The following is a 109,955-nucleotide window of genomic DNA, read 5'->3' as shown; positions in this document are numbered from 1 at the left end:
GCTTTTGCGCTGTGCTGCTGTTCGCCTACCTGGGGTACGCGCTGATCCGCGCCGAGAAGTTCTGATGCGCGTTCCCAGCATTCGCCATGCATTGGCATGCGCCCGGCCGGGCGCTTTCGAGAAAGGAAACCAGCCATGTACGACCTGATCTTCGTGGGCCTGTCCCTGGGGTTCTTTGTACTGACGGCCCTGGGCATCGTCGCCATGGGCAAGATTTGAGCGGAGCATCGACATGTTGAGTACTGTGCTGGAATACGCGGTGATCCTCGGTCTGATGACCGGGCTCGCCGTGCTCATGGGCAAGTGGCTGGCCCGGGTCTTCAGCGGCCGCGGCCATGCCCTGGCGGAGCGCGCCACTTACCGCTTGCTGGGGATCGATCCTGGCGAGGCCATGGGCTGGGCCCGCTACGGTTCGGCCTTGCTGCTGTCCAACGCGGCGATGATGCTGCTGGGCTACCTGGTGCTGCGCCTGCAAGGGCTGACGCCCCTGAACCCGCTGGGGCTGGCGGCGCAGACCCCGGACCTGGCGTTCAACACCGCCGCCTCGTTCATCACCAATACCAACTGGCAGGCGTACTCCGGCGAGAGCAGCCTGTCGAACTTCAGCCAGATGGCGGCCATCACCTTCCTGATGTTCGTCGGCGCTACCGCCGGAGTGGTGGCCGCCGCCGGCTTCATCCGCGGCCTGAGCCGTTCCAGCTCGGCGGACATCGGCAACTACTGGGTGGATTTCATCCGCGTGCTGTACCGGGTGATGCTGCCCTTGTGCCTGCTGATGGCCCTGGTCTACGTCTGGCAGGGCATGCCCCAGACCCTGAATTCCGAGGCCCTGACCAGTACCCTGGAAGGCGGCCGCCAGCAGTTGATCGTCGGCGCCGTGGCCAGCTTCGAGTCGATCAAGCACATCGGCACCAACGGCGGCGGTTTCTTCAGCATGAACGCCGCGCACCCGTTCGAGAACCCGACGCCGCTGACCAACGTCCTGCACATCCTCAGCATGCTGCTGATTCCTTCGGCGCTGACCTACACCTTCGGCAGCATGCTGCTGCGCCGGCGCCAGGGCTGGGTGTTCTTCGGCACCTTCCTGGTGATGTTCGCAGGCTTCCTGGCCATCGTGTTCACTGCCGAGCAGAGCGGCAACCCGCTGCTGACCCTGGCCGGCGCCGACCAGCAACTGTCGGCGACCCAGAGCGGCGGCAACATGGAAGGCAAGGAGCTGCGCTTCGGCATCGCCGACACTGCGCTGTTCGTCACCACCACCACCGGTGCCACCACCGGCTCGGTGAACGCCATGCATGACTCGCTGACCCCCATGGGCGGTTTCGTACCCCTGGCGCAGATGATGCTCAACTGCGTGTTCGGCGGCGACGGCGTGGGCTTCATCAACCTGATCCAGTACGCCCTGCTGACGGTGTTCCTGGTGGGCATGATGATCGGCCGCAGCCCGGAGTTCCTCGGCAAGAAGATCGAGGCCCGGGAGATCAAGCTGGTGATGCTCTCGGTGCTGGCGCATCCGATCTGCATCCTCGGGTTCACCGCCCTGGCGGCGCTCTGGCCAGACACCCTCAACAGCCTCAACAACCTGGGTCCCCATGGTTTCAGCGAGGTGCTCTACGCCTACGCCTCGGGCACCGCGAACAACGGTTCGGCGTTCGCCGGGCTGAACGCCAACACGCCGTTCTTCAACACCACCATCGGCCTGGCGATGCTCATGGGGCGCTTCTTCACCATGCTGCCGATGCTGGCCGTGGCCGGCTCCCTGGCGGCGAAAAAGAACATCCCGGCCGGCGCCGGCACCATTCCCACCGCGACCCCGCTGTTCATGTTCCTGGTGGTGTTCGTGGTGCTGGTGGTCGGTGGCCTGACCTTCCTGCCGGCGCTCGCGCTCGGCCCGCTGGTGGAGCAACTGCAGTTGCTGGCCGGCCAGACCTACAAGTAAGGGGTTGTGATGACTACGCAAATGCAAACCCAGGGCACCACCGCGGTGCTGTTCAAGGGCCTGCTGCGCCCGGTGCTGGCGACAGCGTTGCTGTGCCTGGCACTGACCGGCCTGGCCTATCCGCTGGCGACCACGCTGCTGGCCAACCTGTTGTTTCCGTTCCAGGCCCAGGGCAGCCTGCTGCAGCGCAACGGCATGGTGGTGGGCTCCAGCCTGATCGGCCAGGCCTTCCAGCGGCCGGAGTATTTCCAGGGTCGGCCGAGCATGACCCTGGGCAGCGATCCGCTGGACCCGAGCAAGAGCGTGCCGCAGCCCTACAACGCCGGGGCCAGTGGTGCCAGCAACCTGGGGCCCACCAGCCAGAAGCTGCTGGACAGCGTCGCCGAGCGGGCCCGTACCTACCGCCAACTCAATGGCCTGGCCGCCGACAGCCTGGTGCCGGTGGACGCGGTGACGGCTTCGGCATCTGGCCTGGACCCGCACATTTCCCTGGCCAACGCCCGGCTGCAGCTGGAGCGAGTGGCCCGCGCCCGGCACCTGCCGCCGGGCGAGCTGCAAGCCCTGCTGCAAGCACACAGCGAAGGCCGCACCTTCGGCCTGCTGGGCGAACCCCGGGTCAATGTGCTGCAACTGAACCTCGCGCTGGACGCCCTGGCGCCCATGCCTGCCTCGCCCCTCGCGGCCAGTGAGTAAGAGACCATGAGTAAGAACGCTCGTATTGCTTTGTTCGACCGTGGGTTGCTGCTCACGGCGTGCCAGGATGCCGTGAAGAAGCTGCTGCCCCAGGCGCAATGGAAGAACCCGGTGATGTTCGTGGTCTACCTGGGCAGCCTGCTCACCACCTTGCTGTGGCTGCAGTCCCTGGGTGGGCAGGGCGAGGCGCCCAGCGGCTTCATCCTGAGCATCGCCCTGTGGTTGTGGTTCACCGTGTTGTTCGCCAACTTCGCCGAGGCCCTGGCCGAGGGCCGCAGCCGGGCCCAGGCGGCGAGCCTCAAGGGCATGAAGCGCCAGACCCTGGCCAAGTTGCTGCAACAGCCACGGCACGGCGCCGCCTGGCTGCCCATGGCCGCCAGCGAGTTGCGCAAGGACATGGTGGTGCTGATCGAGGCCGGCGACCTGGTGCCCCTGGACGGCGAGGTCATCGAAGGCGTGGCCACGGTGGACGAGAGCGCCATCACCGGTGAATCGGCGCCGGTGATCCGCGAGGCCGGCGGCGACTTCTCCTCGGTCACCGGCGGCACCAAGGTGCTGTCCGACTGGCTGGTGGTGCGCATCAGCGTCAACCCCGGCGAATCCTTCCTGGACCGCATGATCTGCATGGTGGAATCGGCGCGGCGGCAGAAGACCCCCAACGAGGTGGCCCTGACCATCCTCCTGGTGGGCCTGACCCTGTTGTTCCTGTTGGTGATCGTTACCCTGAGCCCGTACTCGCTGTTCGCCGTGGCCATGAGCGGCACCGGCAGCGTGGTCAGTGCCACGGTGCTGGTGGCGCTGCTGGTGTGCCTGATTCCCACCACCATCGGCGGCCTGCTGTCGGCCATCGGCGTGGCGGGCATGAGCCGGATGATGTCGGCCAACGTCATCGCCACCTCCGGCCGCGCGGTAGAGGCGGCGGGTGACGTGGACGTGCTGCTGCTGGACAAGACCGGCACCATCACCCTGGGCAATCGCCAGGCCAGCGCCTTCCTGCCGGCCCCGGGGATCCGCGACAGCGAACTGGCGGATGCCGCGCAACTGGCGTCCCTGGCCGATGAAACCCCTGAAGGGCGGAGCATCGTGGTCCTGGCCCGGCAACAGTTCGACATCGCTGGGCGCGACCTGGCGACCCTGGGTGCGAGTGCCGTGCCCTTCACCGCCCAGACCCGCATGAGCGGCGTCGACCTGCCCCAGGGCCGCTGCATCCGCAAGGGCGCCGCCGATGCCATCCGCCGCCACATCGAGGCCCTGGGCGGCAGCTTTGCGCCAGCCCTGCAGGCCAGGGTCGATGAAGTCTCGCGCCGTGGCAGCACGCCGCTGGTGGTCAGCGACGGGGCCCAGGCCCTGGGCGTGGTGGAGCTCAAGGACGTGGTCAAGGGCGGGATCAAGGAACGCTTCGCCGAGCTGCGCCGCATGGGCATCAAGACCGTGATGATCACCGGCGACAACCGCCTGACCGCCGCCGCCATTGCCGTGGAGGCCGGGGTCGACGATTTTCTCGCCGAGGCCCGGCCCGAGGACAAGCTGCAGCTGATCCGCGACTACCAGGCCAAGGGCAAGCTGGTGGCCATGACCGGCGACGGCACCAACGACGCCCCGGCCCTGGCCCAGGCCGATGTGGCCGTGGCCATGAACAGCGGCACCCAGGCGGCGAAGGAAGCCGGCAACATGGTGGACCTGGACAGCAACCCGACCAAGCTGATCGAGGTGGTGGAGGTGGGCAAGCAGATGCTCATGACCCGTGGCGCGCTGACTACCTTCAGCGTGGCCAACGATGTGGCCAAGTATTTTGCTATCGTACCGGCCGCGTTCGTCGCTACTTACCCGCAGTTGGCGGCGTTGAACGTGATGCACTTGAACAGCCCGAACTCGGCGATCTTGAGCGCGGTGATCTTCAATGCCCTGATCATCGTGTTCCTCATCCCCCTGGCGCTCAAGGGCGTGAAGTACCGCTCCATCGGGGCGGCGGCGTTGCTCAACCGCAACCTGCTGATCTACGGCCTGGGCGGGGTGCTGGTACCCTTTGCCGGGATCAAGCTGATCGACATGCTGCTGGCCGGGCTCGGCCTGGTCTGACAGGACTCGCAAGGCGGCGCTCCCCGGAGCGCCGCCTTGTTCATTCAAGGATGCACATGGCTGTTCTCGACACTGGTATCCCCCCTCGCGATGGGCGCCCCGATCCCGATGCGTTGCTGGAAAAACTGCAGCAGGACGAGCAGGCCGCCCGGCGCGGCAAGTTGCGCATCTACTTCGGCTCCAACGCCGGGGTCGGCAAGACCTGCGCCATGCTCACCGCCGCCCGCCAGGAACTGGCCCAGGGTCGCGATGTGGTGGCCGGGATCGTCGAGACCCACGGCCGGCGCGACACCGCCGAGCTGCTGCAAGGCATCGAGGTGCTGCCTCGGCACCAGCTGATGCACCGTGAGCATGCCTTGCCCGAATTCGACCTGGACGCCGCCCTGGCCCGCCAGCCGGCGGTACTGCTGGTGGACGAACTGGCCCACAGCAATGTCCAGGGTTCCCGGCATCCCAAGCGCTGGCAGGACGTCGAGGAACTGTTGCGGGCCGGCATCGACGTCTGGACCACCCTCAATGTCCAGCACCTGGAAAGCCTCAACGACATCGTCAGCGGGATCATCGGCATCCGCGTGCGCGAGACGGTGCCCGATCATCTGTTCGACGACGCCCACGAAGTACTGGTGATCGACCTGCCGCCGGACGACCTGCTGCGCCGGCTCAAGGATGGCAAGGTGTACCTGGCGCCCCAGGCGGAGCGGGCTTCGCGCAACTTCTTTCGCAAGGGCAACCTGCTGGCCCTGCGCGAGCTGACCCTGCGGCGCACCGCCGACCGGGTCGACGCGCAGATGCGCGACTACCGCCGCGAACGCTCGATCAACGCCCTGTGGCCAGCCCGGGAGCGGTTGCTGGTGGGGATCGCCGGGGATCCGGCGGACGAGCGCCTGGTGCGCGAGGCGGCGCGCCTGGCGCAAAAGCTCGAGGCCGACTGGATGGTGGTGCACGTGGCGCCGGCCCAGCGTCGGGGCATCGGCGCCAGTCGGTATGCGGCTGCCATGAAGACCCTGGCCCTGGCCGCCGAGTTCGGTGCCGAGACCGCGACCCTGCCCGGCATGGACGTGGCCCAGGCCCTGGCCGCCTGTGCCCGCGAGCACAACGCCAATCGCCTGGTGCTGGGCCATTATCCGCGCCGGGTGTGGCAGGTCTGGCACCAGTCGGTGAGCGATCGCCTCAGTCGCCAGCACCCGGAAATCGACCAGATCGTGATCGCCAATGGGCCCGCGGACCGCGAGCGCAGCGTGGCACCCAAGCCCGAGGCCGGCCTGGCGCCCAGTCGTGCGCCGGCCTACCTGTGGGCCAGCCTGGCGTGCTTCGCCGCCACGGCAGTGGCGGCGCTATTGTTGAAGGTCTTCGACCCGGCCAACGTGGTGATGCTGTTCCTGCTCACCGTGGTCCTGGTGGCCCTGCGCCTGGGACGAGGCCCCGGGGTCTGGGCGGCGATGCTGGCGGTGTTGTGCTTCGACTTCTTCTTCGTCCAGCCAGTGTGGTCGTTCACGGTCAACGACACCCAGTACTTCTTCACCTTCGCCCTGATGCTCGGCATCGCCCTGATCACCGGCCAGCTCACCGCGCGCCTGCGCCACCAGGCGCGTACCGCCGCCGAGGGCGAGCGCCGGGCCACGTCCCTGGCCGGGCTGGCCCGGGAACTGTCGGCGGCGCTCACCGAGGAGCAGATCTGCGCCGTGGCCCTGCGCACCTTCAGCGGGGTGTTCGCGGCGCGGGTCGGGCTGGCGCTGCCGGATGCCGGCGATCGCGTGCGGGCCTTGAGCGCCAATGGCCTGGAACTGGACGAGAGCATCGCCCAGTGGGCCTACGATCATGGCCAGCCGGCCGGTAGCTGCACCGATACCCTGGCGGCGGCCCGGGGGCGCTACTTGCCGCTCAAGGCGCCGATGCGCGTGCGTGGCGTGCTGGTACTGGAACTGGCGGACGCCGAGCGGCTGCGCGAGCCGGAAGAACAACGCTTGTTGCAAGCCTGCATGAGCCAGCTGGCGATCGCCCTGGAACGGGTGCACTACGTCGAGGTGGCCCAGAGCACCGTGGTGCAGATGGAGGGCGAGCGCATGCGCAACACCCTGCTGGCGGCGATCTCCCATGACTTGCGCACCCCCCTGACCACCATCATCGGCGCTGCCGACGCCGCCTTGCCCCATGCCCCCGACGGCGTCCTGGCGCAGTTGCTGCGGGGTATCCATGACCAGGCCGGCTCCATGCAGCGGCTGATCGAGAACCTGCTGGACATGGCCCGCATGCAGGAGCGTGGGGTGCGTCTGAATCGCCAGTGGAACTCCCTGGAGGAGATCGTCGGCAGTGCCCTGCGCCAGTTGCGCGAGCCCCTGGCCGGGCATCAGGTGCGGGTCGCCATGGCGCCGCAGTTGCCACTGGTGGAGGTGGACGCGCTGTTGCTGGAGCGGGTACTGGTCAACCTGCTGGACAACGCCGCCAAGTACACGCCGGCCGGTACCCTGGTGCAGGTCAGCGCGCGCCAGGTCGACCAGCAGATCATCCTGCAGGTCAGCGACAGCGGCCCCGGTTGCCCCAAGGGCAGTTCCCCGGCCAGCCTGTTCGAAGCCTTCAGCCGTGGCCAGCAGGAATCGGCCGTGGCCGGGATCGGCCTGGGCCTGGCCCTGGCCAAGCGTATCGTCGAGGCCCATGGCGGACGGATCGAGGCCCAGCCTCACGCCGACGCCGGGCTGAGTTTTGTCATCACCTTGCCGGCGGGACAACCGCCTTCGATGGAAACCCTATGAGCAGCAGCCCACGCATCCTGATCGTCGAGGACGAAGCCAATATCCGCCGCTTCGTCGGTATCGCCCTGGAGGACGAAGGTTTCCAGGTATTCGAGGCCGACAGTGTCAAGCGCGCGCTGATCCATGCAGCCAGCCGCCAGCCAGACCTGGTGATCGTCGACCTGGGCCTGCCCGATGGCGATGGCAAGCAACTGATCAGCGAGCTGCGGGGCTGGCTGGCGGTGCCGATCCTGGTGCTTTCGGCGCGGGATCGGGAAGCGGAGAAGGTCGCCGCCCTGGACGCCGGGGCCGACGACTACCTGGTCAAGCCGTTCGGCGTACCGGAGTTGCTGGCGCGGATTCGCGCGCAACTGCGCCGCCATGGCCAGAGCGGGGCGGCCGCGGCCACCAGCAAGGTCAACTTCGGCGCCATCGAGGTGGACCTGGCGACCCATGAAGTGCGCCGCGAAGGGCAGCCGGTGCACCTGACGCCGATCGAGTACCGCCTGCTTTGCGCGCTGATCCGCGGCCAGAGCCGGGTCCTGACCCATCGCCAGCTGCTGCTGGAAGTCTGGGGCCTGGACTATGTGGACCGGGCCCACTACCTGCGGGTGCACATGGCCCATCTGCGGCAGAAGCTGGAGGCCGATCCGGCCCAGCCCCAGCATCTGGTCACCGAATTGCAGGTGGGTTATCGCCTGGTGGGGCTCTGAGCCCGGGCATGGCTAGCGTCTGATACACGCTTGTCGCGACGGCGTTCGTGCAAGAAATCGAGGTAGAAGGTGATACCGCCGAAGATGGCGATGGCGAGCAAGATGAAAAAACCGATCTGGGCAGAGCTCATGGTCTAGGTCCTTGGCAGGGCGCGGCGAAGCGGCCCGGGAGCCGTTCGCGAAGCGTCGGGGAGCTGATAGATAGTCCCTCGGCGCGAGCCTGGCCAGGGCTTATATGAAAGCTTTACGGGGTAGCCAGCGAACGCTACGCCGGTCATACACAACGCCGGGTCCTTGCTAGAATCGACACCCCTCAACTGACTTCAGGCTGCTGTTCCATGACCGCTCCGACCCCGTTGATCCGCACCGTCCTGCCTGCCGACCTGGATCGCTGCTTCGCCATCGAGACCCTGGCCTATGAAGGCGACGAAGCCGCGACCCGGGACAAGATCGCCACGCGTATCGCCACCTGGCCCGAGGGTTTCATCGTCGCCGAGGTCGCGGGCGTGGTGGCCGGTTTCATCAACTCCGGCGCCACCTTCGAGGTGCAGATGGCCGACGAGGCCTTCAAGGAACTGGTCGGCCACGACCCGGCGGGCTCCGAGGTGGTGATCATGTCAGTGGTGGTGCATCCGGACTTCCAGGGCCTGGGCCTGTCCCGGCAGTTGCTGGAAGCGTTCATCGCGCGCATGGCAGGCGCTGGCAAGGCGCGTATCCACCTGATGTGCAAGGAGCGCCATGTACCGCTCTACGAGCGCTTCGGTTTCGTCTACCTCAACGCATCGGCTTCGGACCACGGCGGCATGGCCTGGCATGAGATGGTGCGGGCCCTGTAGTTCCGCCACCGCCAAAGGCCGCTATGTCGCGGCCTTTTTTGTGCCTGCATGGTTGGCGTGATTTTTTTCATCGGCATTGTCGATTGTGCGAAAGCCCAGGCGACTAGGGATGAATCGAGCAGTTAGCTCGGTGATACCCATTCACCTTCCGAGGAATTTCGCCATGTCCAATCCATCCAGTGAAGCCCGCGTACGCAGCCTGATCGACCACTGGCGGCAGGCGGTAATGGCCAGGGATATCGAGCAGATCGTCAGCTTCTACGCCGATGACATCGTCTCCTTCGACGCGGTCGGCGCCCTGCAATTCAAAGGCAAGGAGGCCTACCGTGCGCATTGGCAGGCTTGCATGCAGCTGTGCCCCGGTCCCGGGATCTTCGAGTTCCATCAATTGCAGGTGCGGGCTGGCGACGAGCTGGCGTTCGCCCATTGGCTGGCCCATTGCGGTGGCACCGATGCCGACGGTGTGAGCAAGGCCTGCTGGATGCGGGTCAGCGCGGCGTACCAGTGCCTGGGCGGCCAGTGGCAGGTGGTGCACGAGCATTGGTCGGCGCCCTTCGACATGCAGACCGGCACCACCTTGTTCGACCTCGAGCCCTGACCGTCGGCGGGTTCGCCAAAGCCACGAACAGCGACCATAGTTGATCAGCCCGATCATGGAGGTGCCCATGAAATACCTATGCCTGGTGTATAGCGACGAACAACTGCTGCACAGCCTGCCCGATAGCCCGAAGGATGCCGAGTGCCTGGCTTATGCCGAGGCGGTGCGCGACAGCGGGCGGATGCTCGCCGCCGAGGCCCTGCAATCGGTGCAGACCGCTACCACGGTGCGCATGCGCGGCGGCAAATTGTCGATCACCGATGGCCCGTTCGCCGAAACCAAGGAGCAGTTGGCCGGGTTCTACCTGGTGGAGGCCCGGGATCTTAACGAAGCGATCCAGGTCGCCGGGCAGATTCCGGCAGCCCGGGTCGGCAGCGTGGAAGTGCGCCCTGTACGTGAACTCAATCCCTGATGGCAATCAGCCAAAGGAGCGTCGCGATGACTTTGCAGACTGCGGGCCGCGTGCCCGCCGAACATGAACTGTCGATCAGCCGCTTGATCGATGCCCCGCGCAGCAAGCTGTTCCGTGCCTGGACCGAACCGGCGTTGCTGGCGCAATGGTGGGGGCCCCACGGCATGACCACTCCCGAGTGCGAGATGGACCTGTGGGTCGGCGGTCAGTTTCGGACCCTGATGCGCGCCCCCGATGGCAGCGAGTATCCGACCATGGGGGTGTTCCTGGAGATCGACGCACCGTCGCGGCTGGTGTTCACCGACGCCTTCCTGCCGGGCTGGATCCCCTCGGGCAAGCCGTTCATGACCGCCGAGGTGACTTTCGAGGAGCGGGGCGACCAGACTCTCTACACCGCTCGCGCCATGCACTGGAGCGAGGCCGATCGCCAGGCCCATGAAGCCATGGGCTTCCATGAGGGCTGGGGGCAGAGCCTGGAGCGCCTGGTGACCCTGGTCACCCAGGGCATGCCCGACTGATGCCGGGCCAGGCCGGAGCGGCGGTGACGGCGCTGGTGGAGCAGGTCTATCGCGAGCAGTCGCGGCGCATCCTTGCCACCCTGATCCGCCTGCTGGGGGATTTCGACCTGGCCGAGGAAGCCTTGCATGAGGCTTTCTTCGTGGCGGTGGAGCGCTGGCAGGACGACGGCATCCCGGCCAACCCCCGGGCGTGGCTGGTGTCCGTCGGGCGCTTCAAGGCCATCGATGGCCTGCGCCGGCGGGCACGTTTCGCCGCTTCCCAGGCCGCCCTGGCCAGCCAGCTGGAGCAACTGGAGCAGGAGGACTGGAGCGGTGAAGACGTGCAAGACGACCGCCTGCGGCTGATCTTCACCTGCTGCCATCCGGCCTTGGCGGCGGATGCCCAGGTGCCGTTGACCCTGCGGGAAATCTGCGACCTGAGCACCGAGCAGATCGCCCGCGCCTTCCTGGCGACCCCGGCCACCATCGCCCAGCGCATCGTGCGCGCCAAGGCGAAGATCCGCGATGCGGCGATTCCCTACCAGGTACCGGCACTGAACGAGTTGCCCGAGCGCCTGGACAGTGTCCTGCGGGTGATTTACCTGGTGTTCAACGAAGGCTACTCGGCGTCCCTGGGGGACGAGCTGACCTGCGCCGACCTGACTCGCGAGGCGATCCGCCTGGGGCGCCTGTTGCTGGAGCTGCTGCCGGAGGCCGAGGTGATGGGCCTGCTGGCCCTGATGTTGCTGCACGAATCGCGGCGGGCGGCGCGCCTGGGCGCCGATGGCGAGTTGATCCTGTTGGAAGAACAGGACCGCCGCTTGTGGTCACGTGAGCTGATGGACGAAGGCTGCGCGCTGGTGGAGCAAGGCTTGCGCAGCGGCGGGGGCGGGCCTTACTGCCTGCAGGCGGCGATTGCCGCGGTGCATGCCGAGGCGCCCATGGCCAGCCAGACCGACTGGCCGCAGATCGTCGGTTTGTACGATGTGCTGCTGCGGTTGCAGCCCTCGCCGGTGATCGAACTCAACCGCGCGGTGGCCTTGGCCAAGCGTGACGGACCGGCGGCCGGCCTGGCCCAGGTCGAACGGATCCTGCGTCGCGGCGAGCTGGCCGACTATCACCTGGCCCATGCCGCCCGCGCCGATTTCTGTCGCCAGCTGGGGCAGGTCGAGGCGGCGCGCGAGTCCTACCGGCGGGCCCTGGAGCTGGTCCGCCAGGCGCCGGAGCGACGTTTTCTCGAGCGTCGCCTGGGCCAGCTGTAGTCTCGATCAGCCGAGCATCCGTTGCAGGAACCAGCTGCCGGCCGGCCCCGGTGGCTGCAGGCGAGACCAGAGCGCGTCCACCAGCACCGGCCGTGGCCAGCCGCGGACCTTGAGTTCCTGCAGCCTGCCGGCGCCGAAGTTCTCCACCAGCCAGCGCGGCAACGGCGCCCAGCCAAAACCGCCCTGGGCCATTTCCATCAGCATCAGGTAACTGGGGGCCGACCAGACCCGGCCCTGGGGGCGGCTGTCATAGGGGTTGAGCACCGTGGCCAGGCGCAGTTCGCGGTGCTGGCCCAGGGCCTGCTGATCCACCCGATCGAGCCTGGCCAGGGGGTGCTGGCATGACACGAACAGCGATACCTCGCCGCGCTCGGCCATGGTCTGGTGCTCCAGGTCGGCCGGGTAATCGGCTTGTTTCTCGGCGAAGGCGATCTGCGCGCGGCCGCTTTGCACCAGGTCGACCAGGTCATCGCACTCGGCGATCAGGCATTCCAGTTCCAGCTCCGGGTAGCGTTGCTCGAAGGCATTCAGGCAGCTTTCGAAGCGATCGGACTGGTAGGTATCGGAAAGGGCTACGGTGAGCCTCGCCTCGATGCCTTGGGACAACTGGCTGGCGGCCAGTTCCAGGCGGCTGGTGGCGGCGAGGATCTCCTCGGCGCGGCGCAGTAGCACCTGTCCGGCCGGGGTCAGGCCGGGCTTGCGGCTGGAGCGGTCGAACAGCTGGACATCGAGGTCGATCTCCAGGCTGGCCACTGCGGCGCTGATGGTCGACTGGCTCTTGCCGAGCTTGCGCGCGGCGGCGGAGAACGAACCCTGGGTCGCGGCCTGGACGAATGCCAGCAGCACTTCGTTGGATGCCATGAAGTATCGCCTTGGTCGATGGTTATTGGTTAGGAAGTATCGATCGCATCCTGGAAGATCGCCAGCGTCTTCACTTCAGGAGCAGGCCATGAGCCTTCACAAATCCCTCACCGAACGCATTGCCCAGGCCGTCGCCTTCGAATTGCTGGCGTTGCTGATCTGTACTCCGCTGCTGTCCTGGGTCATGGATCGGCCGATGGTCGACATGGGCGTGGTCACCCTGGGCATCGGTCTCCTGGCGCTGGCCTGGAACGTGCTGTTCAACAGCCTCTTCGATCGGCTGCTCAAACGCCTGCGGATAGCCCATGGTGGCTGGACCCGGGTGGTGCACGCACTGCTGTTCGAGGCAGGGCTGGTGGTGGTCGCCGTGCCCTTGATCGCCTGGTGGCTGGGGATCAGCCTGCTGCAGGCGTTGATCCTCGACATTGGCGTGTTGCTGTTCTTCCTGCCCTATACCTACCTCTATCACTGGGCTTATGACGTGTTGCGCAACAAGTGGCTGCAGGTACGGCTGGCCCATTGAGGGCCAGCTTCATGCCGGAGCGAGCAGCTTCTCGATGGTGTCCAGGTAGGCTGCCAAGGCTCGCGGCACTTCTTCGAGCAATAACTCGCGCTTGAGCTCCTGGTGTTCCTGGGCCCGCTGGAACAGGCCCAGGGGCAGGCCGAGCAGCACCTGCACCCAGGTTTCGCGCTGCCGGGCGCTGGCATTGGGCAGGCGCGCCCGCAATACCCGGTCATAGAGGTTCTGCATCTGGACGTGCAGGCCCGGGGCCTGCAACTGGCCCAGGGCATAGCCCGGAGTGAGCATCTGCAACAGGTCGGGGTGCTGCTCGATGTATTGCAGGAGCGGCAGGCTGGTCTGTTCTATCACTTGTCGGGAACTCAAGCCTCGCCAATGACTCTCATCGACGCCGTGCAGGGGCTCGGCGATCGCGCTCATGGCGGCGATATGGCCCTGGCCCAGGGCCTCCAGCACCTGCTGTTTGTCGCTGAAAAAGTGATAGAGCGAGCCGATGGAGGTGCCGGCCTCCCGGGCGATGCCGTGCATGGTCAGGTTCGCTACCCCCAGCTGGATCAGCAGGCGCGCGCAGGCCTGGAGAATGGCCGTGACCCGCTGGTGGCCGCGGGTCTGCTTGGGCATGCGCTGGAGCTTGGAGGAGGAGGGCGCTGTGTCGGTCATGGTCGGCGAAGTTTTTCGGGGGCGCCTATTATGGCGTAGAAGGTTGCGTCCAGTCCTTGGAAAAACTAGACACGACCTTCTACTTTTGCTGAAAATACCCGGCGGCGGGAGCCTTCCTCTGTGCTCGCCATCCTTCCGGCTTTCTGAAAAACATGACTAATTCTCGCAACTGGATCATCTGCGAACACTGCGACTCCCTGTACGAGTCCGTGCCGCTCGGTAAAGGTCAGGCGGCGCAGTGTTCGCGCTGCGGTGCGCTGCTGGCCCGCGCCCGGCACCTGAACGTGCAGCAGTTGTTCGCCTTGTCGATCACCGCCGGGTTGCTGTTCGTCTTCGCCAATTTCTTCCCGGTGATCAAGATCAGCCTCGAAGGCCTGAGCAACGAAGCGACGCTCTGGCAATCGGTGGAGGCCCTGGCCCAGGGCCGGATCAGCCTGATCGCCGCTGTCACCGGCCTGACCATCATCCTCGCCCCGGGCCTGCAGATCGTCCTGTTGTGCTGGGTGCTGGGTTTTGCCAATTTCGGCCGCGCCGCGCCGGGGTTCAAGGCCTGCATGCGCGCCCTGGAGCACCTGCGGCCCTGGAGCATGCTCGAGGTCTGCCTGCTGGGAATCCTGGTGGCCATCGTCAAGCTGGCGGGCATGCTCGACGTGCATCCCGGGCTGGGGCTGTGGGCCCTGGCGATGCTGACGGTGCTGATCATCCTGATTTCCGGCAAGGACATCCGCTACCTCTGGGATGACCTGGAGGGTCGCTACTGATGAGCACACCGCCCTATGCCCGGGACCATCAACTCAAGCTGTGCCACACCTGTGGCCAGGTCTGCCAGGCGTGCGAGCACTATTGCCCGCGCTGCGATTCGGCGGTGCATGCGCGCAAGACCAACAGCCTGTCGCGTACCTGGGCCTTGCTCCTGGCCAGCCTGATCTTCTACATCCCGGCCAACCTGTTGCCGGTGATGCACACCAACATCTTCGGCAATGCCAGCGAGAACACCATCATGAGTGGCGTGGTGGAGTTCTGGAAAGCCGGCTCCTGGGACATCGCACTGCTGATCTTCATCGCCAGCGTGGTGGTGCCGGGCATCAAGTTCTTCGTCCTCGGCATCCTCCTGGTGACCTGCCAGCGCCGCTCGCGCTGGGCCCAGCGCGAGCGAGCCAAGTTGTATCGTTTCGTCGAGGTGATCGGCTACTGGTCGATGCTCGATGTACTGGTGGTGGCGCTGGTGGCGGCCCTGGTGCAGTTCCGTGCCTTGAGCTCCATCGACCCGCGCATGGGCATTCTGTTTTTCGGTTTGGTGGTGGTGCTGACGATGTTCGCCGCCATGAGTTTCGATCCCCGGCTCATCTGGGATGTAGAGGTTGAAGATGTCTGATCATCCAGGTTCCAACGCAGCAAGTTCCCCGTCAGCCCCTGGCGCCCCGGCGCTGCGCACGCGACGCTTCAATGTCTCGCTGGTATGGCTGGTGCCCATAGTCGCGGCCCTGGTGGGGCTGTCGATGGTGGTCCACAAGTCGATGTCGGCCGGGCCGGAAATCAGCATCAGCTTCCAGACCGCCGAGGGCCTGGAGGCCAACAAGACCCAGGTCAAGTACAAGAATGTGGTGATCGGCAAGGTGACCTCCATTGCCTTGAGCGATGACCGGCGCAAGGTGGTGGCCAAGGTCGAGCTGGACCAGTCCGCCGAGCCTTTCACCGCCGAGGACTCGATGTTCTGGGTGGTGCGTCCGCGCATCGGCGCCAGTGGCGTTTCCGGTATCGACACCCTGCTGTCCGGGGCCTTCATCGGCGCCGACGCCGGCCGCTCGGACAAGCGCAAGGACAGCTTCAAGGGCCTGGAGACTCCACCGCCCATCACCTATGGCCAGAAGGGCAAGCGCTTCACCCTGCATACCGACGACCTGGGCTCCCTGGATATCGGCTCGCCGGTCTACTACCGGCGCATCCAGGTCGGCCAGGTGGTGTCCTACCAGTTGGCCAACAGCGGCAAGGGCGTGGACGTGAAGATCTTCGTCAACTCGCCCAACGACAAGTACGTGACTACCGACAGCCGCTTCTGGAATGCCAGCGGCGTGGACGTGACCCTCGGTGCCAACGGGCTGAAGGTCAACACCGAGTCGGTGTCGTCGATCCTCGCCGGTGGCATCGCCTTCGTCGAACCCAAGTACAGCCCCAACGCCAAGCCGGCTGAAGAGAACGCCGAATACAACCTGTTCGGGGACCAGGACACCGCCCTGGCGCCGCCAGACGGTGCCCCGTACTACATCCGCATGCGTTTCGACCAGGCGCTGCGTGGCCTGGCCATCAACGCTCCGGTGGAGTTCCTCGGGGTGAATATCGGCAAGGTGGTGTCCATGGACCTGGACTACGACCAGGAGCGCAAGTACTTCCCGACCCTGGTGGGGGCGGTGATCTACCCCGAGCGCCTGGGCAAGGCCCATGAAAAACTGCTGAAGCAGACCGGCGGCGAAGACGACGCCCGCTCCGCGCAACTGATCGGCGCCTTCGTCAGAAATGGCCTGCGGGCCCAGGCGCGCAGCGGCAACCTGTTGACCGGGCAGCTGTTCATCTCCCTGGACTTCGTGCCCAACGCCAAGCCCGTGGCCTACAACCCCAGCGCCCGGCCACTGGAGATTCCTACCGTACCGGGCAGCCTGGACAAGCTGCAGGAGCAACTGCAAGCGACCATGGACAAGATCAGCAAGCTGCCGATCGATTCCATCGCCGCCAACCTGGACTCCAGCCTGGCGGAAATGAACAAGACCCTCAAGCAGGTCAACGGCCAGGTCCTGCCGCAGATGCGCGAAACCCTGGAGCAATCGAAGAAGACCCTGGCCAGCGCCAACGAGAGCTTCTCCGAGGACTCGCCACAGCGTCAGAGACTTGGCCAGGCCATGGAGGAGGTGCAGCGCACGGCCCGTTCGGTGCGGGTGCTCACCGATTTCCTCGGTCGCCATCCTGAGGCGCTGATTCGCGGACGCCTCAAGGACAATCAACCGGATGCCTACCAGCCGCCATCCTCCTCCGTTCGCGAATCCGTACCGGAAGCCCAGCCATGAAAACCCGTGCCCTGTTGTTGAGCCTGACCCTGGGACTTGCCGCGTGCAGCTCCGCGCCCACCCATTACTACACCCTGATGCCGCCAGTGACCGAAGGCGCCACGGCCAGGAACTCGGGATTGCAGTTCGAGATGTCCACGGTGCGCATCCCGGTCCAGGTGGACCAGCCACAGCTGGTGGTACGCCAGGACAGCGGCACCCTGACGATCCTCGAGACCCAGCGCTGGAGCGCGCCATTGGTGGATGAGTTCCACGATGCGCTGGCCAGCCAGATGGAGGCGAAGCTGGGGACCCGCAACCTCGAGGGCCTGCCGAAGCAGCCCGGGCGCCCGGTGCTGTCGTTGCAGACCGATGTGCGGCGCTTCGAATCCCTGCCCGGGCGCTATGCCTTGATCGATGTGGTCTGGAGCCTGCGCCAGCGCAGCGAAGGCACCCCGGCCCGCAGCCTGACCTGCAGCAGCCAGATTCGCCAGCCGGCGGGCATCGAGCTCGGCAGCCTGGTGCAGGCCCACCAGCAGGCCATCGCCCAGTTGGCCGGGCAGATCGCCGGCGCCGCCCAGCGCTGGTCCTGCCCCTGATCCAGTGCAGCGGCCCAAGCCGCTTCGTATCGACGTTTGATCGCTGAAGGTCGCCTGGTCGCTTCAGCGCCGGGCGGAGAGTTGCTGGGGGGCGAGGAACGCATCGCGAAAGTAGTCCCGCAGCGCTTGCATCGCCGGGGTGAAGACGCGGTCGCGACGCCAGGCCAGGCCGACGCTCATGGGCGTGACCGCATCGCTCAGGCTCAGGGTCTCGATGCGCTTGCCCTCCAGCGACCAGGGCCGATGCACCAGGTCCGAGAGGATCGCCACGCCGCTGCCGTTGGCCACCATGCTGCGCACCGCTTCTACCGAGCTGGTGCGCACCCGCACCCTGGGCTGTTGGCCGGCCTGTTCCCAATAACGCATGGCGCTTTGTTCCGCTTCGTCGACGGTGAGCAGGATGAACGGCTCCTCGGCCACGTCCGCCAGGCTGACGCTGGTCCGTTCGCACAGCTGGTGATGGGCCGGTAGCCACAGCCGGCGCTCGGAGTTGAACAGCGTCTCGGAGACGATATCCGGGTGGGTCAGGTTGGCGGTGAGCACCACCGCCATGTCGAAGCGCCCGGCCAGCAGCCCCTGTTCGATGGCTTGGCGTTCCTGTTCGTGCAGCTCGATGGTGACGTCCGGGTGCCAGTGCCCCAGGCGCTGCAGATGGTGCGGCAGGAAGTAGCCGATCACCGTGTAGCTGGCGGCCAGGTGCAGGGTGCCGCTGGCGCGGTAGTCGGGCAGCGGGCTGTTCAGCGCATCGTCGACGCTGCGCAGGATCACGTAGGCGCGGTTGAGGAAGTGCCGGCCGGCATCGGTCAGGCCCATGCCCTGGGCCGACCGCACGAACAGCTGCACGGCGAGCATCGCTTCCAGTTCCTTGATTGCGGTGGTCACCGCCGATTGGGAAATGTTCAGGTGGATTGCGGCCTGGGAGATCTGGCCGATCTCGGCAGTGGCCACGAAGTAACGTACCTGGCGCAGGGTCAACGACATTTCTATCCGTCCACGTATCTGATTTTCAGAACAAACTCTATCTGATAATAGATCTTCCCAAGGGGTCAAGGCCGCTCTAACGTCCATCGCACGAAGTCACGAACGTTGGAGCAACAGTGATGCAGGCAGTGGATTTCAATTCGGACATGGGCGAAAGCTTCGGCCCGTGGACCATCGGCGATGGCGTCGACAACGAGCTGATGGGCTTCATCAGCTCGGCCAACATCGCCACCGGCTTTCATGCCGGCGACCCCGGCACCATGCGCCGCACCATCGAGCAGGCCCGGCTGCGGGGCGTGGCCATCGGGGCCCACCCGGGCTTTCGCGACCTGGTGGGGTTCGGCCGGCGCCACATCAACGCCCCGGCCCAGGAACTGGTAGACGACATGCTCTACCAACTGGGCGCCCTGCGTGAGCTGGCCCGGGTCCAGGGCCTTAAGTTGCAGCACATCAAGCCCCATGGCGCGTTGTACATGCACCTGGCCCGGGACGAGGAGGCGGCGCGACTGCTGGTGGAAAACCTGCAGAAACTCGAACCCGAACTGCTGCTGTATTGCATGCCCGGCTCGGTGATCTGCCGGATCGCCCAGGAGCTGGGGCAACCGGTGATCCGCGAGTTCTATGCCGATCGCGATTACGACCTCAGCGGCTCCATCGTCTTTACCCGCCGGGTGCGGGTCCTGGATCCCCATGAGGTGGCCGCCAAGGTCCTGCGCGCCTGCCAGCAGGGACTGGTCCGCACCGTGGAGGGCGAGGACCTGGCCATCGAGTTCGACTCCATCTGCCTGCACAGCGACACCCCAGGTGCCCTGGACCTGGTGGAAGCCACCCGCGCCGCGCTGGACCTGGCCGGCATCCAGGTGCGAGCACCCCGCTGAGGGGTTGCTCGCCAAGCCTCGCGCATCGACGCGACTCCAAGCGGTTTTGCTTTTTTTGCCTGCCTTTCGACAACTATTCCAAGAGAAACAGACATGGCCGAATACAACGTCATCACCCCCTTGCCGGGCACTTTCTACCGCAAGGCCACGCCCGACTCGGCGCCTTTCGTCGAGGTCGGCGACAGCGTCAGCGCCGATACCGTGATCGGCCTGATCGAAGTCATGAAGCAGTTTTCCGAGCTCACTGCCGGCAGCGCCGGCCAGGTCGGCGCCTTCCTGGTCGAGGACGGTGACCCGGTGGAACCGGGCCAGGTCGTCGCGACCCTGGTCGAGTGAGGGCCGCCCCATGACCGAATCCATTCGCAAGCTGCTGGTCGCCAACCGTGGCGAGATCGCCGTGCGCATCATTCGCGCGGCCAAGGCCCTGGGCATTCCCACCGTCGCTGCCTGCAGCGAGGCGGACGCCGACTCCATGGCCGCGCGCCTGGCCGACGAAGTGCAGATCATCGGCCCGGCCCGGGCCGACAAGAGCTACCTGAACATCCAGGCCCTGCTGGCAGCCCTCAAGGCCAGCGGCGCCAATGCCGTGCATCCGGGCTACGGCTTTCTTTCGGAAAATGCCGAGTTCGCCGAGGCGGTGGTCCAGGCCGGGGCGATCTTCGTCGGCCCCGATGCGCGGACCATCCGGCGCATGGGCGACAAGGCCGAGGCCCGGCGTACCGCCCAGGCCGCCGGGGTGCCGGTGGTGCCCGGTTCGCCCGGCGAACTGTTCGACCTGCCAGCTGCGTTGCAAGCGGCGCAGGCGGTGGGTTTTCCATTGCTGATCAAGGCATCGGCCGGTGGCGGCGGGCGGGGTATTCGCCTGGCCGAGGATGCGGCGCAACTGGCCGAGGAGTTTCCCCGGGCACAGCGCGAGGCGCAGGCGGCGTTCGGCAACGGCGCCTTGTACCTGGAGCGGTTCATTGGCCGGGCCCGGCATATCGAGGTCCAGGTGCTGGGCGACGGCAAGCGTGCGGTGCACCTGTTCGAACGTGAATGCTCGCTGCAACGGCGGCGGCAGAAGATCTTCGAGGAGGCGCCATCGCCGGTACTCGATGCCACCCAGCGCGAGCAGTTGTGCAGCAGTGCGGTGCGCCTCACCGAGGCCCTGGGCTACCAGGGCGCTGGCACCCTGGAGTACCTGTATGACGACAGCACCGGCGAGTTCTTCTTCATCGAGATGAACACCCGGATCCAGGTGGAGCATCCCATCAGCGAGCTGATCACCGGTGTCGACCTGGTCCAGGCCATGCTGCGCATTGCCGGTGGCGAACCGCTGGATCTGCGCCAGGAGGATATCCACCTCGATGGCGCGGCCCTGCAGATGCGCCTGAACGCCGAGGACCCGGCGCGGGACTTCTTCCCCAGCCCGGGCAAGGTCCAGGAGTTGTCCTGGCCGCAAGGGCCGGGGCTGCGGGTCGATAGCCACCTGTATCCGGGGTATGCCGTGCCGCCTTACTACGACTCGCTGCTGGCCAAGCTGATCGTCCATGGCGCCGACCGCGAGCAGGCCCTGGCTCGGGCGCGGGCGGCCGTGGAGCAAACGACCTTGACTGGCATGGCCAGTACCTTGACCCTGCATCGCGAGCTGCTGGCCGAGCCTTGGCTGGCGAGCGCGGACTTCCATACCGCAACCCTGGAAACCTGGCTGGCCGGGCGCCGTGCCGGAGGTGTCGCATGAACCAACCGATCCGCTACAGCTTTGGTGCCGACGAGCACCCGTTCGCCGAAGTCAGCGACAGCATGTCCCTGGAGGCTTTCTTCAAAGGCATGGCGGTCACCCGCGCGGTGGAGCGCCTGGCCCTGGATGGGGTACTGGACGTATGCCTGGCCAATGCCTCGTTCCAGATCCGTTTCGATCCGGATCGCATCGCGCCCCAAGCCCTGCTGGAGGCCGTGCGCGAGGCCGAGGCCGGCGCCGTGGCCGAGCGCAGCCTGCACACGCGGATCATCGAGATCCCGGTGCTGTACAACGACCCCTGGACCCATGAAACCCTGATGCGTTTTCGCGACCGGCACCAGGACCCGGACGCCACCGACCTCGAGTACGCGGCGCGGATCAACGGCCTGGCGGATGTCGACGCCTTCATCGCCGCCCACAGTGGCGCGCCCTGGTTCGTCTCCATGGTGGGTTTCGTCGCCGGCCTGCCGTTCATGTTCCAGATGGTCGAGCGCGAGCGCCAGTTGCAGGTGCCCAAGTACCTGCGACCGCGCACCGACACGCCGAAGCTGACCCTGGGCCATGGCGGCTGCTTCGGCTGCATCTACTCGGTGCGCGGCGCCGGTGGCTACCAGATGTTCGGCGTGACCCCGGCACCGATCTACGATCCGCAGCAGCAACTGGCCTACCTCAAGCAGCACATGGTGTTCTTCCGCCCGGGGGACATCGTGCAGTTCAAGCCTATCGATCGCGAGGCCTATGACCGTGCGGTGGCCGAGGTGGAGGCCGGGCGCTTCGACCTGCGCATCCGTGAGGTGGAGTTTTCCCTGGATGCCTTTCTCGCCGACCCGGTCGGTTATCCCAAGTCGCTGCAGGAGGTGTTGGCATGATCAAGGTCATCAAACCGGGCCTGGCCACGTCGGTACAGGACCTGGGCCGCGAGGGCTTCTATCACCTGGGCATCCCGCCGTCCGGGGCCCTGGACCAGTACGCCCTGAGCGCCGCCAACCAACTGGTGGGCAACCCGGCAGGCGCCGCGGGCCTGGAGTGCACCTTGCTCGGGCCGGAACTTGAGTTCACTGTCGATGCCCTGGTGGCGGTCTGTGGTGCACACATGACGCCCAAGCTCGATGGCGTGGACAGGCACCTGGATACCGCGTTCGCGGTCAAGGCCGGGCAAGTGCTGCGTTTCGACTTCCCCAAGGCCGGGGCCCGGGCCTACCTGGCGGTGGCCGGTGGCATCGACGTGCCGCTGGTGCTGGGCAGCCGTTCCACCTATGCCCTGGGCGCCCTGGGCGGTTTCCAGGGGCGGCGCTTGGCGGCCGGCGATGAGCTGCCGGTGGGGATCGACAGCGGCAAGGGCCGCCCGGGGGCCAGCCTGCCCATGGCGCTGCGCCAGTCCCTGGGGGGCGAGATCGGTCTGCGGGTGGTGCCGGGGCTCTATTACGAACGCCTGAGCGAGGGAGCCAAGGCGAGCTTCTTCGCCGAACCCTGGACCGTGGGCTCGGAGGCGGATCGCATCGGCTATCGCTTCAAGGGCGGCAGCGCCCTGGGCTTCCAGCCTCGGGAGCAGCCGTTCGGTGCCGGCTCCGATCCGTCGAATATCGTCGACAGTTGTTATCCCATCGGTTCGATCCAGGTGCCGGCGGGGCTGGAGCCCATCGTCCTGCATCGGGATGCGGTGTCCGGTGGTGGCTACGCGATGATCGGCACGGTGATCAGCGCCGACCTGGACCTGGTGGGGCAGATGCAGCCCAACCAGAAGGCGCGCTTTATTCCGGTGACCCTGGAAGAGGCACTGGAGGCCCGGCGTTCCTACAAGAAGAAGCTGGCTTGCCTGAGCAAGCTGTTTGCGTCCTGATCCACCCGTCCGTGGCGGCTCACGCATCGTGTAGCCGCTACCGCAGGGGACTGCCGGCTAGAACAGTTGGGTGAACAGCCAGTACAGGCTGCCGGACAGCAGGATCGCCGCCGGCAGGGTCAGCACCCAGGCCATGGCCAGGTTGCGGATGGTGCGCATCTGCAAGCCGCTACCGTTGGCCACCATGGTCCCGGCCACCCCCGAGGACAGCACGTGGGTGGTGGACACTGGCAGGCCGAACATGTCCGCCGCGCCGATGGTCAGCATCGCCACGGTTTCCGCCGAGGCGCCCTGGGCATAGGTCAGGTGGGTCTTGCCGATCTTCTCGCCAACGGTCACCACGATGCGTTTCCAGCCGACCATGGTGCCCAGGCCGAGCGCGATGGCCACCGCGATCTTCACCCACAACGGGATGAAGCGCGTGGCGTTGTCGATCTGCTGCTTGAACAGTTGCAGCTTGTCGCGGGTGTCCTGGTCGAAATGGCCGACCTGGTTCTTGTCCATCAGGCGGATGGTTTCACTGGTCAGGTACATGTCGTTGCGCACGTTGCCCATGGCTTCGGCCGGAACCTTGGACAGCGAGCCATAACCCTTCACTTCATTGCCGATGGCACCGGCCAGGGCGGCCAGGGCCGGCACCAGTTCGGGCGTGGCTTGCTTGCTGCGCATGTATTCCGAGAGCACCGCGCGAGGATCGGCCGGCGCCGCCTGTGGGGAGCTCTTGGCCAGGGCTTGCTGGGTGACTTCGGCCACGGCGGCGAACTGCAGGGCCTGGTCGGCGGGCATGGTGCGGTTCAGGGCGTAGGCCATGGGCAGGGTGCCCACCAGGATCAGCATGATCAGGCCCATGCCTTTCTGGCCGTCGTTGGAGCCGTGGGCGAACGACACCCCGGTGCAGGTCAGGATCAGCAGAGCGCGAATCCACCACGGTGGCGGGGTGTCGCCCTTGGGCGCCTGGTACAGCGCGCGGTTCTTGACGAACAGGCGCAGGGCCAGCAACAGCAGGGCGGCGAACACGAAGCCGATCAGTGGCGAGAACAGCAGGGCATAGCCGACCTTTGTGGCTTGGCCCCAGTCCACGCCGCTGGTGCCATCGCGGCCATGCATCAGGGCGTTGGCCACGCCGACGCCGATGATCGAGCCGATCAGGGTGTGGGACGACGAGGCCGGCAGGCCGAGCCACCAAGTGCCGAGGTTCCACAGGATGGCGGCGATCAGCAGGGCGAAGATCATGGCGAAGCCGGCGGAAGAGCCCACCTGCAGGATCAGCTCCACCGGCAGCAGGGCGATGATGCCGAAGGCCACTGCGCCGCTGGACAGCAGCACCCCGAGGAAGTTGAACAGGCCGGACCAGACCACTGCGAACTGTGGTGGCAGCGAATGGGTGTAGATCACCGTGGCCACCGCGTTGGCGGTGTCGTGGAAGCCGTTGACGAATTCGAAGCCCAGGGCGATCAGCAGCGCGACGCCAAGCAGCAGGAACGGGGTCCAGGTGGTGACCGTGGTGCCCAGTTCGTGCATGTCGTGCATCAGGCTGTAGGCGGTGAACAACAGGCCCAGGGCCAATACGGCGAAGAACACCACCAGGGTGAAGGGGCCGGGTTTCTTATCCAGTTGCGGTTTGGCGTCGACGCTGGGAGAGGCGACGGTCAGGGAAGGGGTGGCCATTGCTGGACAATCCTGTGGCTGGAAGGAATGGCTTCCATGATCGTTGCCGAATGTTACAGGCAGACTGCCCCAGGTCATGGTTTGTGCGATTGACAGGCCCGTTGATCCGTTTGCCCCCCGGCGGCTCGTGCCGAGCCGTGCGCAGCCTGCGGCATCGGCTACACGAGGCGGGGTTGCGGATACGGTGGTGCTGTGTAGCCGCTGTCGAGCGCCAGCGAGGCTGCGTACGGCCGCGGGGTCAGTAGTCCTGGCGTTTGCGAAAGGCCCAGCGCCCGGCGATCACGGTGAAGGTGGCCACCAGCGCCACCAGGATCCAGAAGCCTTCCGGATCGCCGGAGAAGGGAATGCCGCCGACGTTCATGCCGAAGAAGCCGGCGATGATGTTGATCGGCAGGGCCAGCACCGTGACCACGGTCAGGGTGAACAGGGTGCGGTTGCTCTGCTCGTTGAGGTTGGCGGCGATTTCCTCCTGCAGCAGCTTGATCCGCTCTCCCAGGGCCGTGAGGTCGCTGATGATCAGGGCGAACTCCTCGGTGGACTTGCGCAGCTCCTTGACGTCGTCCTTCTGCAACCACTGCGGCGGCCGGTTGAGCAGCCGCAGCAGCGAGCCCGGCTCCAGGGCCAGCAGCCGTTGCAGGCGCACCAGTACCCGGCGCATGGCTCCCAGTTCGGCGCGGTTGGCCGAGACCCTGGCCGCCAGCAACTGGTCTTCGATCTGGTCGACGCTGAGGCTGGTCTTGCGCACGATCTGGGTCAGCACCTCGCCCTGGTCCCGCAGCAGGTGGACCAGCAGTTCCAGGGGCGAGCGGAAGTGCTCGCCGGCCTTGACCGAGGAGCGCAGCTTGTCCACCGAATGCAGGGGTTGCAGGCGGGCGCTGATGATCAGGTTGCTGCGCACGCAGACCCACAGGGTGGAGATGTCCGAGGACAGCATGCTGCTGAAGTTGAACACCACGTCGTTGACCACCGCCAGCAGGGCCGAGTCCACGTGCTCGATGCGGGTCGAGCGCGAACCTTCATGCAGTGCTTCGAAGAATTCATCGGGCAGTTGCAGGTGGGCCTGCATCCAGCGCTCGCAAGCGGCATGGGCCAGGTTCAGGTGCAGCCAGAGAAATTCATCCTGGTGTTCGGCGCATTGCAGGGCTTGCAGGGCCTTGGCCGAATCCATTTCGCGACCACGTTCGCCGGGGCGGAAGCGGTAACCGTAGAGCAGGCCGAACAGATCGGAATCGCGGTGACTCTGGTCGATGCTGTGGTTCATGGGGGCTCGCAGGAGGGACAGTGCCCACGCGGGTTTCACAGGTTCACTTGAACCACATCATGGCAATGCTTCTTGACGGTTTTGTGACAATTGAAAGTCCATGATTCGCCGCGTTACACCGGCGGTCGGCGGCTCTCAAGAATGTGTCGTCGATGCCGATCACGCTCACATGCCACGCGCATTCGAGCCGTCTCGAATGCGCCCGAAAGGGACGTTCGGACTTACGCATGCCTTATCGGGCCTGCTCCATCCCTGCCATGAGATCTTCTCGATGTTTTTGCAAAAATCCCTGAGAGGGCAAATTCTTGCCCTGCTGAGTGGCAGCCTGTTGGCGATGCTGTTGATCGCCCTGGCGTGCTTTCAATTGCTGTCCAATGGCGTGCAGAGCTACCGCGAGCTGATCGAGGGTCCGCTGCACAGTTCGCAACTGATCGACGAGGCCAACCTGCAGTTCAAGATCCAGGTGCAGGAATGGAAGAACGTGCTGCTGCGAGGCAAGCAGCCCCAGGAAATGAACAAGTACTGGCAGCAGTTCGAAGATCGCCAGCGCGACGTGCAGAACATCCTTGGCGAGCTGGCACAGACCCAGGGCCTGGAGACCTCGCTCAAGAGCCGGGTCCAGCGTTTGTCCCAGGAGCATCTGGCCCTTGGCCAGGCCTACCAGAGGGCCCGTGATGCCTATGTGGCCGGCGGTGCCGATCCGAGTGCCGGCGATGCTGCGGTGAAGGGCTTCGACCGTGCCGCCAGCGAGCAGATGAGCGAGCTGGTGGTCGAGTTGCGCAAGCAGGGCCAACAGCAGTCGTTGCAGATCAGTGCGGCCGCCGATCGTACGGTGTGGCTGGGTATCCTGGTGATGCTCATTTCCGGCTTGCTGATCGGCCTGCTCAGCCTGTGGCTGGTCAACCGTAGCCTGGTGGAGCCGATCCGCCAGTTGATCGACTATGTGGCCCAGCTCAGCCGTGGCCAGTTCTCCCAGCGGGTGGACAACACTCGCCAGGACGAGCTGGGCAAGCTGGCCGCGGCCGCCAACACCCTGCGTGACTTCCTCGCCCAGACCTTCACCAGCCTGCAGCGCAGTGCCTCGGACCTGGATACCTCCAGTGGCGAGCTCAACTCCATCGCGACCTTGATGTCCCAGGGCACCAACGACCAGTTCAGCCGCACCGACCAGGTGGCCACGGCGATGAACGAGATGTCCGCCACCGCCCAGGAAGTGGCGCGCCATGCCGCCGATGCCGCCCGGGCTGCGGACGATGCCGACCAGTCGGCGCAGCAGGGCGAGCAGGTGATGCAGAGCACCATCGACAGCATCACCCAGATGCGTGGCGAGATCGCCAATACCGCGACCGTGATCCGTCGCCTGGAAGCAGACAGCGGCAGGATCGGCAAGGTGCTGGAAGTGATCCAGGGCATCGCCGAACAGACCAACTTGCTGGCCCTCAACGCGGCCATCGAGGCGGCCCGGGCCGGCGAGGCGGGACGCGGTTTCGCCGTGGTCGCCGATGAAGTACGCAGCCTGGCCCAGCGTACCGCGGCCTCGATCACCGAGATCAACCAGATCATCCAGACCGTGCAGACCGGCGCGGTGGATGCCGCCCATGCCATCGAGAGCGGTCAGTCGCGCAGCGAACAGAGCGTGCAACAGGTGACCGAGGCCGGGGCCATGCTCGAGCGCATCACCCAGGCGGTGGAAGCGATTCGCGACATGAACCGGCAGATCGCCACTGCGGCCGAGGAGCAGACCTCGGTGGCCGAGGACATCTCGCGCAACCTGACCGAGATCACCTCTATCGCCAGCACCAACCTGGACAACGTCCAGCGTACCGAGGCGGCGAGCCGCAACCTGCATGTCCTGTCGGGCCAGCTGAACGAGGTCACGGCGCGCCTGAGCGCCTGATCCCTGGACCCGCAAGACACAAGGCCGCGCCCCTTGTAGAGGCGCGGCCTTGTGCTATCTGCAGGTTACTGGTCTTGCTTGTTGGCCAGGACCTTGCCGGTCTTGGCATCCAGGTCCACATCCCACTCGATGCCTTTGCTGTCACGCAATTCCACCTGGTAGACGTAGGCGCCGCTGGCGGTCTGTTCCAGCTCGGTGTCGGTGATGTTGGCGGCGCTGGTGCCGGGATGCTGGGCCAGGGCGGCCTGGTTGAGTTTCTCCAGGTCCATGATGGCGCCCGACTTGAGCAGGCCCGGGATCAGGTCCGGGCGGACATCGGCCTGGGCCAGTCCGGCGCTCAGGGTCAGGGCGGTGGCGGCCAGCAGTGCGGGGAATTTGCTCATGGATGATTCCTTCGGGGGTGATGGGTTTGGATGGGCACAGGTTAACCAGCGCAACTTAATTCACCCTTAATTCCCGCCACCGATTGCGCCGTTTGTTCAAGCCTGCGGGCCTGGCTGGCCGGCAAGCTGCTGTCTCCTTATCGATGGAGACAAGACGGATGAAACGAATGCTTGCGTGGTTGTATGGGCCGCTGTTCTTCGGTGGCTTCATCGGCGCCGGTGTCTGGTGGATGGGCAGTGCGGGTGGCTCGGCGGCGGGCCTGCCCTGGTTGTTCCTGGGGGCCCTTGGCGTGTCGTTCCTGGCGGAGTGGGGCTTGCCTTACGAGCCCGCCTGGAACCGCTCCCACGGGGACCGGTTGCGCGACTGCCTGCACGCCGTGGTCAACGAAGGCTTGAATGCCATCGGCCTGCTGGCGCTGCCGGGGCTGGCGATGCTGCTGGTCCACGATGGCTTGTGGCCCCGGGACTGGCCGCTCTGGGGACAGCTGTTGCTCGCGGTTACCGTGGCCGATTGCGGGATCACCCTGGCGCACTATGCCAGTCACCGTTGGGCCTGGCTGTGGCGCCTGCATGCGGTGCACCACAGCGTGCAGCGCATGTATGGCTTCAACGGCCTGCTCAAGCACCCCTTGCACCAGTTGCTCGAAGCCTCGGCAGGGCTGTTGCCGTTGCTGATGCTGGGCATCCCGCTGCCGGTGGCACAGCTGTTGGCCCTGGCCATCGCCATCCAGTTGCTGTTGCAGCATTCCAATGTCGACATGCGCCTTGGCGTACTGCGCCTGGTGTTCGCCTGGGCCCCGGTGCACCGCTTCCACCATATGAAGTACGGGCGTGCCGGGGATGTGAACTTCGGTCTGTTCTTCAACCTGTGGGACTGGCTGCTGGGCACCACGTTCTATCGGCATGATTACCCGATGCGTCCGGGAGACCTGGGCATCGGCAGCCGTCCGGACTACCCGGCGGGGTACTGGCGGCAACTGCTGGAGCCCTTCAAGGTCCAGCGCTACAGCGCCGAGCCCAAGGTGCCGCAAGCCCTGCGTCGGCAGGTCAAGCCAGCAGGCGGGGCCTGAGATGCTTGAGGGCCTGGCCGGCGGTGACGCCGAACAGTGCTTTCAAGGTCCGGGAGAAGTGCGCGGCGTCGGCGAACCCGGCGCCGTGGGCCGCCTGGGTCATGGCCTGGCCCTGGAGCATCAGGGCCATGGCCAGGCGCAGGCGCCGCCACAGCACCAGGCGGCGTACCGGCAGGCCCACGTCGCGGGCGAACAAGCGCTCCAGCTGGCTCAGGGACAGGTTGGCCTGGGCCGCCAATTGTGCGGCCGCCACCTTGCCGTCCAGGGCCGCGTCCAGGGCCTGCAACGCCCGCTCTATGCGCCGGTCGACCATGGGCTGGCGCGGGCAGGCGCGTAGCGCGGCCTCCAGTTCGGGCAAGCCGGGTGTCACCTCGCTGACGCTCTGGTGCAGGTCCCGCGCATCGATCGACAGCGGTTCGGCATAGACCGTGAACGCCGCTTCGGGAGCTTCGACGATGGCGTGGCGGCACAGGGCCTGGATCATCAGGTAGTGACCGCTGTGGCGAACGCCATCGAGCTCCACGGTGACCGGCTGCCCGGGGGCGATGATCAGTTGATGGGCGTAGTGGGCATGGGGCGCGGTACGCCCCATGAACCCGTGGACCAGGCCGAAGTCACGACCCAGCCAGAGTTCGCCCTGCCAGCTGGAGTCGCTCATTCAGTAGCCGCTGGCTTCCAGCAGGCGGGCGACACTGGTGCCGGCCGGACGCTGGAAGTACTTGAGCAATTGGTCGCTGCGGTTGGTGAAGATGCCATCGACGCCGGCATTCATCACCTTCTGGAAGTCCACCGGCTCGTCCACCGTATAGACATGCACCAGCAGCCCCTGATCGTGGGTGTACTGGTTCATCCACGGCTGCACCAGGTCGGCGTAGCTCTGTTCGCCACCGCCCGAGAGGGCTGCCGAAGGGCCGGTGCCGATGGCGCCCCGGGCCTTGGCGAAGTCGACCCAGCGCTTGAACTCGGCCTGGTCCCGGGGTTGCTGGCGGGCATAGAAGGCCGCCTTGTCGGTTTCACCGCTGCTGGCAAAGCTCTGTCCGGAAGCCGGCTCGATGCTGCCAGGCGCGAGCCACAGCAGCAGGACCTTGGGCACCTGGGGCATTTCCTGGTGCAGCAGTTCCAGGCTGTGCTTGTCGAAGGTTTGCAGCACCACCTGGCCCTTGCCCTGGCCTGCTGCCAGGTCGCTCTTGGCCAGGGTCGAGCCGGCCGGGCCCAGCCAGCCGCGGTCCTGGAGTTTTTTCTTGAGGTCGTGCTCGATACCCGGGAACAACTGGGGTTCCTTGGTCTCGATGTAGAGCCCGGGCTTGTGCGCCGAACTGCCCTGGGCGATATCGATGATTTCATCCAGGGTGAGGATCTGCAGGCCGACGAAGCCTGGCCGGGCGCGGTCGGGGTGGGCCTGGTTGAACCAGCTGCCGGCGTCCAGGGTCTTCAGCTCGGCCATGGTGAAGGCGTTGGCCGGGCGGTCCTTGCGTTCGGGGAATTTCTGCGCGACATCGGTGGTGCGTTGCAGGTTGTTGTCATGCAGGGCGAACAGTACGCCATCCTTGCTGCGCTGCAGATCCATCTCCAGGTAATCGGCCCCCAGGTCGCGAGCCACTATGTAGGCGGCGGCGGTGGATTCGGGAGCATCGAAAGAAGCCCCGCGGTGGGCGATGACCGCTGGCCGTGCAATACCCAGGCGAGCGGCCAGGGCCTCGGGATCGGCCGGTTCCGCGGCCTGGGCCAGGCCGCATGCGAGCATCAGGCCCAGCATCAGGGTTCTGGAGTGGAAGGGGTGGGGCATGCTCGAAATCCTTTCGTGGGGGCGGGGACGAGTCGCTATCTTTTAACAACTCGATGACGCTTGTGCTATCGCCAGAGCGACATCGAGCGAGCAGTCGCGCAGGTCCCGGGTTTTTTCCGGCGCTTTGCAGTACTCTTGGACCCCGCAGTTTCCCCAGCAGAGGGAAGCCAGAAAACACCGCTGTTCCTTGCCTCGCGTGTAGACCATCGATCCCCCGTCCTGCGGGACCCATAGCGAGGTTTACCATGAGCATCACCTCCGAACTCATTTGCCAGGCCGCCGACCAGCTCAAGGGTTTTGTCGGTTTCAATCACAAGACTGGCCGCTACATCGTGCGTTTCAGCGAGGACTCCTTCGGCATGGACGTGGCCGACGACGCCATAGTCCCGGCCAGCGAGTTCGTCTGGACCCGCGCCGACGGCGAGGCCATGAGCCTGCGTCGCGAGCAGATCCAGCTGTTGCTGGACCAGAACATCGACGACCGGATCAACATCAGCGAGCCCCTGCGGGTCTACATGCGCCGCAGCGACCTGCCGGAAATCCAGGCCGTGCGCAGCTTGCTCTCCAGCGACCGGGGCTGACCCGCCGCGACTGCCCGGAGCGCCTGGACAGGCGCCCCGGGAGACCGTTCATTCAGCGCAGCCGTAGGCTCGCTCGACCCTGCTCACCCGCGTACTGAAGCTGCGATACCACTGGTTGCGACCGCGCTCGCGGACAGCGCTGTGCTCGGCGTGTCGCTTCCAGGCCAGGATCGCCTCCTCGCAGGTCCAGTAGGACACGGTGATTCCGAAGCCATCGGCGCCCCGTGCCGATTCGACCCCGAGAAATCCCGGCTGCTGGCGGGCCAACTCGAGCATGCGTGCGGCCGCCTGGTCATAGTCCGGATCGGCTGCATTGCGCTGGGAGCTGAAGATCACTGCGTAGTAGGGCGGTGCGGGTGTCTGGCCGATCATCGCTGAACCTCCCGGCAGGCTTGGAGCAGGGCCCGGGCCAGGGGCGGGGTGTGGCCGGCGAGTGCCGCGCGTTCGGGTTGGAACAAGGTCGCGACGAAGAACGGATGGCCGTCCAGCTCCACGGCGCGCAGTTCTGCGGCCTGGTCGTGGCCGCTGGCACGCAGGGCGCCGGCAAGCAGGGGGCCGGCGAAGTCCAGATTGACCCCGTAGCGGCAGCGGTAGCCTTCCTCGATGCGCTGGCTGCCATAGGCCCTGGCGATCAGGCTATCGGGGCGCAGCTGGATAAGGTCGCGGGTTTCCACCAGGGCGCAGCTCAGCAGGCTCAGGACCGCCCGCTCCGCCTCGGGAGCGGTTTCCCCGTGCTCGGCATCGGTCCAGCCCAGCACGTTGCGAGCGTATTCCAGCACCGCGTGCTGGAAGCCGCCGCAGGTGCCGAGAAAGGGCCGCTGTTTCTCCCGGGCCACGCGGATCGCCAGCAGTGCCCCGGCCATGTTGTGATAGGGGCTGCCGGGCACGCACCAGATGCCATCGAAACCTTCCAGTTGCCCGGCATCGTGCAAGTGTTCGGTAGCCAGCCACTGGTATTGCAGTTGCACGCCCGTCTCGATGGCGGCTCGTTCCAGGGCCAGGGGCAGGGCCTGGTGCGCGGTGATCCGGGGATCGTGATCACCCACCAGGGCGATGCGAATCAGTGGTGTCGCTGGGTGTGCGGGCATGGGGCACTCTTCTGTTCATGCTGGCTTGTGGTCGGTTGGCGGCCACTATAGATTGGCGCTGGTGCAATCAATATTGGCGTTTTGACAAGTGATCAATGCAGTGGCGCACTATCAACTGGACTATCCCGACCTGGCGCTGATCCTGGCCCTGGTCCGTGGCGGCTCCCTGGCCCGCGCGGCCGCCCTGCTCAAGGTCGATGTCTCGACGGTGTTTCGCGCGGTGCGCCGGCTCGAGGCCGGGCTTGGCCAGCAACTGTTCGACAAGAGCCGCGCCGGCTATCTGCCCACCGGCCTGGCCCAGGCGCTGGCCCAGCAAGCCGAGCAGGCGGAACAGGCGCTGGAGGCGGCGCGGATCGGTGTGGCCAGGGGCGGCGAGGTGATCAGCGGCAAGGTGCGCCTGACCTGCACCGACTCGGTGTTGCACAGCTTGTTGCTGCCGGCGCTGGCGCAGTTCATGCCGAACTACCCGGCTCTGGTCATCGAGCTGTGCACTTCCAACGATTTTGCCAACCTCAGCCGGCGCGATGCGGATATCGCCGTGCGCCTGACCGCGACGCCGCCCGAGCATCTGGTGGGGCGCTGCCTGGGGGCTGTGGCTTATCGCTTGTATGCCAGTGTCGCGTACTGCCAGCGGGTGGATTGCAGCGAGCTTTCGCAGCTGGCGTGGATCGCCCCGGACGACTTCCTGCCCGACCATCCGACGGTGGCCTGGCGGCGCCAGCAGTGGCCTGGGGTGCAACCGGCCTATCGCTGCAACAGCATGCAGTCGGTGGTGGAACTGGTGCGTGCAGGGCTTGGGGTCGCGGCGCTGCCGGACTTTCTCGTCGCCGACGGGACGCTGGTGCCCTTGAGCGAACCCCTGGGCCATGAAACGGCCCTGTGGTTGCTGACCCGGCCGGATTGCCGGGCCCTGCGCTCGGTGGTGACACTATTCGATGAGCTGGCGCGCCACCTGCGCTGGAACTGAAATGCTCAGGCGCCGGGCTGTTCCTTGCGCACGAAGTGCTCGTGCATTTCGCTGGTCAGGTTCTCGATACGCTCGGTCAGCTGCTTGGTCATTTCCGTCAGGCGAGTGTTCTGCTCCAGCAATTCCAGCAATTGCGCGGTGGTCTGGGCGGCCTCGGCCTGGCGCTCGCTATTGGCGACGGCCAGGGCTTCGCGGTGTTGCGCGTCGGCGTCGGACTGGGCCTTGTCCCGGGCGGCCTGGCGCGTCTGCGCCAGGAGGATCAGCGGCGCGGCATAGGCCGATTGCAGGCTGAAGGCCAGGTTCAGGAGGATGAAGGGGTAGACATCGAAGTGGGTCAGCCCGCTGAGGTTCAGGGCCACCCAGATCACCACTACCAGGGTCTGCGCGCCGAGGAAGGCCGGGGTGCCGAAGAAGCGGGCGAAGGCCTCGGCCTTCAGGGCGAAACTGTCGGTGCCGAAGGTCGGCGCCAAGTGGGCATGGGCGCGATGAAAGCGCAGGTGATCGGTGCTCGAGGTGGTTTTTTCCGGGGTGTCGCTGGAACTCATGGTGGCCTCCGCCAGGCGTTGGAACGTCGGGCCACTATAGCTTTGCAGGGCGTTCCCGGCGTCATTATCGACGCCGGGAACGGCTTCTCTCAGAGCGCGCCGCGTTCCCCGGCGAATACGCTCACGGCGTCTACCGCTTCGCTGGCGCCGTCGCGAATCTGCAGGATCGCGGAGCCCGCCTGGTCGGCCAGTTGCACACCCTTGGCCGCCCGCTCCCGGGTGCCGTCCATGCTCTTGATGGCTTGCAGGGTTTCGTTCTGGATCATGTCGATCATGCTGGAGATCTCCGCCGTCGAGCCGCTGGTGCGGGCCGCCAGTTGGCGCACTTCATCGGCCACCACGGCGAAGCCGCGCCCTTGCTCGCCAGCCCGGGCGGCCTCGATGGCGGCATTGAGCGCCAGCAGGTTGGTCTGGTCGGCGATGCCGCGGATGGTGTTGACGATGGCGGTGATCTGCTCCGAGCGCTCGCCGAGCCGGGCGATCTGCGAGGAGGAGTCCTCGATGTTGCTGGCGATCTGGCGCATTTCGCTGGCGGCCTGCTGGATCACCCCGGTGCCTTGCTCGGCGACTTTACGGGTCTGCACCGAGATGTGGTACGCCTGGGCCGCGCTCTTTGCATCGCGCTCGTGTTTTTCCACCTGCTCGGTGACGTCGGCGGCGTACTTGACCACCTTGCACAAGCGCCCGGCGGCGTCGTACACCGGGTTGTAGTTGGCCTCCAGCCACAGGGTGCGGCCGTGTTTGTCGATGCGTTCGAAACGGCCGTTGATGAACTGGCCCTGGTTGAGGCGGTTCCAGAAGTCCTGGTAGCTGCTGCTGTTGGCCAGTTCCGGCTTGCAGAACATCCGGTGATGCTTGCCCTTGATCTCGGCCAGGCTGTAGCCCAGGCGCCCGAGGAAGTTGGCGTTGGCGTCGAGGATGGTGCCGTCGAGGTTGAATTCGATCACCGCCATGGCCCGGTCGATGGCGTCCAGCTTGTTCCGGGCCTCGACTTGCTCCTGGATCCTGGTGGTGACGTCCAGGGCGTACTTGACCACCTTGTAGACCTTGCCGGCTTCATCGCGGATGGGGTTGTAGCTGGCTTCCAGCCACAGGCTGCGGCCATCGCTGGCCAGGCGCTCGAAGGTGCCGGATTCGAAATGGCCGTCCCGCAGGCGGGTCCACAGTTTCTGGTAGTCGCTGCTGCGGGCATATTCGGCCGTACAGAACAGCCGGTGGGATTGGCCCAGGACCTGGTCTTCGCGATAACCCAAGGTCTTGAGGAAATTGTCGTTGGCCCGCAGCACACTGCCGTTGAGGTCGAACTCGATCACCGCCATGGAGCGGTCGATGGCGTCCAGCATGCGGGATTGTTCGGCGATGGTCCGGTTCAGGGAATCGATGGTCTTGTTGTGACGGTTGAATAGCATGTTGGCTGGTGCTCTGTGGGAAAAACGTTGCGTCGGTCCCTATTGAGTGCGCCGGTATGCCGAATGCTCCCTGACATCCGACATTATCTGCTCAATGCCAGCGTTCCATGGCTGACAGAAAAACTCACAGTGCTGATGCGGGACGACGCTTCGGGCGAGCGCCTGTGGTCGCATCAGGTGGATACGTATTGGCTGCGAGTCGATTTAATTGGCTTGGCCTGGCTAACGGTTGTAGCCGCAACGCTGCATAGGAAAGGCGGGCGCTGTCGCGAAGTGGCGGCATTATGATGGCATTGGCGCTGCAAAATCCAAATAAACTTGTACAAAAATATTTTTTACTTCCTTTTTGTATAAGTTTTTCAGGCTCTTATGCCATTTGCGCCTGGGTCAGACGATCCCCGTCATCGTTGCTGGCGATCCGGTTGCGGCCATTGTTCTTGGCCTGGTACAGCGCCTGGTCCGCGGCATGCAGCCAGGCCGACGGATCCTTGAAGTTCGAGTCGAACGCCGCCAGGCCGATGCTCAGGCTGACCTTCAAGTCTTCGATGTGCGGATGCCGGTACTGGCTGAAGACCTGGCGCAGGCGCTCCATGACCTCCACTGCCTGCGGGTGGCTCATGCGCGGCAGGATCACGCAGAACTCGTCGCCGCCATAGCGTCCGGCAAGGTCGTCATGGCGCAGGTTGCGCCGCAGTTCGTTGCTCAGGTGGCGCAGCACCGTGTCGCCGATGAGGTGGCCGTAGGTGTCGTTGATCGATTTGAAATGATCGACATCGATCAGCGCGATGCTGGCCTCGATCTGCCGCTGCTGGCACTTGTGGAACTTGATGTGCAGCAGGTCTTTCCAGGAACCGTGGTTGAGCAGGCCGGTCAGGCTATCGGTACGGCTCAGGGCGCTCAGGGCCCGCTTGTGCTCCGACAACTTGATCGCCAGGCGGTAGCAGACGGTGCCTACCGCCAGCGGGTAGAGGGTCAGCATGGGCAGGCAGGCGTAGACCTGCAGGTCGCTGATCCGGGTCGTGAAGCTGGCGCCGAACAGGGCCCAGGACAGCAGTATTCCGCCGCACTGGGCCAGGCTGCCGCGAATGAACAGGCGCAACCCTCCAGCGGCCACGTTGTTCATGGCCATCATCGACAGGATGGTCACCGTCGGTAGCGGATTGAATTGCATGGTGGCCGCCCAGAACCCGCCGAGCAGTGAGTCGTACAGCATGTTGCGGCGCTCCGCCTGGTAGGGAAAGGCCGAACGGGTGGAGAGCTGGCAAGCCAGGTGGGGCCAGAGCAGGCCATGGAACAGGAGCAGGGCCCAGACCCAGTCCGGTGGTGCCAGGGGCTGGATTGCGGCGAAGACACTGATACCGCCGATGCCTAGACCTATGATCCTTGGTCGATAGATGCGCCGGGCAAATGACAGCCCCTTGCCGCGTTGATTTTCCATGTATTCCTGCACCAGGTTCTGTAGTGGAGCACCGTGCCGGTGCTCCCGCGGCTTGGCCGCTTGTCGGATCAGTCCGGCGAATATTGTCAGTCATTCCAGGGACAATAATCAGTGTCCTTCGAAGCCATTTCAGCGTGCTGGAGGCAGGTTGTAGCGGGCAAGGGGGGCAGGGCGGGGGAAGTTCAGGCCTGATAGTGGCCGAGAAACATGTCCAGGGCCGATTCGACCACCTGCGATTGCATTTCCGGGGTCAGGGGCGGGTGGCCGAGGCTGATCTGCGGCCACAGGGCGAAGCTCTTGAGCAGGCCGTGCATCTGCTGGGCCGCGAACTCCGCATCCACCGGCTTGATCCGGGCGTCGGCCTGGGCAGCGCGAATCCAAAGGCTCAGGGATTCTTCCCGTTCTCCCAGGCGCGCCACCATGTCCTGCGCGCGTTCCGGTGAATGGATGGCCGCGGCGATGGCCACCCGGGCGAGATCGAGGAAGTTTTCGTCGGCGAGCAATTGCAGCTTGGCCCGCAGCAGGCTGGCCAGTTGTTCACGCAGGGGCTGGTCGCTGCGGTAGGTGATTTCCGTCTGTGCGCTGATGCTGGCCCACAGTTGATTGAGGATCTCGGCGAACAGCTCTTCCTTGCTGGGGAAGTGGTTGTACACCGTGCGTTTGGAAACTCCCGCCGTGGCAGCGATCTTGTCCATGCTGGTGATGTCGAAACCACAGGCGCGGAACTCGCTGATCGCCGCCTGGATAATGGCGTTGCGCTTGAGGTCGGTGCGGCGCTTCGGAGCTGTCATGGGTCGGGTTCGTTCAGGGTGGTCGGGAAAAGCATCCGGCAGTCTACTTTGTCTTAATCCTGTTGCAATGCAGAAACTACACTGTGTAGTGTAGTTCGCATTCGAAACGATGATCCGCGGTCGGTGCCTGGGTGCAGGGCCAAATGATCATCCTGCAGCGCAACGCCGGCACTTCGCGGCGTTCCATGGAGTCACTCAAGTCATGGCCATTGTCTCGTCCAACGTCACTCGTGTTCCCCGCCAGGAAACCTCACGCCAGGAACAGGGAGCCTTTCGCAACCACGCTCCGGTGAGTCGTGCAGGCTTCGGCAAGACCTTGCAGATCTTCTGGAACATGCTGTTCCACAAACCGCGCAATACCCGCCCGGCCGGCGCGATCCCGGTGCAGCCCCTGACCCGCGAACAGCTGCTGGCTGCGCCGGACCAGAGCGTCTTCAGGCTTGGGCATTCCACGGTGTTGCTGAAGATGCGTGGCAAGTTCTGGATCACCGACCCGGTGTTCGCCGAGCGTGCTTCGCCAGTGCAATGGGCCGGGCCCAAGCGTTTTCACCAGCCGCCCATCAGCCTCGCGGCATTGCCAGAGATCGAGGCGGTCATCCTCTCCCACGACCACTACGACCATCTGGACCACCAGACGGTACTGGCCCTGGCCAGCAAGACCCGGCACTTCCTCACGCCCCTGGGCGTGGGCGATACCCTGATCAAGTGGGGCGTGCCCGCAGCCAAGGTGCGGCAACTGGACTGGTGGCAGGGGTGTGAAATCGAAGGCATCTGCTTCATCGCCACGCCATCGCAGCACTTCTCCGGGCGCGGCCTGTTCGATGGCAACCGTACCTTGTGGGCCTCCTGGGTGATGATCGATGGGCTGACCCGGATCTTCTTCAGCGGCGATACCGGCTACTTCGATGGCTTCAAGCGCATTGGCCAGCAGTACGGCCCGTTCGACCTGACGCTGATGGAGACCGGTGCCTACAACGTTGAATGGCCGCATGTGCACATGCAGCCGGAGCAAACGTTGCAGGCCCATATCGACCTGCAGGGTCGGTGGTTGCTGCCGATCCACAACGGTACCTTCGACCTGGCCATGCACGCCTGGCATGAGCCCTTCGACCGGATCCTGGCCCTGGCCTGGGAGCGCAGCATCAATATCGCTACCCCACAGATGGGACAGCTCTTCAGCCTTGGCCAGCCCGACCGGGGAACGGCCTGGTGGCTGGAAGTGGAAGAGGTGCTGGAAGAGGCCGGTGTCGAGTCGGCCTGACACCGCATGCCGGCGCCGGTGCATGTCGTCCGGGGACGGATGGTTCAGCCCCAGGCGCGGGATCATTCGATCATGACGTAGTCCGGGCGCTCCATCGGGTTGGGAGTCGCTCCCCTGATGTTCATGCCCCGGCCAGGAGCGAAGCCCGGGAAAAACACCAGCCCCTGGCTTTCCAGGCAGAACGCCAGGGCCAGGCGCGTCACGTCACGGACGTCGAAGCCGGCTTCGAAACGCTGGATCGCCTGTACCGACACCGTGGATTCGCGGGACAGCCGTTCCATGTCCCAATCCAGCATGTCGCGGGCCTGGGTGCAGTGCCTTGGGGTGAACTGGTAGAGAGCGATACGTTCCAGGGTGATTTTCATCGCTAGAGAGGCCATGGGTTTTCTCCGGAAGGTCGATGTGTGAAATTGTACTGTATATTTGTACAGTTATTCGGCTTGCGGATCAAACCCGATTGCGGGTGCTGCACGGACCTTTGGTCACAAGGTCTTTCCCGGCGTGGATTCCAGGTGATTCAGGTAGGTGGTGGGGGAGTGCCCCAGCACCCGGCGAAACATGGTGGAGAATGCCCCGGGGCTGTCGTAGCCGAAGTCCAGGGCGATTCGCGTCACGCTCTGCGCCGCTGCCAGGCGAGCCAGGGCCTGGACCACGCAGGCCTGCTGGCGCCATTGAATGAAGCTCATGCCCGTTTGCTGGCGAAACCCGCGATTGAAGGTGCGCAGGCTGACATGTAACTGCTGGGCCCAGGACTGGGGCGACTGGTGGATATCGGGGCGCATGAGGAAGGCCTGGCACAATTCCAGCAGCGGTCCGGCCATGGGTAACGGGATATGCAGGGGCAATGGCGGGCAGCGTTGCAGTTCGCGCAGCAGCAACTCGATCAGCAAGCCGTCGCGCCCTTGCTGGTCGTATTCAAGGGGGATCTGCACCGCCTCCAACAGCAACTGGCGCAACAGCGGCGACACACCGATAACCTGGCACCCACGACTGTCCAGCGGCGCAGCGTCAGGCTCAATGTACAGGCTGCGGGTACTGACCCCGAGCATCAGCACTTCATGTTCCACCTGGGGCGGGATCCACACCGCACGCTGGGGCGGAACTACCCAATTACCCTGTTCGGTAGCCACCTGCATGACGCCGGTGGCGCCGTACAGGAGTTGAGCTCGTCGATGGCGGTGGCGGGGCAGGCGCTGGCCGTCGGCGTAATCGGTACCGATGGCCACTACCGGGCGTGGCGTCTGGTCCAGCTGGTCGATGGGGATATTGCGCATGCCGACGAGTCCCGTGCTTGGCGTAAACGCCAACATTATTGGCTGACTTACTGAAGCCGGCCAAGCGCCGGCGTTCTATCGTCCGGACTTTCCCTGGCTGACGGATGCTGTTCGATGTTCTATCTATTACTGGCACTTTTTGGCTGCATGACGGGCATCAGCGCCGTGCTGTTCGGCTTCGGCGGGGGCTTCGTGGTGGTGCCGCTGCTGTACTGGATGCTGCTGGCCAGCCAGGGCGCGGACTCGGCGGCCGGGCAGTCGGCGATGCACATTGCCGTGGCTACCTCCACCTGCGTGATGATCGTCAACGCCCTGGTTGCAAGCCGCCGGCACCAGCGCGCCGGCAATCTGGTCCGGCATTACCTGTGGCCGCTGGGCGGGTATATCGGCCTGGGGGCGACGTTCGGCGCGGCTGCGGCGATGTGGGTCGATGGCGAGGTGATCCGCTATGCCTTCATCGCCTACCTGGCTATCACCATCGCCGATTGCCTGTTGCGGCGTGGCTTTCTCGACCCGGCCCAGGGTCAGCAAGCGCGCAACCTGGGGGGCATGCAAACCATGTTTGGCGGCATGGGAATCGGCATGATCGCCACCTTTTTAGGGGTTGGCGGCAGCGTGATGACGGTTCCGCTGTTGCGTCGTTGCGGCTTGAGCATGACCCAGGCCACTTCCATGGCCAATCCCTTGAGCGTGCCGGTGGCCCTGGCGGGTACCGCCACCTACATGCTGCTGGCAGGCTTGAGCCGCTTCGACCTGGGTCCCTGGTTCGTCGGTTATGTCGATCTGCTGGCGTTTTCGGTACTGACCCTGGGGTCGCTGCTGGGCATTCGCCTGGCCACGCCATGGATCGGCCGGATCCCGGACCGCGTACACGCACGTGTGTACATCGGGCTGCTGGTGCTGGTGCTGCTGAGCATGTGCCTGAAGTGACGGGCACGTCACGCTCGATGGCTCGATTGTATTGGGGGCGCGGTTCATAATCGCCTACCGTCTAACCCGGCCGGGTCCTTTCGCGGAAGGTTCCCGGTGACCAATACAAGGGAACCTCCATGTTCAACGGACTGATGCGCCGACTGTTCCTTGTCCTGTTGTTGTCGATCCTGGGATCGGCCGCGCAGGCTTCGTCTACCCGCCAAATCCTGGTCGGGACCCTGGGCAACATGCCGATCGTGATGGAGATCGACACCAGCGACCCACAGAAGGTCACGGGGCGTTATTTCTACCAGAAGTACCACCATGACCTGGCCCTGGAGGGCACGCTGGACGGGCAGTCATTGCAGCTGCGCGAAGGTCGCGAAGACTATGCCAAGGACGCGCCGCCCCAGGCCGCTTTCCAGTTGCAGGGCACCGCCGACGGCTGGCAGGGCCAGTGGCTGGGAACCAAGGGCAAGACCCTGGAGGTCCGCTTGGCACCGGCCAGCGCCGCCGCGCCCAAGCCGGACGCGCTGCCCTACCTCGTGCAGTTGTACCGGGAAGACTTGTACGCGTACCTGCGCCTGCAGGGCCTGACGCTCAAGCAAGGCAAGCAGCAGGAGTTCATGGGCTACACCCTGCAATGGTGGAGCGAACCATCGTCGAAACTGGCGATGTTCAAGGTGGTTGCCGGTTATCCGCAGGAGCGCCAGGAGCGGCTCAACCAGTTGCTGATGGAGCGCCTGTGGAGCGAGGTGACGGCTTACCACGAGTGCTTGCTGGAGGCCGGCCAGGGTGGCGAGTTCATGCAGACCGTCAAGCCGCGGTTCTTCAACTCGGCCGTGCTCAGCGCCAGCATCGCCACCAGCTACACCTGTGGCGGCGCCCATCCGGATTTTGGCGACTCGCCCTTGAACATCGATGTGGGCAGTGGCCGTGACCTGGCCCTGACGGATGTGTTGTGGCTCGGTAAAGGCCAGCCGCCCAAGCCATCCCAATACAGTGCCCTGCATGACTACAACACCCAGCAGCTGGGGCCTTGGCTGGTCAAGCAGTTCACCGCCCTGCACCCGCGTGAAATGCGCGAGCCGGCCACCGAGGGCGATGGCTGCAACTACAGCGATGCCAGCGTATGGGGCGACAACAGTTGGTACTTCACCCCCAAGGGGCTGTTCATCAGCGCCTATTTCCCCCGTGCGGAACGGGCCTGCGATGGGCCGGAATGGGCCGTGCTGCCCTACTCGGTGGTCAGCAAGCACCCCGGCGCCGTGGCCCTGGACCTGCCCAAGCGCTGATGGCCGCTGGCTGGCCGGTCACTAGGTCTCCAGCCCCGGAGCCTCGCGGATCACCAAGTGGTCCAGGTTCTCGATATCGGCGCTGAAAACCCCGAAGCTCGCTTCGGGGTTTTTCTTGCTCGGTACCTGCTTGAAGGTGGGCGTCACACCATAGAAGAAGCAATACAGCTCACGCTGGCTGTCGATGGCGAGCTTGATCTCCTCGAGGAAGGCCTTGCGCTTGCGGTAGTTGTCCACCAGCTTCTTGCTCAGGTAGACGTTGACCGAATAGGGCTTCTTGCTGGTCTGGCCGTCTTCCTTGAACCAGACCTTCTGGGCGAAATCGATGCGAAAGCTCTGGGTGTAGTCCCTGATCTGCTTGATCTTGCCCCAGTAGATCAAGCCCTTGTTGTCTTGCAGGTACTCGATCTTCTTGAAGAACGCGGCATAGGACGCGGTGTGTTCGCCGATCTTCAACGGCATGCGCTTGAGCAGGTCCTTGTCGTCGATGTTCGACACGAAGCACTCCACCGGATGGGCGAAGACGCTGGTCTTGTCCGGAACGTTGTCATGCTCGGCGGGGGGCTGGGCGGTCTTGCCGGAAGCGGTTGGCGGGGCGGCCACTGAAGGGGCCGGCGCGATGGCCGAGGTGGCAGGTTTGCGCAGGTACTCGCGCCGCACCAGCAGCAGTTCCGAGGGGAAGTGTTCCTCGCGGTCCTGGGCGCTTGCCGCGCCTTCCCCATCGGCGGCCGTCTTGCCGGCGCCGTAGGGACAACCTGCTATATGGCGGGTGCCGGGCAGGTTCTTGAAGTGCGGGGTACGGATGTAGTTGAGGTTCTTGGCGTTGAAGGTGCCCAGCTGGTTGCCGGATTCGAACGCCAGGCGGCATTCGTCGTTGGGGCACTGGAAGCTTTCCCTTGCTGAATCGAAGTCCATGGTTTCGTCGAAATTCAGGTCCCGCACGTCATAGATCGACAGCTTGTCGTCGAGGCCGATGCAGTAGGCGGTGGCGAATTTCATGGAGCCTGGATCCTTGGGCGGGAAAGGGGACTTTATAGCGGTAGTGACAAGGACCTGCACCTGTTCTTTGCGTACCTCTGGCAAACCAGCGGTGGCTAAAGGGAAGGGTGCAGCCCGCCATCCATGTCGATGACCGCGCCGGTCACGTAGCTGGCCCGGGGGCTGGCCAGGAACAGCGCGACATCGGCGATTTCCTCAGGCTGCGCCAGCCGGCCGATGGGCAGCGCGGCCTCCTTGGCCTTGAGCACCGCCTGGACGCTCGACTGGCCATGCTCGGCCTCGAAGGCCAGGGTCTGCTCGGTGCGGCTGGTCAGGGTCAGGCCGGGGTTGATGGCGTTGATGCGTATGCCGCTGGCCGCATGGGCGTTGGCCAGGCCGGCATTGAGGAACAGCAGTGCGGCGTTGGCCAGGCCGCCGGCCAGGTGGTTGGCCATCACGTGGCGACCGCCGATGCCGATGATATTGACGATGGCCTTGTCCTCTTGCGCGCCGGCGGCGCGTTGGCGGGCGAAGGAGCGCAGGGCCTGGTGCTGCATGTTCAGGTAGGGCGTGAACTTGGCGTGCAGGGCTTCGTGGAAATTGGCAGGCTCCAGGGTCTGGAGCGGGTATTTTTTGGCCGCCCCCGCGCAGTTGACCAGGATATCCAGTGCACCGAACTGCTCTTCAAGGCTCGCCATGGCCTGCTCGCAACCAGCGCTGGATGCCAAGTCCCGGGCATGCGCGAGCAGCGGCCAGCCACGCTGGGCGAATTCGGCCCGGGCCGCCTCGAGGTTGGCCGGATCGCGGGAAACGATCGCCACCTGGGCACCCTCTGCGGCGAAAGCCCTGGCGCAGGCCAGCCCTATGCCCTTGCTGCCGCCAGTGATGATCACGCGCTTGCCATGCAGATGCAGGTCCATCGCTCACTCCGTTGGTTGTTTGCCGTGTGCCAGCTGGTTCAGGTATTCGTCGACTTCGTTGGCCAGCCAGTTGGAAAACACCCGTTGCTTGACCTCCGAGCGTTCCCGGTTGGGCAGCACCAGCCAGTAGGGATAAGGGTAGGGGGCGGTGATCGGGGACAACTGCACCAGTTCTCCACGCTTGATCGCATCGTCCACCAGGCTGCGGCGTTCCAGGGCGATGCCCTGGCCCAGGCGCACGGCTTGCAGCACCAGGTTGGAGTCGTTGCTGCACAGGCCGATGCGCGGCACGTCGAGGTCCAGCCCGGCGGCCTGGCACCAGGGCTGCCAGGACTCCATGTTGAAGATGATGTTGCTGCTGATGATTTCCTCTGGGGTCTGTGGCAGCACGCCGCCGTTGAAGTGCGGAGCGGCGACCACCAGCGTCTCGTCATGAAACAGCAGGTGCTGCTCCAGCCCGTCCCAGTCACCCTTGCCCATGCGGATGCCGACATCGACCGATTCCCGGGTCAGGTTCGACACCGCCAGGCTCGCCTGCAGGCGGATGCTGATGTGCGGCTGCGATTGCTGGAAGCGCGGCAAGCGCGGCAACAGCCAGCTGAAACCGAACGAGGGGAGGACGGCCACCACCAGCTCCGTGGATTTGGGCTGGGTCTTGATCAGCCGCGTGGCTTCGGCGATTCCACTCAGTGATTCGCGGATCTGCAGGGCATACAGCCGGCCATCCTCGCTGACCCGCAGGCCACGTCCCTCACGCACGAACAAGGTGACGCCTATCATCTCCTCCAGCACCTTGATCTGCTGGCTGATGGCCGAATGGGTGACATGCAGTTCCTTGGCGGCGGCGGTGACGCTACCGAGCCTGGCAACCGCCTCGAAGCTACGCAGGCAGGTGATCGGGGGAATGCTCGACATGTAATTTATTCTTACGCGTTATGGTAAAAAATATCGATATATAAGTGTGGAGGTTGTCACTAGTGTAAGGGTTAGTAAAGTCTTCGACCGGCAAGAGGATGGATGCCATGGACTCAGCACACAGGGAGCGGCAAACGATCACGGGCAGCCCCGATGGCGCTGAGCACCAGGGCCTGCAAGTTTCATTGGCCAGGGCGCAACTGCTCTCGGTACGTTTTGCCCACGACATCTACACCCGGGCGGTCAGTGGCAAGCACTGGATCAGCACCGACGGCGTCGACTTCTCGATCGGCCCCGGTGAACGGGTGAAATTGTCCGCCGGGCTGGCCCTGATCGACGGTGAAGGAGTCCTGCAACTGGCGCCAGCCGAGCAGTGTTCCCCGCAGCCGCGCTCCTGGCGCCTGGCCCAGTTGTTCAAGCGTCGCACGGCGGCGCTGGAAATCGATATCAACTAAGGAGAGTGATGGATGAAACTCATTGGCATGCTGGATTCACCCTATGTTCGCCGGGTGGCCATTTCCCTGGACCTGCTGGGGATCAAGTTCGAACATGAACCGCTGTCGGTGTTCAGCACCTTCGAGGCGTTTTCCCGGATCAACCCGGTGGTCAAGGCGCCGACCCTGGTGCTCGACGACGGTTCCGTACTGCTGGATTCGACACTGATCATCGATTATTTCGAGACCCTGAGCGCTCCCGCCAGCAAGTTGCTGCCAGCGCAACCCCAGGCGCTGGCCCAGGCCCTGCGTACCCTGGGGCTGGCCTTGGCGGCCTGCGAGAAAACCGTGCAGATCGTCTATGAGCACAATCTTCGCCCGGCGGAAAAACTCCACCAGCCCTGGGTCGAACGGGTGACCCGGCAATTGCTGGCGGCCTGTGGCGAACTGGACAAGCAACTGGCGGCCCATCCAGTATCAGGCGAACGGCCGGACCAGGCCGCCGTCACCAGTGCCGTGGCCTGGTCGTTCATGCAGCTGATGCTGCCCGACGTGGTCAAGGCCGATGACTTCCCGGCGCTCAAGGCCCATGCCGCGCGCCTGGAACAGACCGAGCTGTTCAAGCGCTATCCGATCGCCTGACCCCTGGGCGCGGTCCGGGCCTGGCCCGACCGCGCCGACTCCCCTCCCGCCAGCGCCTGGCTGTTGCGAGCCATTGCCATGTACTCACTCTATTTCGCGCCGACGGCCAACGGGCACAAGATCCTGATCATGCTCGAGGCGCTCGGCGTGCCTTACCGGATCCATCGAATCGACCTGGCGCTGGGTGAACAGCACCGCGGGGAGTTCGCCCGCTTGACCCCCCACCGCAAGATTCCATTGCTGGTCGATCACCAGCAGCAGCTGACGCTGCCGGAGTCCGGCGCCATCCTGCAGTACCTGGCAGAAACCCATGGCCGCTTCCTGCCGGCCAACGGGGCCCCGCGCTACGAGGTGCTGCACTGGCTGGCCTGGCAGGTCAGTAGCCTCGGGCCGATGGCCGGGCAGCAATATCACTTCATCCACCAGGAGGCCGAAGGCAACCAGTACGCGCGGGCGCGCTACCGGGAGCAGACCGTGCATCTGTTCCAGACCGTGGAAAAGACCCTGGCCGGGCGCGATTTCATTGCCCACGACTACTCGATCGCCGACATGGCCATCTATCCCTGGCTGCGCATCCACGGCCAGTTGCAGGTGGATATCCAGGCGCTGCCCAACCTGGCCGGCTACCTGCAACGCATGGCCACCCGCACCGAGGTGCGGGCGGCCTATGCCAAGGGGGCGGCGCCGGTAGCGCCACCCCCGGCGCAACTTCAGGCGGGTGTGGCGGCAGGCTGAGCGGTGGCGTAGCGCCCGCCGTGGAAGATCAGCGGGTCGCCCTGGGCATGGCTGAAGTGCAGTACCTCGCCGAGGAAGATCCAATGGTCGCCGCCGTCCAGCTGGCGATGCTTCAGGCATTCGAACTGGGCGATGGCCCCATGGATCAGCGGCATGTTGTGCTTGCCCAGGGCAAAACCGACGCTGTGGAACTTGTCGGGCAGCGGCTTGGCGAAGCGATCGCTGACCTCCCTCTGGCCCTCTGCGAGCACATTGATCGCGAAGCCATCGGCGGCCTCGAAGGCCTGTGCGCTCCAGGACTCCTTGCGCAGGCTCCACAGCACCAGCGCCGGCTCCAGGGAGACGGAGTTGAAGCTGTTGACCGTGAGGCCGGTGGGCTGGCCCTGGGGATCCAGGGTGGTGACGACGCAGATGCCCGTGGCGAACTGTCCATAGGCGTTGCGCAGGGCGCGCTTGTCCGTAGCAATGCTGTTCATCGCGGCTTCCTTCTCAGACGAATGATGAAACGCTCTTGATGGCCTCCAGGCACTGGCCCAGGATCGACAAACCGTCGGCCAGAGTCTGGGTGTCGATGGTCAATGGCATCAGGAAGCGAATGACGTTGTTGCGTGGACCACAAGCCAGCAACAGCAGACCCCGCTGCTGCGCCAGCCTGACCAGCAGCCGGGTCAGGTCGGTGGCGGGCATGCTCTGCCGGGCATCGTCGAACAGTTCCAGGGCGACCATGGCCCCGAGCCCGCGGATCCGGCAACTGACGCCCAGGCCGCTGGTGACTTCCTCCAGCGCTCGGGTCAAGGTGTTGCCCAGGGTGACCGCCTGCTCCAGCAAGCGCTCCTGCTCGATCACCTCCAGCACCGCCAGGGCGGCGGCGCAGGCCAGGGGGTTGCCGGCATAGGTGCCACCCAGGCCCCCCGGACCGATGCTGTCCATCAGCTCGGCGCGGCCGACCACGCCCGACAGCGGCAGGCCGCCGGCCACCGACTTGCCGAACACGATCAGGTCGGCATCGACGCCCATCTGTTCCATGGCGAAGAAAGTCCCGGTGCGCCCTGCGCCGCATTGCACCTCGTCGGCGATCAGCAGGATGCCGTGTTTGTCGCACAGAGCCCGCAAGGCCGCCATGAAGGCTGGCGGGGCCACATGGAAACCGCCTTCGCCCTGTACCGGCTCGATGATGATCGCGGCGATATCGGTGGGCGCCGCATCGCAGTAGAAGATCCGTTCCAGGCTGGCCAGCGCCTGTTGGGTGTCGACTTCGACGCCATCGGGAAACAAGGCGCGATAGACGTGGCCCGGCATCAAGCCCATGGCCGTGCTGTATGGCGCAACCTTGGCGGTCATGGCCATGGTCAGGAACGTACGGCCATGGAAGGCCCCGGTGAAGGCGATGACGCCGGTGCGCCCGGTGGCGGCCCGCGCCACCTTGATGGCGCTTTCCACGGCTTCCGCGCCGGTGGTCAGCAACAGGCTGCGCTTGTCGAACGCACCGGGCATGTGGCGATTGATGCGTTCGCAGACGCTGATGTAGTCCTCATAGGGCGTGACCGCGAAACAGGTGTGGGCGAACAGCCCGAGCTGGGCCTGGACTGCCTCGACCACCCGTGGATGCAGGTGTCCGGTGTTGAGGGCGGCGATGCCGCCGGCGAAATCGATGTAGTGCTTGCCGTTGGCATCGGTGAGCTGGGCGTTGCGCGCGCTTTTCACGTAGACCGGGTGGAGTTGGTTGATTCCACGAGCCACGGCGCACTGGCGCCGGGCGTCCAAGGACGGGAACTCACTCTGCATGGGTGTTCTCCGGTGGTTGGGCCAAGCCGCCCCGGCACAGGCTGGATGCATGTGCCGGGTGGCTCCAGGGATGGATCAGCGTTGGCGCCACTGGGCCAGCGCCTGGTCGGCGGCCTGGTTCAGCTCTTCGCGGTTGCCGTAGCGATAGCTGTCCAGGAAGTCGAATTTCACCGGCGTCGCGCCCCGGTCGAACAGCGGCTTGATACCGCCAGGGGCGTTGTGTGCCCACAGCAGCAGCGAGTCGGCGAAGGGCTGGCTGGCGCGGGACAGGAAGCGATTGGAGAAGTCGGCGAAGTCGATCGGCAGGTGCTCGCGGTTAGCCTCGAACAACTGTTGCAGCACTTCGATGGTGCGGGCTTCGCTCTGGTTGCCGGCGGCATAGCTTTCCATCGCCGCGCAGGCTTGCTCGAACAGCGCTTCGAAGGCAGGACTCTCGATGGACAGGTGCCCGGCGTAGGTGGCGTTCTCGAAGGCCTGGCGCAGCTTGGCGGCATCGCCATCGGCCAGGTAGTCGGCGTAGATCTTGCGCAGGCGCAACACGCCGATGTAGCTGCCGCTGATCCAGACCCGGAACCAGGCGTTCCACAGTGCGAAGCTGTCGAAGGCGGTGAAGGAGTTGGCCACCAGGCGATCGTTGATCCTGACCACTTCCAGGCTGTAGTCCTGGTAGGCGAGGAAGTCTTGCTTGTCCCAGGTGTTGCTCCTGACCGCATCGATGAGCGCCGGCGCCACGCGGGCGATCGACTCGAAGGTGTTGACCAGGCCACGGGAAAACAGCGGATCGACGAAGCCCACCGCATGCCCCAGCAGGCAGTAGCGATTGCCCACGCTTTCGCGGCTGGTGTAGTTCAGGCGCGGGGCCACGGTCCATTCGCGTACCCGTGCGGCGCCTTCGAAATGCCGTGCCACCGTGGGGTGCTCGGCGAGAAAACGCTGGAACTCTTGCTCCGGATCGCCGGCCGGCCCGTGTTTGTCGATGTCCACTTGCAGGCCGATGCTGCAAAGGGTGTTGGTCGAGTGCGGGTGATTGTCGAAGGGAATGATCCACAGCCAGCCGCCTTCGAACATGTGGTGCAGGGTGCTTTGCGCCAGGGCGGTCGGCGACCCCGTGACCTCGGTGCCGGCCACTGCCTCTTCGTAGAGCTTGACCCCGGTCATGTGGGTGAACAGCGAGCGGGTGCGCGCCTGCATCTCCCGTGCGCCCTGGCGCAGCCCGAACTTGTCGGCGATCGGTGAGCGATAGCCGGCGGCGTCCACCACGTAGCTGACCTGGATCTGCTCGTTGCCCAGGTTCAGCAACATGCCGTCGGGCGTCTCCTCGATGTCCTGGATGCGCACTTGCTGGCGGATGGTGGCGCCCAGGCGCGCCGCCAGCGCCAGGTAGTAGGCGTCGACGTCCTGGCGGAACAGGTGGGCCTCGGGGGCGATGACCGGGGTGGATACCACGTCCAGCGGGTTGTGTTCGCAGTTCTTGCCGTTCCAGGCAAAGCTGAAGGCCAGCTTGATGCCTGCGCTGGAGGAGCCGACGTGCTTGATCAGCGAGTTCAGCTCGCCGGGGTAGGCCAGTTCGGGAATGCCGTAGCGCTTGGCGAGGATTTTCAGCAGCACGGCGCTTTCCGGCACCATCGACTCGCCGACGGCGAAGCGCGGGTGGGTGCCCGCATCGATGATCACGGTCTTGACGCCCTGGCTGGCCAGGATCGCGCCCAGCATGGTGCCGGCGATGCCGCTGCCGATGATTGCAACATCAAAAGTCTGGTTGTGCATTTTTCGGTTTCTCAAGGTGGAGGGCGAAGGGAAGGATCACAAGCACAGGAGTCGGGTCTGGACCTCGATTCCGCGATCGGGGGCGAAGTCGGCGCGGCACAGGAACAGGAACTTGGCCTGGCCATCTTGCAGCCACTGCTGCGCCAGGCTCTCGGCGATGGGCCGGGCGTCGGCATCGGGCATCGTCAGCACCAGGGTCGGGCCCTGGAAGCCATAGCGGGTACAGCAGATGGAGAGCGGGGCGCCAGCGTTGGCATTGATGAAGTCCACCGGGGATACGCGTCCGCGGGCCTGGAGATCGCCGACGATCCTGCCGGTCAACTGGCTGGGGAACGCCGTGCCGTACTGGATCATGCCGACATGCACGCGCTGTTCATCCAGGGCGCCGGCATGCTGGCGTTGCAGGTTGCCGACACTTTGCAGAACGCTGAAGACCAGGGGATCGGCGCTCTTGAGGCCACGACGCAAGTTCTCGTCGAGGTCGGCGTAAGTCAGTGAATGGGTGTTGCTGGTCGCGAGTGTTTTCATCTTCGGTTCTCGGGCAGCCTTATTGGTCGAAGCGCTGGAACACCAGGGCCGTGTTGAAGCCGCCGAAGCCGATGGTCAGGCTCAGGCCCACCTGGCTGCGGGTGCTGGACGGCCGCTGCAGCGGCAGGTCGAACTCCAGGTTTGGCAGTGGTTGCTGCAGGCCATGGACCGGGGGGACGGCCTGGGTCTGCAGGGCCTTGATCAAGGCGATGGCCTCGATGGCGCCAGTGGCCCCCAGGGTGTGGCCGAAGGCGCCCTTGGTGGCGAAGACCAGCGGGTGGTAGTCGCCGAAGTACTCGTTGTAGGCGGCGCTCTCGACCCGGTCGTTGGTGTAGGTGCCCGAGCCGTGGGCGTTGATCAGCCCGACCTGGTTGCGGCTCAGGTCGGCCTGGGCCAGGGCGCGATCCAGCGCCAGGCGGATGCCGGCCCCGGTTTCATCCGGCGCGGTCAGGCCGGCGGCATCGTTGGCAGCGCCGCAGCCGAGCAGGTAGGCATGGGGCTTGTGTTTTTCCAGGCCCTCACGCTGCAGCACGACAAATCCCGCGCCTTCGCCCAGCAGGGTGCCGTCGTGGCTTTGGTCGAAGGACTTCAGGCCGGTCGCCGAGAGCGTCCCCAGGACGGTGTGGGCCAGCCGCTTGGCATCCCCCAGCACGTCGGCGCCGCCGCAGACGCACAAGTCGGCCTGTCCCGAGCGGATCAGGTGCGCACCCAGCAAGATGGCATCGGAGCCCGACGAGCAAGCGGTCGACAGCGCCAGGGCGTTCATGCCGACCCGCGCCCCTACGTCGTCGACCCACTGGTACAGCGGATCCTGGTGGAACTGTCCACTATCCAGGCGGTAGCCCAGGCTCGTGCCGATGATCAGCCGTGCATGGGGATTGGGCGTCTGGCCATCGAGCTGGGCATCGCGCAGCGCCGCTTCCACTGCTTTGCTGGTGAACTCGATCAAGCGGGCCTTGTGGTCGGGGTTGCCGACATCCTCGAGGTACCCGGCACTATCGTTCTTGAGCCGCAGTTCGCTGGGTAGCGGCCGTATCCCCGACTCTCCGGCGAGCAGGCGGGCGATGACGACCTCCACGTCGTCGCCCAATGCGGTATTCCATCCAAGACCTGTAACAACGACGACATTTGATCTGACTTCCATGATCGCCACCTCATACATATTGCGCAGGAGTTAAGGGTTGCCGGCACGGGGGCCGGGCATCCGTGGTCAATTGAAGGTTCGTTGAAACTCGTCCAGCGGCTTGCCGCTCACCGGCGAGGGATAGAAGTTGTCCTGGATGTGGTTGCCCTTGAGTTCGATCTGGCGCACGAAGGGGTCCTTTTGCAGCCAGCGCTCGCTGTGGATGAAGCGCGGGGCGATGTCGGCGGCATTGAAGCCCTCCAGTTCAGCCGGATGGACCAGCTTGCGCTTGGGCTTGTCCAGGACCTGGGCGTAGGCCGAGACATCGAAGTAGCGGATGCGCTGGTCCCTGACCACGGCATTGATGCAGTGCCAGCGCTGGGGCAGGTACAGGTAGTTGACGAAGATGTTGCGCACGGCATAGACGCGCTCGCCGGTCATCACATGCAGCAGGGTGCCGGCCACGTCCGCCATCTGCGAACAGAAGCAGGGCAGGCGGGTACCGGGGTCGAGCATGGCTTGCAGGTAATCGTCCACGCTCAGCGCGGCGATCACCTGGTCCCGGTAGTGTTCATAGCGCTTGATGTGCTGCGCCCACTGCTCCTGCGGATACTTCAGGCGGACGATCTCGGGGGCGTAGGTCTGGAATACATCCGATTCCTGCAGCACATGGCACAGGGTCAAGGGCACCTTGGCCATGATGTCCTCGATCGAGCGCAGGCCGTGCAGCGCGACGACCTGCCGGGCCAGTGATTGGGTGTGGCTGTTCATGAGGATTCCTTACTTGTGGTTCGTCATGCTCAGGGCGTCGCGGTGCAGCAGGGCGATCGCCAGGGGTCGTTCGTAGTGCTTGAGCTGCTTGAGCAGGCGGGTCTTGAAGTGGTCGCCCTGGTGTTCCCGGACCACCTCCCGGTCGACTGTCAGTTCCAGCTGGAAGCCCGCGAGCATCGAGGCTTCGCTGATCACTTCGGTGCGGCAGGCGAGGACCCCTGGCACGCGCTTGCACAGTTGCTTGATCGCTCCCAGGTTCACTTTTTCATCGCGAATGACGATGAAGTCCGAGTTGCGGCCCTTGAAGTACAGGTAGCCATCGGGGTCCTGGCTGAAGATGTCGCCGGTCCTCAGCCAGCGCTTGCCGTGCAGTTCGATGAAGGGACTCTGGTTGTCCTGGCCGATCTTCCTGGTCAGCAGGGTGTCCGAACTCACCAGCAGTTCGCCCTCGTTGCTGTCCTGGCTCGAGCGCAGGAGCATGACGTGGGTGCCATCCAGGGGCAGTCCCACCGAAGCCAGGCGCTGGGGGCCAACCCGGTGCGCCGCGCAGGTCGAGACCCGGGGCCCGGCTTCGCTGATGCCATAGGTCAGGTAGAGCTCGAGGCCGGGGTTGGTCTCCAGGCACTGGCTCACCTCCGTGGGTGCCGCCAGGTCGCCACCCACGGTGAGCAGGCGCAGGCAGCGGGCGAAGGGTTGTGGCTGGGCGTTGATCTGGCGCAACAGCACTGGCGTCACCGAACTGGCGCTGATGCGGTGTTCGCGGATGTCTTCCAGGTAGGTGGGGACCAGGAACGGCGGTCCGCTGATGACCAGGTGCGCGCCTAGCTCCAGGGCCGCGATGGTCTGGGCGACCAGGGCGGTGGAGTAGTACATCGGCAGGTTGACCAGGATCCGGTCGGCCCGGGTCAGGCCGATGCTGCGGGCGTGGCGCAGGGCGTTGGCCTGCAGCGAGCTGAACCAGTGCACGCAACCGCTGCTGAAGGCCCGCGAGGTGCCCGAGGTGGCGATGACGACCTGGCCGGGCAGGGTGACCGGCAGTGGAGCGTTGCTCACTTGCCCGACCTGCCAGCGCCCCAGGTCTTCGGCCTGCTGGAGGCCATAGCCGGCCCAGGTGGAGGCCTGGGTGCTGGAACGCACCAGGGCGCCAGCGGCGAAGTCGATGATCATCTGCGCGATCCGCTCGCCGGGGGTGCTGGGGGCGATCAGCGCCGGGACATAACCGCTGTTCAGCACGGCGGCGAACATGGCCAGCAGGTCGGGCCCGTTGGGCAGGGCGATCAGCACCACCTGGCCCAGCGGCAGCGACTGCCCCTGCCAGTAGGCCAGGTAGTCCTCGTGCAGCTGCGGCAACCCGGCTCCTGTACCCACGCTGGCGGTGGTGGAGACGTTCAGCAATTGGCCAGGGGCAATGTAGTGTTCCCTGTGCCTGAAGTTGACCAGGCCGTTCATGCTTGCAGCGCCCCGGACTTTTCCAGGACCAGGCTGGACAGCGTATGGACACTGAAGAAGTGCTCGGGCACGAATTCTTCTTCGGCGATCTGGATCTGGAACTCCTCTTCGCACTGGAACTTGAGTTCGATGAAGCCGATGGAATCGACTCCGACTTCCGATGCCAGGCCGGCGGCCTCGTTGATTCCCGAAACCGGTATGTCCAGGTCCAGGCGCTCGGCAATGATTTCCTTGATCTTATTGGCTACAAGAGTGGCGTTCAGCTGGGTCATGTCTAGCTCCACAAGGTCAGTGCATCAGTTGAAGTTTTTTTCCGCGATGGCGGGTCGGGCGAATGCTCGGGGGGCGCGTTGCGTCACTCGACGCACCAGGGGCGTGGTGGTGGCCGTGACGATCAGGGCCACGGTCACCAGCAGGCTGTAGACGGTGGGGGAAATCAGCTGCAGCTCCAGGCCGATGGACAGCACCACCAATTCCATCAGGCCGCGGGTGTTCATCAGGGCGCCGGTCAGGGTCGAGTCCTGGTAGGAGAAGCCGCTGCGGCGGGCCCCCAGGTAGGCACCGAAGAACTTGCTGACGAAGGCCGCCACCAGGAAGATCAGCAACCACTTGAGCTCCAGGGCATTGCCTGCGGTGCTCAGGGAGGTCTTGAGCCCGGCGCTGGCGAAGAACACCGGCAGCAGGAAGATCCTCAGGAAGCCGCCGATCTGCCGGTCCCAGTAGCTGGCGAAACCCGGTGCGCGGCTGATCATGGCGCCTGCCAGCAGGGCGCCGATCCCGGCGTGCAGTTGCAGGTGCATGGTGATCCAGGCGCTGGCCAGCAGGTAGCACAGCACCCAGGGCAGGTGGCGTGGATATTCGTCGGCTTTGGCCCTGGCCAGGACTCGCTCGACCCATTGCAGCGACAGGGCGACGTAGCTGGCGACCCCCAGCAACAGGCAGAAACCGAACAGCGCCACCAGCTTCAGGTCGTGGTGAAAGGCGGAGAATACGATCACTGCCCCCAGGGCCAGCCAGCCGGCGATATCGGTCAGCACGGCGGCACGCAGCGTCACGGCCACCGCCGGCAGGTCGCTGATCCCCAGGTCCTCGACGATGCGAATCATCACCGGCAGGGCGGACACCGCCAGGGCAATGCCGCAGAACACGATGAAGGACCACTGGTCGAAGCTGGGAGCCAGTACCGGATGGGCGTACCAGGCGACGATGGTGCCGGCGATGAACGGCAACACCAGGCCGGCCGCGGCGATCTTCAGCGCCGCCTGGTTTTCCTGGCGGCTGTGCCGGCCGTTGTCCGGGGCGATGTGCATGCCCACTTCGAACATCAGCAGCACCAGGGCCAATTCGGCCAACGTGCCGATCCAGCCGATGTGCTCGGCGGCGAACAGCGAGGATTGCACTCCCATGGACTGCAGCAGCGGTTGCAGGAAGGTGGGACCGAGCAAGATGCCGGCGGTGATTTCCCCGACTACCCGGCATTGGCCTATGCGTTGCGCCAGGCCGCCCAGCAACTGGCTGAGGAGAAGTATCGCCAGTAGTTGAATGGTGAACATGACAGTCATCTCCATTGGTGCGGTTCGCGGGCACGGCCAGGCGCATGACTTTGCGTCTGGCAAGTCAAGTTGTTCCAGGTAGTAGGAAGTTGTTGCGTTAGTACGCCCGCTCTATTTGGCGGCTTGTATATCGAGTGCGGTGTTCTTGTTATTTATCCAGGTTATTAGCAGTCCAATAGCGGTGACGCTGAATGCACTTATACATATGCCGCGCCACCCCGATTGTTGGTAGATGTAACCGGCGGACAATGAACCCAGGGCTCCGGCGCCGTAATAACAGAACATGTAGACGGCAAACAGGCTGCTGCGCAAAGTGGGTTCAAGGCGAAGGGCACGAGTCTGGTTTGCCACTTGCGCGCCAAAGCACCCCAGGTCGAAGAGCACGACGCCGATCACCAGGCCGACCATGGAATAGGGGAACAGGTAGAGCACCGCGACGCCAGCCAGCACCAGCGACAGGCCCAGGGCGATCACCGCGCGGCTGCCGATCCGGTCCGCAAGGGCGCCGGCGTAGCGGGCCAGCAGCAGTCCGGCCAGGCCCGCCAGGCCGAACAGCCCGGTGGTGGTGGGGTCGAGGTTGAGTGGCGCGGCCTGCAGGTGCAGCATCAACGCGACCCACAACAGGCTGAAGACGAAGAACCAGGCCCCACCCACCATGACCGACTCGCGCAGCAGCGGATAGCGCCCCAGCAGTCCGGGCAGGCTGCCCAGTATCTGCCGGTATGAGGCGCGACCCCGGGCTGGGGATGCGGGCATCACCAGCCGGCCCACCAGCGCCAGTACCAACATAGCTGCGCCGATACACATCAGCATGTGTTGCCAGCCCCAGGCCTGGGCGATCGCTCCGCCGACGAATCTGGCCAACAGGATGCCGGCGCTGATGCCCATGGTGATGGTGCCCACCGTGCTGCCTTTTTCGCTGAGCTGGAAGCCCAGTGCATTGAGCTGGATGGCATTGGTGGCCATGCTGCCGATGACGATGCAGGCCAGGAAGAACGGCACAGTAGAGTTGCAGAGCGCAGCGAAGCAGATCGCCGCGCCCAGCATCAGGAACTGCCAGGTGATCTGGCTGCGTTTGTCGAGCACATCCCCCAGCGGCACGATCAGCAAGATGCCGAGCATGTAGCCGATCTGGGTGCTGGCGGCGATCAGGCCGGCGCTCGCCAGGTCGATGCCCAGGGTCGCGGCGACCGCCGGCAGGACCGGTTGCAGCAGGTAGTTGCTGGCCATGGCCATTCCTGCGGCCACGGTGGCGAAGAGCGTGAAGAGGGGCGAGGCGTTCATGGCGACTCCGAAACGGCGGCAGGCTGTTGGCGGCGGGCCACGACTTCCATGGCTACGATCATTTTCCGTTCGGGGAATGGCAGCACGTGAAGCAATGTGAAGGCCGGCCGGATGGCATGGAAGTACTGTCCATGTACGGTGGCGGCCTCTTGCCAGTTGTCGATCTCGGTCAGGTAGAGCCGGCTTTGTATGATGTCTTCAAGTTTGAAGTTGGCTTTTTCGATAACTCGCGAGATGTTTTCGATAACTACGCGTGTCTGTTCGGCAACATCTGTCGCGGTTATTTCTCCATTGGCGTCCAGGGGGCCGGTTTTTGATACATACAATGTATCGCCAACTTCTATTGCACGTGAGAAGCCAAATATCGTTTCCCACTTCGAGTTGGATGAATGCAATTGCCGAACATTCATTTAAGCACTTCCTTGGCTGTAGGGCAGACCGAATATAGGCGAGCAAAATAGCCGGTGTCTAGTGAAAAAAAAGAAAAAAAATGCATTTTTTCTAAAGTGTCTTGCGGATTATTTAGGAGATAGATGTATTTATGTAAGTTTATCTAAACAGACGTTTTCGTTGTTAAGTGGCTATTAAATTCCCTGGAAAATGTTTGTTATTGGTGCATCCATCGCACCAAAGAAGTGCTCCCTGATAAATGACGCCGGGGTTGCAGAAGGGCTGCAAGTTGCATTGTTTTTTCTGTCAATGGCGTTACATGTTCGAACTAGCCTGGGTCTTTCCAAGGTTTTTTTGAACTAGCTAGTTTGGAAGTGACTGCCGGGTCTGCTTGGGCTGTCTTGGTGCGGCTAGTGCCTGGGGTGTTACGGGTACAGCAGGTTCGACTGATGGATAGTGGCCACTGGGCTGGCATGGCTTGTTGTCGACGGTTTGGGAGAAGGGCAGAGGCGAGGGGCGCCCGTCGCTGAGGGGAGGGAGGCGGGACTGCTTGTGAGGACTGTCTATATAGAAGAAGCGGCCCCACGAAAAGCCCTGACCAGGTCAGGGCTTTTCGTGGGGCCGGTTGGGTGAACGTGGAACTCAGTCCCAGCTCAGCGCGCCACCGGTCTGGTACTCGATCACGCGGGTCTCGAAGAAGTTCTTCTCTTTCTTCAGGTCCATGATCTCGCTCATCCACGGGAACGGGTTGGTGGTGCCCGGGTACTCTTCCTTCAGGCCGATCTGCGACAGGCGACGGTTGGCGATGAACTTGAGGTAGTCCTCCATCATTGCCGCGTTCATCCCCAGTACGCCGCGCGGCATGGTGTCGCGAGCGTATTCGATCTCCAGCTGGGTGCCCTGCAGGATCATCTGGGTAGCTTCTTCCTTCATCTCGGCATCCCACAGGTGCGGGTTCTCGATCTTGATCTGGTTGATCACGTCGATACCGAAGTTCAGGTGCATGGATTCGTCGCGCAGGATGTACTGGAACTGCTCGGCGACGCCGGTCATCTTGTTGCGGCGACCCATGGACAGGATCTGGGTGAAGCCGCAGTAGAAGAAGATGCCTTCCAGTACGCAGTAGTAGGCGATCAGGTTGCGCAGCAATTCCTTGTCGGTCTCTACGGTGCCGGTATCGAATTCCGGATCGGAGATCGAGCGGGTATAGCGCAGGCCCCAGGCGGCTTTCTTCGCGACCGAAGGGATCTCGTGGTACATGTTGAAGATCTCGCCTTCATCCATGCCCAGCGACTCGATGCAGTACTGGTAGGCGTGGGTGTGGATCGCTTCCTCGAAGGCCTGGCGCAGGATGTACTGGCGGCACTCGGGGTTGGTGATCAGGCGGTACACGGCCAGGGCCAGGTTGTTGGCGACCAGGGAGTCGGCGGTGGAGAAGAAGCCCAGGTTGCGCATGACGATGCGGCGCTCGTCGTCGGTCAGGCCTTCGGCGCTCTTCCACAGGGCGATGTCGGCGGTCATGTTGACCTCCTGCGGCATCCAGTGGTTGGCGCAGCCGTCCAGGTACTTCTGCCAGGCCCAGTCGTATTTGAATGGCACCAGCTGGTTGAGGTCGGCGCGGCAGTTGATCATGCGCTTTTCGTCAACGGCGACGCGAGCTGCGGAGCCTTCCAGTTCGGCCAGGCCCTCGGCGATGTCCAGCTCGTCCAGGGCGGCCTTGGCGCGAACCACGGCGGCCGAGTCGGCGGAGGTCACGGCGCGGGCTTCGAGGGCGGCGGCACCACCGGCGCTGTCGAGGCGGTCCATGGTGGCGTCGGAAGCCTGGCCGGCATTGGTGCCCTTGGCCGTGGCTTCGCTTTCTTCTTTATCGAATTCGTCCCAGCTCAGCATGACGTGTCGTCTCCTGCTTGAGGGCCAGATGCCCGTGTGAAAACAAAAGGGTTGGCTTTTCACACGGCGCTACTGGCCGCGTTAAATCAAAGAAATCGTTTGTTGCAGCAGTGACGCAGGCAATAAACAGAAATTCGTCTGCGGGTGCTTGAGGCTGCTGTCGGGCAGGGCTGAGGGTGTCGGCTCCGGCGCGAGGTCCAGCAGGTCGTTTTCATCCGGTAAGGGAATGTTGCAGGCCCGTTTTGAGGACGCATTATAAGGATATTTTCAGGGGCGTGGGGCGACCGATGGGCGCAGGTGAGCCGAGGAAGGCGAGGGATTTGAGGCAGAGCGCGGGTTTACAGGGCTTTGGCTGGAGAAGTTTTTTTTTCAGGCGGGCAAAAAAATCCATGACTCGGTCAAAAAACAACCAAATTTACTAGATGTTGTGTTTTCCAAGGCGATTTCCAGGGTTTTGACACAACTCAAAAGCTGGTGCCTGGTCCTGTCGAAGCGCCTTGCGAATCTCCGGGGTAAGGGCAAGTCGCCATCAATCCGCGTTATTGGTAGCGACTTTCGAGCAGGTGTCATCGGTGTGGCGGACGGTGACGTACATTCCGGAAAAAGATGCATGCGATTGTCGTGGTCGCACGTTGTGCAACGATGCCTGTGCTGGAACCCCAGTGTGCCGCGCATCTTTGCCGCAAGAGGGATTTCTTGCGGCCGGCGGTCATCGAGGCCTGGGCGGCGGGGCGGTTATCAGCCGTTGGAGCAACCGTTACCCATTACGCGGTATTGGAGAATATGTCGCAGACCTTTGGAATCTTCATATTCCATGCGTGCCGGTACAACTTCACATACTTCTGGAACTTCGCTCATGGAAATAACTTTGGCGATATCCAGGTCCGTGGAGTAAGTGTATTCCTCTACTGCTACTTGCTGGCTGGCGGCATCAGTCGGGATCTCATCAGCCATCGCTGTAGCGCACAGACTGCTGAGGGCCAGAACTAATAAAGCTTTCATTTGCGTTTTACCTTTCTAAGGTCGTGTGGGGTCACGCAGCCTTTTTGGGGCTGCGTGTGGAACTTGAGTAGAAGTTTGATTAACTGCCTTCGTGGGGGCTGCAACTTGGTTAATCAGTTTGCCTGTTGGGCGAGGCAGATTTTAGGCGTGGGGCGGAGCGCCATATAGGCGTACTTTTGATAAACACTTTTGACGGTTTTTGTAACAATCGCCGAAAAAGCCCTTTCCAGAGACCTGCGCGAACATTTTCGGATTGCCTCGATATGCCTCCAGGTCCTGTTCTTGAAGGGTTTCGCTAGATCCTGGGGCATTTCGCTGGGGGTTGTTACTACCATCGTCGAATGGTTCTATAGGCGTCCCCCGGCTACAACGGGGTCATACAAAAACAACTATGTCACCGAGGTAAGAAAGATGAGTGCGGCTTCTGTGTATCCCGTTCGTCCCGAGGTTCTGGCCAAGACGCTGACTGACGAGGCGACTTACAAGGCCATGTACCAGCAGTCGGTCGTGAACCCGGACGGTTTCTGGCGCGAGCAGGGCAAGCGTCTCGACTGGATCAAGCCTTTTACCACGGTGAAGCAGACCTCCTTCGACGATCATCATGTCGATATCAAGTGGTTCGCCGATGGCACCTTGAACGTCTCCTACAACTGCCTGGACCGTCACCTTGCCGAGCGCGGCGATCAGGTGGCGATCATCTGGGAGGGCGACGACCCTTCCGAGAGCCGCAACATCACCTACCGCGAACTGCATGAAGAAGTCTGCAAGTTCGCCAACGCCCTGCGTGGCCAGGACGTGCACCGCGGCGACGTGGTGACTATCTATATGCCGATGATCCCCGAGGCGGTGGTGGCCATGCTGGCCTGTACCCGTATCGGCGCGATCCACTCGGTGGTATTCGGCGGCTTCTCGCCGGAGGCCCTGGCCGGTCGCATCATCGACTGCCGTTCGAAAGTGGTGATCACCGCCGACGAAGGCATCCGTGCCGGCAAGAAGATCTCGCTCAAGGCCAATGTCGACGACGCCTTGACCAACCCGGAAACCAACAGCATCCAGAAGGTCATCGTGTGCAAGCGCACCGGTGGCGACATCAAGTGGAACCAGCATCGCGACATCTGGTACGAGGACCTGATGAAGGTCGCCGGCAGTGTCTGCGCACCGAAGGAAATGGGTGCCGAAGAGGCCCTGTTCATCCTCTATACCTCCGGTTCCACCGGCAAGCCCAAGGGTGTACAGCACACCACTGGTGGCTACCTGCTGTATGCGTCGCTGACCCACGAGCGGGTCTTCGACTATCGTCCGGGCGAAGTCTACTGGTGCACCGCCGACGTGGGCTGGGTCACCGGCCACACCTATATCGTCTACGGGCCGCTGGCCAACGGCGCTACCACCGTGCTGTTCGAAGGCGTGCCCAACTATCCGGACGTGACCCGGGTGGCGAAGATCGTCGACAAGCACAAGGTCAACATCCTCTACACCGCTCCGACCGCGATCCGCGCCATGATGGCCTCGGGCACCGCCGCTTGCGAAGGCGCCGACGGCAGCAGCCTGCGCCTGCTGGGTTCGGTGGGCGAGCCGATCAACCCGGAAGCCTGGGACTGGTACTACAAGAATGTCGGTCAGTCCCGTTGCCCGATCGTCGACACCTGGTGGCAGACCGAGACCGGCGCGACCCTGATGAGCCCGCTGCCCGGCGCCCATGCGCTGAAGCCGGGTTCCGCGGCGCGGCCATTCTTCGGCGTGGTGCCGGCCCTGGTGGACAACCTGGGGAACATCATCGAAGGCGCCGCCGAGGGCAACCTGGTGATCCTCGATTCCTGGCCGGGCCAGGCGCGGACCCTGTACCGCGACCATGACCGGTTCGTCGATACCTACTTCAAGACCTTCCGCGGCATGTATTTCACCGGTGACGGTGCGCGTCGCGACGAGGACGGCTACTACTGGATCACCGGGCGCGTGGACGATGTGCTCAACGTCTCCGGGCACCGCATGGGCACCGCCGAGATCGAGAGCGCGATGGTCGCCCACCCGAAAGTCGCCGAGGCGGCGGTGGTTGGCGTGCCTCACGATATCAAGGGCCAAGGCATCTACGTCTATGTGACCCTCAATGGCGGTGAGGAGCCGAGCGAAGCCCTGCGCGCCGAGTTGAAGAACTGGGTGCGCAAGGAGATCGGCCCGATCGCCTCGCCGGATGTCATCCAGTGGGCGCCAGGCCTGCCCAAGACCCGTTCCGGCAAGATCATGCGGCGGATCCTGCGCAAGATCGCGACGGCGGAATACGAAGGCCTGGGCGATATCTCCACTTTGGCCGACCCGAGCGTGGTGCAGCACTTGATCGACACCCACAAGACCATGAACGTCGCCTGAGGCGCTTGCTGGTTCGATGAGCCCCGCCCGGCGATGCCGGGCGGGGCTTTTTCATGGGTCGGATAAATCCCCGCGAAGCCCTCTGTGCTGGCGCTTTGCGCCCAGTGGGCCCGGTCGGTTGGGAGGGGCGAATAAATATCGGTTTGCCCGGTAGACGTATCTGAATGTTACCGGGTTGGGCGAAGGTGTAACCCTGCGCCCAATTTCGGGGCGATGGGAAACGTCGGGCGGCGTTTCAGGGCCTTTTATATCCATGTAAAAAATAAGCTATCACGCTGCGCTTGCCGGAATAGAAGGCTTTGCCAATAATAGGCCCGCAATTTGCAACGTAGATCGGTTCACTGTCTTTTGCTCTTGCATAATCCTGAAGAGCTGTCAATATGCCGCCCCGGCGTTCTCGGTGCTTCTGTAATTTGTTGTCGCATTGAGGAAATATCGGCTTCCGGCCTGTCGTTAGAATGCCGGTCACTCGCTCGTCGTTACCTGTGTGTGAGTCCCTTTCCGGGCTTTTCAGGACGCAGCGCCGCTATTGAGGGTTCACCCATTCGCATATTGGGCTGTTGCTCACTCTGCCGTTTTCGCCCTTTACCGATGGAGTTCTAAGAATGAAGAAACTCGTGCTTCTTGGCGCCCTGGCACTGTCCGTGCTGTCCCTGCCGACCGTCGCCGACGAAAAGCCCCTGAAAATTGGTATCGAAGCGGCTTACCCTCCATTCGCCTCCAAGGCTCCGGATGGCAGCATCGTCGGTTTCGACTACGACATCGGCAACGCCCTGTGCGAGCAGATGAAGGTCAAGTGCGTGTGGGTCGAGCAGGAGTTCGATGGCCTGATCCCGGCACTGAAGGTACGCAAGATTGACGCGATCCTGTCCTCCATGTCGATCACCGACGATCGCCGCAAGTCCGTGGACTTCACCAACAAGTACTACAACACTCCTGCGCGCCTGGTGATGAAGGCCGGGACCCAGGTCAGCGACGGCATGGCCGAGCTCAAGGGCAAGAACATCGGCGTGCAGCGCGGTTCGATCCACGAGCGTTTCGCCCGTGAGGTCCTGGCTCCCTTGGGCGCCCAGATCAAGCCATACGGCTCGCAGAACGAAATCTACCTGGATGTAGCGGCCGGGCGCCTCGACGGCACCGTGGCGGACGCTACCCTGTTGAATGACGGTTTCCTGAAGACCGATGCCGGCAAGGGCTTCGCCTTCGTCGGTCCGGCCTTCACCGACGTCAAGTACTTCGGCGACGGCGTAGGGATCGCCGTGCGCAAGGGCGACAAGGCTGATCTGGACAAGATCAACGCCGCCATCGCCGCCATTCGCGAGAACGGCAAATACAAGGAAATCCAGGACAAGTACTTCGACTTCGATATCTACGGCAAGTAATCCGTCGAACCTGTCAGTCCGAGATGGCGCAAGCAGCAGAATCTCTGAAGTTTGCGCCATTTTTTCATCCCAATTTTCGAGGACCTGAATCATGTTGAAAGGCTACGGGGCTGTCATCCTCGATGGCGCTTGGCTGACGCTTCAGCTCGCCTTGTCGTCCATGGCCCTGGCCATCGTTCTAGGTCTGATCGGGGTCGCGCTGCGCCTCTCGCCGGTACGCTGGCTGGCCTGGCTGGGCGACCTGTACTCCACGGTGATCCGTGGTATTCCCGATCTGGTGCTGATCCTGCTGATCTTCTACGGCGGCCAGGATCTGCTCAATCGCGTGGCACCGTTGCTGGGCTACGACGACTACATCGACCTCAACCCGCTGGCCGCCGGTATCGGCACCCTGGGCTTCATCTTCGGGGCCTACCTTTCGGAAACCTTCCGTGGCGCCTTCATGGCGATTCCCAAGGGGCAGGCGGAAGCCGGCATGGCCTACGGCATGAGCGGCACGCAAGTGTTCTTCCGGGTGCTGGTGCCGCAGATGATCCGCCTGGCGATTCCCGGCTTCACCAACAACTGGCTGGTGCTGACCAAGGCCACCGCGCTGATTTCCGTGGTGGGCCTGCAAGACATGATGTTCAAGGCCAAGCAGGCGGCGGATGCCACCCGCGAGCCTTTCACCTTCTTCCTCGCAGTGGCGGCCATGTACCTGGTGATCACCAGTGTCTCGTTGCTGGCGCTGCGTCACCTTGAGAAGCGCTACTCGGTAGGCGTAAGGGCGGCTGATCTATGATCTTCGACTACAACGTCATCTATGATGCCTTGCCGCTGTATTTCAGCGGCCTGCTGACCACCCTGAAACTGCTGGCGCTGTCGCTGTTCTTCGGCTTGCTGGTGGCGCTGCCCCTGGGGCTGATGCGCGTGTCCAAGCAGCCGCTGGTGAACATGACCGCCTGGCTCTACACCTATGTGATCCGTGGCACTCCGATGCTGGTGCAGCTGTTCCTGATCTACTACGGCCTGGCGCAGTTCGAAGCAGTACGCGAAAGCTTCCTCTGGCCCTGGCTGTCCAGCGCGACCTTCTGTGCCTGCCTGGCCTTCGCCATCAACACCAGCGCCTATACCGCCGAGATCATCGCCGGCAGCCTCAAGGCCACGCCCAACGGCGAGATCGAGGCGGCCAAGGCCATGGGCATGTCGCGCTACAAGATGTATCGCCGCATCCTCCTGCCGTCGGCCCTGCGCCGGGCGCTGCCGCAATACAGCAACGAAGTGATCATGATGCTGCAGACCACCAGCCTGGCCTCCATCGTCACCCTGATCGACATCACTGGCGCGGCCCGTACCGTCAATGCGCAGTACTACCTGCCGTTCGAGGCCTACATCACCGCCGGCGTCTTCTACCTGTGCCTGACCTTCATCCTGGTGCGCCTGTTCAAGCTGGCCGAAGGCCGCTGGCTGCGCTACCTGGCGCCGCGGAAGCACTGATATGGAACGTATCGATCATCCATTGCCCTGGAGCCACCTGGGCAGCGAGCGCAGCATCTCGGTATTCCGTTTCGGCAGCGGGGAGCGCAAGGCCTATATCCAGGCCAGCCTGCATGCAGACGAACTGCCTGGCATGCGTACCGCCTGGGAGCTGAAGAAGCGCCTGGCCGAGCTGGAAGCCCAGGGCGCCCTCAAGGGCGTCGTCGAACTGGTGCCAGTGGCCAATCCGCTGGGTCTTGGGCAGTTGCTGCAAGGCAATCACCAGGGGCGTTTCGAAGCCGGCAGCGGCAAGAACTTCAACCGTGATTTCGTCGAGCTCAGCGCGCCTGTGGCCCAGCGCCTGGAGGGGCGCCTGGGTGACGATGCCCACGCCAACGTGCAGCTGATCCGCCAGGCCATGGCTGATGTGCTGGCCGAATTGCCGCCGGCCGCCAGCCAGCTGCAGGGCATGCAGCGAGTGTTGCTGGCGCATGCCTGCACCGCCGACGTGGTGCTGGACCTGCACTGCGATGCCGAGGCGGCCTTGCATATGTACGCCTTGCCGCAGCACTGGCCACAGTGGCGTTCCCTGGCGGCTCACCTGGATGTGCGGGTGGGCCTGCTGGCGGAAGATTCTGGCGGCAGCTCGTTCGACGAGGCCTGTTCGCTGCCCTGGTTGCGTTTGTCGCGGCAGTTCCCCGAGGCGCAGATCCCCCTGGCATGCCTGGCGACCACCCTCGAGCTGGGTGGCCAGGCCGACACCGGCCGGCCCCAGGCCGAGGCGCATGCCGAAGGCATCCTGGCGTTCCTTGCCGAACAAGGGCTGATTGCCGGGCAATGGCCGGCGCCAGGGCGTGAAGCTTGCGAGGGCATGCCCTTCGAAGGCACTGAATTGCTGTATGCGCCGCATCCTGGCGTGGTGAGCTTCCTGCGTCCGGCTGGTAGTTGGGTGGAAGTGGGCGAGCCGCTTTTTGAAGTGATTGATCCTCTATCCGATCGGGTCAGTACGGTGTGTGCTGGCACCAGCGGCGTGCTGTTCGCCGTTGAGCGGCTGCGTTATGCCCAACCCGGTTTCTGGCTGGCCAAGGTGGCGGGGCGCGAAGCGCTGCGTCACGGGCGCTTGCTCAACGACTGACTGTTTTTGTGAGAACCGACCGCATGTACAAACTTGAAGTCCAAGACCTGCATAAGCGCTATGGCAGCCATGAAGTGCTCAAGGGCGTGTCCCTGAAGGCCGCGGCCGGCGATGTGATCAGCATCATCGGCTCCAGTGGCTCGGGCAAGAGTACCTTCCTGCGCTGCATCAACCTGCTGGAGCAGCCGCACGCCGGGAAGATCCTGCTCAACAATGAAGAGCTGAAGCTGGTGGCCAGCAAGGACGGTGCCCTCAAGGCCGCCGACCCCAAGCAGTTGCAGCGCATGCGCTCGCGCCTGTCGATGGTGTTCCAGCACTTCAACCTGTGGTCGCACATGACCGCCATCGAAAACATCATGGAAGCCCCGGTGCATGTACTGGGCGTGTCCAAGGCCGAAGCCCGCGAGAAGGCCGAGCACTACCTGGCCAAGGTCGGCGTGGCGCATCGCAAGGATGCCTACCCGGGGCATATGTCCGGCGGTGAACAGCAGCGCGTGGCGATCGCCCGGGCCTTGGCCATGGAGCCTGAGGTGATGCTGTTCGACGAGCCGACCTCGGCCCTGGACCCGGAGCTGGTGGGCGACGTGCTGAAGGTCATGCAGTCCCTGGCCCAGGAAGGCCGGACCATGGTGGTGGTGACCCACGAGATGGGCTTTGCCCGCGAGGTCTCCAACCAGCTGGTATTCCTGCACAAGGGCCTGGTGGAAGAAAGCGGCAATCCGCGGGAAGTGCTGGTGAATCCACAATCAGAACGTTTGCAACAATTCCTCTCCGGCAGCCTCAAGTAATAGCTGCCGTTATGCACCAAATTAGGTCATGCTGAGCGCCCTGCGCCAGATGGTCTAACTTGGTGCTGCCGCCCTTGGCTTCTCCTACTGTTTTTCGTTTCGGATCGCCCGCCATGACTGCCCATCGAATTGGTTTCCTGATTTGGCCCAGCACTAAAGCCTTGACGCTGGCGCTGGCCGAGGAGGCCTTGCGCGTCGCCCAGCGGGTTCATCCGGAAGTGGTCTACGAGTTGGCCTTCCTCCAGGCCGAGCCAGCCGTGGAAGGTACCTGGCAACTGCCGGGCGAGCCTTGGGCGGGCAAGCTGGAGGGTTGCCAGAAGCTGTTCCTGCTGGCCGATGAGCCTCCGGCGCCGGTGGGTTCGGCCCTGGGCACCGCGCTCAAGCAACTGGTGCGCGCCGGTTGTGTGGTCGGCGGGTTGTCGGCCGGGGTCTATCCGTTGGCCCAGCTGGGGTTGCTGGATGGCTACCGGGCAGCAGTGCACTGGCGCTGGCAGGACGATTTCGCCGAGCGTTTTCCCAAGGTCATCGCCACCAGCCACCTGTTCGACTGGGATCGCGATCGGCTGACCGCCTGTGGCGGCATGTCGGTGCTGGACCTGCTGCTGGCGGTGTTGGCCCGGGATCACGGCGCGGAGCTGGCTGGCGCGGTGTCCGAGGAGCTGGTGGTCGAGCGCATCCGCGAAGGTGGCGAACGCCAGCGTATTCCGTTGCAGAACCGCCTGGGCTCCAGTCATCCGAAGCTGACCCAGGCGGTGCTGCTGATGGAAGCCAATATCGAGGAGCCGTTGACCACCGACGAGATCGCCCAGCATGTCTGCGTATCCCGGCGCCAGCTGGAGCGGATCTTCAAGCAGTACCTGAACCGCGTGCCGAGCCAGTACTACCTGGAATTGCGCCTGAACAAGGCGCGGCAGATGCTGATGCAGACCAGCAAATCGATCATCCAGATCGGCCTGTCCTGCGGTTTCTCCTCCGGCCCGCATTTCTCCAGCGCCTATCGCAACTTCTTTGGCGCCACCCCGCGCGAAGACCGCAACCAGCGGCGCAGCAGCAGCCCCTTCGAGCTCTCTTCCGTACCCGCCGAGCGCGGCTGACCCCACTCCTTCTTTGTACTCGCAAGCAGCGGTTCGGCGCCTCGTGCAGCCGCTGCCGAAGGTTGCGTATGACTCGGCATCAGCCACCAAGGCGATTGGAACCTTGCAAGCGTTTCCCGTTGCCGCTTCCATTGGTGCAGGGTGCCTGGTCGCAGCCTGCGGCAACGGCTCAAGACTGTGTGTGAGCGGCGCTGCCGGCCAAGTGGATAATTAGCCCGGCAAACCTGCCGTTCAGGCGCCACGCAGTTTAAACTGCGCCTTTGCGACGCAATTTGTCGCATTGCCATAAACCCGCGAAAAACCGGGGTTGGCGCTATAAGAAGTTGTCGCTTGGCGACAAGGCCGGGCAGAAAACTGTCCTTACAATCCCTCCATCGCTCGCCAGTTCCAGGCGGGTGTTCCTCTTCAGGAGACTCCGATGTCCGTTGAGCAAGCCCCGGTGCAACGCGCCGATTTCGACCAGGTGATGGTTCCCAACTACGCACCTGCGGCTTTCATTCCTGTGCGCGGCGCGGGGTCTCGAGTCTGGGACCAGGCTGGCCGGGAACTGATCGACTTCGCCGGTGGCATCGCGGTCAACGTGCTGGGCCATGCCCATCCGGCCCTGGTAGGAGCCCTGACCGAGCAGGCGAACAAGCTGTGGCATGTTTCCAACGTCTTCACCAACGAGCCGGCCCTGCGCCTGGCCCACAAGCTGATCGACGCCACCTTCGCCGAGCGCGCATTCTTCTGTAACTCCGGTGCGGAAGCCAACGAGGCCGCCTTCAAGCTGGCCCGTCGCGTGGCCCATGATCGTTTCGGTGCCGAGAAGTACGAAATCATCGCTGCGCTCAACAGCTTCCACGGCCGTACCCTGTTCACCGTCAACGTCGGTGGCCAGTCCAAGTATTCCGATGGCTTCGGTCCGAAGATCACCGGCATCACCCATGTGCCGTACAACGACCTGGCCGCGCTGAAAGCCGTGATCTCCGACAAGACCTGCGCCGTGGTGCTGGAGCCGATCCAGGGCGAGGGCGGGGTGTTGCCTGCCGAGCTGGCCTACCTGCAAGGTGCCCGCGAGCTGTGCGACCAGCACAACGCGCTGCTGGTGTTCGACGAAGTGCAGACTGGCATGGGTCGCTGCGGCGAGCTGTTCGCCTATCAGCATTACGGCGTGACTCCGGACATCCTCACCAGCGCCAAGAGCCTGGGCGGCGGCTTCCCGATCGCGGCGATGCTGACCACCGAAGAGCTGGCCAAGCACCTGGTGGTCGGTACCCACGGCACTACCTACGGCGGTAACCCGCTGGCCTGTGCCGTGGCCGGTGCCGTGATGGACGTGATCAACACCCCTGAAGTGCTCAATGGCGTCAAGGCCAAGCACGATCGCTTCAAGACCCGCCTGTCGCAGATCGGCGCCAAGTACGGCCTGTTCACGCAAATCCGTGGCCTGGGCCTGCTGCTCGGCTGCGTGCTCAGCGAAGCCTGGAAAGGCAAGGCCAAGGACGTGTTCAACGCGGCCGAGAAAGAAGGCTTGATGATCCTGCAGGCCGGTCCGGACGTGGTGCGTTTCGCCCCGAGCCTGGTGGTCGAGGACGCGGATATCGACCAGGGCCTGGACCGCTTCGAGCGCGCCGTGGCAAAACTGACCCAAGCCTGATCCAGGCGGTGGTACTTCTCGGCGCCGGTGCTTTGCCGGCGTCGAACACTAATTCCTGTGCCGGGCTATCCCGGCATTTTTTTCCCTGAGTCGGACGGTTTCCGACCCTGTTCTAGAGTAAGGAGTGACCCCATGCTGGTGATGCGCCCCGCGCAAATGGCCGATCTGGGCGAGGTACAGCGTCTGGCTGCAGACAGCCCGATTGGTGTCACCTCCTTGCCCGATGATGTGGATCGCCTGCGCGACAAGATCGCCGCGAGCGAGGCTTCGTTCGCCGCGGAAGTGAGCTTCAATGGCGAAGAGAGCTACTTCTTCGTCCTCGAGGACACGGCGAGCGGCAAGCTGGTGGGCTGCTCGGCCATCGTTGCCTCGGCGGGCTACTCCGAGCCGTTCTACAGCTTTCGCAACGAAACCTTCGTCCATGCGTCCCGCGAGCTGAAGATCCACAACAAGATCCATGTCCTGTCCCAGTGCCACGACCTCACCGGCAACAGCCTGCTGACCAGCTTCTACGTGGTCCGCGACCTGGTGGGCACGCCCTGGGCCGAGCTCAACTCCCGTGGCCGCCTGCTGTTCGTGGCTGGCCATCCGGAGCGTTTCGCCGATTCGGTGGTGACTGAGATCGTCGGCTATAGCGACGAGAATGGCGATTCGCCGTTCTGGGACGCCATCGGTCGCAACTTCTTCGACCTCAACTATGCCGAGGCCGAGCGCCTGTGCGGTCTCAAGAGCCGGACCTTCCTGGCCGAGCTGATGCCGCACTACCCGATCTATGTGCCGCTGTTGCCGGACGCCGCCCAGGAAGCCATGGGCCAGGTGCATCCGCGCGCGCAGATCACCTTCGACATCCTGATGCGCGAAGGTTTCGAGACCGATCACTACATCGATATTTTCGACGGCGGCCCGACCCTGCATGCGCGGGTTTCCGGGATCCGCTCGATCGCCCAGAGCCGCGTGGTGCCGGTGAAGATCGGCGAGGCGCTCAAGGGCGGCGGTCGCCAGTACCTGGTCGCCAATGGCCAGTTGCAGGACTACCGTGCGGTGCTGCTGGAGCTGGACTACGCCCCCGGCAAGCCGGTGACCCTGGATCTGCAAGCAGCCGAGGCCCTGGGTGTCGGCGAAGGTGCCAGTGTGCGCCTGGTGGCGGTTTAACGGCGGCTTCCAGACCCTGGAAGGCCTGTCTGCAAAGCAGCGAGTTTCGCGGGTGCCGTCAAAGGCGTCCGTCTGAGGAGATAGCATGATCGTTCGTCCCGTACGCAGCAGCGATTTACCCGCGCTGATCGACCTGGCCCGCAGCACCGGCACCGGCCTCACCACCTTGCCGGCCAACGAAGAGCGCCTGACCCATCGGGTCGGCTGGGCGGAGAAGACCTTTCGCGGTGAAGCCGAGCGCGGCGATGCGGACTACCTGTTCGTGCTGGAAGACGACAACGGCCGCGTGGTGGGGATTTCCGCCATCGCCGGCGCGGTCGGCCTGCGGGAGCCCTGGTACAACTTCCGGGTCGGCCTGACCGTCAGCGCCTCCCAGGAGCTGAACATCTACCGCGAGATCCCGACGCTGTTCCTGGCCAACGACCTGACCGGCAACTCCGAACTGTGCTCGCTGTTCCTGCATGCCGACTATCGCAACGGTCTCAACGGCCGCATGTTGGCCAAGGCGCGGATGCTGTTCATCGCCGAGTTCCCGCAGCTGTTCGGCAACAAGATCATCGCCGAGATGCGTGGCATGTCCGACGAGCAGGGGCGTTCGCCATTCTGGGAAAGCCTGGGCCGGCACTTCTTCAAGATGGAGTTCAGCCAGGCGGACTACCTCACCGGTGTCGGCAACAAGGCCTTCATCGCCGAGCTGATGCCCAAGTTCCCGCTCTACACCTGCTTTCTTTCCGAGGATGCGCGCAACGTCATCGCCAAGGTCCACACCGACACCGAGCCGGCCCTGGCCATGCTCAAGAGCGAGGGCTTCAGCTACCAGGGTTATGTCGACATCTTCGATGCCGGCCCGGCGGTGGAGTGCGAGACCGGCAAGATCCGCGCGGTGCGCGACAGCCAGGCGCTGGTATTGGCCATCGGCACCCCGGGCGACGATGCCACGCCTTTCCTGATCCACAACCGCAAGCGCGAGGAATGCCGCATCACCGCGGCGCCGGCGCGCTTCGCCTCGGGCACCCTGGTGGTCGATCCGCTGACCGCCAAGCGCCTGCAACTCAACGCCGGCGACCAGGTCCGCGCGGTTCCGCTGTCTGCTTCTCGGGAGTCGAAATAATGAGCACGCTGTACATCGCCGGCCAATGGCTGGCCGGCCAGGGTGAAGCCTTCACCTCGGTCAATCCGGTGACCCAGGAGGTCATCTGGTCCGGCAACGGTGCAACACCCGCCCAGGTAGACAGCGCGGTACAAGCTGCACGCCAGGCATTCCCGGCCTGGGCCAAGCGTTCCCTGGAGGAGCGCATCGGCGTGCTCGAAGCTTTCGCTGCCGGCCTCAAGGCCCGTGCCGACGAACTGGCCCATTGCATTGGCGAGGAAACCGGCAAGCCGTTGTGGGAAGCGACCACGGAAGTGACCAGCATGGTCAACAAGATCGCCATCTCGGTGCAGAGCTATCGCGAGCGTACCGGCGAGAAGAGCGGCCCGCTGGGCGACGCCACTGCCGTGCTGCGGCACAAGCCCCACGGCGTGGTGGCGGTGTTCGGCCCCTACAACTTCCCCGGCCATCTGCCCAATGGCCACATAGTGCCGGCGCTGCTGGCGGGTAACAGCGTGCTGTTCAAGCCCAGCGAGCTGACACCCAAGGTCGCCGAGCTGACGGTCCAGTGCTGGATCGAGGCCGGCCTGCCGGCAGGCGTGCTCAACCTGCTGCAGGGCGCCCGGGAAACCGGGATCGCCTTGGCTGCCAACCCGGGGATCGATGGCCTGTTCTTCACCGGCTCCAGCCGTACCGGCAACCACCTGCACCAGCAGTTCGCCGGGCGCCCGGACAAGATCCTGGCCCTGGAGATGGGCGGGAACAACCCGCTGGTGGTGGACCAGGTCGCGGACCTGGATGCGGCGGTGTACACCATCATCCAGTCCGCCTTCATCTCGGCTGGCCAGCGCTGCACCTGTGCCCGTCGCCTGCTGGTGCCGGCCGGCGCCTGGGGCGACTCGCTGCTGGCGCGCCTGGTGGCGGTCAGCTCGAGCATCGAAGTGGGTGCCTTCGACCAGCAACCGGCGCCGTTCATGGGCTCGGTGATCTCCCTGGGCGCCGCCCAGGCACTGCTGGATGCCCAGCGCCAGTTGTTGGCCAATGGCGCCGTGGCCTTGCTGGAGATGACCCAGCCCCAGGCCCAGGCCGCACTGCTGACCCCGGGGATCCTGGACGTCACGGCGGTGGCCGAGCGACCTGACGAGGAGCTGTTCGGGCCGTTGTTGCAGGTGATCCGCTACGCTGATTTCGATGGCGCCATCGCCGAGGCCAACAACACCCAGTACGGCCTGGCGGCCGGCTTGCTGTCGGATTCCGAGGAGCGCTACCAGCAGTTCTGGCTGCAGAGCCGGGCCGGGATCGTCAACTGGAACAAGCAGTTGACCGGCGCCGCCAGCAGCGCGCCATTCGGTGGCGTGGGGGCCTCGGGCAACCATCGGGCCAGCGCCTATTACGCGGCGGACTACTGCGCGTATCCGGTAGCGTCCCTGGAGACTCCGAGCCTGGCCTTGCCGGGAGCGCTGACCCCGGGCGTGCGCCTGGATTGATGAGATGCCGTGGTGCGCCCCTGGTGCTCCACGGCAGCGGCTGCAAACAGCGGTGGGGCGTCGATGAGGCCGCTGCCGCAGGCTGCGAACGTCTTTTGAAACGGGCGTCGGCGGCCTCAAGACCTGTACTGATATCGATGCCTATAACAAGCAGATTCGTGGAGCCTCGCTGATGAAATCCTATGAAGTCAATTTTGACGGTCTAGTGGGGCCGACCCATAACTACGGCGGTTTGTCCTACGGCAACGTCGCCTCCCAGAGCAACAGCCAGCAGGGCTCCAATCCCAAGGAAGCGGCGCTGCAGGGCCTGGCGAAGATGAAGGCGCTGATGGACATGGGCTTCCAGCAGGGTGTGCTCGCCCCGCAGGAGCGTCCGGACGTGACCGCGCTGCGCAGCCTGGGTTTTGCCGGGAGCGATGCGCAGGTCATCCAGCAGGCGGCCAAGCAGGCCATGCCGTTGCTGGTCGCCAGCTGCTCGGCTTCGAGCATGTGGGTGGCCAACGCCGCCACCGTGAGCCCGAGCGCCGACACTGCCGACGGCCGCGTGCACTTCACCGCCGCCAACCTCAACTGCAAGTACCATCGCAGCATCGAGCACCCGACCACCAGCCGGGTGCTGGGGGCGATGTTCGCCGACCAGAAGCACTTCGCCCATCACGCCGCCCTGCCGGCAGTGGCGCAGTTCGGTGATGAAGGTGCGGCCAACCACACGCGCTTCTGCCGTGACTATGGCCAGGCTGGCGTCGAGTTCTTCGTCTTCGGTCGCAGTGCCTTCGACAATCGCTATCCGACGCCGCAGAAGTACCCGGCGCGCCAGACCCTGGAAGCATCCCAGGCCGTGGCCCGGCTGCATGGCCTGGACGAGGACGGGGTGGTCTACGCCCAGCAGAATCCGGCGGTGATCGACCAGGGCGTGTTCCATAACGACGTGATCGCCGTAGGCAACGGCGAGGTGCTGTTCTACCACGAGGACGCCTTCCTCGAGACCGGCAAGCTGCTTGCCGAACTGCAGGCCAAGCTGGGCAAGCGTGGCGGTCACTTCCAGGCGGTCTGCGTACCGCGCTCCCAGGTGACGGTGGAGGACGCAGTGCGTTCCTACCTGTTCAACAGCCAGCTGTTGTCTCGTGCCGATGGCTCGATGCTGCTGATCGTGCCGGAAGAGTGCCGTAACAACGAGCGGGTCTGGCAATACCTGCAAAACCTCACCAGCTCCGGTGGCGTGATCCGTGAAGTGAAGGTCTTCGACCTCAAGCAGAGCATGCAGAACGGCGGTGGCCCGGCGTGCCTGCGCTTGCGCGTGGCGCTCAACGAGTCCGAGCTGGCGGCGGTCAACCCAGGCGTGATCATGACCGCGCCGCTGTACGAGACCCTGACCCAGTGGGTCGGCAAGCATTACCGCGATCGTCTCACCGAAGCCGACCTGGCGGACCCGCAGCTGCTGGTCGAGTGCCGGACGGCATTGGATGAGCTGACGCAAATCCTTAAACTGGGCGCGGTTTATCCTTTCCAGATCAATTGACGGCCCGCACCCGGACGCCCCGGGTGCGGGCTTCACCCCAGACGAGAACCGACCCATGAGCGATACCCTGCAATTGATCCTTGAAGATGCCGAAGGCGCCCAACAGGAAACCTCCTGCACCCGTTTTGCGGTGCTTTGGCAAGGCAAGGAAGTGTGGATCCAGCAGGACGGCCGTGGCCAGTTGCTGATCGGCGTGGACGTGGAGGAGGGTGACGAGGAATACGCCAGCCTGCTGCTGCGCCCACTGGCGACCAACCTGGTCAGCCTGCAGTTGGAAATGGAGCCGGCCGACGCTGGCGACGACGATCACGTGCACGGCCCAGGCTGCGGCCACGCCCACTAAGGAACGCGTTTTATGCTCGCCCTCGGCAAACTGCTTGAACTGACCCTCGCCGGCCGTGAACCGGCAGAGAAGACTCAACTGACTGTCGACGGCGTGCGCATGCGCTGGCTGAGCGAGGGGGCGCTGGAAGTGCGCCCGCCCGAAGCGCGCGACAACGGCCTGGACCTGTTGTTGTCCGCCGGCATCCATGGCAACGAGACCGCTCCCATCGAGTTGCTCGACCGCCTGTTGCATGACATCGCCCGGGGCGACCTGAAGCCCCGCGCCCGTATCCTGTTCCTGTTCGGCAACCCCGAGGCCATGCGCCGCGGCGAGCGTTTCGTCGAGCAGGATGTCAATCGCCTGTTCAATGGCCGGCATGAGCAGAGCAGTGGGCATGAGGCCTTGCGCGCCTGTGAGCTGGAGCGCCTGGCGGCGAGCTTCTTCAGCCTGCCGGGGCGCGAGCGCTTGCACTACGACCTGCACACGGCCATTCGCGGTTCGAAGATCGAGCAGTTCGCCCTGTATCCGTGGAAGGACGGACGCCAGCATTCACACCGTCAGCTGGCACGCCTGAGGGCCTGCGGCATGGAGGCGGTGCTGTTGCAGAACAAGCCTTCCATCGTGTTCAGCGCTTACACCTACGATCAACTGGGGGCCGAGTCCTTCACCCTGGAACTGGGCAAGGCCCGGCCGTTCGGGCAGAACCAGGGGGTCAACGTCGAGCGCCTGGAAACTCGCCTTAAGCAACTGATCGAGGGCAGCGAGCCACCTGCGGAGCAGGACAGCCTTGAAGGGTTGAAGTTGTTCAGTGTCTCTCGGGAAGTGATCAAGCACAGCGACCGCTTTCAACTGCACTTGCCGGCGGACGTGGAGAACTTTTCCGAGCTGGAGATGGGTTACCTGCTGGCCGAGGACATCGCCCAGACCCGCTGGGTCATCGAGGAGGAGGGGGCGCGGATCATTTTTCCCAACCCCAAGGTCAAGAATGGCCTGCGTGCCGGGATCCTGATCGTGCCGGCCACGGCCGATGGCCTGAGCTGATACTGCAAGCCAGCAGGGTTGCCCGCCATGGCGGGCAACCCTGCTGCAGTCCTTATACCGCGACTGCCCGTTGTTCGTTACGACGCAGGGCGCGAGTCTTGTTCAGGGTGTCGGCGCAGGTGATGGCCGCTTCCCGACCCTTGACCACGAAGTGTTCGAAGAAGAACTTCTGGTGTTCTTCGCCCGCATGGAAGTGATGTGGGGTCAACACCACCGAGAACACCGGCACTTCGGTTTCCAATTGCACCTGCATCAGCCCGTTGATCACCGCCTGGCCGACGAAGTCGTGACGGTAGATACCACCGTCCACCACCAGGCCGGCAGCGACGATCCCGGTATAGCGACCGGACTTGGCCAGCAGCTTGGCTTGCAACGGGATTTCGAAGGCGCCACCGACCTCGAAGAAGTCGATATCGCTTTCCTGGTAGCCCTGGGCGAGCATTTCGTTGATGAAGCCCTGGCGGCTCTGGTCGACGATTTCCTTGTGCCAGCAGGCCTGGATGAAGGCGACGCGTTCGTTGGGGTGGTGTTTGCTTTTGCTATCGATAGCAGAGAGTTGCATCTGTTCTGACTCCTGTTTGTATGAAAAACAGGGCATGCATGAATCGAATGGGATTCAAGGGTGCGCGCAAGACCCGCGTGGTTCTCCCACGACGGTTCGGCAGCGGCCCTTCGGCGCTAATCCCGTTCTCTCTTCATCCGGACTATGACCGTCGGCCCCGGGATCACACCGGGTCTGCTGACCTTGTCATCACCTGCAGGCAAGCTGCCGATGGTGCCAAGCGCTCGCGGGCTATGCACATTGCGTGCAATTACCGCCGGTGGGGAATTGCACCCCGCCCTGAGAACGTTTGCCCGTGGCTTTGGCCCGGGCGGTGGATTTTTAACACAGTCTGCCCAGGAAAACATCGTACCTTTTGGTTCTTGTCAGATTTTTCGTGCTCAGGATCAGTTTTTTCTAAAGTTGTTGCTTGATTATTCGGGGGTGAGACGGCAGTAATTCATGTCCGAAAGGGAATTCCCTGTCTTAACCGGGCCTGAGGGTCCAGCAGCGAGGCCAGATGTGATGAGCGTGATCGATCTTCGTAGTGACACCGTGACCCAGCCGACTCCCGGCATGCTCGATGCCATGGCCAGCGCCCGCACCGGGGACGACGTCTACGGCGAGGATCCGACGATCAACCAGCTGGAAGCCGAGCTGGCCCGGCGCCTGGGGTTCGCCGCGGCGCTGTTCGTGCCTTCCGGCACCATGAGCAATCTGTTGGCGTTGATGGCTCATTGCGAGCGTGGCGACGAATACATCGTCGGGCAGCAGGCCCATACCTACAAATACGAGGGCGGCGGCGCGGCGGTGCTGGGCTCGATCCAGCCGCAGCCGCTGGAGGTCCAGGCCGATGGTTCGCTGGACCTGGGCCAGGTGGCGGCGGCGATCAAGCCCGACGATTTCCATTTCGCCCGCACCCGCCTGCTGGCCCTGGAAAACACCATGCAGGGCAAGGTGCTGCCGCTGGCCTACCTGGCCCAGGCACGCGCCTTCAGTCGCGAGCACGGCCTGGCCCTGCATCTGGATGGGGCCAGGCTGTACAACGCGGCCGTGCAACTTTGCGTCGATGCGCGGTTGATCACCGAGCACTTCGACTCGGTATCCGTATGCCTGTCAAAAGGGTTGGGGGCACCGGTGGGCTCGGTGCTGTGCGGTTCCAGCGAGCTGATCGGCAAGGCCCGGCGCTTGCGCAAGATGGTCGGTGGCGGCATGCGCCAGGCCGGTGGGCTGGCGGCTGCGGGCCTGTATGCCCTGGATCACCAGGTGCAGCGCCTGGCGGACGACCATGCCAATGCCCGTCTGCTGGCCGAAGGCCTGCGCGAGGTGGGTTACAACGTCGAGCCGGTGCAGACCAATATGGTCTATGTGCAACTGGGCGAGCGGGCCGAAGCCCTCAAGGCCTTTGCCGGCGAGCGGGGCGTACGTTTGAGTGCCGCGCCGCGGATGCGCCTGGTGACCCACCTGGACGTCGAGCGTGGGCAAATCGACCAAGTGGTGGGCACTTTTGCCGAGTTTTCCCGTAAGTGACAGTGTTCTCCGTCCAATTGACTGTTTGTATCGTACAAACACGCTGTACCAAGTGATTAACGCCGATATAATGCGGCCCTTTGCCGTCGTTTCGTCTGTTGACGTTGCGCACAGGCCTTTGGCCGCAGTCTCCGTGGAAGAACCTAATGAAAAGCGCAGAAATCCGTGAAGCCTTCCTCCGCTTCTTCGAAGAGCAGGGCCACACCCGTGTCGCCTCCAGCTCCTTGATCCCAGGCAACGACCCAACCCTGCTGTTCACCAACGCGGGGATGAACCAGTTCAAGGACTGCTTCCTGGGCCAGGAAAAGCGCGCCTACACCCGCGCTGTCAGCAGCCAGAAGTGCGTCCGCGCCGGTGGCAAGCACAACGACCTGGAAAACGTCGGTTACACCGCCCGTCACCACACCTTCTTCGAGATGCTGGGCAACTTCAGCTTCGGCGACTATTTCAAGCGTGACGCCATCACCTTCGCCTGGACCTTCCTGACTTCCGAGAAGTGGCTGAACCTGCCGAAGGAAAAGCTCTGGGTCACCGTCTACGCCACCGACGACGAGGCCTACGACATCTGGACCAAGGAAGTCGGGGTGCCGGCCGAGCGCATGGTGCGCATCGGTGACAACAAGGGCGCGCCCTACGCCTCCGACAACTTCTGGACCATGGGCGACACCGGTCCTTGTGGTCCTTGCACCGAGATCTTCTACGATCACGGCGCCGATATCTGGGGCGGCCCACCCGGCTCGCCGGAAGAAGACGGCGACCGCTACATCGAGATCTGGAACAACGTCTTCATGCAGTTCAACCGCACCGCCGACGGCGTGCTGCACCCGCTGCCAGCGCCGTCGGTGGATACCGGCATGGGCCTGGAGCGTGTCAGTGCCGTATTGCAGCACGTGCATTCGAACTACGAGATCGACCTGTTCCAGAACCTGCTGGCCGCCGCGGCCAAGGCGATCGGTTGCAGCAACGACGGCCAGGCCTCGCTGAAAGTGGTGGCCGACCACATCCGCTCCTGCGGCTTCCTGATTGCCGATGGCGTGCTGCCGTCCAACGAAGGTCGCGGCTATGTGCTGCGCCGGATCATTCGCCGCGCTTGCCGCCACGGCAACAAGCTGGGCGCCAAGGGCAGCTTCTTCTACCAGATCGTCGCCGCGCTGGTGGCCGAGATGGGCGAAGCCTTCCCTGAGCTCAAGAGCCAGCAGGCGCATATCGAGCGCGTGCTCAAGGCTGAAGAAGAACAGTTCGCCAAGACCCTGGAGCAGGGCCTGCGCATCCTCGAGCAGGACCTGGCCGAACTCAAGGGCAGCGTGGTTCCGGGTGATGTGGTGTTCAAGCTCTATGACACCTACGGCTTCCCCATGGACCTGACCGGTGACATCGCCCGTGAGCGCAACCTGACCCTGGACGAGGAAGGTTTCGAGCGCGAGATGGAGGCCCAGCGTGTACGCGCTCGCTCCGCCAGCTCCTTCGGCATGGACTACAACAGCCTGGTCAAGGTCGATGTGGCTACCGAGTTCACCGGTTATCACGCCACCAGCGGCGCGGCCAACGTGGTCGCTCTCTATAAGGATGGGCAATCGGTCGAGGTGCTGGGCGAAGGCGAGGAGGGCGTGGTGATCCTCGACCAGACTCCGTTCTATGCCGAATCCGGCGGCCAGGTTGGCGACTGCGGGTTCCTGACGGCTGGCAATGCACGTTTCGATGTACGTGACACCACCAAGACCGGCGGTGCTTTCCTGCACCACGGCGTGCTGGCCCAGGGCAGCTTGAGCGTCGGCACCTCGGTTGAAGCGCAGGTCGACGCGCAAGTGCGCCACGCCACTTCGCTGAACCACTCGGCTACCCACTTGCTGCACGCCGCGCTGCGCCAGGTGCTGGGCGAGCATGTGCAGCAGAAGGGCTCGCTGGTGGACAGCCATCGCCTGCGCTTCGACTTCAGCCACTTCGAAGCGATCAAGCCAGAGCAGATCAAGGCGCTGGAAGACATCGTCAACGCCGAGATCCGCAAGAACACCGCGGTGGAAACCGAAGAAACCGATATCGATACCGCCAAGAAGAAGGGCGCCATGGCGCTGTTCGGCGAGAAGTATGGCGATAGCGTGCGCGTGCTGAGCATGGGTGGCGACTTCTCGGTCGAGTTGTGCGGTGGTATCCACGCCAACCGTACCGGCGACATCGGTCTGTTGAAGATCACCAGCGAAGGTGGCGTGGCCTCCGGCGTGCGGCGTATCGAGGCAGTCACTGGCGCTGCGGCCCTGGCCTACCTCAATGCGGGCGAAGAGCAACTCAAGGAAGCGGCGGTCCTGGTCAAGGGCAGCCGTGACAACCTGATCGACAAGCTGTCGGCGGTGCTGGAGCGCAACCGTCTGCTGGAGAAGCAACTCGAGCAGCTGCAAGCCAAGGCCGCCGCTGCGGCCGGTGACGACCTGTCGGCTCAGGCCCAGGACGTCAAGGGCGTGAAAGTGCTGACTGCGCGTCTCGATGGCCAGGACGGCAAGGCGCTGCTGGCGCTGGTGGATCAGTTGAAAAACAAACTCGGCCGCGCAGTGATCCTGCTCGGCAGTGTCCATGAGGAAAAGGTCGTGCTGGTTGCTGGCGTAACCAAGGACCTGACTGGCCAACTCAAAGCCGGTGATTTGATGAAGCAGGCTGCTGCGGCAGTGGGCGGTAAGGGCGGTGGTCGTCCAGACATGGCACAAGGTGGTGGCGTCGACGCTGCTGCGCTGGATGCCGCGCTGGCCCTGACCGTGCCCTTTGTCGAGCAAGGCATTTAAGGCGCCGACCGGACCCGCCGTCTAGTGGCGGGTCCTTGCGCTGCGCAGTTTGATTGTTTAACGGGCGCCCCTTGACGGGCTGAGGCGGCTTAGAAAATGGCTTTGATCGTACAGAAATTTGGCGGCACTTCGGTCGGCTCAATCGAGCGGATCGAGCAGGTTGCCGACAAGGTGAAGAAGTTCCGCGAAGCTGGCGACGACCTGGTGATCGTGTTGTCGGCTATGAGTGGCGAAACCAACCGCCTGATCGATCTGGCCAAGCAGATCAGTGGCGAAGCCCCACCGGTTCCCCGTGAGCTGGATGTGATCGTGTCCACCGGTGAGCAGGTGACCATCGCCTTGCTGGCCATGGCGCTGATCAAGCGTGGTATCCCGGCGGTGTCCTATACCGGCAACCAGGTACGCATCCTGACCGACAGCGCGCACACCAAGGCGCGGATCCTGCAGATCGATGACCAGAAGATCCGCACCGACCTGAAGGCCGGTCGCGTGGTCGTGGTGGCCGGTTTCCAGGGTGTCGACGAGCACGGCAACATCACCACCTTGGGTCGTGGCGGCTCCGACACTACGGGTGTAGCCCTGGCGGCGGCCTTGAAGGCCGACGAGTGCCAGATCTATACCGATGTGGATGGCGTCTACACCACCGATCCGCGCGTGGTGGCCAGGGCTCAGCGCCTGGACAAGATCACCTTCGAAGAAATGCTGGAAATGGCCAGCCTGGGTTCCAAGGTGTTGCAGATCCGTGCGGTCGAGTTCGCCGGCAAGTACAACGTTCCGCTGCGCGTGTTGCACAGCTTCCAGGAGGGTCCGGGCACCCTCATTACTATTGATGAAGAGGAATCCATGGAACAGCCGATCATTTCCGGCATCGCTTTTAACCGCGATGAAGCCAAGCTGACTATCCGTGGCGTGCCAGACAATCCTGGCGTGGCCTTCAAGATTCTTGGCCCTATCAGCGCAGCGAACATCGAAGTCGACATGATCGTGCAGAACGTTTCGCACGATAACACCACCGATTTCACCTTCACTGTGCACCGCAACGACTACCTGGCCGCCCAGAACGTGCTGGAAAATACCGCGCGTGAAATCGGTGCCCGGGAAGTGGTTGGCGATACCGATATCGCCAAGGTCTCCATCGTCGGTGTCGGCATGCGTTCCCATGCGGGCGTAGCTAGCCGGATGTTCGAGGCGCTGGCCAAGGAGAGCATCAATATCCAGATGATCTCCACTTCCGAGATCAAGGTTTCGGTCGTGATCGAAGAGAAATACCTGGAGCTGGCGGTACGTGCCCTGCACACCGCGTTCGAGCTCGACGCGCCAGCCCGACAGGGCGAGTGACGCGTGGTTGAATGGGGCGCGGTCTGACCGCGCCCTTTGTGTTTTTGATCGGCGTGGAAGAAAGCTGTTCTTTCGTCCACGCTAGTCAATACTTAGGCGTGTAGGACTACTGCCGACCCGGTTGTAGGCCAACACCCTTTTTTTTGCAGACTGTAGTCCCTGAAATGTAATGCGTGAGGAGAAAGGTATGTTGATTCTGACTCGTCGGTGCGCAGAAAGCCTGATCATTGGTGATGGCGAAATCACTGTGACCGTGCTCGGCGTCAAAGGTAATCAAGTGCGTATTGGTGTCAACGCCCCCAAAGAAGTGGCGGTCCACCGTGAGGAAATCTACCTGCGGATCAAGAAAGAGAAGGACGAAGAACCAAGCCATTAATTTTTCTCGTTTTTTTTGTTTGCAAACGGGGAGAAAGGTGGTTAATATACGCCCCGTGTTGCGGAGAGCTGGCCGAGTGGCCGAAGGCGCTCCCCTGCTAAGGGAGTACACCTCAAAAGGGTGTCGGGGGTTCGAATCCCCCGTTCTCCGCCATTATTTGCTTAGTACGTTGTAATCTGGCTTCTTCTGTAAGTTGTTGAATTTACTAGAAAAAGTGCTTAACAAGATGATTCAACGGGCTATAATGCGGCGCAACAAATGCACTCGTAGCTCAGCTGGATAGAGTACTCGGCTACGAACCGAGCGGTCACAGGTTCGAATCCTGTCGAGTGCACCATTTAAGAGTTATTTGTAGCGATATGATTAACTCGGCTTCAGCCAGTTGTGGTCTGGTCTAAAAACACAAATGCACTCGTAGCTCAGCTGGATAGAGTACTCGGCTACGAACCGAGCGGTCACAGGTTCGAATCCTGTCGAGTGCACCATTTAAGAGTTAGTTGTAGCGATATGAATAACTCGGCTTCAACCAGTTGTGGTCTGGTCTAAAAACACAAATGCACTCGTAGCTCAGCTGGATAGAGTACTCGGCTACGAACCGAGCGGTCACAGGTTCGAATCCTGTCGAGTGCACCATATATCAGAAAGCCCGTATCGCAAGATACGGGCTTTTTGTTTTTGTGTGGCTTCATTTTCTCTCTTGCCTGTTCGTTCGGAACGGCTTGTCTTCTCGGTAGTCGAATATCCTGCTCGGCGGCATGTCGGCGGACTTTTTTCTCCATCTGTGTGTTTTCTTTTTCTGCCGGGGCGTCGCAGTTCCATAGATTCGGGCGCCGCTCAGGTTTATGTCGCAAGCGCTTGTTCTTGCCGCTATTTTTTAACGTTTAAAACCGCCAGGCGGTGTATGATTGCGCCCGTCAGCCCCGCCGGGGCTTGTGGAATATCTCCATGGACTTACCCAGTAGTTACTCAGTATCTCGTTTTCACAATCATGAACTGACTGATTGATCCTTCCGGCGTGCTCCTCTGCTGGGAGTGGAGTTCGCCTATGACCGAAGTAGAAGTAAAGAAAACGCAGGAAAGCCTGCAGGATCGCCTCGCTCAAGTCGTTGAGCTGCTGCAGCGCCAGCGGGTGGTCGAAGACCTGACGCACCGTCAGGAAGGCCATCACCATGACCGGGTAGAAAACCTGGTTCATCGGCAGAATCTCGTCGAGTTGCAGCGCAAGCTCGATGACCTGCACTCTGCCGACGTCGCTTACATTCTCGAAGCCTTGCCCCTGGAAGAGCGCCTGACCGTCTGGCAGTTGGTCAAGGCCGAGCGTGACGGCGACATCCTCCTCGAAGTATCCGACTCCGTGCGTGAAACCCTGATCGCCGACATGGACGATCATGAGCTCCTGGCTGCGGCCAAGGAGATGGACGCTGACGAACTTGCTGACTTGGCTCCCGAGCTGCCGCGAGACGTCGTCCATGAGCTGATGGAGGCCCTCGATGGCCAGCAGCGTGAGCGTGTCCGCTCCGCGTTGTCCTATGACGAGGAGCAAGTCGGTGCCCTTATGGACTTCGAGATGGTGACCATCCGCGAGGATGTCAGCCTTGAAGTGGTCCTGCGTTACCTGCGTCGCCTGAAGGAGCTGCCTGGCCATACCGACAAGCTGTTCGTGGTCGACTACGACGGCGTGCTCAAGGGGGTCCTGCCGATCAAGCGGCTCCTGGTCAATGACCCGGAAAAGCAGGTTGCGGAGGTCATGGCCAGCGATCCGGTGAGCTTTCACCCCGATGAAGACGCCTACGATGCGGCCCAGGCCTTCGAGCGTTATGACTTGATTTCGGCCCCGGTGGTCGACAAGAACGACAAGCTGATCGGTCGTTTGACCATCGACGAAATGGTCGACCTTATTCGTGAGGAGAGCGAAAGCGAAGTCCTCAACATGGCCGGTCTGCGTGAAGAGGAAGATATCTTCGCCTCGGTCTGGAAGTCCCTACGCAACCGTTGGGCCTGGCTGGCCATCAACCTGATCACGGCATTCCTGGCCTCGCGGGTGATAGGTTTGTTCGAAGGTTCCATCGAGAAGCTGGTGGCGCTGGCGGCATTGATGCCGATCGTGGCAGGTATCGGCGGCAACTCGGGGAACCAGACCATCACCATGATCGTCCGGGCAATGGCCCTGGACCAGGTCAGTACTGGTAATACCTCGCGCCTGATGCGCAAGGAGCTGGCGGTAGCCTTGATCAACGGCCTGATCTGGGGTGGGGTGATCGGTGCCGTGGCCTACATGTTGTACGGCAGTTGGTCGCTGGGTGTGGTCATGACAGCGGCGATGACCCTGAACTTGTTGCTGGCGGCCCTGATGGGGGTCTTGATCCCCATGACCTTGGCGCGCCTGGGGCGAGATCCGGCCATGGGAGCCAGCGTGATGATCACCGCGATGACCGACAGCGGTGGCTTTTTCATCTTTCTCGGCCTGGCGACGATCTTCCTGCTCTGAGCCCTTGGCTATGGATTCCCGACGAAGCGCCTTGATGGCGCTTCGTTGCTTTCAGGCGGGCAAAAAAAGCCAGCGACTAGGCTGGCTCTAGCTTTCGGGGCAAAATCAGCTGGCGTCTGCGGCCATTTCTGCGTCATGTGCAATCAGCGAAACCAGGGCGTTTTGCTGGCGATGTGAAAGTTGGCGGAAACGTTGAAGCAGCTCGCGTTCATGCAAGGACAGTTCTGGGCTGTCCAGGCGCATGCTCAGCTCTTCACCCAAGGCACCTTCCTGAATAAGACTCTGCTCCAGGCGTGCGATGATTTCGGAGTTCATGCTGCGATGATGGTTGCGAGCCACCTCGGCAATGCGTTCACGCATCCCGTCGGGCAGACGTACGACGAACTTGTCAGCCGTACGGCTGGAATAAATTGCCTGTTTCAATGGGCGCATATATTTAACCGGTTAGTTCAGGGGAGCGGTTCTCGGAATTGGCCGCGGGCTGTTTTTTAAGACAAGCCTGATTGCCAAATGTTCAACCTGAATTGTTAAGAGGCCCGCATCATGCCTCAAAAATTGCCAGATCATTGGCGTCAATTCTGTGACAAATATTGAACTGGATAAAGGCGTTATGCCAGCACCAATTATCAGAAATGCGGACTGGTTTGAAAAGATCGCTGATCCGCATTGTTGGCCGCAGTCTCTCGCCCGGTGGGAGTGGGAGTGGGAGTGCACTAGCGAAGGTGCACGCGCTGCGGATGAGTCTCATGATCCCTACCTGTTAGAGGATAGTGGCAAATGGCCGATTTACTAGTATCTGCGTCCGGATCCCGCATCCATGCCCGGTAGACTCATTTACCTGATGGGCCCCTCGGGGGCTGGCAAGGACAGCCTGATCGATGCTGCCAGACGACCATTGGCCGAGATGGGCTGCGAGGTGGCGAGGCGGGTCATCACCCGTTCTGCCGAGTCGGTGGGCGAGCGTGCCGAGGAGGTCAGTGCCGAGGAGTTCGAGCGCCGGGTGACCCAGGGGGAATTTGCCTTATGGTGGCGGGCCAATGGCCTGGGTTATGGCATTGCGCTACAGATCGACCAATGGTTGGCCCAGGGGCGCCACGTACTGGTCAACGGCTCCCGAGGTTATCTGCCGCAGGCTCGGGAGCGCTATCGCGACCTACTGCCCATTGTGCTTACCGTGGATACCCAGGTGTTGCGCCAACGTTTGCTAATGCGGGGACGGGAAAGTGTGGCGCAAATCGAGGATCGCCTGAGGCGCAACGAGTTGTTCATCAATGAGGGCTGGCTCGACGACGGGCAGGTGGTGCGCCTGGACAACTCACAAGGATTGTCGTCTACCGTCCAGCATCTATTGGAGATATTACGCCTGCACGGGATCAGCGCAGCACCGGGTCGAACTTGATCTTGCGCCCGGCAATCAGGGCCAGCAGCAACAGGCTGGAGAACACGCCGCAGGCTACCAGGCATATCCAGCTGAAGGTTCCTTCGGGCAATGCCATGGCCGCTATGGCGCTGAGCATTACCAGGACAAGCAGGCTTTTGGCTGCGGTGGACATGTATAACTCCTGATCAGAATACCCAGCGCTCGCTCACTAGCTCCGCTGGTGGCTGCGGGGCCTCTCCGGTGGCGGCCTGGGTCATGGTCCCGGGTAGGGCCTGGGTATTGAGGACGGCCAGTTGTGCGCTTAGGCCCTGGTTATGATGAGTGACGCAAGGCCCATCGGTGACGTTGTCCTGCGGTAGAAAGTGAAAAGCCACCAGCACGGCAATGGCTGTCGCATTCAAGAGAAACAGGACGCTGTTCATGGGCATCATCTCCGCAGTGTTTTATCCACGGATAAAGCAGGCTGCGTGCCAACAGTGTATATGCCATTAAATCCTTTAAAAACAGCTGGTTGGCGTTTGTTTGCCGGATGTGTGAGTTGCATTTTGCATTGATGGCTTTTTGCATTGATGCAATTTGCACGATCCTCCCCAACCAGGCCGGTGGCGCCCTGTAAAAACCCCTACCGATGACATGACAAATACGGCGCTGGCCGTTAACATGCACGCCGTCCTTTGTGCCGTATCAGGCACTTACCTCCGGGTCTCAGTAGCTCAATTGGATAGAGCATCCCCCTCCTAAGGGGAAGGTTGGCAGTTCGAACCTGCCCTGGGACACCATCTCCCCCCCTTGTTCGCCTCCCCATGAAGCAAACTTCTTGCATCGGACATCCTGCCCGTCGTTCGTCCTTGCCCGCTTCAATGATGGGCTACTCGAAGTTGAGCATGATGTGGCGGATGCAGGTGTAGTCCTCAAGGCTATACAAGCTCATATCCTTGCCATAGCCCGATTGCCGCAGGCCGCCATGGGGCATTTCCGTGGCGAGGGTCATGTGTTGGTTCACCCACACGCAGCCGTACTGCAGTTGCCTGGAGGTCCTCAGGGCTCGTTTGACATCGCCGGTCCAGACCGAAGCCGAGAGCCCGTATTCACTGGCGTTGGCCCACTCCAGTACCTGCTCCTCATCGTCGAAGGAGGTCACCGAGACCACCGGGCCGAAAACTTCCTTCTGGACTATTTCATCTTCCTGCCTGACTCCGGCAATGACCGTGGGTTGGAAGAAGTAACCAGGGCCGTCGGGAACGTCGCCTCCGGTCAGCACCTCGCTATGGGGCAGCGCCGCGGCGCGTTGTACGAAGCCCAGGACGCGCTCCTGCTGGCGGCGGCTGATCAGGGGGCCAAAATCGATGCCTCGATCTTCCGGGTGGCCGCTGCGTAGCGTCGAAACGTGCTGCACCAGGGCATCCAGGAATGGCTCGCGAATCGATTCCGCGACGTAGATGCGGCAAGCCGCGGTGCAGTCCTGGCCAGCGTTGTAGAAGCCGGCACTGCGCACCATATCGACCACTGCGCGAATGTCCGCATCCGGGAACACCAGGACCGGAGCCTTGCCTCCCAGTTCGAGATGAGTGCGTTTCAGGTTGCCAGCCGCAGCATGGGCCACTGCCTGGCCGGTGGTGATGTCGCCGGTCACCGACACCATGCGTACCTTGGGGTGTGACGAGAGCTGGGCCCCCAGGGTAATGCCGCGTCCGGAAATGATGTTGACGACCCCCCGGGGAAATATGACTGCGCAAAGCCGAGCGATGTAGAGCGCGCTCAAGGGCGTCAGCTCCGAGGGCTTGAAGACCACGGTGTTGCCGGCTGCCAAGGCAGGTGCCAGCTTCCAGGCCGCCATGAGCAGCGGATAGTTCCAGGGAGCGATCAGCCCGACGACTCCCAGGGGATCACGCCGGATCATGCTGGTATTGCCGGGCACATACTCTCCCGCCGCGCTGCCGGGCAGGCAGCGAGCGGCCCCCGCGAAAAAGCGCAAGACATCGACCACCGCAGGAATCTCATCTTCGATGGCCATCTGCAGCGGTTTGCCGCAATTGCGGCTTTCCAGGGCGCCCAGTTCTTGCGCGGCCATTTCAATCTGGTCCGCAAGCTTGAGCAGCAGGTAGCTGCGCTGTCCGGGAGGTGTCCGTGACCAGGCGGGAAACGCCCGGCTGGCGGCTTCCACAGCCAACTCGAGTTGCGCCGGGCTGGCTGCGGCTACTTCACAGATGAGGCTTTCATCGGCTGGGCAATAGATGCGTTCGTTATCTCCTTCGCCAGATACCAGGTGCCCATCGATAAGCAATTTGTCGTAGACCATTGTTTTAATCCCCATGGGTTTTTATTGGTGGTCGGTTACAAGACTTTCAGCAGCTCAGGGGGTGGTGTTGTTCCAAGCTGCATGTGCCCTATCCAACTTATCCCGATCGATCTCCGGCAAGAATTCCCCTTCAAGGGAAGAAGAATTCACAAACTCGGGTCTTGCCGTCGCAACCGCCTCGGACATACCCCCTGTAGGGTAATGGACGTAGTGGGGTGGCCTGGATAGCTTCCTGGCAGTGCGTTTCCAGGAGAACAATAAAATGAAAAGTCTGGTAATCGAGGCAGGTGTCGCCGTGCTACTGGCGTTATGGCTATCCAGCGCAGCGGGTACGGAAACTGTGCACATCTATAACTGGACCGATTCCATTGGGCGGACCACCCTGAAGGACTTCCAGCAAGTCACGGGGCTCCTTCCCGTCTATGACGTATTCGAGTCCAACGAGATGCTCGATGCGAAGTTGCTGGCCGGTAAGTCCGGCTATGACGTGGTGGTACCTTCCAATAACTTTCTGGCAAAACAGATCCGCGCCGGTGCGTTCCAGCCATTGGACAAGAACAAATTGCAGAACTGGAACAATCTGGATCCGGACATCTTGCAGCTGTTGCAAGGAGTGGATCCTGGTAATCAATACGGAGTGCCTTACCTCGGTGGGTCGGTAGGAATCGGCTATAACGTCGACAAGATCAAAGCCATTCTTGGCCTGGAAAAGATCGAATCCTGGGCGACTGTCTTCGAGCCGAGGAATATCGAACAACTGAGCCAGTGCGGTGTAGCGATACTGGATTCGCCCGATGAGTTGTTTGCGGTGATGCTCAATTATCTTGGCCTGGACCCCAACAGCAGCGAGATCAAGGACTACAAGCTGGCACAAGAGAAGCTGCTGCTTATCCGGCCCTACATTACTTACTTCCATTCCGCCAAATACATATCCGATCTGGCCAATGGCAATATCTGCGTGGCCATCGGTTACTCCGGGGATATCTACCAGGCCGCGGCCAGGGCGCAGGAGGCGGGGAAAGACATCGATATCAGCTACTCGCTACCCAAGGAAGGCAGCAAGCTGGCGTATGACATGCTGGCCATTCCCGCTGATGCGCAGAATCCTGATGCGGCCTTGGCGTTCATCGACTACATCCTCAGGCCCGAGGTGATCGCAAGGATCAGTGAAGATGTCGGGTATCCCAATCCGAACTACAAATCCTATTCCTTGATCAGCCGGGAGTTGCTCGACAATCCCATGGTTTTTCCAGAGATTACGGCCAAAAAGCAGCTGTTCGTGGCCACACCGTTGCCTTTTGCCATACAGCGCTTTGCCACGCGATCCTGGGCGCAGATCAAGTCCGGCAGATAACCGTCCTGCCTGCCGGGAGTCTCGCCGGAAGTTGCCTGGTACAGGCCTAGTTCATGTTCAGCAAATCGTTTGCCCGGGCGTAAGACCCTGAGGTCCACGCCAGCAGGAAGTCTTTGTGATAGGAATGCACAAACCCGGGCAAGCAGGAGCGTGGCGATGTCTTCCATCATGAGCAGTTATGAAAAGATGAAAGCCCTGGTATCGCTGCGAGAGTGGCACGCCAATCTGTCGGCCGTGATAGAGGCTGTGGGTAGCGATGATTTCGTCGAGAGGCTGGTGCACGCCCTGAGTACCGTGGCTGTTATCCAGTCCACGCAGTTCGTGCTGGAGATCCAGTCCAGGGCGCCAGTTCTGTTGTACGAGAGTGGTATCCCACAACAGAAATATGAATCCTTGATAAACCGCTACTTTGCAGCGGGTTATATGCTCGATCCCATGTGCCTGGCAGTGAAGAGTGGTATTACGCAAGGGTTCTATCACCTGTCCGAGGCTTGTCCGGACGATTTCTTCAGCAGCGAGTACTACAAGAATTATTACCTGGGAAATGGGGTGAAAGAGGACTGTTTCTATGTCATCGATCTCGACCCGGTAACCAAGTTGACCCTATGTTTCTTTCAGGGCAAGACGGGGGAGACATTCGATTATCTGCAACTCGAATTCCTTCGATCCGTCGAGCCATTGGTCAGGAGCCTGGTGCTGCTGCATTGGCAAGGACAACCCGCCATCCTGTCCGAACAGCAAGGACCATGCGAGGCGTTTGATGTCCAGGAACAGGGTATCAGCAGGGATCATATATCCGAGGCTTTCAAGCCGTTTGGCAATGGAGCGCTGACGGAGCGGGAGAAGGATGTGGCCCATCTGATACTTTGCGGGCACTCCACCAAGTCCGCCGCCAATACTTTGAAGGTTGGCCTGGAGACCATCAGGATGCATAGGAAGAATCTCTATGCGAAGTTGCAGATCAATACCCAGGCGGAGCTTTTTGCGTTGTTTCTCAAGTCATTCGCCACAAGATGAACAGGCGTTCAAGCATGTAGATGAACGTCATTATCGCCAGGGTCCAGAATCGTCCTGCCGACAGGCTGGAGCTGCGCTGGATCAGGGCGGTAATCAGTAGAGCTAGATGGGACACGGTACAACCTCCATTTTTCTGTGGGCATGAAAAAGCCCCAGGACACTCAGGGTGCCTGGGGCCGTTCGGCGCTTGATTTATCTATAGTGCAACTTAAACCTGCGGGTTCTATGTCTCACGTGTGAGACTGCCAATAGTGAGGGTTCTCCCGGCCTTCACTCGGTTGCCGGGCTGAATGCCGGCAAACCCTGCCACGCTACTTTTGCCCAGGCCCCGCCGTCTGCCGCGAGCAACTGCTTGAGACTGTCTTCGTTGAAGGTGCTCCCCAGGGCGTCCGCCCTGAAAGCCGCTACCCATTGCCGGCGCCCCTGCATGAAGGCCTGGCCGAAGTCTTCCCAGCTGTCGAAGCAATCCTGAGCTCGCTGGGCATTGAGCAGCATGATGCGCCAGCCGCTGTCGGCTTCCAGCCAGCCCATCAGCGTTGCACACCGGGCGAAGAATGCACTGCGCACGCAAGCGAAGGCGACGGCGGCCCGCGGATCGTCGCTGGCGTTCAGGCCATGCAGGTCGATACGAAACCACTGGCGTTCCAGGGTGGAGTTAAGGTGGTTGCGAACTTCATCGTCGCTGGCGTTGCTGCGAAAGCCGATCTGGTGGAGCAGCGGAGCCCTGAGGGTGTCCCTGGCCTGATCGGCGAAGTAGGTGGTCTCGGGATCGAAGAACCCGGTCATGCCTGTGGCATCCACCATGGGTTGCGCCAGTGTCAGGGCCCAGCGCTTGCGTGGGGTGAAGACCACCAGGGAGGTGGGGCTGGAGCGGCGGCGCAGGTAACCCCAGACCACCCAGGCGCCGAATAGGAAGCCAATGACGGTCAGCATGCTTTGCCCCGCTGCCTGTTGGCTTGCCAGCTGCAGATGGATTCGGCCTGGGCCGGGGACATGTCTTTCCATGGCACGCCTTCGGTGCGATACAACGGGTCCTCCAGGCGGGGCTGCGGCCAGGGGCTTTTCTTGTAGACATGCCGGATGGCATAGCGCACAGCCGGAGCCTCGGGTTCGTTTTCCAGCAACAGGTCGCACTGGCGAGCCGCCACCAGCCACTGGACCATGGGCGATGGCGAATCCAGTCGCGAGAACAGCTGTGGGTAGCGCGATACCAGGCGTGTCTGGGCCTCGGGCTCACTGACCTCTTCGATGTGCAGCCAGCCGGTTTCGGTGCGCACGACACCGATGGCGATGCAGTCGTCCGGCGTCTGTTGGTCGGTACCTATGGTATTGAGGAACGCCAGCAGGTCATGGAAGTAGCGCTCCACTGGTGGGCGGTTCTGCTTGCCCTTGACCTGCTCCACAGTCAGTGCGCCGCTACCCTGGACAATCAGGCTGACCGTGATGTGGGGCTGGCCCTGGGCATCGCGCAGGCTGAAGACCCGCATGCCCTGTTGCTCCACGGCCTCGGCGTAGCGCTCGCCATAGCCGCCGGTCAAGGCCCGGCGATTGGCGAACTGCCCCAGGCAGTGGCGCATCACATAGCTTTCAAACGCCATCTCGGCCCGCAGCAGCGGGCTGTCGCTGCGCATTTCCACCCAGGTGTGCTCGGCGCAGGTCACCGTGACTTGCAAGGCATCGGCCGAACTCTGGCGCCAGCCCTGGTCGACCCGGGCCGCCATTTGCGCATGTTCCTTCTCCCACAGCGCCAGGGCCTGGGGACAGTTGATGCGGTCGAGCTTGCCCTCCAGGGCCGTGCCCTTGCGTGACACCAGGAACTCCACCAGCCGGGCCTCTTGGGCCAGCAGCTGGGGTTGTGCCGGGTCGATCCACACCAGGGGGGCCGCACTGGCGCAGGCGTCGGCCTCCTGGGACTTGGCGGCACTGAAGTGCCCGGCTACCCAGGCCGGTAGCCCGGCGCTACCCAATACCTGGGCGGCGTCATCCAGGTCGTGGATGCGTCGTGCTGGTTCGAAGTTGCCAGCCAGGTGCCGATAGAAGTGGTTGAGCAGCCAGCTATGCACGGCAGCGTCGTCTTCCCGGGCCTGGCTGCGCTGCTTGATGCCTCGTTTGAGTTCATCGGCATTGAGCAGGTTGCGCGCGGCATAGCTGGAGCTGCGTTTGTCGGCGGCTATTTCCATAGCTGCCACCAGCTCTTCTTGGCGGCAGGGGCGGCAGGCGCCTGCAGTTCGGCCATGATCGACTCGATCCGGGTGCGGCATTGCACGTCGTAGTCTTTGCTCGGATCGCAAAGGGCCAGGGTCCGGGCGCAGTAGTCAAGGGCTTCTTCAGTGCGTCCACGGGCCTTGAAGTAGTCCACCGAACAGGACATCACCGACACCTCGTTCATTTCCAGCACGCAAGGCTCATAGCGCTGCCACAGGCTGTCGGCGTTGTCCGGATGGGTGGGGGCCAGGTAGCGCGCCAGCTTGATCCGGTCGAACAGCGCCGAGGAGTCCAGCTGCTGGTCGCTGATCTCCTGGGCGGCCTGCCAGTTGAGCAGGCGTTCCAGCCAGATGAGGATTTCGCTGTCGCGGTCCAGCGAGTACAGGGCGTAGGCCACCGAGACGATGTAGCTCTCCGGATTGTGACGGCTGTAGCCGTAGTCCATCGAGAAATGCCACAGCTGCTCCGCGGCTTCGGCGATGCCCGGGTAGTCGTCCATGGCGATACGGGCGCTGAGGACACCGTTGAAGTGCTCGGCGAAGGAACTGGCGGCAATGCCCCGCTGGTGCAGTTCGATGGCATCGGCGTAGCGCTGTTGCTCGTTGTAGCAGCGGTAATTGATCGCCAGGTTGTTGCAGAGCATCGAGTACAGGTGGGCGCAGGCATCGAACGGGTGGCCACTGCCGGTGGTGAAGTAGCGCTCCATATGGGCTTGCCCCTGCTCGTAGGCATCTTTCTGGGCATCGCGCAGCAGCGAGTAGGCTTCGTCGCGAGCCTCGCTTGGCAGTTTGTCGGCCTCTGGTTCCGCCAGTTCCTCCATGGTCAGGGCGTAGTTGTAGGCGTGATTGCCGCTGGCCAGTTGTGGCCGGCACTGTTTCAGCGCTTCGATGATGCCCAGCTTGCGCACCTGGGCGACGAACAAGGCATAGGCGCTGCGGTTGTCGTGCAGGCGACCGGCCTCGATGGCTTGTTGCAGCAGCTCGACCTCGGTGGCCGCGTCGATCAGATCGCGGTCGGCGTCGTGCACTGCGGCCAGGCGCTTGATCCAGGGCTGTTCAGGGTTGCGGCGCAGCGCCTCGGCCCGGGCTTCGGCGAACAACCGATCGAGCTGCTCAAGGTCGTCCATTGCGGCATACAGGGCGGCCAGCAGCGGCGTGGTCGCCGGTTCTTCTGGGGTGATCGGCGGCAATGCCTCGAGGAATATTTGCAACAGCTCGCTGGTGACACAGGCACGCATGATGCAGATCGGCCACCAGGCGTTGCGGTCTTCCGGGTCCTTGAGGCGTTCGAGGACCAGGCGTGCCACTGGTGGCCACATCTCCGACTGGCGGTCGTAGATATCCAGGAACGCCCGATGGCCAGCTTCCTCCATGCGTCCGGCTTCCTGCAGCCAGGGCAACTCATACTCGATGAAGCTGTTGCCACCGCCGCTGTCCAGGCTCATCGCCGCCACGTGACAGATCTTCAGGGCGCCGTTCAGGTCGCCCTGGGCGTGCAGGGAACGGGCCGCCAGGCGTGCGATGCGCACGTCCCATTCGCGACGCCGGGGCTGCGACAGGCCAGCCGTGAGCTGGGCGATGGGCTGCTCGAACAGGGCCAGGCGCAGCGGGATGATCTCGATCAGTGAGTTGCCCAGCCACAGCCAGTCACCTTCGTCGATGTCCTGCTCGGGGCTGGCGTTGCGGATGACGTTGATCGCGTCCAGGGCGGCGGCGCGGGCTTCTTCGTCACGCTCATGGCGCGCCAGTGCCAGGGCGCGGCGTCGATGCCGGTCGGCGTCGTCCCAGGCCCGCAAGGCGGCGCGTTCGGGGTTGATCAGGGCCAGGGCATAGCGCACTTCGATGGTCTTGAGCGCGACTTCGATACTGCCCATTTCCAGCTGGTCGAAGATGCGATAGCGCCGGTAGTACTCGACATCGAAGTCCAGGGTCTGGGTGGCCATCTGGTTGAGTTTTTCCAGTACCTGCAGCAGTACCGGCTCGTCATCCAGGTAGTTGGCGACCTGCAGGCGCAGGATATCCAGGTTGATCTGCAACTCGTCGCGCGCCGCATCCCCTGAGGCTTGCAGCAGAGCGTCGCCGTCGCGATCGATGACGGCCTGCGCGGCAACCGAATCGCCGGCCTGCATCCACAGGGTGTGCAGGCGAGCGATGGAGCCCAGGGAGTCGGCGAATAGAGGCTGTGCTTGCAACTGGGCCAGCAGGGTATCGGTTTCCTGCTCTTGCTGTTGCGCTTCGAGGCGGTCCATGAACTGTTCCAGTTCAATACCGGTAATCACACTGCTGTCCTGCGCCATCGTTAACTCCATTGGATAATGCTGTGTACATCCATCGATGCATCTTCTGGCAAACCGGCATGCCCATGTCGCTGATGCCAGCGTCGGGTGCCCGCCGATTCTTCGGCACCTGGCCTGCAAGCCGCGCTTGCTTGCCGCTGCAGAGCGGCGTATCGCGGCCTGGGTGGGGAGCGACAGCGATCGAGGCTTAGAGGCGCGCACGCTAGCAGGTGAAGTTGCAGAATCCAAGATTTCCCAGGCCTTCCAAGACCATTTTCCGAAGGTTTTTACCGGTGTGGGGCAAATCGCGACAAGGACAGGCCAAACCGCAATAAATGCTGTCGAGCGCCTATAAGGGAATGCTCGATCCGGCCGATAACCTGCGATGGACAATTGTGTTCCCAAGCGGCGACCTGTATCACAGGCTGGCCGCAAAGTGCTTGATAGCCTTCGGCCAGCCGCTATTATCTGCGCGCCGAGGGGCTGTGAAGCCGGGTGGGCCCTGGCGTCTCTGGATTGATCTTCTTAATTGCCTGGAATCTTCGATGCTGGCGTACCACCAAAAGAGCTTTTTGATCGTCGATGATTTCTCGGACTACCGCAGTTCGGTGCGCTCGATGTTGCGTGAGCTGGGCGTCAAGGACGTGGATACCGCCGACTCTGGTGAGCAGGCCCTGCGCATGTGCGCGCAGAAGCGCTACGACTTCATCTTGCAGGACTACCACCTGGGTGACGGCAAGAAAAACGGCCAGCAAGTGCTCGAAGACCTGATGATGGAAAAGCTCATCAGCCATGAAAGCGTGTTCCTCATGGTGACCGCCGAGAGCAGCCAGGCCATGGTGCTCAGCGCCCTGGAGCACGAGCCCGATGCCTACCTGACCAAACCGTTCAACCGCTCCGGCCTGGCCCAGCGCCTGGAGCGCCTGCAGCAACGCAAGACCCTGCTCAAGCCGATCCTCCAGGCGTTGGACCGGGGCAAGCCGGTGGAAGTGCTCAACGCCTGCGTCACCCTGTGCAAGCAGGATCCGCGCTATGCGCCGCTGTGCCTGCGGTACCGGGCCGACGCCCTGCGCGACATGAACCAGAACGAGCCCCTGGAGCGCTTGTACAACAGCATCCTGGCGGATCGGCCGCTGCCCTGGGCCTATGTCGGGTTGGGGCGCCTGCTGTTCAAGCGCGGCCAGGTCACCGAGGCCAAGGCGGTGTACGAGAAGGCCTTGAAGGCTTTTCCGATGATGCCGGGCCTGTATGACGGCCTGGCCGATGTGCTGGTGGCCGAGGGCGATACCAAGCGTGCCCAGAGCGTGCTCGAGGAAGCGGTGCGCTTGTCGCCCCTGGCTCCCCGGCGCCAGGCGTTGCTGGGCAAGCTGGCCATGGCCAACGAAGACTTCGAAAGCGCCTCCAGGGCTTATCGCCAGGCGGTGAACCAGGGCGCGCAATCGCGCTTCAAGGACCCGGAAAGCAACCTGGGCCTGGCCCATGCTTTGATCAGCAAGGGCAGCGAGCGCGGCCTCGATACCCGTACCCGGCTGGAGATCAACCAGACGCTGAGCGCCGTAGCCAAGGAAAACCCGGCCGATCCAGGCTTGCAGATTCGCGCGCGACTGATGAAGGCCACCAGCCTGTTGCTCAACGATGCCGAGACGGCCGACAAGCTCACCGAACAGGCCTTGCAGCGACTCGAAGGCATGGAGCAGTTCATGAGCCCCGAGGCGGCGCTGCTGGTGGCCAAGCAATTGCAGATGCTGGGGCAGGCCAGTGCCGGCGCCTCGATGCTCAAGAACTGCGCGGAAATCTACGGCGATGACCCGAAAGTCATGCAAGGCATCGCCAAGCTCACCGATGACCCGACTATCCTCAGTTCTTCCAATGCGGCAGCCGACATCAACCGCCAGGGCGTGCGCAGCTACAAGGCCGGCAACCTGGCCGAGGCCCGGGAACTGTTCCGCAAGGCCCTGGCCATGCAGCCCAAGAACATCAGTGTTGCCCTGAACATGGCGCAGTCGCTGCTGCATGGCGCCGACGCCAACCCGGATGCGGCGCTTCTGGAAGAATGCCAGGCGTGCCTGAAGATGGTCGGCATGATGCCCGATACCGACGCGCGTTATCCGCGCTACCAGAAGCTGCGAAGCAAGGCGTTTGGCGAATGATCGAAAAGCAACAGGCGCTCGACTTTTCCACGGTGATCGCCTCCACCGTACATGACATGAAGAACTCCCTGGCCATGCTGATGCAGGCCCATGCCCAGTGGTCGGCACGCCTGCCGCAAGGGCAGCTGCCTGCCGAGCAGGGGGTGATCGACTACGAGTTCGCGCACCTCAACGGCATGCTGGTGCAGCTGTTGGGGCTGTACAAGCTGGGAGTCAACCAGTTGCCGTTGCAGCCGGCCTACCACGAATTGGACGACTTCATCGAAGCGCAGCTGGTGAGCCACCAGGAAGTGTTCAAGAGCCGCGGGATTTCCGCCACCTATGAAGTCGATCCGCTGAGCCCCCTGGGTTTCTTCGATCGTGAGCTGATCGCCTCGGTGCTGGCCAACTGCATCAATAACGCCATCCGCCATGCCCGCCATGCCCTGCTGATCAGTGTCAGCGACGAGGAAGGCCAGGTGGTGCTGTCGATCAACGACGATGGCGACGGCTATCCCCAGGCGATGATCGAGCGCCAGGCCGAGTACATGCAGGGCATCAACCAGAGCAGCGGTAGCACCGGGCTGGGTTTGTATTTCGCCGGGCGTATCGCCGAGCTGCACCAGCGCAATGGCGTCTGTGGGCGCACCCGGATCGGCAACGGTGGCCCGTTGGGTGGTGGCCTGTTCAAGATCTATCTGCCCTGAACGACGGCCGGCGCAGGTTCGGTCAGTTGCTGTGCCGCCAGTTCCAGGCATTGCAGGAGCGTGGCCAGGGCTGTCCCGGGCTCCTGGCCCTGGCGAGTGATGCAGTGGAAGCGCGAGCGGTACCCCAGGCGCAGGGGTAGCAGGGCGCGCAGCTGCCCCTTGGCGACCCAGCCGGCGGCATAGTGGCTGGGCAGGTAGCCCAGGTAGGTGGTAGAGAGGATCAGCGTGGCGATGGCTTCCATGCTATAGGCGCTGACCGCCTGGTTGAAGTGCAGGTCGTGGGGCCGCTGGTGTTCGGCCATATAGCCTCGACCGACATAGTCGGCGCTGCAGATCCGGTCCAGGCTCAATTCCTCGTCGCGCAGGGCGAACAGCGGATGCCCGGCGGCGCAGTACAGGTGCTGTTCTTCGTCGAACAGATGCCGATAGTTCAAGCCCGACAACTCATGGTGGAAAGCGCCGATGGCCAGGTGCAGGCGATCGTCCAGCACGGACTGCTCCAGTTCGTCAGGGCGCATCAGGTGCAGGTTCGGCCGTACCAGAGGCAAGCGCTGGCGCAAATGCTTCAGGGCCAGGGGCAGTGGGGCGCAGGGCAGGCTGGCCAGGCTGTCGACGCTGCCGATCTGCAAGTGTTCGCGGGCGTTGGGACCCAACCGGTTGGCATGTTGGCGAAAGCGCTCGATATCGGCGAACAGTCCTTGGGCGGCCTCGAACAGTTCCAGGCCCTGGTCGGTCAACTGGAAGCCGCTGCTGCCGCGCCGGCACAGGGAATAGCCCAGGCGTTCCTCAAGGTCACGAACCACCACGCTCAGTCGCGAGAGGCTGGTGTTGAGCCGGGCCTGGGCCGCAGTGAAGCCCCCGGCGTCGACGATGGCGCAGAACACCCGCAACATCCGCAGATCGATATCGGCAAGATTTCCCAGCATGAGGGCCCTCCGCAGGCCTGCTTCAGATCACCAGCCGAGCCTACTGCATCGATCCGGCGAGTACAGGACCAGGCGCGCAGGATGGTCGTGGATGCGCTGGTGCTGGCGGGAACAGGCATGTCCGGGAATTTGCTCTGCCGTGCTTGAAATCCCGAACGGGTGGTGCGTATTTTGTACGGGTCGCCGTTCGCGGCTCGTATAACAACAAGGATTGAGTCATGACAACCGATGGCCACAGTTCACTCGCCGAGCGATTGACGGGCATTGATGAAATCGAATGTGTTACTGCGGATTTGAATGGCGTACCGCGGGGCAAGGTAATGACCGCCGAGGGATTCCTCGAAGGGCGGCGCCTGCAGATGGCTCGCGGGGTGCTGCTGCAATGCATCATGGGCGGATACCCGCCAGCGCGTTTCTATGGCAGCGATGACGGCGACCTGGCCCTCACCGCCGACCCGCGGCAGATTCATCGGTTGCCCTGGAGCGAGACTCCGCGAGCGCTGGCCATCTGTGACGCCGACGAACTCAGCGGCGAGTCCTCGCGCCTGTCGACTCGCGGCCAGCTCAAGCAGGTGATCGCCCGTTATGCGGCCCTGGGCCTGGCGCCGGTGGTGGCCACCGAGCTGGAGTTCTTCGTGTTCGCGCCCAACGATGATCCCGGCCAGCCCTTCCGCCCTCCGGTCGGCAAGGACGGCCGCCGGGAGGACGGCTACTCGGCCTTCAGCATCAGTTCCAACAACGGTCTGCGACCCTTCTTCAAGGAAGTCTACGAGTGCATGGCGGCCCTGGGCCTGCCTCGCGATACCTTCATGCACGAGATGGGCGTCAGCCAATTCGAGATCAACCTGTTGCATGGCGATCCGCTGCTGCTGGCGGACCAGACCTTCCTGTTCAAGCACCTGCTCAAGGAGGTGGCGCTCAAGCATGGATTGATCGTGGTCTGCATGGCCAAGCCGCTGGCTCATACCCCTGGCAGCTCCATGCACATCCATCAGAGCCTGGTGGAGATTGGTAGCGGGCGTAACGTTTTCAGTGACGAGTCTGGGCAGCCCACGGCACTGTTCCACCACTTCATCGGTGGCTTGCAGGCCGGGATGGCGGATTTCACGGCACTGTTCGCGCCCAATGTGAACTCCTACCAGCGCCTGTGCCATCCCTACGCTTCGCCGAACAATGCCTGCTGGTCCCACGACAATCGCGCCGCGGGGCTGCGAATTCCCGCCAGTTCGCCGGTGGCGCGGCGGGTCGAGAACCGCTTGCCGGGGGCGGATGCCAACCCTTACCTGGCCATTGCCGCCAGCCTGGCAGCAGGTTTGCATGGTATCGAGAACGAGCTGGCGCCAACGGCTGCCATCCAGGGGGAATTCGAAGTACCGGATAACCTGTCCCTGCCTTGTACCTTGCATGCGGCGCTGGAGCGCCTCAAGCGCAGCCAGTTGGCCAGGGAACTGTTCGGCAGCGAGTTCATCGAAGGCTACATCGCTTCGAAAACCATGGAGTTGACCAGCTTCTTCGATGAAATCACTCCCTGGGAACGGCGTGTACTAGCGGCCCAGGCTTAACCAACGTCGCTGGCCGGGCCCTCGTCCCGAGGGTCCGGAACCTCATTCAAGGAGCCGCCCGGAACGCCGATGCGCCAGATCTGGAAATCTTTTCGCGCGCTGTATTTCGCCTCGCTGATGATGTTGATCGGCTCGGGCCTGCTCAGTACCTACCTGGCCTTGCGCCTGGCGGCCGACCATGTCGACGGCCTGTGGGTCGGGGCGCTCATGGCGGCCAACTACTTCGGCCTGGTCCTGGGGGGCAAGCTGGGGCACCGGCTGATCGCCAGGGTCGGGCATATCCGGGCCTATGCCACCTGTGCCGGCATCGTCGGCGCGGCGGTGCTCGGCCATGGGCTGGTGAACTGGCTGCCAGCCTGGCTGGTGCTGCGGATGATCGTCGGCCTGGGGATGATGTGCCAGTACATGGTCATCGAAAGCTGGCTCAATGAGCAGGCCGATGCCAAGCAGCGTGGCGTGGTCTTCAGCGGCTACATGATCGCGTCCTACCTGGGGCTGGTCCTGGGGCAACTGATCCTGGTCCTGCATCCGGCCCTGGGGCTGGAGCTGCTGATGCTGGTGGCGCTGTGCTTCGCGCTGTGCCTGGTGCCGGTGGCGATGACCCGGCGCATCCACCCGGCGCCCCTGCGTCCGGCGCCGATGGAGCCGCGCTTCTTCATCAAGCGGGTGCCGCAGTCCCTGAGCACGGTACTGGGCTCGGGGCTGATCGTCGGTTCGTTCTACGGCCTGGCGCCGCTCTATGCCTCGCAACAGGGCTTGAGCACCGAGCAGGTAGGCCTGTTCATGGGGAGCTGCATCTTTGCCGGCCTGGTCGTGCAGTGGCCCCTGGGCTGGCTGTCCGATCGCTTCGACCGGGCCTTGCTGATTCGCTGCTTCGCCCTGTTCCTGGCGGTGATGGCCTTGCCGTTGGCGATCTTGCCCACGGTGCCTTTGGAAGTGTTGTTCATCCTGGGTTTTTTCTGTTCGCTGATGCAGTTCTGTCTTTATCCGCTGGCCGTGGCGTTTTCCAACGACCACGTGGAGGGCGATCGACGGGTGTCGCTGACGGCGATGCTGCTGGTTACCTATGGCGTGGGAGCGAGCATCGGGCCGTTGGCGGCCGGCGTGCTGATGAAGCTGTTCGGCAGCCAGATGCTCTATGCCTTCTTCTGTTTCTTTGCCGTGGTACTGGTCTGGCGGATCCGGCCTAAGGCCGTGACCAACCTGCACCAGGTCGACGATGCGCCGCTGCATCACGTGGCGATGCCGGACAGCATGTCCAGTTCGCCGCTGGTGGCGGCCCTCGACCCGCGGGTGGACGAGCAGGTGGTGCAGGATCAGATGCAGGTCGCTCCTGCGACGGATACCGTGCCGCCCGCGTCGCCTGAATCCGGGGCAGGCGACGAGGAGCCCGTTGGCGAAGCGCGTGATGGCGAGCCGCTGGGCGAAGCCAGGCCTTAGCGCTCGAGATGAAAAAAAACGGGCAGTTGCCGCAAGGCACTGCCCGTTTTTCATGGATCCTCGGCGATCACATATCGTCTTTGTCGAAGCGCCGTGCTTCGCGCTGCAACTGATAGACGAAGCGCTCCACCTGGCGCTGCACCAGGCCGCTCATGTTGTGGAAGCGTACGCCGGCGAAAGTGGTGTCGATCCTTTCTTCGTAGTGCAGGTAACGCAGTTCCACCGGTGCGGTCATGCTGCCGAAGGGCAGGGCGGCGATGAAGCGCTCATAGACCTGGCCCAGTTGCAGGCGGGCGGAGATCTCGCCGTCGAAGCGCAGCTTGCAGCCGGTGGCGGAGATGTCCAGCAGCTTGCCGGTCAGGGGCGACTTGAGCTTGTCGCCGCCCAGCTCGATATCCACCAGCTGTGCCAGTTTAAGGGCGGCGCGGAAGGCATTGCGGCGTTGGTGGTAGACCACTTCGTCCGGCAGGGTGGTGCGGTAGCAGCGGCCGCCACCAGACTCGTCCAGGGTCGGCAAGCCGTTGCTTTCCCAGGCGATGCGTACGCCTTCGTGGAAGCCTTCGACACGGAATGCTTCGCCGGCGAGCAAGAAGCGTTCGCCATCGCGGGGAATCATTTCGTCGAGCGCGAGCGTATTGCTCTCGCGGTCCACTTCCACCACGTAACTCTGGAAGCGCTGGCTGCGCTCATGGAAAGTGATGATCAGCGGATCGTGGCTTTCTTGCAGCAAACGCAGGTTGGAAGAGATCTCCAACGGGGTGGTTAGCACCTTGGGTGGCTGCGGAGCATCTTCCGCGTTTGATGCTGTGAACACGGTTCATCAATCTCCAGACAAAATACAACTACACGCAGGAGCTAGCATTTTGCCAGCATGTTTCGCGGCTTGGTAGCACGCGCTCATTTTTGCGGCCTAAGCCTGACTGAGTGGGCGTTGCTTCGCAAGCATCGAGGTGGAGCCGCGGGCGTCGTAGAGGGCTGGAGGTTCGCCGCCATTGAGGATCTTCAACTGGTTGGCGGTGGTGGCCTGCTGGATCTGGATCGAGCGGCCGTTGAGCTCGTTGGCGGCCTGGCATTCAGCCAGGAGCTGGACCAGCAGGTCGCCTTGCTCGAGCAATTGCGCGCCCAGGCTGGAGTGGCTGGCCAGTTGTGCAAGGCCTTCGCGATTGGCGGGCAGGCCAAGACTGTCCAGGAGCTGGGTACGGGTGCGGCCATGCTGTTCCAGCAAGACGATCAGGGCCTGTTTCTGCGCCAGGATCTCCTCCAGCAACGGCATGTCGCGGCCGTGCAGGGCGATGGATTCGGCCCGGAGCAGCTCCAGCAATTGTTGAGCTGGAGCAAGGTCATCGGTGATCAGTTGCAGTAGGTTGGTATCGTGCATGGCTGGCCTTGGGGATTAAGCGTCCAAAAGCCTGGCGCAAGCCTGTGGCTAGCGCTGGGCTTCGAAATTGAGCAGTTTGCTGGCTACACGGTTGCTGTCGACTTGGTAGCTGCCATCGGCGATAGCTTGTTTCAGTGCTGCCACCCGGGCTTTGTCGGCAACAGGCTGGTCGCGCAGCTTGTCAGTGATTCGTTGCAACTGTTGAGCCTCATTGCTGAGGTGTACCGATTCCCCGCTTTTGCTGGTCTCGGCTGTGCTTACCTGGGCTACGGGCTTGCCGGCATCACCGGTTTCCTTGCTGGCGCTGGTACGCGTACTGCCTGTCAGTGGGGAGGAGCTGTTCAAACGGCTGAAGTCGATGACCATGATGAGTAAAACCTCTGGGTATTTGGACGCTTGCCATGTTCTCGGCCATACCCTGGAAAACTTTAGGCTCAATTGTCGACAAGCCAAGGCAGGTATCTGCGACCCGTTATCGGTCACAGTTTAGGGAACGGGAGGGGCGAGCGCCAGTGATCTACATGGCCACTTCCACCTGGCCCGGCGCGGTGACGCGAGCCTTGATCACCCGTTGCGAATTCAGGTTCTTGACCCTGATCTGCTCGCTCATGCCGCCGTTGGACAAGGCTTCGCCGGGCATTCGTACATTCAAGGAGCCGCTGCGTGCAGAGATCACCACCTGATCGCCCTTGCGCACCACCTCGGCCTGCTCCAGATGAACCAGGGTGACGAGTTGATCGGCGACCATTGGTCGGACAAGTTTCTGACCAATGGCCTGGTCGACCGAGGTCAGGTAGCCCTGTCCGTTCTGGCTGATATCCCGTTCGCGTAGTACCACATCCTCTGGCTCGATGATGGACGATCGTTTGAGAGGGCGGGCGCTGGTGACCACCTCGCGGAACAACTTGACCTGCGCCGGCACGAAAACCGACCAGGGCGAGCTGCCTTCGCAGCGGACCTTGACCGTCACACGCCCCAGGGGTTGGGCCGGGCTTTCCAGGCTGGCTGTCAATTCCTTGTCGCAGGCAGGCATGTGCATCCGTGGATCCAGCTGCTTGACCTCGATCTCATAGCGTCCTTCGGTTTGACTGGTTGCCAGGTAGTCTTCTACCGTGAATTCAAGAAACCCTTGAGTGACGCCGATAAGTAGATCAGGCAGGGTGACCGAATCAGCAATGGCAGGGCCGCCAGGGTTTAAAATGCACAGCATCGCAAGGGCGCAGAGCACTCTGCGGCCAGGTGATGTCAGGCGTCGAAAAAATGTCGTTTTGGCGTTCATAACAGTTAAAAAGCAAGCGCCGTGCCGTTTAGCAATGAGCGTGCGTCGGATCTTAAAGCTTTGGGGAGTCTGGGCATGGCTGGTGTAATGGATTCGGTAAACCAGCGCACGCAATTGGTTGGGCAGAATCGCCTGGAGCTGCTGCTGTTCCGTCTGGACGGTGGGCAACTCTACGGGATCAACGTATTCAAGGTGCGCGAGGTGCTGCAATGCCCGAAGCTGACCTTGATGCCCAAATCCAGTCCTGTGGTGTGCGGTGTCGCGAATATTCGAGGGGCGACCATTCCGATCCTGGATCTGGCAATGGCCACTGGGTCTGGCGGGTTGCAGGATCAGAGCAATCCGTTCGTCATCATCACTGAGTACAACACCAAGACCCAGGGATTCCTGGTGCGCTCGGTGGAACGCATCGTCAACATGAACTGGGAAGAGATCCATCCGCCACCCAAGGGCACCGGGCGCGATCACTACCTCACGGCAGTGACCCGGGTGGATAACCAGCTGGTCGAAATCATCGATGTGGAGAAGATCCTGGCGGAAGTCGCGCCAACTTCCGAATCGATCTCGGCAGGCGTGGTGGATGTCGAGACCCAGCACAAGGCCATTTCCCTGCGGGTGCTGACCGTCGACGATTCGTCGGTGGCGCGCAAGCAGGTCACTCGCTGCCTGCAGACAGTGGGCGTGGAAGTGGTGGCGTTGAACGACGGTCGGCAGGCGCTGGACTACCTGCGCAAGCTGGTCGACGAAGGCAAGAAGCCGGAAGAGGAATTCCTCATGATGATTTCCGACATCGAGATGCCTGAAATGGATGGCTACACCCTCACGGCCGAGATACGTAACGATCCACGCATGCAAAAGCTGCACATCATCCTGCATACTTCGTTGTCAGGGGTGTTCAATCAGGCGATGGTGAAGAAGGTCGGTGCCGATGACTTCCTTGCCAAGTTCCGCCCTGATGACCTGGCTTCCCGGGTAGTCGACCGGATCAAAGCAGCAGACCACAGCTGAGGGCAGTGGCCCTTGGTGGACCTAGATCTAAGAGGCGGCAGCATTGTCTACGGGTAATTTGGATTTTGAACAGTTCCGGGTCTTCCTGGAAAAAGCCTGTGGTATTTTGCTCGGGGAAAACAAGCAATATCTGGTCTCGAGCCGTCTCAACAAACTGATGGAGCAGCAAGGTATAAAAACCTTGGGCGAGCTGGTTCAGCGGATCCAGACCCAGCCACGCGGCGGTTTGCGCGAGATGGTAGTGGATGCCATGACGACCAACGAGACCTTGTGGTTCCGCGACACCTATCCATTCGAGGTGTTGAAGAACAAAGTGCTTCCCGAGGCGATCAAGGCCAATCCCAACCAGCGCTTGCGGATCTGGTCCGCGGCTTGTTCCTCGGGACAGGAGCCTTACTCGTTGTCGATGTCCATCGACGAGTTCGAGCGTACCAACATGGGCCAGTTGAAGATGGGCGCGCAGATCGTCGCAACCGATCTGTCCGGGACCATGCTCAACAACTGCAAGACCGGTGAATACGACAGCCTGGCCATTGGTCGCGGCTTGTCGGCCGATCGCCTGCAGCGTTATTTCGACCCCAAGGGGCCGGGGCGCTGGGTGGTCAAGTCGCCGATCAAGAACCGCGTTGAGTTCCGCTCGTTCAACCTGCTGGACAGCTATGCCAGCCTGGGCAAGTTCGACATCGTGTTCTGCCGCAACGTCCTGATCTACTTCTCGGCGGAAGTGAAGAAGGACATCCTGATGCGCATCCACAGCACCCTGAAACCGGGCGGTTACCTGTTCCTGGGGGCGTCCGAGGCGCTCAACGGCTTGCCGGATCATTACCAGATGGTCCAGTGCAACCCGGGAATCATCTACCAGGCCAAGTAACCTGGATTGATCGCTATGCCAAAGGAGGCCCCCGGGCCTCCTTTTTCATGTTCGTCATTTAATGCCGAGATGGCAGGGTGATTGCCGCTTTGCCGGCGCTGCGCGGAAAACCATTGCCGCTTTTCTGGCATTTGCCGCCTTGCCGTTATCGCGAGGGCCTTGATTTACGGGGTTTTCAAGGTTGGCACGCGGATTGCTAGTTTCAAATCAACGTAAAATCAGGTCACCCAAAGGTTTCCCGACATGAGCATCAGCTTCGATAAAGCGCTCGGTATTCACGAACAGGCTCTGGGCTTTCGCGCCAAGCGGGCCGAAGTATTGGCCAACAACATCTCCAACGCCGACACCCCGAACTACAAGGCTCGGGACCTGGACTTTTCCGCCGTGCTCGCCGAGCAGAGCGAAAAGGTCAACAAGGGGACGTTCGGCCTGAACCTGACCAATAACCGGCATATTGAAGCGCAAGGCGTGAGCGCTGGCGACGAGTCGCTGCAATATCGCACGCCAATGCAACCTTCGATCGACCAGAACACCGTGGACGCCCAGCTCGAGCAGTCGAACTATGCGCAGAACGCGGTGGAATTCCAGGCCAGCTTCACGCTGCTCAACAGCAAATTCAAAGGGCTGGTGGCAGCCCTGCGCGGAGAGTAATCCATGTCCCTCGCCAGTGTTTTCAATATTGCCGGTAGTGGCATGAGCGCCCAGACCACCCGTCTGAACACCGTCGCCAGTAACATCGCCAACGCCGAGAGCGTGTCGTCGAGCATCGACCAGACCTACCGCGCCCGGCATCCGGTGTTCGCCACCATGTTCCAGAACGCCCAGGGCGGTGATCGTGGTTCGCTGTTCCAGAGTCAGGACGCTGCCGGGCAGGGCGTACAAGTGTTGGGCGTGGTCGAGGACCAGAGCAACCTCGAGGCGCGCTACGAGCCCAATCATCCGGCAGCCGATGCCAAGGGCTATGTCTACTACCCCAACGTCAATGTGGTGGAAGAGATGGCCGACATGATTTCCGCCAGCCGTTCGTTCCAGACCAACGCTGAAATGATGAATACCGCCAAAACCATGATGCAGAAGGTCCTGACCCTCGGTCAGTGATAAGGGGCGAATCCGATGAGCGTTACTGATACCACTACAGCACCATCCCTCAAGGATGTGCTGGCCAATTCGTCGAAAAAGACCACGACCACCAGTGCTGATGGCCTCGCTGCGGCAACCAACAGCACCACCGGCAAGCAGTCCCTGGGCAAGGATGCATTCCTCAAGCTGCTGGTGACCCAGCTGAATAACCAGAACCCGCTGGATCCCCAGGACAACAGTGCGTTCGTGGCCCAGTTGGCGCAGTTCTCGACCCTGGAAGGGATCACCACGCTCAATACGTCGGTGAACTCCATCACGGGCAACTACAAATCGTCCCAGGCCTTGCAGGCTTCGTCCCTGGTCGGGCGCTCGGTGATCGTCCAGAGCGGCACCACCCAGGTCGACACCAGCAAGAGCATGACCGGGTCGGTGACCGTTCCGACCAGCGTGAGCTCGGTCACCGTGGCCATCACCGACAAGGACGGCAACACCGTCAAGACCATCGACATGGGCAGCCAGAAGGCTGGCAACGCCAGCTTCGTCTGGGATGGCACCAAGGCCGACGGCACCAAGGCCCCGCCGGGCAACTACACCTTCAAGGCCAGTACCACCATCGATGGCAAGGGTACTTCCCTGATCACTTACCTGCCGGCCACGGTCAACAGCGTCACCATCAGCCAGACCGGCGGTGAGCTGATGCTGAACCTGGCAGGCATGGGCAGCCCGATCGGGCTGTCCAAAGTACAAACTATTGGTATCTAGAGCCGACTAAGCGGCACGAGGAGTGGAACATGTCTTTCAATATCGGCCTTAGCGGTCTCTACGCTGCCAACAAGCAACTGGACGTGACCGGCAACAACATCGCCAACGTCGCCACCA

The 109,955-nt window shown here is 63.2% G+C and carries 111 protein-coding genes, 5 tRNA genes, 2 pseudogenes and 1 riboswitch (1 of these 119 running past the window's edge); of the genes and pseudogenes, 70 read left to right on the top strand and 48 right to left on the bottom strand.

What is annotated here, in order from left to right:
- The 7 genes in view from kdpF to CAG11_RS18340 are tightly spaced (at most 56 nt apart) and all read left to right on the top strand, a layout consistent with a single transcriptional unit that may run on beyond the window.
- Window positions 1-65: the 3' portion of a K(+)-transporting ATPase subunit F gene (kdpF, locus tag CAG11_RS18365; RefSeq protein WP_022640401.1), read on the top strand. The gene continues 34 nt to the left of window position 1, outside the view; 65 of the gene's 99 nt are visible here — the last part of the coding sequence; its start codon lies off the left edge, out of view; its stop codon occupies window positions 63-65.
- A 31-nt stretch (window positions 66-96) separates the two neighbouring features.
- The gene (locus tag CAG11_RS34080) at window positions 97-219 is read left to right on the top strand and encodes a hypothetical protein (protein WP_256224242.1); all 123 of its coding nucleotides are present in this window, start codon (window positions 97-99) and stop codon (window positions 217-219) included.
- 13 nt (window positions 220-232) lie between these two features.
- Window positions 233-1,939 carry a potassium-transporting ATPase subunit KdpA gene (kdpA, locus tag CAG11_RS18360; protein WP_085597318.1) on the top strand — a complete coding sequence of 569 codons (1,707 nt, stop codon included), beginning with the start codon at window positions 233-235 and terminating at the stop codon, window positions 1,937-1,939.
- A gap of 9 nt (window positions 1,940-1,948) precedes the next feature.
- Entirely contained in the window at window positions 1,949-2,632 is a 684-nt protein-coding gene (kdpC, locus tag CAG11_RS18355; protein WP_085597317.1) for a potassium-transporting ATPase subunit KdpC, read from the top strand.
- A 6-nt stretch (window positions 2,633-2,638) separates the two neighbouring features.
- Window positions 2,639-4,711: a potassium-transporting ATPase subunit KdpB gene (kdpB, locus tag CAG11_RS18350; RefSeq protein WP_085597316.1), complete on the top strand. Its 2,073-nt coding sequence runs from the start codon at window positions 2,639-2,641 to the stop codon at window positions 4,709-4,711.
- Between the two features lie 56 nt (window positions 4,712-4,767).
- On the top strand, window positions 4,768-7,461 hold the full coding sequence (locus CAG11_RS18345) for a sensor histidine kinase KdpD (RefSeq protein WP_177409142.1): 2,694 nt from the start codon (window positions 4,768-4,770) through the stop codon (window positions 7,459-7,461).
- Window positions 7,458-8,153 (top strand): response regulator, encoded by a 696-nt coding sequence (locus CAG11_RS18340; protein ID WP_053137160.1) that lies wholly within the window; start codon window positions 7,458-7,460, stop codon window positions 8,151-8,153. Before CAG11_RS18345 ends, CAG11_RS18340 begins: the two co-directional genes overlap by 4 nt.
- Here CAG11_RS18340 and CAG11_RS33810 read toward each other — a convergent pair.
- Entirely contained in the window at window positions 8,132-8,284 is a 153-nt protein-coding gene (locus tag CAG11_RS33810; protein ID WP_022640393.1) for a hypothetical protein, read from the bottom strand. The genes CAG11_RS18340 and CAG11_RS33810 overlap by 22 nt on opposite strands.
- A gap of 207 nt (window positions 8,285-8,491) precedes the next feature.
- Between CAG11_RS33810 and CAG11_RS18335 the strand changes: the two genes are divergently transcribed.
- The 5 genes from CAG11_RS18335 to CAG11_RS18315 all read left to right on the top strand — a co-directional run bounded on the left by CAG11_RS18335 (window position 8,492) and on the right by CAG11_RS18315 (window position 11,758).
- Window positions 8,492-8,989 carry a GNAT family N-acetyltransferase gene (locus CAG11_RS18335; protein ID WP_085597315.1) on the top strand — a complete coding sequence of 166 codons (498 nt, stop codon included), beginning with the start codon at window positions 8,492-8,494 and terminating at the stop codon, window positions 8,987-8,989.
- A 163-nt stretch (window positions 8,990-9,152) separates the two neighbouring features.
- Window positions 9,153-9,587 carry a nuclear transport factor 2 family protein gene (locus CAG11_RS18330; RefSeq protein ID WP_085597314.1) on the top strand — a complete coding sequence of 145 codons (435 nt, stop codon included), beginning with the start codon at window positions 9,153-9,155 and terminating at the stop codon, window positions 9,585-9,587.
- 67 nt (window positions 9,588-9,654) lie between these two features.
- The gene (locus CAG11_RS18325; RefSeq protein ID WP_022640390.1) at window positions 9,655-9,999 is read left to right on the top strand and encodes a YciI family protein; all 345 of its coding nucleotides are present in this window, start codon (window positions 9,655-9,657) and stop codon (window positions 9,997-9,999) included.
- A 26-nt stretch (window positions 10,000-10,025) separates the two neighbouring features.
- A complete protein-coding gene (locus CAG11_RS18320; protein WP_022640389.1) occupies window positions 10,026-10,517 on the top strand; it encodes an SRPBCC family protein in 492 nt (163 codons plus the stop codon).
- Window positions 10,517-11,758 carry an RNA polymerase sigma factor gene (locus CAG11_RS18315; protein WP_085597313.1) on the top strand — a complete coding sequence of 414 codons (1,242 nt, stop codon included), beginning with the start codon at window positions 10,517-10,519 and terminating at the stop codon, window positions 11,756-11,758. Before CAG11_RS18320 ends, CAG11_RS18315 begins: the two co-directional genes overlap by 1 nt.
- A 6-nt stretch (window positions 11,759-11,764) precedes the next feature.
- Here the strand turns inward: CAG11_RS18315 and CAG11_RS18310 are convergent, their stop codons facing one another.
- The gene (locus CAG11_RS18310) at window positions 11,765-12,619 is read right to left on the bottom strand and encodes a LysR family transcriptional regulator (RefSeq protein WP_085597312.1); all 855 of its coding nucleotides are present in this window, start codon (window positions 12,617-12,619) and stop codon (window positions 11,765-11,767) included.
- 88 nt (window positions 12,620-12,707) lie between these two features.
- On the opposite strand from CAG11_RS18310, the gene CAG11_RS18305 reads away from it, so the two are divergent.
- Window positions 12,708-13,142: a multidrug/biocide efflux PACE transporter gene (locus tag CAG11_RS18305; RefSeq protein ID WP_085597311.1), complete on the top strand. Its 435-nt coding sequence runs from the start codon at window positions 12,708-12,710 to the stop codon at window positions 13,140-13,142.
- Window positions 13,143-13,151: 9 nt separating this feature from the next.
- Here the strand turns inward: CAG11_RS18305 and CAG11_RS18300 are convergent, their stop codons facing one another.
- Window positions 13,152-13,799 (bottom strand): TetR/AcrR family transcriptional regulator, encoded by a 648-nt coding sequence (locus CAG11_RS18300; protein ID WP_085597310.1) that lies wholly within the window; start codon window positions 13,797-13,799, stop codon window positions 13,152-13,154.
- Window positions 13,800-13,951: 152 nt separating this feature from the next.
- On the opposite strand from CAG11_RS18300, the gene CAG11_RS18295 reads away from it, so the two are divergent.
- The 4 genes from CAG11_RS18295 to CAG11_RS18280 are packed head-to-tail and all read left to right on the top strand — an operon-like array spanning window position 13,952 to window position 17,436.
- Window positions 13,952-14,560 carry a paraquat-inducible protein A gene (locus tag CAG11_RS18295; protein ID WP_031320352.1) on the top strand — a complete coding sequence of 203 codons (609 nt, stop codon included), beginning with the start codon at window positions 13,952-13,954 and terminating at the stop codon, window positions 14,558-14,560.
- Window positions 14,560-15,174 carry a paraquat-inducible protein A gene (locus CAG11_RS18290; RefSeq protein WP_085597309.1) on the top strand — a complete coding sequence of 205 codons (615 nt, stop codon included), beginning with the start codon at window positions 14,560-14,562 and terminating at the stop codon, window positions 15,172-15,174. Before CAG11_RS18295 ends, CAG11_RS18290 begins: the two co-directional genes overlap by 1 nt.
- Entirely contained in the window at window positions 15,167-16,858 is a 1,692-nt protein-coding gene (locus CAG11_RS18285; RefSeq protein ID WP_085597308.1) for an intermembrane transport protein PqiB, read from the top strand. The genes CAG11_RS18290 and CAG11_RS18285 overlap by 8 nt, the downstream gene beginning before the upstream one ends.
- Window positions 16,855-17,436, top strand: a complete 582-nt coding sequence (locus CAG11_RS18280) for a membrane integrity-associated transporter subunit PqiC (protein WP_085597307.1) — start codon at window positions 16,855-16,857, stop codon at window positions 17,434-17,436. Before CAG11_RS18285 ends, CAG11_RS18280 begins: the two co-directional genes overlap by 4 nt.
- A gap of 63 nt (window positions 17,437-17,499) precedes the next feature.
- On the opposite strand, the gene CAG11_RS18275 is transcribed toward CAG11_RS18280, so the two are convergent.
- The gene (locus CAG11_RS18275) at window positions 17,500-18,417 is read right to left on the bottom strand and encodes a LysR family transcriptional regulator (RefSeq protein ID WP_085597306.1); all 918 of its coding nucleotides are present in this window, start codon (window positions 18,415-18,417) and stop codon (window positions 17,500-17,502) included.
- Between the two features lie 119 nt (window positions 18,418-18,536).
- Between CAG11_RS18275 and CAG11_RS18270 the strand changes: the two genes are divergently transcribed.
- From CAG11_RS18270 to CAG11_RS18250, 5 genes are all read left to right on the top strand, one after another.
- A complete protein-coding gene (locus CAG11_RS18270) occupies window positions 18,537-19,295 on the top strand; it encodes a 5-oxoprolinase subunit PxpA (protein WP_022640377.1) in 759 nt (252 codons plus the stop codon).
- 93 nt (window positions 19,296-19,388) lie between these two features.
- Window positions 19,389-19,631: an acetyl-CoA carboxylase gene (locus CAG11_RS18265; RefSeq protein WP_022640376.1), complete on the top strand. Its 243-nt coding sequence runs from the start codon at window positions 19,389-19,391 to the stop codon at window positions 19,629-19,631.
- 10 nt (window positions 19,632-19,641) lie between these two features.
- The gene (locus CAG11_RS18260) at window positions 19,642-21,015 is read left to right on the top strand and encodes an acetyl-CoA carboxylase biotin carboxylase subunit (RefSeq protein ID WP_085597305.1); all 1,374 of its coding nucleotides are present in this window, start codon (window positions 19,642-19,644) and stop codon (window positions 21,013-21,015) included.
- Entirely contained in the window at window positions 21,012-21,884 is an 873-nt protein-coding gene (locus CAG11_RS18255; protein WP_085597304.1) for an allophanate hydrolase subunit 1, read from the top strand. Before CAG11_RS18260 ends, CAG11_RS18255 begins: the two co-directional genes overlap by 4 nt.
- Complete coding sequence (locus CAG11_RS18250) at window positions 21,881-22,855, top strand: biotin-dependent carboxyltransferase family protein (protein WP_085597303.1); 975 nt, start codon at window positions 21,881-21,883, stop codon at window positions 22,853-22,855. The genes CAG11_RS18255 and CAG11_RS18250 overlap by 4 nt, the downstream gene beginning before the upstream one ends.
- Before the next feature lie 57 nt (window positions 22,856-22,912).
- Here the strand turns inward: CAG11_RS18250 and CAG11_RS18245 are convergent, their stop codons facing one another.
- Window positions 22,913-24,523: an inorganic phosphate transporter gene (locus CAG11_RS18245; protein ID WP_085597302.1), complete on the bottom strand. Its 1,611-nt coding sequence runs from the start codon at window positions 24,521-24,523 to the stop codon at window positions 22,913-22,915.
- 238 nt (window positions 24,524-24,761) lie between these two features.
- On the bottom strand, window positions 24,762-25,784 hold the full coding sequence (locus tag CAG11_RS18240; protein WP_085597301.1) for a transporter: 1,023 nt from the start codon (window positions 25,782-25,784) through the stop codon (window positions 24,762-24,764).
- Window positions 25,785-26,055: 271 nt separating this feature from the next.
- On the opposite strand from CAG11_RS18240, the gene CAG11_RS18235 reads away from it, so the two are divergent.
- Window positions 26,056-27,681: a methyl-accepting chemotaxis protein gene (locus tag CAG11_RS18235; protein ID WP_085597300.1), complete on the top strand. Its 1,626-nt coding sequence runs from the start codon at window positions 26,056-26,058 to the stop codon at window positions 27,679-27,681.
- Between the two features lie 65 nt (window positions 27,682-27,746).
- Here the strand turns inward: CAG11_RS18235 and CAG11_RS18230 are convergent, their stop codons facing one another.
- Complete coding sequence (locus CAG11_RS18230) at window positions 27,747-28,064, bottom strand: PepSY domain-containing protein (protein WP_085597299.1); 318 nt, start codon at window positions 28,062-28,064, stop codon at window positions 27,747-27,749.
- Window positions 28,065-28,222: 158 nt separating this feature from the next.
- Between CAG11_RS18230 and CAG11_RS18225 the strand changes: the two genes are divergently transcribed.
- Window positions 28,223-29,134, top strand: a complete 912-nt coding sequence (locus tag CAG11_RS18225) for a sterol desaturase family protein (protein ID WP_085597298.1) — start codon at window positions 28,223-28,225, stop codon at window positions 29,132-29,134.
- On the opposite strand, the gene CAG11_RS18220 is transcribed toward CAG11_RS18225, so the two are convergent.
- Window positions 29,112-29,792, bottom strand: a complete 681-nt coding sequence (locus CAG11_RS18220; RefSeq protein ID WP_085597297.1) for an AraC family transcriptional regulator — start codon at window positions 29,790-29,792, stop codon at window positions 29,112-29,114. The two genes, CAG11_RS18225 and CAG11_RS18220, sit on opposite strands and share 23 nt — an antisense overlap.
- Window positions 29,793-30,920 (bottom strand): glycerophosphodiester phosphodiesterase, encoded by a 1,128-nt coding sequence (locus CAG11_RS18215; protein WP_085597296.1) that lies wholly within the window; start codon window positions 30,918-30,920, stop codon window positions 29,793-29,795.
- A 245-nt stretch (window positions 30,921-31,165) separates the two neighbouring features.
- Here CAG11_RS18215 and CAG11_RS18210 point away from each other — a divergent pair, with 245 nt between their 5' ends.
- A complete protein-coding gene (locus CAG11_RS18210; protein WP_022640366.1) occupies window positions 31,166-31,501 on the top strand; it encodes a DUF2025 family protein in 336 nt (111 codons plus the stop codon).
- 48 nt (window positions 31,502-31,549) lie between these two features.
- Here CAG11_RS18210 and CAG11_RS18205 read toward each other — a convergent pair whose 3' ends face one another.
- Window positions 31,550-31,873: an antibiotic biosynthesis monooxygenase gene (locus CAG11_RS18205; protein ID WP_085597295.1), complete on the bottom strand. Its 324-nt coding sequence runs from the start codon at window positions 31,871-31,873 to the stop codon at window positions 31,550-31,552.
- Window positions 31,870-32,589 (bottom strand): CTP synthase, encoded by a 720-nt coding sequence (locus tag CAG11_RS18200; RefSeq protein WP_085597294.1) that lies wholly within the window; start codon window positions 32,587-32,589, stop codon window positions 31,870-31,872. The genes CAG11_RS18205 and CAG11_RS18200 overlap by 4 nt, the downstream gene beginning before the upstream one ends.
- 88 nt (window positions 32,590-32,677) lie before the next feature.
- On the opposite strand from CAG11_RS18200, the gene CAG11_RS18195 reads away from it, so the two are divergent.
- On the top strand, window positions 32,678-33,556 hold the full coding sequence (locus CAG11_RS18195; RefSeq protein WP_085597293.1) for a LysR family transcriptional regulator: 879 nt from the start codon (window positions 32,678-32,680) through the stop codon (window positions 33,554-33,556).
- 5 nt (window positions 33,557-33,561) lie between these two features.
- On the opposite strand, the gene CAG11_RS18190 is transcribed toward CAG11_RS18195, so the two are convergent.
- The 3 genes and pseudogenes from CAG11_RS18190 to CAG11_RS34515 all read right to left on the bottom strand — a co-directional run.
- On the bottom strand, window positions 33,562-34,101 hold the full coding sequence (locus tag CAG11_RS18190; protein ID WP_022640362.1) for a DUF1003 domain-containing protein: 540 nt from the start codon (window positions 34,099-34,101) through the stop codon (window positions 33,562-33,564).
- Between the two features lie 89 nt (window positions 34,102-34,190).
- Window positions 34,191-34,631, bottom strand: a pseudogene (locus CAG11_RS34520) (methyl-accepting chemotaxis protein); the annotation flags it as partial.
- A gap of 105 nt (window positions 34,632-34,736) precedes the next feature.
- Window positions 34,737-35,420, bottom strand: a pseudogene (locus CAG11_RS34515) (PAS domain-containing protein); the annotation flags it as partial.
- A gap of 153 nt (window positions 35,421-35,573) precedes the next feature.
- On the opposite strand from CAG11_RS34515, the gene CAG11_RS33220 reads away from it, so the two are divergent.
- Window positions 35,574-35,798, top strand: a complete 225-nt coding sequence (locus tag CAG11_RS33220; RefSeq protein WP_143494624.1) for a hypothetical protein — start codon at window positions 35,574-35,576, stop codon at window positions 35,796-35,798.
- Between the two features lie 79 nt (window positions 35,799-35,877).
- On the opposite strand, the gene CAG11_RS18180 is transcribed toward CAG11_RS33220, so the two are convergent.
- Both CAG11_RS18180 and CAG11_RS18175 read right to left on the bottom strand, forming a co-directional pair.
- Window positions 35,878-36,948, bottom strand: a complete 1,071-nt coding sequence (locus tag CAG11_RS18180) for a diguanylate cyclase (RefSeq protein WP_085597291.1) — start codon at window positions 36,946-36,948, stop codon at window positions 35,878-35,880.
- A 182-nt stretch (window positions 36,949-37,130) separates the two neighbouring features.
- Window positions 37,131-37,739 carry a TetR/AcrR family transcriptional regulator gene (locus tag CAG11_RS18175; RefSeq protein WP_085597290.1) on the bottom strand — a complete coding sequence of 203 codons (609 nt, stop codon included), beginning with the start codon at window positions 37,737-37,739 and terminating at the stop codon, window positions 37,131-37,133.
- 202 nt (window positions 37,740-37,941) lie between these two features.
- Between CAG11_RS18175 and CAG11_RS18170 the strand changes: the two genes are divergently transcribed.
- Window positions 37,942-39,000, top strand: coding sequence for an MBL fold metallo-hydrolase (locus CAG11_RS18170; protein ID WP_085597289.1), 1,059 nt, complete (start codon window positions 37,942-37,944; stop codon window positions 38,998-39,000).
- A 62-nt stretch (window positions 39,001-39,062) separates the two neighbouring features.
- On the opposite strand, the gene CAG11_RS18165 is transcribed toward CAG11_RS18170, so the two are convergent.
- On the bottom strand, window positions 39,063-39,380 hold the full coding sequence (locus CAG11_RS18165) for a hypothetical protein (protein ID WP_031320348.1): 318 nt from the start codon (window positions 39,378-39,380) through the stop codon (window positions 39,063-39,065).
- Window positions 39,381-39,482: 102 nt separating this feature from the next.
- The gene (locus CAG11_RS18160; RefSeq protein WP_085597288.1) at window positions 39,483-40,274 is read right to left on the bottom strand and encodes a helix-turn-helix transcriptional regulator; all 792 of its coding nucleotides are present in this window, start codon (window positions 40,272-40,274) and stop codon (window positions 39,483-39,485) included.
- Between the two features lie 114 nt (window positions 40,275-40,388).
- Between CAG11_RS18160 and CAG11_RS18155 the strand changes: the two genes are divergently transcribed.
- Window positions 40,389-41,204, top strand: a complete 816-nt coding sequence (locus tag CAG11_RS18155; protein WP_085597287.1) for a sulfite exporter TauE/SafE family protein — start codon at window positions 40,389-40,391, stop codon at window positions 41,202-41,204.
- Between the two features lie 119 nt (window positions 41,205-41,323).
- Window positions 41,324-42,481: a hypothetical protein gene (locus CAG11_RS18150; protein ID WP_085597286.1), complete on the top strand. Its 1,158-nt coding sequence runs from the start codon at window positions 41,324-41,326 to the stop codon at window positions 42,479-42,481.
- A gap of 21 nt (window positions 42,482-42,502) precedes the next feature.
- Here CAG11_RS18150 and CAG11_RS18145 read toward each other — a convergent pair whose 3' ends face one another.
- The 3 genes from CAG11_RS18145 to CAG11_RS18135 all read right to left on the bottom strand — a co-directional run bounded on the left by CAG11_RS18145 (window position 42,503) and on the right by CAG11_RS18135 (window position 45,294).
- Window positions 42,503-43,480, bottom strand: a complete 978-nt coding sequence (locus tag CAG11_RS18145; protein WP_085597285.1) for a hypothetical protein — start codon at window positions 43,478-43,480, stop codon at window positions 42,503-42,505.
- 95 nt (window positions 43,481-43,575) lie between these two features.
- Window positions 43,576-44,379: an SDR family NAD(P)-dependent oxidoreductase gene (locus CAG11_RS18140; RefSeq protein ID WP_053137096.1), complete on the bottom strand. Its 804-nt coding sequence runs from the start codon at window positions 44,377-44,379 to the stop codon at window positions 43,576-43,578.
- A gap of 3 nt (window positions 44,380-44,382) precedes the next feature.
- Window positions 44,383-45,294 (bottom strand): LysR substrate-binding domain-containing protein, encoded by a 912-nt coding sequence (locus CAG11_RS18135; protein WP_022640351.1) that lies wholly within the window; start codon window positions 45,292-45,294, stop codon window positions 44,383-44,385.
- 107 nt (window positions 45,295-45,401) lie between these two features.
- On the opposite strand from CAG11_RS18135, the gene CAG11_RS18130 reads away from it, so the two are divergent.
- The 3 genes from CAG11_RS18130 (at window position 45,402) to CAG11_RS18120 (ending at window position 47,105) form a co-directional block, all read left to right on the top strand.
- Entirely contained in the window at window positions 45,402-45,749 is a 348-nt protein-coding gene (locus CAG11_RS18130) for a hypothetical protein (RefSeq protein ID WP_143494622.1), read from the top strand.
- A gap of 12 nt (window positions 45,750-45,761) precedes the next feature.
- Window positions 45,762-46,370: a glutathione S-transferase gene (locus CAG11_RS18125; protein ID WP_085597283.1), complete on the top strand. Its 609-nt coding sequence runs from the start codon at window positions 45,762-45,764 to the stop codon at window positions 46,368-46,370.
- 78 nt (window positions 46,371-46,448) lie between these two features.
- Window positions 46,449-47,105: a glutathione S-transferase family protein gene (locus CAG11_RS18120; RefSeq protein ID WP_085597282.1), complete on the top strand. Its 657-nt coding sequence runs from the start codon at window positions 46,449-46,451 to the stop codon at window positions 47,103-47,105.
- On the opposite strand, the gene CAG11_RS18115 is transcribed toward CAG11_RS18120, so the two are convergent.
- From CAG11_RS18115 to CAG11_RS18055, 13 genes are all read right to left on the bottom strand, one after another.
- A complete protein-coding gene (locus CAG11_RS18115) occupies window positions 47,081-47,581 on the bottom strand; it encodes a flavin reductase family protein (protein WP_053137084.1) in 501 nt (166 codons plus the stop codon). The two genes, CAG11_RS18120 and CAG11_RS18115, sit on opposite strands and share 25 nt — an antisense overlap.
- A gap of 13 nt (window positions 47,582-47,594) precedes the next feature.
- On the bottom strand, window positions 47,595-48,890 hold the full coding sequence (locus CAG11_RS18110; RefSeq protein ID WP_085597281.1) for an aminotransferase class III-fold pyridoxal phosphate-dependent enzyme: 1,296 nt from the start codon (window positions 48,888-48,890) through the stop codon (window positions 47,595-47,597).
- 75 nt (window positions 48,891-48,965) lie between these two features.
- Entirely contained in the window at window positions 48,966-50,657 is a 1,692-nt protein-coding gene (locus CAG11_RS18105; protein ID WP_053137079.1) for an NAD(P)/FAD-dependent oxidoreductase, read from the bottom strand.
- A gap of 36 nt (window positions 50,658-50,693) precedes the next feature.
- A complete protein-coding gene (locus tag CAG11_RS18100; protein WP_022640343.1) occupies window positions 50,694-51,185 on the bottom strand; it encodes a hypothetical protein in 492 nt (163 codons plus the stop codon).
- Between the two features lie 19 nt (window positions 51,186-51,204).
- Window positions 51,205-52,329 carry a beta-ketoacyl-[acyl-carrier-protein] synthase family protein gene (locus tag CAG11_RS18095; RefSeq protein WP_085597460.1) on the bottom strand — a complete coding sequence of 375 codons (1,125 nt, stop codon included), beginning with the start codon at window positions 52,327-52,329 and terminating at the stop codon, window positions 51,205-51,207.
- Window positions 52,330-52,395: 66 nt separating this feature from the next.
- Entirely contained in the window at window positions 52,396-53,079 is a 684-nt protein-coding gene (locus tag CAG11_RS18090) for a hypothetical protein (RefSeq protein ID WP_085597280.1), read from the bottom strand.
- A 9-nt stretch (window positions 53,080-53,088) separates the two neighbouring features.
- Window positions 53,089-54,528: a class I adenylate-forming enzyme family protein gene (locus CAG11_RS18085; RefSeq protein ID WP_085597279.1), complete on the bottom strand. Its 1,440-nt coding sequence runs from the start codon at window positions 54,526-54,528 to the stop codon at window positions 53,089-53,091.
- On the bottom strand, window positions 54,525-54,800 hold the full coding sequence (locus CAG11_RS18080) for an acyl carrier protein (protein WP_022640338.1): 276 nt from the start codon (window positions 54,798-54,800) through the stop codon (window positions 54,525-54,527). Before CAG11_RS18080 ends, CAG11_RS18085 begins: the two co-directional genes overlap by 4 nt.
- Window positions 54,801-54,824: 24 nt before the next feature.
- On the bottom strand, window positions 54,825-56,081 hold the full coding sequence (locus CAG11_RS18075; RefSeq protein WP_158091425.1) for a cation:proton antiporter: 1,257 nt from the start codon (window positions 56,079-56,081) through the stop codon (window positions 54,825-54,827).
- Between the two features lie 111 nt (window positions 56,082-56,192).
- Window positions 56,193-57,365, bottom strand: coding sequence for an MFS transporter (locus tag CAG11_RS18070; protein ID WP_085597277.1), 1,173 nt, complete (start codon window positions 57,363-57,365; stop codon window positions 56,193-56,195).
- A complete protein-coding gene (locus tag CAG11_RS18065) occupies window positions 57,362-57,775 on the bottom strand; it encodes a RidA family protein (protein ID WP_085597276.1) in 414 nt (137 codons plus the stop codon). Before CAG11_RS18065 ends, CAG11_RS18070 begins: the two co-directional genes overlap by 4 nt.
- A 622-nt stretch (window positions 57,776-58,397) precedes the next feature.
- Complete coding sequence (locus tag CAG11_RS18060) at window positions 58,398-59,645, bottom strand: ribonucleotide-diphosphate reductase subunit beta (RefSeq protein ID WP_085597275.1); 1,248 nt, start codon at window positions 59,643-59,645, stop codon at window positions 58,398-58,400.
- Window positions 59,646-60,383: 738 nt separating this feature from the next.
- Entirely contained in the window at window positions 60,384-60,647 is a 264-nt protein-coding gene (locus CAG11_RS18055) for a DUF2790 domain-containing protein (protein WP_083456990.1), read from the bottom strand.
- 411 nt (window positions 60,648-61,058) lie between these two features.
- On the opposite strand from CAG11_RS18055, the gene acs reads away from it, so the two are divergent.
- The 14 genes from acs (at window position 61,059) to astE (ending at window position 77,121) form a co-directional block, all read left to right on the top strand.
- On the top strand, window positions 61,059-63,014 hold the full coding sequence (gene acs, locus CAG11_RS18050; protein ID WP_053137052.1) for an acetate--CoA ligase: 1,956 nt from the start codon (window positions 61,059-61,061) through the stop codon (window positions 63,012-63,014).
- A gap of 605 nt (window positions 63,015-63,619) precedes the next feature.
- The gene (locus CAG11_RS18045) at window positions 63,620-64,396 is read left to right on the top strand and encodes an ABC transporter substrate-binding protein (protein WP_022640333.1); all 777 of its coding nucleotides are present in this window, start codon (window positions 63,620-63,622) and stop codon (window positions 64,394-64,396) included.
- A gap of 91 nt (window positions 64,397-64,487) precedes the next feature.
- Window positions 64,488-65,177: an ABC transporter permease gene (locus CAG11_RS18040; RefSeq protein ID WP_085597274.1), complete on the top strand. Its 690-nt coding sequence runs from the start codon at window positions 64,488-64,490 to the stop codon at window positions 65,175-65,177.
- Window positions 65,174-65,872, top strand: a complete 699-nt coding sequence (locus CAG11_RS18035) for an ABC transporter permease (RefSeq protein WP_022640331.1) — start codon at window positions 65,174-65,176, stop codon at window positions 65,870-65,872. The genes CAG11_RS18040 and CAG11_RS18035 overlap by 4 nt, the downstream gene beginning before the upstream one ends.
- 1 nt (window position 65,873) lies before the next feature.
- Window positions 65,874-66,986, top strand: coding sequence for a succinylglutamate desuccinylase/aspartoacylase family protein (locus tag CAG11_RS18030; RefSeq protein WP_085597273.1), 1,113 nt, complete (start codon window positions 65,874-65,876; stop codon window positions 66,984-66,986).
- A 23-nt stretch (window positions 66,987-67,009) separates the two neighbouring features.
- Window positions 67,010-67,774, top strand: a complete 765-nt coding sequence (locus tag CAG11_RS18025) for an ABC transporter ATP-binding protein (RefSeq protein ID WP_085597272.1) — start codon at window positions 67,010-67,012, stop codon at window positions 67,772-67,774.
- Window positions 67,775-67,887: 113 nt separating this feature from the next.
- Window positions 67,888-68,868: a transcriptional regulator ArgR gene (gene argR, locus CAG11_RS18020; RefSeq protein WP_085597271.1), complete on the top strand. Its 981-nt coding sequence runs from the start codon at window positions 67,888-67,890 to the stop codon at window positions 68,866-68,868.
- Window positions 68,869-69,286: 418 nt separating this feature from the next.
- The gene (locus CAG11_RS18015; RefSeq protein WP_085597270.1) at window positions 69,287-70,507 is read left to right on the top strand and encodes an aspartate aminotransferase family protein; all 1,221 of its coding nucleotides are present in this window, start codon (window positions 69,287-69,289) and stop codon (window positions 70,505-70,507) included.
- 132 nt (window positions 70,508-70,639) lie between these two features.
- A complete protein-coding gene (aruF, locus tag CAG11_RS18010; protein ID WP_022640326.1) occupies window positions 70,640-71,659 on the top strand; it encodes an arginine/ornithine succinyltransferase subunit alpha in 1,020 nt (339 codons plus the stop codon).
- Window positions 71,660-71,744: 85 nt separating this feature from the next.
- On the top strand, window positions 71,745-72,770 hold the full coding sequence (gene astA, locus CAG11_RS18005) for an arginine N-succinyltransferase (RefSeq protein ID WP_022640325.1): 1,026 nt from the start codon (window positions 71,745-71,747) through the stop codon (window positions 72,768-72,770).
- Window positions 72,767-74,236: a succinylglutamate-semialdehyde dehydrogenase gene (astD, locus tag CAG11_RS18000; protein WP_177409146.1), complete on the top strand. Its 1,470-nt coding sequence runs from the start codon at window positions 72,767-72,769 to the stop codon at window positions 74,234-74,236. Before astA ends, astD begins: the two co-directional genes overlap by 4 nt.
- 172 nt (window positions 74,237-74,408) lie before the next feature.
- Window positions 74,409-75,755 carry an N-succinylarginine dihydrolase gene (astB, locus tag CAG11_RS17995; RefSeq protein WP_085597268.1) on the top strand — a complete coding sequence of 449 codons (1,347 nt, stop codon included), beginning with the start codon at window positions 74,409-74,411 and terminating at the stop codon, window positions 75,753-75,755.
- Between the two features lie 55 nt (window positions 75,756-75,810).
- Complete coding sequence (locus tag CAG11_RS17990) at window positions 75,811-76,098, top strand: hypothetical protein (protein ID WP_022640322.1); 288 nt, start codon at window positions 75,811-75,813, stop codon at window positions 76,096-76,098.
- A 12-nt stretch (window positions 76,099-76,110) separates the two neighbouring features.
- Entirely contained in the window at window positions 76,111-77,121 is a 1,011-nt protein-coding gene (gene astE / locus CAG11_RS17985) for a succinylglutamate desuccinylase (protein ID WP_085597267.1), read from the top strand.
- Window positions 77,122-77,173: 52 nt separating this feature from the next.
- Here the strand turns inward: astE and CAG11_RS17980 are convergent, their stop codons facing one another.
- A complete protein-coding gene (locus CAG11_RS17980; RefSeq protein ID WP_022640320.1) occupies window positions 77,174-77,683 on the bottom strand; it encodes a 6,7-dimethyl-8-ribityllumazine synthase in 510 nt (169 codons plus the stop codon).
- A 120-nt stretch (window positions 77,684-77,803) separates the two neighbouring features.
- Window positions 77,804-77,974, bottom strand: a riboswitch (FMN riboswitch).
- 213 nt (window positions 77,975-78,187) lie between these two features.
- Here CAG11_RS17980 and ltaE point away from each other — a divergent pair.
- From ltaE to mgtE, 9 genes are all read left to right on the top strand, one after another.
- A complete protein-coding gene (gene ltaE / locus CAG11_RS17975; protein WP_085597266.1) occupies window positions 78,188-79,192 on the top strand; it encodes a low-specificity L-threonine aldolase in 1,005 nt (334 codons plus the stop codon).
- Between the two features lie 146 nt (window positions 79,193-79,338).
- The gene (gene alaS / locus CAG11_RS17970) at window positions 79,339-81,963 is read left to right on the top strand and encodes an alanine--tRNA ligase (protein WP_085597265.1); all 2,625 of its coding nucleotides are present in this window, start codon (window positions 79,339-79,341) and stop codon (window positions 81,961-81,963) included.
- Between the two features lie 96 nt (window positions 81,964-82,059).
- A complete protein-coding gene (locus CAG11_RS17965; protein ID WP_053137032.1) occupies window positions 82,060-83,301 on the top strand; it encodes an aspartate kinase in 1,242 nt (413 codons plus the stop codon).
- 187 nt (window positions 83,302-83,488) lie between these two features.
- On the top strand, window positions 83,489-83,677 hold the full coding sequence (gene csrA / locus CAG11_RS17960; RefSeq protein ID WP_002554426.1) for a carbon storage regulator CsrA: 189 nt from the start codon (window positions 83,489-83,491) through the stop codon (window positions 83,675-83,677).
- A gap of 62 nt (window positions 83,678-83,739) precedes the next feature.
- Window positions 83,740-83,830 (top strand) — tRNA-Ser (locus tag CAG11_RS17955).
- A gap of 107 nt (window positions 83,831-83,937) precedes the next feature.
- Window positions 83,938-84,014, top strand: a tRNA-Arg gene (locus CAG11_RS17950).
- Between the two features lie 71 nt (window positions 84,015-84,085).
- Window positions 84,086-84,162 (top strand) — tRNA-Arg (locus CAG11_RS17945).
- 71 nt (window positions 84,163-84,233) lie between these two features.
- A tRNA-Arg gene (locus CAG11_RS17940) sits at window positions 84,234-84,310 on the top strand.
- 412 nt (window positions 84,311-84,722) lie between these two features.
- Entirely contained in the window at window positions 84,723-86,165 is a 1,443-nt protein-coding gene (gene mgtE, locus CAG11_RS17935; RefSeq protein ID WP_022640315.1) for a magnesium transporter, read from the top strand.
- Between the two features lie 105 nt (window positions 86,166-86,270).
- Here mgtE and CAG11_RS17930 read toward each other — a convergent pair whose 3' ends face one another.
- A complete protein-coding gene (locus CAG11_RS17930) occupies window positions 86,271-86,597 on the bottom strand; it encodes an Arc family DNA-binding protein (RefSeq protein ID WP_003178899.1) in 327 nt (108 codons plus the stop codon).
- 385 nt (window positions 86,598-86,982) lie between these two features.
- Here CAG11_RS17930 and phnN point away from each other — a divergent pair, with 385 nt between their 5' ends.
- Entirely contained in the window at window positions 86,983-87,564 is a 582-nt protein-coding gene (gene phnN / locus CAG11_RS17920; protein ID WP_085597263.1) for a phosphonate metabolism protein/1,5-bisphosphokinase (PRPP-forming) PhnN, read from the top strand.
- Here the strand turns inward: phnN and CAG11_RS17915 are convergent.
- Window positions 87,539-87,718 (bottom strand): PA3371 family protein, encoded by a 180-nt coding sequence (locus tag CAG11_RS17915; protein WP_085597262.1) that lies wholly within the window; start codon window positions 87,716-87,718, stop codon window positions 87,539-87,541. The genes phnN and CAG11_RS17915 overlap by 26 nt on opposite strands.
- A gap of 13 nt (window positions 87,719-87,731) precedes the next feature.
- A complete protein-coding gene (locus tag CAG11_RS17910) occupies window positions 87,732-87,968 on the bottom strand; it encodes a hypothetical protein (protein ID WP_085597459.1) in 237 nt (78 codons plus the stop codon).
- Between the two features lie 280 nt (window positions 87,969-88,248).
- Here CAG11_RS17910 and CAG11_RS17905 point away from each other — a divergent pair.
- Window positions 88,249-88,325, top strand: a tRNA-Arg gene (locus CAG11_RS17905).
- Between the two features lie 89 nt (window positions 88,326-88,414).
- Here CAG11_RS17905 and CAG11_RS17900 read toward each other — a convergent pair.
- Window positions 88,415-89,845 (bottom strand): gamma-aminobutyraldehyde dehydrogenase, encoded by a 1,431-nt coding sequence (locus tag CAG11_RS17900; protein ID WP_085597261.1) that lies wholly within the window; start codon window positions 89,843-89,845, stop codon window positions 88,415-88,417.
- Window positions 89,846-90,107: 262 nt separating this feature from the next.
- On the opposite strand from CAG11_RS17900, the gene CAG11_RS17895 reads away from it, so the two are divergent.
- Both CAG11_RS17895 and CAG11_RS17890 read left to right on the top strand, forming a co-directional pair.
- Entirely contained in the window at window positions 90,108-91,199 is a 1,092-nt protein-coding gene (locus tag CAG11_RS17895; RefSeq protein WP_085597260.1) for a polyamine ABC transporter substrate-binding protein, read from the top strand.
- A 156-nt stretch (window positions 91,200-91,355) separates the two neighbouring features.
- Window positions 91,356-92,216 carry a helix-turn-helix transcriptional regulator gene (locus CAG11_RS17890; protein ID WP_053137020.1) on the top strand — a complete coding sequence of 287 codons (861 nt, stop codon included), beginning with the start codon at window positions 91,356-91,358 and terminating at the stop codon, window positions 92,214-92,216.
- Here CAG11_RS17890 and CAG11_RS33625 read toward each other — a convergent pair.
- The 4 genes from CAG11_RS33625 to CAG11_RS17875 form a co-directional block, all read right to left on the bottom strand.
- Entirely contained in the window at window positions 92,194-92,331 is a 138-nt protein-coding gene (locus CAG11_RS33625; RefSeq protein WP_157064374.1) for a hypothetical protein, read from the bottom strand. The genes CAG11_RS17890 and CAG11_RS33625 overlap by 23 nt on opposite strands.
- Before the next feature lie 155 nt (window positions 92,332-92,486).
- Window positions 92,487-93,149: a DUF1266 domain-containing protein gene (locus CAG11_RS17885; RefSeq protein WP_053137017.1), complete on the bottom strand. Its 663-nt coding sequence runs from the start codon at window positions 93,147-93,149 to the stop codon at window positions 92,487-92,489.
- Window positions 93,143-94,396, bottom strand: coding sequence for a hypothetical protein (locus CAG11_RS17880; protein WP_085597259.1), 1,254 nt, complete (start codon window positions 94,394-94,396; stop codon window positions 93,143-93,145). Before CAG11_RS17880 ends, CAG11_RS17885 begins: the two co-directional genes overlap by 7 nt.
- Window positions 94,387-96,717, bottom strand: coding sequence for a hypothetical protein (locus tag CAG11_RS17875; protein ID WP_085597258.1), 2,331 nt, complete (start codon window positions 96,715-96,717; stop codon window positions 94,387-94,389). Before CAG11_RS17875 ends, CAG11_RS17880 begins: the two co-directional genes overlap by 10 nt.
- 524 nt (window positions 96,718-97,241) lie before the next feature.
- On the opposite strand from CAG11_RS17875, the gene CAG11_RS17870 reads away from it, so the two are divergent.
- Complete coding sequence (locus CAG11_RS17870) at window positions 97,242-98,846, top strand: tetratricopeptide repeat-containing response regulator (RefSeq protein ID WP_022640282.1); 1,605 nt, start codon at window positions 97,242-97,244, stop codon at window positions 98,844-98,846.
- Complete coding sequence (locus tag CAG11_RS17865) at window positions 98,843-99,532, top strand: sensor histidine kinase KdpD (RefSeq protein ID WP_085597257.1); 690 nt, start codon at window positions 98,843-98,845, stop codon at window positions 99,530-99,532. Before CAG11_RS17870 ends, CAG11_RS17865 begins: the two co-directional genes overlap by 4 nt.
- Here CAG11_RS17865 and CAG11_RS17860 read toward each other — a convergent pair.
- Window positions 99,520-100,458 (bottom strand): LysR family transcriptional regulator, encoded by a 939-nt coding sequence (locus tag CAG11_RS17860; protein ID WP_085597256.1) that lies wholly within the window; start codon window positions 100,456-100,458, stop codon window positions 99,520-99,522. The genes CAG11_RS17865 and CAG11_RS17860 overlap by 13 nt on opposite strands.
- Before the next feature lie 320 nt (window positions 100,459-100,778).
- On the opposite strand from CAG11_RS17860, the gene CAG11_RS17855 reads away from it, so the two are divergent.
- Both CAG11_RS17855 and CAG11_RS17850 read left to right on the top strand, forming a co-directional pair.
- Window positions 100,779-102,020 carry a glutamine synthetase family protein gene (locus CAG11_RS17855; RefSeq protein WP_022640279.1) on the top strand — a complete coding sequence of 414 codons (1,242 nt, stop codon included), beginning with the start codon at window positions 100,779-100,781 and terminating at the stop codon, window positions 102,018-102,020.
- Between the two features lie 69 nt (window positions 102,021-102,089).
- Complete coding sequence (locus CAG11_RS17850; RefSeq protein ID WP_085597255.1) at window positions 102,090-103,460, top strand: MFS transporter; 1,371 nt, start codon at window positions 102,090-102,092, stop codon at window positions 103,458-103,460.
- A 67-nt stretch (window positions 103,461-103,527) separates the two neighbouring features.
- Here the strand turns inward: CAG11_RS17850 and CAG11_RS17845 are convergent, their stop codons facing one another.
- The 4 genes from CAG11_RS17845 to flgA form a co-directional block, all read right to left on the bottom strand.
- Window positions 103,528-104,274, bottom strand: a complete 747-nt coding sequence (locus CAG11_RS17845; protein ID WP_085597254.1) for a flagellar brake protein — start codon at window positions 104,272-104,274, stop codon at window positions 103,528-103,530.
- Window positions 104,275-104,370: 96 nt separating this feature from the next.
- Complete coding sequence (locus CAG11_RS17840; protein WP_022640276.1) at window positions 104,371-104,838, bottom strand: flagella synthesis protein FlgN; 468 nt, start codon at window positions 104,836-104,838, stop codon at window positions 104,371-104,373.
- Window positions 104,839-104,886: 48 nt separating this feature from the next.
- Window positions 104,887-105,204 carry a flagellar biosynthesis anti-sigma factor FlgM gene (gene flgM / locus CAG11_RS17835; RefSeq protein ID WP_022640275.1) on the bottom strand — a complete coding sequence of 106 codons (318 nt, stop codon included), beginning with the start codon at window positions 105,202-105,204 and terminating at the stop codon, window positions 104,887-104,889.
- A gap of 151 nt (window positions 105,205-105,355) precedes the next feature.
- Entirely contained in the window at window positions 105,356-106,117 is a 762-nt protein-coding gene (gene flgA / locus CAG11_RS17830; RefSeq protein WP_031320328.1) for a flagellar basal body P-ring formation chaperone FlgA, read from the bottom strand.
- Window positions 106,118-106,192: 75 nt separating this feature from the next.
- Here flgA and CAG11_RS17825 point away from each other — a divergent pair, with 75 nt between their 5' ends.
- The 6 genes from CAG11_RS17825 to CAG11_RS17800 form a co-directional block, all read left to right on the top strand.
- A complete protein-coding gene (locus tag CAG11_RS17825) occupies window positions 106,193-107,125 on the top strand; it encodes a chemotaxis protein CheV (RefSeq protein ID WP_031320323.1) in 933 nt (310 codons plus the stop codon).
- 43 nt (window positions 107,126-107,168) lie between these two features.
- The gene (gene cheR, locus CAG11_RS17820) at window positions 107,169-107,996 is read left to right on the top strand and encodes a protein-glutamate O-methyltransferase CheR (RefSeq protein ID WP_031320322.1); all 828 of its coding nucleotides are present in this window, start codon (window positions 107,169-107,171) and stop codon (window positions 107,994-107,996) included.
- Window positions 107,997-108,239: 243 nt separating this feature from the next.
- Window positions 108,240-108,647 carry a flagellar basal body rod protein FlgB gene (gene flgB, locus CAG11_RS17815; RefSeq protein ID WP_085597253.1) on the top strand — a complete coding sequence of 136 codons (408 nt, stop codon included), beginning with the start codon at window positions 108,240-108,242 and terminating at the stop codon, window positions 108,645-108,647.
- A 3-nt stretch (window positions 108,648-108,650) separates the two neighbouring features.
- The gene (flgC, locus tag CAG11_RS17810; RefSeq protein WP_031320321.1) at window positions 108,651-109,094 is read left to right on the top strand and encodes a flagellar basal body rod protein FlgC; all 444 of its coding nucleotides are present in this window, start codon (window positions 108,651-108,653) and stop codon (window positions 109,092-109,094) included.
- A 15-nt stretch (window positions 109,095-109,109) separates the two neighbouring features.
- Window positions 109,110-109,838 carry a flagellar hook assembly protein FlgD gene (gene flgD, locus CAG11_RS17805; RefSeq protein ID WP_085597252.1) on the top strand — a complete coding sequence of 243 codons (729 nt, stop codon included), beginning with the start codon at window positions 109,110-109,112 and terminating at the stop codon, window positions 109,836-109,838.
- A gap of 29 nt (window positions 109,839-109,867) precedes the next feature.
- The coding region (locus tag CAG11_RS17800) for a flagellar basal body protein (protein WP_143494642.1) at window positions 109,868-109,955 on the top strand (88 nt) is incomplete at its 3' end.

The sequence above is a fragment of the Pseudomonas sp. B6(2017) genome (assembly GCF_002112765.1).
Classification (GTDB): domain Bacteria; phylum Pseudomonadota; class Gammaproteobacteria; order Pseudomonadales; family Pseudomonadaceae; genus Aquipseudomonas; species Aquipseudomonas piscis.
Note: the sequence above shows the minus strand (reverse complement) of the source record. Positions and strands in the feature narration are given on the sequence as shown.

Excerpts from the sequence above, each read along its gene's own strand:
- CAG11_RS18265 (WP_022640376.1), top strand. The coding sequence starts at position 19,389 with ATGGCCGAATACAACGTCATCACCCCCTTGCCGGGCACTTTCTACCGC.
- CAG11_RS18345 (WP_177409142.1), top strand. The coding sequence starts at position 4,768 with ATGGCTGTTCTCGACACTGGTATCCCCCCTCGCGATGGGCGCCCCGAT.
- CAG11_RS18255 (WP_085597304.1), top strand. The coding sequence starts at position 21,012 with ATGAACCAACCGATCCGCTACAGCTTTGGTGCCGACGAGCACCCGTTC.
- CAG11_RS18100 (WP_022640343.1), bottom strand. The coding sequence starts at position 51,185 with ATGAAAACACTCGCGACCAGCAACACCCATTCACTGACTTACGCCGAC.
- CAG11_RS18065 (WP_085597276.1), bottom strand. The coding sequence starts at position 57,775 with ATGAATGTTCGGCAATTGCATTCATCCAACTCGAAGTGGGAAACGATA.
- acs (WP_053137052.1), top strand. The coding sequence starts at position 61,059 with ATGAGTGCGGCTTCTGTGTATCCCGTTCGTCCCGAGGTTCTGGCCAAG.
- CAG11_RS17890 (WP_053137020.1), top strand. The coding sequence starts at position 91,356 with ATGTCTTCCATCATGAGCAGTTATGAAAAGATGAAAGCCCTGGTATCG.
- CAG11_RS18040 (WP_085597274.1), top strand. The coding sequence starts at position 64,488 with ATGTTGAAAGGCTACGGGGCTGTCATCCTCGATGGCGCTTGGCTGACG.
- CAG11_RS18030 (WP_085597273.1), top strand. The coding sequence starts at position 65,874 with ATGGAACGTATCGATCATCCATTGCCCTGGAGCCACCTGGGCAGCGAG.
- CAG11_RS18250 (WP_085597303.1), top strand. The coding sequence starts at position 21,881 with ATGATCAAGGTCATCAAACCGGGCCTGGCCACGTCGGTACAGGACCTG.
- CAG11_RS18105 (WP_053137079.1), bottom strand. The coding sequence starts at position 50,657 with ATGCACAACCAGACTTTTGATGTTGCAATCATCGGCAGCGGCATCGCC.
- CAG11_RS17855 (WP_022640279.1), top strand. The coding sequence starts at position 100,779 with ATGACCGCCGAGGGATTCCTCGAAGGGCGGCGCCTGCAGATGGCTCGC.
- CAG11_RS18150 (WP_085597286.1), top strand. The coding sequence starts at position 41,324 with ATGTTCAACGGACTGATGCGCCGACTGTTCCTTGTCCTGTTGTTGTCG.
- CAG11_RS17900 (WP_085597261.1), bottom strand. The coding sequence starts at position 89,845 with ATGGTCTACGACAAATTGCTTATCGATGGGCACCTGGTATCTGGCGAA.
- CAG11_RS17980 (WP_022640320.1), bottom strand. The coding sequence starts at position 77,683 with ATGCAACTCTCTGCTATCGATAGCAAAAGCAAACACCACCCCAACGAA.
- CAG11_RS17885 (WP_053137017.1), bottom strand. The coding sequence starts at position 93,149 with ATGCTGACCGTCATTGGCTTCCTATTCGGCGCCTGGGTGGTCTGGGGT.
- CAG11_RS17850 (WP_085597255.1), top strand. The coding sequence starts at position 102,090 with ATGCGCCAGATCTGGAAATCTTTTCGCGCGCTGTATTTCGCCTCGCTG.
- CAG11_RS34080 (WP_256224242.1), top strand. The coding sequence starts at position 97 with ATGCGCCCGGCCGGGCGCTTTCGAGAAAGGAAACCAGCCATGTACGAC.
- CAG11_RS18235 (WP_085597300.1), top strand. The coding sequence starts at position 26,056 with ATGTTTTTGCAAAAATCCCTGAGAGGGCAAATTCTTGCCCTGCTGAGT.
- flgM (WP_022640275.1), bottom strand. The coding sequence starts at position 105,204 with ATGGTCATCGACTTCAGCCGTTTGAACAGCTCCTCCCCACTGACAGGC.
- CAG11_RS18015 (WP_085597270.1), top strand. The coding sequence starts at position 69,287 with ATGTCCGTTGAGCAAGCCCCGGTGCAACGCGCCGATTTCGACCAGGTG.
- CAG11_RS18075 (WP_158091425.1), bottom strand. The coding sequence starts at position 56,081 with ATGTTCACCATTCAACTACTGGCGATACTTCTCCTCAGCCAGTTGCTG.
- CAG11_RS18215 (WP_085597296.1), bottom strand. The coding sequence starts at position 30,920 with ATGCCCCACCCCTTCCACTCCAGAACCCTGATGCTGGGCCTGATGCTC.
- CAG11_RS18190 (WP_022640362.1), bottom strand. The coding sequence starts at position 34,101 with ATGAGTTCCAGCGACACCCCGGAAAAAACCACCTCGAGCACCGATCAC.
- CAG11_RS18120 (WP_085597282.1), top strand. The coding sequence starts at position 46,449 with ATGTACTCACTCTATTTCGCGCCGACGGCCAACGGGCACAAGATCCTG.
- CAG11_RS18270 (WP_022640377.1), top strand. The coding sequence starts at position 18,537 with ATGCAGGCAGTGGATTTCAATTCGGACATGGGCGAAAGCTTCGGCCCG.
- CAG11_RS18310 (WP_085597312.1), bottom strand. The coding sequence starts at position 12,619 with ATGGCATCCAACGAAGTGCTGCTGGCATTCGTCCAGGCCGCGACCCAG.
- CAG11_RS18230 (WP_085597299.1), bottom strand. The coding sequence starts at position 28,064 with ATGAGCAAATTCCCCGCACTGCTGGCCGCCACCGCCCTGACCCTGAGC.
- kdpA (WP_085597318.1), top strand. The coding sequence starts at position 233 with ATGTTGAGTACTGTGCTGGAATACGCGGTGATCCTCGGTCTGATGACC.
- flgC (WP_031320321.1), top strand. The coding sequence starts at position 108,651 with ATGTCCCTCGCCAGTGTTTTCAATATTGCCGGTAGTGGCATGAGCGCC.
- CAG11_RS18045 (WP_022640333.1), top strand. The coding sequence starts at position 63,620 with ATGAAGAAACTCGTGCTTCTTGGCGCCCTGGCACTGTCCGTGCTGTCC.
- CAG11_RS17860 (WP_085597256.1), bottom strand. The coding sequence starts at position 100,458 with ATGCTGGGAAATCTTGCCGATATCGATCTGCGGATGTTGCGGGTGTTC.
- CAG11_RS18095 (WP_085597460.1), bottom strand. The coding sequence starts at position 52,329 with ATGGAAGTCAGATCAAATGTCGTCGTTGTTACAGGTCTTGGATGGAAT.
- CAG11_RS33220 (WP_143494624.1), top strand. The coding sequence starts at position 35,574 with ATGCTCCCTGACATCCGACATTATCTGCTCAATGCCAGCGTTCCATGG.
- CAG11_RS18060 (WP_085597275.1), bottom strand. The coding sequence starts at position 59,645 with ATGCTGAGCTGGGACGAATTCGATAAAGAAGAAAGCGAAGCCACGGCC.
- flgA (WP_031320328.1), bottom strand. The coding sequence starts at position 106,117 with ATGAACGCCAAAACGACATTTTTTCGACGCCTGACATCACCTGGCCGC.
- CAG11_RS18135 (WP_022640351.1), bottom strand. The coding sequence starts at position 45,294 with ATGTCGAGCATTCCCCCGATCACCTGCCTGCGTAGCTTCGAGGCGGTT.
- CAG11_RS18125 (WP_085597283.1), top strand. The coding sequence starts at position 45,762 with ATGAAACTCATTGGCATGCTGGATTCACCCTATGTTCGCCGGGTGGCC.
- CAG11_RS18275 (WP_085597306.1), bottom strand. The coding sequence starts at position 18,417 with ATGTCGTTGACCCTGCGCCAGGTACGTTACTTCGTGGCCACTGCCGAG.
- CAG11_RS18245 (WP_085597302.1), bottom strand. The coding sequence starts at position 24,523 with ATGGCCACCCCTTCCCTGACCGTCGCCTCTCCCAGCGTCGACGCCAAA.
- mgtE (WP_022640315.1), top strand. The coding sequence starts at position 84,723 with ATGACCGAAGTAGAAGTAAAGAAAACGCAGGAAAGCCTGCAGGATCGC.
- kdpB (WP_085597316.1), top strand. The coding sequence starts at position 2,639 with ATGAGTAAGAACGCTCGTATTGCTTTGTTCGACCGTGGGTTGCTGCTC.
- phnN (WP_085597263.1), top strand. The coding sequence starts at position 86,983 with ATGCCCGGTAGACTCATTTACCTGATGGGCCCCTCGGGGGCTGGCAAG.
- CAG11_RS18290 (WP_085597309.1), top strand. The coding sequence starts at position 14,560 with ATGAGCACACCGCCCTATGCCCGGGACCATCAACTCAAGCTGTGCCAC.
- CAG11_RS17840 (WP_022640276.1), bottom strand. The coding sequence starts at position 104,838 with ATGCACGATACCAACCTACTGCAACTGATCACCGATGACCTTGCTCCA.
- CAG11_RS17880 (WP_085597259.1), bottom strand. The coding sequence starts at position 94,396 with ATGGAAATAGCCGCCGACAAACGCAGCTCCAGCTATGCCGCGCGCAAC.
- CAG11_RS18130 (WP_143494622.1), top strand. The coding sequence starts at position 45,402 with ATGGACTCAGCACACAGGGAGCGGCAAACGATCACGGGCAGCCCCGAT.
- CAG11_RS18330 (WP_085597314.1), top strand. The coding sequence starts at position 9,153 with ATGTCCAATCCATCCAGTGAAGCCCGCGTACGCAGCCTGATCGACCAC.
- CAG11_RS18335 (WP_085597315.1), top strand. The coding sequence starts at position 8,492 with ATGACCGCTCCGACCCCGTTGATCCGCACCGTCCTGCCTGCCGACCTG.
- CAG11_RS18315 (WP_085597313.1), top strand. The coding sequence starts at position 10,517 with ATGCCGGGCCAGGCCGGAGCGGCGGTGACGGCGCTGGTGGAGCAGGTC.
- CAG11_RS18175 (WP_085597290.1), bottom strand. The coding sequence starts at position 37,739 with ATGACAGCTCCGAAGCGCCGCACCGACCTCAAGCGCAACGCCATTATC.
- CAG11_RS18210 (WP_022640366.1), top strand. The coding sequence starts at position 31,166 with ATGAGCATCACCTCCGAACTCATTTGCCAGGCCGCCGACCAGCTCAAG.
- CAG11_RS18055 (WP_083456990.1), bottom strand. The coding sequence starts at position 60,647 with ATGAAAGCTTTATTAGTTCTGGCCCTCAGCAGTCTGTGCGCTACAGCG.
- CAG11_RS18025 (WP_085597272.1), top strand. The coding sequence starts at position 67,010 with ATGTACAAACTTGAAGTCCAAGACCTGCATAAGCGCTATGGCAGCCAT.
- CAG11_RS18285 (WP_085597308.1), top strand. The coding sequence starts at position 15,167 with ATGTCTGATCATCCAGGTTCCAACGCAGCAAGTTCCCCGTCAGCCCCT.
- CAG11_RS18140 (WP_053137096.1), bottom strand. The coding sequence starts at position 44,379 with ATGGACCTGCATCTGCATGGCAAGCGCGTGATCATCACTGGCGGCAGC.
- CAG11_RS17910 (WP_085597459.1), bottom strand. The coding sequence starts at position 87,968 with ATGAACAGCGTCCTGTTTCTCTTGAATGCGACAGCCATTGCCGTGCTG.
- csrA (WP_002554426.1), top strand. The coding sequence starts at position 83,489 with ATGTTGATTCTGACTCGTCGGTGCGCAGAAAGCCTGATCATTGGTGAT.
- CAG11_RS18295 (WP_031320352.1), top strand. The coding sequence starts at position 13,952 with ATGACTAATTCTCGCAACTGGATCATCTGCGAACACTGCGACTCCCTG.
- CAG11_RS33810 (WP_022640393.1), bottom strand. The coding sequence starts at position 8,284 with ATGAGCTCTGCCCAGATCGGTTTTTTCATCTTGCTCGCCATCGCCATC.
- CAG11_RS17990 (WP_022640322.1), top strand. The coding sequence starts at position 75,811 with ATGAGCGATACCCTGCAATTGATCCTTGAAGATGCCGAAGGCGCCCAA.
- CAG11_RS18070 (WP_085597277.1), bottom strand. The coding sequence starts at position 57,365 with ATGAACGCCTCGCCCCTCTTCACGCTCTTCGCCACCGTGGCCGCAGGA.
- CAG11_RS18170 (WP_085597289.1), top strand. The coding sequence starts at position 37,942 with ATGGCCATTGTCTCGTCCAACGTCACTCGTGTTCCCCGCCAGGAAACC.
- CAG11_RS18115 (WP_053137084.1), bottom strand. The coding sequence starts at position 47,581 with ATGAACAGCATTGCTACGGACAAGCGCGCCCTGCGCAACGCCTATGGA.
- CAG11_RS18205 (WP_085597295.1), bottom strand. The coding sequence starts at position 31,873 with ATGATCGGCCAGACACCCGCACCGCCCTACTACGCAGTGATCTTCAGC.
- CAG11_RS18225 (WP_085597298.1), top strand. The coding sequence starts at position 28,223 with ATGAAACGAATGCTTGCGTGGTTGTATGGGCCGCTGTTCTTCGGTGGC.
- CAG11_RS18340 (WP_053137160.1), top strand. The coding sequence starts at position 7,458 with ATGAGCAGCAGCCCACGCATCCTGATCGTCGAGGACGAAGCCAATATC.
- CAG11_RS17875 (WP_085597258.1), bottom strand. The coding sequence starts at position 96,717 with ATGGCGCAGGACAGCAGTGTGATTACCGGTATTGAACTGGAACAGTTC.
- CAG11_RS18240 (WP_085597301.1), bottom strand. The coding sequence starts at position 25,784 with ATGAACCACAGCATCGACCAGAGTCACCGCGATTCCGATCTGTTCGGC.
- CAG11_RS18160 (WP_085597288.1), bottom strand. The coding sequence starts at position 40,274 with ATGCGCAATATCCCCATCGACCAGCTGGACCAGACGCCACGCCCGGTA.
- astB (WP_085597268.1), top strand. The coding sequence starts at position 74,409 with ATGAAATCCTATGAAGTCAATTTTGACGGTCTAGTGGGGCCGACCCAT.
- CAG11_RS17895 (WP_085597260.1), top strand. The coding sequence starts at position 90,108 with ATGAAAAGTCTGGTAATCGAGGCAGGTGTCGCCGTGCTACTGGCGTTA.
- aruF (WP_022640326.1), top strand. The coding sequence starts at position 70,640 with ATGCTGGTGATGCGCCCCGCGCAAATGGCCGATCTGGGCGAGGTACAG.
- CAG11_RS17915 (WP_085597262.1), bottom strand. The coding sequence starts at position 87,718 with ATGTCCACCGCAGCCAAAAGCCTGCTTGTCCTGGTAATGCTCAGCGCC.
- CAG11_RS18165 (WP_031320348.1), bottom strand. The coding sequence starts at position 39,380 with ATGGCCTCTCTAGCGATGAAAATCACCCTGGAACGTATCGCTCTCTAC.
- CAG11_RS17870 (WP_022640282.1), top strand. The coding sequence starts at position 97,242 with ATGCTGGCGTACCACCAAAAGAGCTTTTTGATCGTCGATGATTTCTCG.
- CAG11_RS18080 (WP_022640338.1), bottom strand. The coding sequence starts at position 54,800 with ATGACCCAGCTGAACGCCACTCTTGTAGCCAATAAGATCAAGGAAATC.
- CAG11_RS18090 (WP_085597280.1), bottom strand. The coding sequence starts at position 53,079 with ATGAACAGCCACACCCAATCACTGGCCCGGCAGGTCGTCGCGCTGCAC.
- CAG11_RS18155 (WP_085597287.1), top strand. The coding sequence starts at position 40,389 with ATGTTCTATCTATTACTGGCACTTTTTGGCTGCATGACGGGCATCAGC.
- CAG11_RS18320 (WP_022640389.1), top strand. The coding sequence starts at position 10,026 with ATGACTTTGCAGACTGCGGGCCGCGTGCCCGCCGAACATGAACTGTCG.
- CAG11_RS17930 (WP_003178899.1), bottom strand. The coding sequence starts at position 86,597 with ATGCGCCCATTGAAACAGGCAATTTATTCCAGCCGTACGGCTGACAAG.
- alaS (WP_085597265.1), top strand. The coding sequence starts at position 79,339 with ATGAAAAGCGCAGAAATCCGTGAAGCCTTCCTCCGCTTCTTCGAAGAG.
- CAG11_RS18220 (WP_085597297.1), bottom strand. The coding sequence starts at position 29,792 with ATGAGCGACTCCAGCTGGCAGGGCGAACTCTGGCTGGGTCGTGACTTC.
- CAG11_RS18305 (WP_085597311.1), top strand. The coding sequence starts at position 12,708 with ATGAGCCTTCACAAATCCCTCACCGAACGCATTGCCCAGGCCGTCGCC.
- CAG11_RS18145 (WP_085597285.1), bottom strand. The coding sequence starts at position 43,480 with ATGAAATTCGCCACCGCCTACTGCATCGGCCTCGACGACAAGCTGTCG.
- CAG11_RS18085 (WP_085597279.1), bottom strand. The coding sequence starts at position 54,528 with ATGAACGGCCTGGTCAACTTCAGGCACAGGGAACACTACATTGCCCCT.
- ltaE (WP_085597266.1), top strand. The coding sequence starts at position 78,188 with ATGAGCGTGATCGATCTTCGTAGTGACACCGTGACCCAGCCGACTCCC.
- CAG11_RS18035 (WP_022640331.1), top strand. The coding sequence starts at position 65,174 with ATGATCTTCGACTACAACGTCATCTATGATGCCTTGCCGCTGTATTTC.
- CAG11_RS18180 (WP_085597291.1), bottom strand. The coding sequence starts at position 36,948 with ATGGAAAATCAACGCGGCAAGGGGCTGTCATTTGCCCGGCGCATCTAT.
- CAG11_RS17965 (WP_053137032.1), top strand. The coding sequence starts at position 82,060 with ATGGCTTTGATCGTACAGAAATTTGGCGGCACTTCGGTCGGCTCAATC.
- CAG11_RS18325 (WP_022640390.1), top strand. The coding sequence starts at position 9,655 with ATGAAATACCTATGCCTGGTGTATAGCGACGAACAACTGCTGCACAGC.
- astA (WP_022640325.1), top strand. The coding sequence starts at position 71,745 with ATGATCGTTCGTCCCGTACGCAGCAGCGATTTACCCGCGCTGATCGAC.
- flgD (WP_085597252.1), top strand. The coding sequence starts at position 109,110 with ATGAGCGTTACTGATACCACTACAGCACCATCCCTCAAGGATGTGCTG.
- argR (WP_085597271.1), top strand. The coding sequence starts at position 67,888 with ATGACTGCCCATCGAATTGGTTTCCTGATTTGGCCCAGCACTAAAGCC.
- CAG11_RS17865 (WP_085597257.1), top strand. The coding sequence starts at position 98,843 with ATGATCGAAAAGCAACAGGCGCTCGACTTTTCCACGGTGATCGCCTCC.
- astE (WP_085597267.1), top strand. The coding sequence starts at position 76,111 with ATGCTCGCCCTCGGCAAACTGCTTGAACTGACCCTCGCCGGCCGTGAA.
- flgB (WP_085597253.1), top strand. The coding sequence starts at position 108,240 with ATGAGCATCAGCTTCGATAAAGCGCTCGGTATTCACGAACAGGCTCTG.
- CAG11_RS18260 (WP_085597305.1), top strand. The coding sequence starts at position 19,642 with ATGACCGAATCCATTCGCAAGCTGCTGGTCGCCAACCGTGGCGAGATC.
- CAG11_RS17825 (WP_031320323.1), top strand. The coding sequence starts at position 106,193 with ATGGCTGGTGTAATGGATTCGGTAAACCAGCGCACGCAATTGGTTGGG.
- kdpC (WP_085597317.1), top strand. The coding sequence starts at position 1,949 with ATGACTACGCAAATGCAAACCCAGGGCACCACCGCGGTGCTGTTCAAG.
- CAG11_RS18280 (WP_085597307.1), top strand. The coding sequence starts at position 16,855 with ATGAAAACCCGTGCCCTGTTGTTGAGCCTGACCCTGGGACTTGCCGCG.
- CAG11_RS18300 (WP_085597310.1), bottom strand. The coding sequence starts at position 13,799 with ATGACCGACACAGCGCCCTCCTCCTCCAAGCTCCAGCGCATGCCCAAG.
- CAG11_RS18110 (WP_085597281.1), bottom strand. The coding sequence starts at position 48,890 with ATGCAGAGTGAGTTCCCGTCCTTGGACGCCCGGCGCCAGTGCGCCGTG.
- CAG11_RS18200 (WP_085597294.1), bottom strand. The coding sequence starts at position 32,589 with ATGCCCGCACACCCAGCGACACCACTGATTCGCATCGCCCTGGTGGGT.